Source organism: Corallococcus aberystwythensis (assembly GCF_003612165.1).
GTDB classification, from domain to species: Bacteria; Myxococcota; Myxococcia; order Myxococcales; family Myxococcaceae; genus Corallococcus; species Corallococcus aberystwythensis.
Map to the genome: position 1 here is coordinate 1 of NZ_RAWK01000005.1, position 82,305 is coordinate 82,305.

55 protein-coding genes and 1 pseudogene are annotated in these 82,305 nt (G+C 71.3%); 30 read left to right on the forward strand and 26 right to left on the reverse strand.

Annotation, left to right across the window (positions count from 1 at the left end; translation table 11 throughout):
• Together D7W81_RS42205 and D7W81_RS01315 are read left to right on the forward strand one after the other, a co-directional pair.
• Positions 1-937 (forward strand): annotated as a pseudogene (locus D7W81_RS42205) (hypothetical protein); the annotation flags it as partial.
• Between the two features lie 132 nt (positions 938-1,069).
• On the forward strand, positions 1,070-2,092 hold the full coding sequence (locus tag D7W81_RS01315) for an isopenicillin N synthase family dioxygenase (RefSeq protein ID WP_120553472.1): 1,023 nt from the start codon (positions 1,070-1,072) through the stop codon (positions 2,090-2,092).
• 7 nt (positions 2,093-2,099) lie between these two features.
• On the opposite strand, the gene D7W81_RS01320 is transcribed toward D7W81_RS01315, so the two are convergent.
• From D7W81_RS01320 to D7W81_RS01330, 3 genes are all read right to left on the reverse strand, one after another.
• The gene (locus D7W81_RS01320) at positions 2,100-2,741 is read right to left on the reverse strand and encodes an RNA polymerase sigma factor (protein ID WP_120553473.1); all 642 of its coding nucleotides are present in this window, start codon (positions 2,739-2,741) and stop codon (positions 2,100-2,102) included.
• 88 nt (positions 2,742-2,829) lie between these two features.
• Positions 2,830-3,306, reverse strand: coding sequence for a redoxin domain-containing protein (locus D7W81_RS01325; protein WP_120553474.1), 477 nt, complete (start codon positions 3,304-3,306; stop codon positions 2,830-2,832).
• Entirely contained in the window at positions 3,303-3,854 is a 552-nt protein-coding gene (locus tag D7W81_RS01330) for a carboxymuconolactone decarboxylase family protein (RefSeq protein ID WP_120553475.1), read from the reverse strand. The genes D7W81_RS01325 and D7W81_RS01330 overlap by 4 nt, the downstream gene beginning before the upstream one ends.
• 274 nt (positions 3,855-4,128) lie before the next feature.
• Between D7W81_RS01330 and D7W81_RS01335 the strand changes: the two genes are divergently transcribed.
• The 8 genes from D7W81_RS01335 to D7W81_RS01370 all read left to right on the forward strand — a co-directional run bounded on the left by D7W81_RS01335 (position 4,129) and on the right by D7W81_RS01370 (position 25,864).
• Positions 4,129-4,704: a carboxymuconolactone decarboxylase family protein gene (locus D7W81_RS01335; protein ID WP_147445303.1), complete on the forward strand. Its 576-nt coding sequence runs from the start codon at positions 4,129-4,131 to the stop codon at positions 4,702-4,704.
• Positions 4,705-4,922: 218 nt separating this feature from the next.
• Positions 4,923-10,460, forward strand: coding sequence for a type I polyketide synthase (locus D7W81_RS01340; protein ID WP_120553477.1), 5,538 nt, complete (start codon positions 4,923-4,925; stop codon positions 10,458-10,460).
• A 2-nt stretch (positions 10,461-10,462) separates the two neighbouring features.
• On the forward strand, positions 10,463-13,483 hold the full coding sequence (locus tag D7W81_RS01345; RefSeq protein WP_120553478.1) for a type I polyketide synthase: 3,021 nt from the start codon (positions 10,463-10,465) through the stop codon (positions 13,481-13,483).
• Complete coding sequence (locus tag D7W81_RS01350; protein ID WP_120553479.1) at positions 13,480-21,537, forward strand: hybrid non-ribosomal peptide synthetase/type I polyketide synthase; 8,058 nt, start codon at positions 13,480-13,482, stop codon at positions 21,535-21,537. The genes D7W81_RS01345 and D7W81_RS01350 overlap by 4 nt, the downstream gene beginning before the upstream one ends.
• Before the next feature lie 55 nt (positions 21,538-21,592).
• Positions 21,593-22,543 (forward strand): hypothetical protein, encoded by a 951-nt coding sequence (locus D7W81_RS01355; RefSeq protein WP_147445304.1) that lies wholly within the window; start codon positions 21,593-21,595, stop codon positions 22,541-22,543.
• Between the two features lie 89 nt (positions 22,544-22,632).
• Positions 22,633-23,919 carry a hypothetical protein gene (locus tag D7W81_RS01360; protein WP_147445305.1) on the forward strand — a complete coding sequence of 429 codons (1,287 nt, stop codon included), beginning with the start codon at positions 22,633-22,635 and terminating at the stop codon, positions 23,917-23,919.
• 5 nt (positions 23,920-23,924) lie between these two features.
• A complete protein-coding gene (locus D7W81_RS01365) occupies positions 23,925-25,172 on the forward strand; it encodes a YncE family protein (protein ID WP_120553482.1) in 1,248 nt (415 codons plus the stop codon).
• The gene (locus D7W81_RS01370; protein ID WP_120553483.1) at positions 25,169-25,864 is read left to right on the forward strand and encodes a c-type cytochrome; all 696 of its coding nucleotides are present in this window, start codon (positions 25,169-25,171) and stop codon (positions 25,862-25,864) included. The genes D7W81_RS01365 and D7W81_RS01370 overlap by 4 nt, the downstream gene beginning before the upstream one ends.
• 1 nt (position 25,865) lies before the next feature.
• On the opposite strand, the gene D7W81_RS01375 is transcribed toward D7W81_RS01370, so the two are convergent.
• The 7 genes from D7W81_RS01375 to D7W81_RS01405 all read right to left on the reverse strand — a co-directional run bounded on the left by D7W81_RS01375 (position 25,866) and on the right by D7W81_RS01405 (position 32,784).
• The gene (locus tag D7W81_RS01375; protein WP_120553484.1) at positions 25,866-27,245 is read right to left on the reverse strand and encodes a ferritin-like domain-containing protein; all 1,380 of its coding nucleotides are present in this window, start codon (positions 27,243-27,245) and stop codon (positions 25,866-25,868) included.
• Positions 27,246-27,348: 103 nt separating this feature from the next.
• On the reverse strand, positions 27,349-28,065 hold the full coding sequence (locus D7W81_RS01380; protein ID WP_147445306.1) for a hypothetical protein: 717 nt from the start codon (positions 28,063-28,065) through the stop codon (positions 27,349-27,351).
• 123 nt (positions 28,066-28,188) lie between these two features.
• Positions 28,189-29,439, reverse strand: coding sequence for a hydroxymethylglutaryl-CoA synthase family protein (locus D7W81_RS01385; protein WP_120553486.1), 1,251 nt, complete (start codon positions 29,437-29,439; stop codon positions 28,189-28,191).
• Between the two features lie 41 nt (positions 29,440-29,480).
• Positions 29,481-30,518, reverse strand: coding sequence for a zinc-binding dehydrogenase (locus tag D7W81_RS01390; protein WP_120553487.1), 1,038 nt, complete (start codon positions 30,516-30,518; stop codon positions 29,481-29,483).
• A gap of 45 nt (positions 30,519-30,563) precedes the next feature.
• A complete protein-coding gene (locus tag D7W81_RS01395) occupies positions 30,564-31,310 on the reverse strand; it encodes a CoA-transferase subunit beta (RefSeq protein ID WP_120553488.1) in 747 nt (248 codons plus the stop codon).
• Positions 31,307-32,107, reverse strand: coding sequence for a CoA transferase subunit A (locus D7W81_RS01400; protein ID WP_120553489.1), 801 nt, complete (start codon positions 32,105-32,107; stop codon positions 31,307-31,309). Before D7W81_RS01400 ends, D7W81_RS01395 begins: the two co-directional genes overlap by 4 nt.
• Positions 32,104-32,784, reverse strand: a complete 681-nt coding sequence (locus tag D7W81_RS01405; protein WP_120553490.1) for a TetR/AcrR family transcriptional regulator — start codon at positions 32,782-32,784, stop codon at positions 32,104-32,106. The genes D7W81_RS01400 and D7W81_RS01405 overlap by 4 nt, the downstream gene beginning before the upstream one ends.
• 200 nt (positions 32,785-32,984) lie before the next feature.
• Between D7W81_RS01405 and D7W81_RS01410 the strand changes: the two genes are divergently transcribed.
• The 4 genes from D7W81_RS01410 (at position 32,985) to D7W81_RS01425 (ending at position 37,450) form a co-directional block, all read left to right on the forward strand.
• Entirely contained in the window at positions 32,985-35,117 is a 2,133-nt protein-coding gene (locus tag D7W81_RS01410) for an ATP-binding protein (protein ID WP_120553491.1), read from the forward strand.
• Positions 35,095-36,459 (forward strand): sigma-54-dependent transcriptional regulator, encoded by a 1,365-nt coding sequence (locus D7W81_RS01415; protein ID WP_438503344.1) that lies wholly within the window; start codon positions 35,095-35,097, stop codon positions 36,457-36,459. The genes D7W81_RS01410 and D7W81_RS01415 overlap by 23 nt, the downstream gene beginning before the upstream one ends.
• Positions 36,460-36,576: 117 nt before the next feature.
• Positions 36,577-36,942 (forward strand): DNA-binding response regulator, encoded by a 366-nt coding sequence (locus D7W81_RS01420; protein ID WP_120553492.1) that lies wholly within the window; start codon positions 36,577-36,579, stop codon positions 36,940-36,942.
• Complete coding sequence (locus D7W81_RS01425) at positions 36,935-37,450, forward strand: DUF6232 family protein (RefSeq protein WP_147445307.1); 516 nt, start codon at positions 36,935-36,937, stop codon at positions 37,448-37,450. The genes D7W81_RS01420 and D7W81_RS01425 overlap by 8 nt, the downstream gene beginning before the upstream one ends.
• Here the strand turns inward: D7W81_RS01425 and D7W81_RS01430 are convergent.
• From D7W81_RS01430 to D7W81_RS01465, 8 genes are all read right to left on the reverse strand, one after another.
• On the reverse strand, positions 37,401-38,432 hold the full coding sequence (locus D7W81_RS01430; protein WP_120553494.1) for an LLM class flavin-dependent oxidoreductase: 1,032 nt from the start codon (positions 38,430-38,432) through the stop codon (positions 37,401-37,403). The two genes, D7W81_RS01425 and D7W81_RS01430, sit on opposite strands and share 50 nt — an antisense overlap.
• Before the next feature lie 121 nt (positions 38,433-38,553).
• Complete coding sequence (locus tag D7W81_RS01435; RefSeq protein ID WP_120553495.1) at positions 38,554-40,380, reverse strand: diguanylate cyclase domain-containing protein; 1,827 nt, start codon at positions 40,378-40,380, stop codon at positions 38,554-38,556.
• Positions 40,381-40,479: 99 nt separating this feature from the next.
• A complete protein-coding gene (locus D7W81_RS01440) occupies positions 40,480-41,856 on the reverse strand; it encodes a CHASE2 domain-containing protein (RefSeq protein ID WP_244226907.1) in 1,377 nt (458 codons plus the stop codon).
• A 70-nt stretch (positions 41,857-41,926) separates the two neighbouring features.
• A complete protein-coding gene (locus D7W81_RS01445) occupies positions 41,927-43,105 on the reverse strand; it encodes a FecR family protein (protein ID WP_120553497.1) in 1,179 nt (392 codons plus the stop codon).
• Positions 43,102-44,895, reverse strand: a complete 1,794-nt coding sequence (locus tag D7W81_RS01450) for an OmpA family protein (RefSeq protein WP_244226908.1) — start codon at positions 44,893-44,895, stop codon at positions 43,102-43,104. The genes D7W81_RS01445 and D7W81_RS01450 overlap by 4 nt, the downstream gene beginning before the upstream one ends.
• Positions 44,896-45,022: 127 nt before the next feature.
• Positions 45,023-45,427 carry a response regulator gene (locus D7W81_RS01455; RefSeq protein WP_120553523.1) on the reverse strand — a complete coding sequence of 135 codons (405 nt, stop codon included), beginning with the start codon at positions 45,425-45,427 and terminating at the stop codon, positions 45,023-45,025.
• A gap of 150 nt (positions 45,428-45,577) precedes the next feature.
• Positions 45,578-45,988, reverse strand: coding sequence for a response regulator transcription factor (locus tag D7W81_RS01460; protein WP_147445308.1), 411 nt, complete (start codon positions 45,986-45,988; stop codon positions 45,578-45,580).
• 163 nt (positions 45,989-46,151) lie between these two features.
• On the reverse strand, positions 46,152-47,327 hold the full coding sequence (locus tag D7W81_RS01465) for a trypsin-like serine protease (protein WP_120553500.1): 1,176 nt from the start codon (positions 47,325-47,327) through the stop codon (positions 46,152-46,154).
• Between the two features lie 234 nt (positions 47,328-47,561).
• On the opposite strand from D7W81_RS01465, the gene D7W81_RS01470 reads away from it, so the two are divergent.
• Complete coding sequence (locus D7W81_RS01470; RefSeq protein WP_158621387.1) at positions 47,562-48,539, forward strand: MYXO-CTERM sorting domain-containing protein; 978 nt, start codon at positions 47,562-47,564, stop codon at positions 48,537-48,539.
• 57 nt (positions 48,540-48,596) lie between these two features.
• The gene (gene mtgA, locus D7W81_RS01475; RefSeq protein WP_120553502.1) at positions 48,597-49,499 is read left to right on the forward strand and encodes a monofunctional biosynthetic peptidoglycan transglycosylase; all 903 of its coding nucleotides are present in this window, start codon (positions 48,597-48,599) and stop codon (positions 49,497-49,499) included.
• 25 nt (positions 49,500-49,524) lie between these two features.
• Here the strand turns inward: mtgA and D7W81_RS01480 are convergent, their stop codons facing one another.
• A complete protein-coding gene (locus tag D7W81_RS01480; RefSeq protein ID WP_120553503.1) occupies positions 49,525-49,989 on the reverse strand; it encodes a hypothetical protein in 465 nt (154 codons plus the stop codon).
• 337 nt (positions 49,990-50,326) lie between these two features.
• Here D7W81_RS01480 and D7W81_RS01485 point away from each other — a divergent pair, with 337 nt between their 5' ends.
• Positions 50,327-53,359 carry a Kelch repeat-containing protein gene (locus D7W81_RS01485; RefSeq protein WP_158621389.1) on the forward strand — a complete coding sequence of 1,011 codons (3,033 nt, stop codon included), beginning with the start codon at positions 50,327-50,329 and terminating at the stop codon, positions 53,357-53,359.
• A gap of 19 nt (positions 53,360-53,378) precedes the next feature.
• Here the strand turns inward: D7W81_RS01485 and D7W81_RS01490 are convergent, their stop codons facing one another.
• On the reverse strand, positions 53,379-54,260 hold the full coding sequence (locus D7W81_RS01490) for an NAD(P)-dependent oxidoreductase (RefSeq protein ID WP_120553505.1): 882 nt from the start codon (positions 54,258-54,260) through the stop codon (positions 53,379-53,381).
• Positions 54,261-54,391: 131 nt separating this feature from the next.
• Between D7W81_RS01490 and D7W81_RS01495 the strand changes: the two genes are divergently transcribed.
• Positions 54,392-55,321 (forward strand): hypothetical protein, encoded by a 930-nt coding sequence (locus D7W81_RS01495; protein ID WP_120553506.1) that lies wholly within the window; start codon positions 54,392-54,394, stop codon positions 55,319-55,321.
• Between the two features lie 10 nt (positions 55,322-55,331).
• On the opposite strand, the gene D7W81_RS01500 is transcribed toward D7W81_RS01495, so the two are convergent.
• Both D7W81_RS01500 and D7W81_RS01505 read right to left on the reverse strand, forming a co-directional pair.
• The gene (locus tag D7W81_RS01500; RefSeq protein ID WP_120553507.1) at positions 55,332-56,348 is read right to left on the reverse strand and encodes a DUF2071 domain-containing protein; all 1,017 of its coding nucleotides are present in this window, start codon (positions 56,346-56,348) and stop codon (positions 55,332-55,334) included.
• Entirely contained in the window at positions 56,345-56,959 is a 615-nt protein-coding gene (locus tag D7W81_RS01505; protein ID WP_120553508.1) for a hypothetical protein, read from the reverse strand. Before D7W81_RS01505 ends, D7W81_RS01500 begins: the two co-directional genes overlap by 4 nt.
• 104 nt (positions 56,960-57,063) lie before the next feature.
• On the opposite strand from D7W81_RS01505, the gene D7W81_RS01510 reads away from it, so the two are divergent.
• The 9 genes from D7W81_RS01510 to D7W81_RS01550 all read left to right on the forward strand — a co-directional run bounded on the left by D7W81_RS01510 (position 57,064) and on the right by D7W81_RS01550 (position 64,345).
• The gene (locus D7W81_RS01510) at positions 57,064-57,663 is read left to right on the forward strand and encodes a TetR/AcrR family transcriptional regulator (RefSeq protein WP_120553509.1); all 600 of its coding nucleotides are present in this window, start codon (positions 57,064-57,066) and stop codon (positions 57,661-57,663) included.
• A gap of 37 nt (positions 57,664-57,700) precedes the next feature.
• A complete protein-coding gene (locus D7W81_RS01515; protein WP_120553524.1) occupies positions 57,701-58,642 on the forward strand; it encodes an alpha/beta hydrolase in 942 nt (313 codons plus the stop codon).
• A 33-nt stretch (positions 58,643-58,675) separates the two neighbouring features.
• Entirely contained in the window at positions 58,676-59,614 is a 939-nt protein-coding gene (locus tag D7W81_RS01520; RefSeq protein ID WP_120553510.1) for a LirA/MavJ family T4SS effector, read from the forward strand.
• Between the two features lie 97 nt (positions 59,615-59,711).
• Positions 59,712-60,251 (forward strand): hypothetical protein, encoded by a 540-nt coding sequence (locus D7W81_RS01525; protein ID WP_244226909.1) that lies wholly within the window; start codon positions 59,712-59,714, stop codon positions 60,249-60,251.
• A 38-nt stretch (positions 60,252-60,289) separates the two neighbouring features.
• A complete protein-coding gene (locus D7W81_RS43205) occupies positions 60,290-60,505 on the forward strand; it encodes a hypothetical protein (RefSeq protein WP_244226910.1) in 216 nt (71 codons plus the stop codon).
• Between the two features lie 186 nt (positions 60,506-60,691).
• Positions 60,692-62,152 carry a hypothetical protein gene (locus D7W81_RS01535; protein ID WP_147445310.1) on the forward strand — a complete coding sequence of 487 codons (1,461 nt, stop codon included), beginning with the start codon at positions 60,692-60,694 and terminating at the stop codon, positions 62,150-62,152.
• Between the two features lie 81 nt (positions 62,153-62,233).
• Positions 62,234-63,091, forward strand: a complete 858-nt coding sequence (locus D7W81_RS01540; protein WP_120553512.1) for a helix-turn-helix domain-containing protein — start codon at positions 62,234-62,236, stop codon at positions 63,089-63,091.
• Positions 63,092-63,142: 51 nt separating this feature from the next.
• Positions 63,143-63,892: a metal-dependent hydrolase gene (locus tag D7W81_RS01545; RefSeq protein ID WP_120553513.1), complete on the forward strand. Its 750-nt coding sequence runs from the start codon at positions 63,143-63,145 to the stop codon at positions 63,890-63,892.
• A gap of 162 nt (positions 63,893-64,054) precedes the next feature.
• Positions 64,055-64,345, forward strand: a complete 291-nt coding sequence (locus D7W81_RS01550) for a hypothetical protein (protein ID WP_147445311.1) — start codon at positions 64,055-64,057, stop codon at positions 64,343-64,345.
• A gap of 46 nt (positions 64,346-64,391) precedes the next feature.
• Here D7W81_RS01550 and D7W81_RS01555 read toward each other — a convergent pair whose 3' ends face one another.
• From D7W81_RS01555 to D7W81_RS01570, 4 genes are read right to left on the reverse strand one after another with little or no spacing between them, the layout of a single operon-like run.
• Positions 64,392-66,887, reverse strand: a complete 2,496-nt coding sequence (locus tag D7W81_RS01555; RefSeq protein WP_438503345.1) for a fibronectin type III domain-containing protein — start codon at positions 66,885-66,887, stop codon at positions 64,392-64,394.
• A 40-nt stretch (positions 66,888-66,927) separates the two neighbouring features.
• The gene (locus tag D7W81_RS01560; protein WP_120553516.1) at positions 66,928-68,520 is read right to left on the reverse strand and encodes a DUF1501 domain-containing protein; all 1,593 of its coding nucleotides are present in this window, start codon (positions 68,518-68,520) and stop codon (positions 66,928-66,930) included.
• 8 nt (positions 68,521-68,528) lie between these two features.
• Positions 68,529-69,530 carry a hypothetical protein gene (locus D7W81_RS01565; protein ID WP_120553517.1) on the reverse strand — a complete coding sequence of 334 codons (1,002 nt, stop codon included), beginning with the start codon at positions 69,528-69,530 and terminating at the stop codon, positions 68,529-68,531.
• A 1-nt stretch (position 69,531) separates the two neighbouring features.
• A complete protein-coding gene (locus D7W81_RS01570; protein ID WP_120553518.1) occupies positions 69,532-71,379 on the reverse strand; it encodes a hypothetical protein in 1,848 nt (615 codons plus the stop codon).
• Positions 71,380-71,879: 500 nt separating this feature from the next.
• Between D7W81_RS01570 and D7W81_RS01575 the strand changes: the two genes are divergently transcribed.
• From D7W81_RS01575 to D7W81_RS01585, 3 genes are read left to right on the forward strand one after another with little or no spacing between them, the layout of a single operon-like run.
• Entirely contained in the window at positions 71,880-80,303 is an 8,424-nt protein-coding gene (locus D7W81_RS01575) for an RHS repeat-associated core domain-containing protein (RefSeq protein ID WP_120553519.1), read from the forward strand.
• 16 nt (positions 80,304-80,319) lie between these two features.
• Entirely contained in the window at positions 80,320-81,324 is a 1,005-nt protein-coding gene (locus D7W81_RS01580) for a hypothetical protein (RefSeq protein WP_120553520.1), read from the forward strand.
• On the forward strand, positions 81,321-82,262 hold the full coding sequence (locus D7W81_RS01585; protein ID WP_120553521.1) for a hypothetical protein: 942 nt from the start codon (positions 81,321-81,323) through the stop codon (positions 82,260-82,262). Before D7W81_RS01580 ends, D7W81_RS01585 begins: the two co-directional genes overlap by 4 nt.
• The last annotated feature ends 43 nt before the right edge of the window (positions 82,263-82,305 follow it).

Sequence of the window (82,305 nt, forward strand, 5' to 3'; positions counted from 1 at the left end):
CATCGCGGACCGGCTGCTGCCCTTCATGGGCGGCGATGCGATGCGCCAGTGGGTCATCTGCGCGTTGGATGCGCTGTATGCGCGCGACGTGCAGGCGCTTCAGCACCAGCTGCCGGCGCTGATGAAGGCGTGCGACGAGCTTGTGCTGGACCAACTCGCTCCTGTCCCTCGGGAGCAGGCGGCCCCCGAGGCCCCTCACGCCCAGGAGGGCAGCGTCGACGCTCGCGCATCAGTCACCGCGCAGGATGATGCGCTTGAGGTTCATCCTTGTGTTGAGACGCATGGCCTCGGCACCCCAGCGTCAGCCACCTCGCAGGACGATGCGCTTGAAGCGCATCCTTGCGTTGAGACGCATGACCTCGGAGTTCCAGCGTCAATCACCTCGCAGGATGATGCGCCCGAGGTGCCTCCCTGCGTTGTGACGACTCGTGACCTTGGCGACTCCATGTCAGTCACAGAGCTGGACGCGGCGTTCGAGGCTCGCTCCTGCGTTGAGGCGCATGGCTTTGGACGTCACACGCCAGTCTTCGAGGTCAACGAGGCGCTCGAGAAGCGTGGCCTCAGCTGCCTCGCGCCAGCCGCCGAGGCCAATGAGGCGCTCGAGGCTGCACCCCGTACCCATGGTTCGGGCCTCCTCGTAGAAACCTTCAGCGGATCGCTGTCGTCGCCATGCGCTCAGGGGCTTGCCCCCCGTGAGTCCGGTGGAGAGGTGACGGGCTCCTTCTCGGGTTGCTTGTCCGACTGTCGGGCAGGTTGGGCCGCTTCGTCTCCGGAAGGGGACCTCAGGCCTGGGGATCCGTCCACTGACCTCGGGCCATCCCACGAGTCGGTGCTCAAGGATGACGGACTGCTTCACGGCCCCCAGGGCATGGCGGGCCGGTGGGCTGCGCGCCTCTGGCGCTTCATTGCCCATTTCCTGGGTCCCCCTGCTTCGTGAGTGGCGACAGCCCTTCACGTCCTCTGCCAAGGGTTGGCACCTGCGTCGATTGCCTTGGACCCATCTGGCCGAGTCGTGCTTTCGCGCCGGATTTGGCAACGAACTTCTGGCCACCTCCTTAAAGTCCACGCCATGGACAGCGTGCCCCTCATCGACGTCCGAGCACTCGTCGACCATACGTCGAGCCCCCAGGCCCGAAGGGAGGTCGCCGCCCGCATGGGCGCGGCCTGCCGCCACACCGGCTTCTTCTACGTCGTGGGCCACGGCGTGGAGGTCGGGCTCCAGTCCCGGCTGGAGGCGCTGGCGCGGGACTTCTTCTCTCGGCCTGAGGAGGAGAAACAGCGGGTGCGCATGGCGCTCGGGGGACGGGCGTGGCGGGGCTTCTTCCCGGTGGGCGGGGAGCTCACGTCGGGCCGGCCGGACCGCAAGGAGGGGCTGTACTTCGGCACGGAGCTGCCGCCAGACGACCCTCGCGTGCGCACCGGCACGCCGCTGCATGGACCGAACCTGTTCCCCCGGGAGCCGGAGGGCTTGCGCGACGCGGTGCTGGAATTCACGGCGGCGCTGACATCGCTGGGGCATTCGCTGATGTCCGGCATCGCGCTCAGCCTGGACCTGGAGGCGGACTTCTTCGCCACGCGGTACATGGCGGATCCGACGGTGCTGTTCCGCATCTTCAACTACCCGCCGGGCCCGGAGGTGGATGCGGAGGGGTTACCAGTGTGGGGCGTGGGCGAACACACCGACTATGGCGTGCTCACCATCCTCAAGCAGGACGACGCGGGCGGGCTCCAGGTGAAGACGCGCCAGGACGGCCACACGCGCTGGGTGGACGCGCCTCCCGTGGAGAACGCGTTCGTGTGCAACATTGGCGACATGCTCGACCGGATGACGCGCGGGGTGTACCGCTCCACGCCGCACCGGGTGCTCAACCGCGCGGGCCGCGACCGGCTGTCGCTGCCGTTCTTCTTCGATCCGGACTGGACGGCGGAGGTGCGCGCCATCGACTCGCCGGCCTTGAGCGGCGCGGGCGCGGACGACCACGCGGAGCGCTGGGACCGGCAGAGCGTGCACTCCTTCCGGGGCACGTACGGGGACTACCTGCTCGGCAAGGTGGGGAAGGTGTTCCCCGACCTGCGCTCGGAAGTGCTGTAGCGCCCGCTCAGGACTGGCGGAGGCGCTGGTCCCCGGCGGTGGCTTGCAGCGACCGCGGCGCGGTCTCCGTGGCGGCCAGATGCGGCGGTCCCGGGTCCTTCATCGCCAGCACCAGACACTCCCGCAGGTGCTGGCGCGCGCGGAACAGCAGGATGCGGACGTTCTCGGGCGACACCCCCAGCAGCGTGGAGACCTCCTCGCCGGGACACTCGTCCAGGAGCCGGAGGCGGATGACCGCCTGCTGCATCCGCGACAGCTGCTCCACACAGCGCACCAGGCTCACCCGCGCCTCGGCCTCCGCCACCAGCGTGTCCGCGGAGGGCAGGTCGGCGGCGACTTCCGGCAGGTCGAACTCGGCCGGCAGCGCCCGCCGCGCCAGCTTGCGCCGCTGGTTGAGCGCGGCGTGGGCCACCAGGGTCGACAGCAGGCGCTCGACCTCGCTGGAGCGGGCCGACAGCGTCGTGGCCTCCGGCATCCGCAGGAAGGTGACAAAGGCGTCCTGGACGCAGTCGAGCGCGTCCTCGGGCGGCAGCCCCCGGCGCCGCGCGCTCGTCACCAGGCGCGCACGGTGCTGGTGGACGAGCAGGGTGATCCAGGAGAGGAACGCGGCGCGCTCGGTGTCGGAGTCCGGGGAGCTGTCATCAGGCATGGCTCCGCCATCCTAACCCCCTTCGGCGAACGCTGCCGAAGGGGGAAAGGCCGGAAGACCTGGATGACGCATGACGACACGCCGCCGTCTAATCCGGGCGATGCACTCCTCGCGCGAGCGCGGTCATCAGTTCCTTCTCATTGAAGCCCAGCGGCGGCAGGGCGGACTGCCTCCCGTAGACGACCTCCCGGGAGGGGGCCAGCAGCACGGTGCCGCTCGGCTGTAGCTTTCCCCAGAACAGCGGCTCCAGGCCTGCTTCCGCGTGCGAGCCCGTGCCGCTGGTGAGCACCGGCACCGGCAGGCCCAGCCACATCGCCAGCTCCCGCGCCTCTTCCGGTCCGTCCGGCACGACCGAAATCACCTTCGCCCGGTTCGCCGTGATGTCACCCTGGCGCTTCGCCAGCGTCTTCAGGTGGTTGCGGCACACCGGACAGGCGGCGTTGCGCAGGAAGAACACCACCGCTGCCTCGCCACCCATGGCCTCGGCCAGCCGCGTGGGCCTGCCCATGCCGTCCCGCAGCTCCAGGTCGGGAAAGCGGGCCCCGGGCTCGAACGTCGCTGTCATGCGTGGATTCCGTCGATGACCGCCGCCGGGACCAGGTCCACGGGCGGGATGTCGATCTCCGTCTGGGCCAGGTGGTTGAGGTAGTTGCCGAAGGTGGTGGCGACGACCTGCGCCAGGATCTCCACCACGTCGCCGTCGGTCCAACCCGCGGCGCGCACCGCCGCCAGCTCCGCGTCCGTCACCGCGCCACGGCGCGCGGCGATCTGCCGGGAGAACTGGAGCGCCGCCTCCACCTTGGCGTCCGGCGCCTTGCCGGAGCGCGCCTGATCCAGCTCCTGATCAGAGAGGCCCGTCTTGCGGCCCAGCTGCGTGTGGTGCGAAACGCAGTAGCGGCAGCCCTGCGCGTTGCCCACCGCGAGGGCGATCTGCTCCCGGACGCGCGGCGTCAGCTGCCCCTGGCCCAGCGTCCCGTGCAGCGCGAAGAAGGCGCTCATCGCCGCGGGCGAATTGGCCAGCACCCGGACCGGCGGAGGCAGGTTCGCGCCCAGCTTCTCCTTGATGGGTTTGAGCGTGGCGTGCGAAGCGTCGACAAGGTTCAGACGGGACATGAAAACTCCTGATGCCGCATGATTGCGGTTTGCCAGTGATTAAGGTCGCGACCCCTGGCCGGCGTTACGCCGGACCTGTCGATTCTTCATAACAAATTCTCAAGCCCATGAAAACACAGGGGATTTTCGATCGAATAATCATACAGAAAATCCCCCTAAATCCGATGCAGAGCGCGCAATAAAATGTTGAAATGAATGTGATTCGTTGTTGAATCGCAAATCTCGCGGTGGCATTGTCGACTGAAATCAACATCCGATTTGGGGAGGGTGAGTCTTGGGGCGACTGACGATTCATACGATTGAGAGCGCTCCGGAGCAGTCCCGTCCGGTGCTGGCCGCGGTGGAGAAGTCCGCAGGGTTCCGTTCGAACCTGCTGGGGCTCATCGCGGAGTCGCCCAGCGCGACGCAGGGCTTCGCGCAGATGGGGCCGCTCCTGGCCCAGTCCTCCCTGGGCGCCGTGGAGCGCGAGGTGGTCATCATGACCATCGGCTGGGAGAACGACTGTTCGTACTGCATGGCCTTCCACAGCTACTTGTGTCGCAAGCTCCAGGTCCCGGATGCGCTCGTGGCCGCGCTCCGGACGGGGACGCCGCTGCCGGATCCCCGGCTGGAAGTGCTCGCGGAGTTCACCCGGACGGTGGTCCGTGAGAAGGGGTACGTGAGCGACGCCCTCTGGAGCCGGTTCACGGCCCAGGGCTTCACGAACGCCAACGCGCTCGACGTCCTCCTGGCCCTGTCCCAGCAGGTGCTGGTGAACTACGCGAACCACCTGGGCGGCGTGGAGCTGGAGCCGGCGCTGAAGGAATTCGCGTGGACCCGCCCGTCCGGGGCGGCGGCGCGCCAGGCGTAGCGGTCCGGGCCTGGGGGCAGGCCCTCCGGGTTTCATCCCAGACATCCGATGTTTCGCGCCCAGGCCCTCCGCGCTGGCGCGCGAGCCCGCGTTCGGCGGCGATGGCCTCGCCGTGTCTCGTGTTGCTTCCGGCGCGGGCGGGGTCTGCCTGTCGCTGATGTGGAAACCATGCCCTTGGGGAAGGGCTGACAGGGGGAAGTGCCTTGGGTGCGCCGACGATGTCTGCTCCTGTGACGGAAGCGTCCGTGCTGTCCGCGCTGCGGGCCCACCTGTTGGAGGCATTGGCCCGCCGCAACGGCCTGTCCCCGGAGCAGATCGACCCACGCCGGCCCTTCAGTCACTACGGGCTGGACTCGCTGGGCGCGGTGGCGCTCGGCCGGGCCTTGTCGGAGCTGGCGGGGCGGGAGGTGTCTCCGACCGTCTTCTGGCGCCATTCCAGCGTGGACGCGCTGCTGCGGCACCTGGCCTCCGGGGACACGGACGCCGCGGTCCCCCTGGAAACAGCCGGGCCGTCCGTGGCCCGCGACGAGCCCATCGCGGTGGTGGGCATGGCCTGCCGCCTTCCTGGCGCGCCAGACATTTCCGCCTTCTGGGAGCTCTTGCGCACCGGGCGCGACGCGGTGTCTGAGGTCCCCGCCGGGCGCTGGACGGATGGGCGTCTGCAGCAGGCGGATCGCGGCGGGAGCGGTGCGAAGGTGCCGCGCCGCGCCGGGTTCCTGCCGGACATCGCCGGGTTCGATCCGCTGTTCTTCGGCATCTCTCCGCGTGAGGCGGCGGAGATGGATCCGCAGCAGCGCCTGTTCCTGGAGCTGGCGTGGGAAGCGCTGGAGGACGCGGGCGTCGTCCCGAGCGCGCTGCACGCGACCGCGACGGGGGTGTTCGTCGGGGCCATCTGGCGGGACTACGCGGAGCTGGGCGGCTCGGAGCCGGGGCGCATCACGCCGCACACGGCCACCGGGCAGGCGCTCAACATGGTCGCCAACCGGCTGTCCTACGTGCTCGGGCTCCAGGGCCCCAGCCTGGTCATCGACACGGCGTGCTCGTCGTCGCTGGTGGCGGTCCACCTGGCCTGCCAGAGCCTGTGGGCGGGGGAGAGCACCACCGCCATCGTCGGCGGCGTCAGCGTGATGGCCTCGCCGCACACGATGGTGGCGCTGACCCGTTTCGGCGGCCTGTCCCCGGATGGCGTGTGCAAGGCGTTTGACGCGAGCGCGGACGGCTTCGGACGCGGGGAGGGCGGGGGCGTGGTGGTCCTCAAGCCGCTCTCCGCCGCGCTCGCCGCGGGCGACACCATCCGCTGCGTCATCCGCGCGACGGGCAGCAACAACGACGGCCCGAGCAACGGCCTCACGGCGCCCAACCCGGAGGCCCAGGAGAAGCTCATCCGGCAGGTCCACGCGCGCTCGGGCGTGGCCCCCGCCTCCGTGGGCTACGTGGAGACGCACGGCACGGGCACGGCGCTGGGCGACCCCATCGAAGCGGGGGCGCTCGGGGCCGTGTTCGCGAAGGCTCGCGGGGAGGGCCCGCCGCTGGTCATCGGCTCGGTGAAGACCAACATCGGCCACCTGGAGGGAGCGGCGGGCATCGCCGGCTTCCTCAAGGCCTGCCTGTGCGTCGAGCAGCGCACGGTGGTGCCCAGCCTCCACTTCACGCGGCCCAACCCGCTCATCCCCTTCGACGCGCTCCGCCTGGAGGTCTCGCGGGAGACGCGCGCGTGGCCGGTGCCGGACGGCCCGGCGGTGGCGGGCGTCAGCGCGTTCGGCTGGGGCGGCACCAACGCCCACGTCGTCCTCCAGGAGGCCCCGCCGTCCCGGCTCGCCTGGGTGGGGCTGGCGGCCTCCGATGCCGAGGGACTGCGGGCCGAGGCACGGCGCGCGCTGGATGCCGTGGGGACCGGCCTGCCGCTCGACGCGATCCAGGAGGCGTTGACGGCGGAGGCCTCCGGCCCCGAGCGGCTCACGGCCTGCGTGCGCACCCGGCACGAGCTGGAGGCGCGCCTGCGCGGGTTCCTGGACGGCGGGGCGGGGACGGTGACGCGGGGCACGGCGCTCGGCCGGCCTCCGAAGGTGGCCTTCGTGTGCGCGCCCCAGGGCGGCCAGTGGGTGGGCATGGGCCGGCGCATGCTGCTCACGGAGGACGCCTTCCGCGCCTCCTTCGAGCGCGTGGACGCTGCGCTGGCGGTCCACTCCGGCCAGTCGCTCCGCGACGAGCTGTTCAAGGCGGAGGGCGTGGCCCGCTACGACGACGTGGACGTGGTGCAGCCGCTCCTCTTCGCGTTCCAGGTGGCCCTGGCGGCGCAGTGGCGCGCCTGGGGCATCACCCCGGACGTGGTTGTGGGCCACAGCCTGGGGGAGATCGCCGCCGCGCACATCGCGGGCATCCTCGACCTGGACGAGGCGGCGCTCGTCATCCACCACTACAGCCGGCTGCAGAAGCTGCTGGCGGACCATGGCGGCATGGCCGTGGTCAACCTGCCGCCCGAGGCGCTGACCGGGATGCTGGAGGCCGCGGGCGGAGCGGTCGTCCTGGCCGGCCACAACGGCCCCCGGTCCACCGTGCTGTCGGGAGACCCGGCCGCGCTGGACTCGCTCCTCGCGGAACTGAAGCGCCGCAAGGAGCTGTGTGCGCGGATCCGCGTGAACGTCGCCGCACACAGCCCGCAGATCGACGCCATCCTCCCGGAGCTGGAGGCCGTGCTCGCGGAGCTGCGTCCCAAGCCCGCGCGCCTGCCGATGATCTCCACCGCCCTGCGGCGGCGGCTGGACGGGCCGGAGGTGGACGGGCGCTACTTCGGACAGAACCTGCGCACGCCCGTGTGGCTTGCCCCGGTGCTCGCGTCGCTGGTGTCCGAGGGCGTGGACGCGCTGGTGGAGCTCAGCCCCCACCCCGTGCTGGTGGGCGCCCTGCAGCAGGCCGCGGAGGGCCGGCAGCCGCCCCCTGTCGTCCTGCCGTCCACCACGCGGGACGAGGACGAGCGGCTGGCGTTCTACGAGGCGCGCGCCACGCTGTTCCGCCTGGGATGCGCGGGGGCGGCCCTCCCCGACGCCCGCGACGCGCTGGTGCCGCTGTCAGCCCACACACCGGAGGCGCTCCGGCAGCTGGCATCGCGCGTGGCCGGGACGCTCCGTCAGGCGCCGTGGACGAAGGCGGAGGACGTCGCCACCACGGCCGCGCTGCGCAGGACGCACCACGCGGAGCGGCTGGCGGTGGTCGCGCGCGGTGGCGAGGACCTGGCCCAGGCGCTGGACGCGTACGCGCGGGGAGAGCCCCACGAACGGCTGGTGACCCCGGCGCACGCGAAGGCCCCCTCGGTGGTGTTCGTCTTCCCGGGCCAGGGCTCGCAGTGGCACGGGATGGCGCGGCAGCTGCTGCGCGACGAGCCGGCCTTCCGCGCGGAAATCGGACAGTGTGACGCGGCCATCCATGCGCTCACCGGCTGGTCCGTGGTGGAGGAACTGGAGGCGCCCGAGTCCGCGTCCCGGATGGCCCGGGTGGACGTGGTGCAGCCGGTGCTCTTCGCCGTGGAGGCGGCGCTGGCGGCGCTCTGGCGCTCCTGGGGCGTGCAGCCGAAGGCGGTCATCGGCCACAGCATGGGCGAGGTCGCCGCGGCGTATGTCGCGGGCGCGCTGAACCTGGCGGACGCCGCGCGGATCATCTGCCGCCGCAGCCAGCTGCTCCGCCGGGTGAGCGGGCAGGGCGCCATGCTCGCCGCGGAGCTCACGCTGGACGAGGCCCGCGAGGCCCTGCGCGGCCACGAGGCGCACGTGGCCGTGGCGGTGAGCAACAGCTCCCGTTCGACCGTGCTGTCGGGCCAGCCGCAGGCGCTGGAGGTCATCTCCCAGGCGCTCCAGGCCCGCGGCGTCTTCTGGCGCTGGGTCAAGGTGGATGTCGCCTCCCACAGCCCGCAGATGGACGCGCTGAAGGCCGAGCTCTTGGAGGTGGTGGCCGACGTCCAGCCGGTGCCCGCGGCGGTGCCCATCCACTCCACGGTCCTGGACGCGGTGACGGATGGCCGCGACTTCGACGCGGGCTACTGGGTGCGCAACCTGCGCGACCCCGTCCTCTTCGCCTCCGCGGTCCGGCGCGCGCGCGAGGCCGGGCACGACGTCTTCATCGAGATGAGCCCGCATCCCATCCTGCTGCCCGCCGTCGAGCAGGAGCTGGCCGACGTGGGCCTGCCGGGCGAGGTGCTGCCGTCGCTGCGGCGCAACGAGTCCGAGCGCGAGACGCTGCTGCGATCCCTGGCGGCGCTCTACACGCGCGGGCTGGAGCCCACGTGGAGCGCCGTCACCCGCGCGGGCCGCCCCGGTGCCCCGCTGCCCACGTACCCCTGGCAGCGCGAGCGCTTCTGGCTCGAAGCCGCGCCCGTGACCGCCCGTGTTCCCGCCGTCAGCCGCCTGAATGGCGAAGGACTCCTGGGCAGCCACTTCCCGTCCGCCGTGGAGCCGCGCCTGCACCACTGGCAGGCCGAGTGGGGCGCGGACGTGTCTGGCTTCCTCGCCGACCATCGCGTGGGCGGCGACGCCGTGGTTCCCGGCGCCGTCTTCCTGTCCATGGCGATGCGGGCCGCGCGGCAGGCGCTGGGGAGCGCGCCCGTGGCGCTGCGGGACATCGTCTTCCCGCAGCCGCTGGTGCTGGGCGCCGAGCCCGCGCCGCGCGTGCAGACCGTCCTCTCCGTGCGCGACACGCAGCGCGAGCTCCAGGTGTTCTCCCAGGGCGAGGGCCGCACGTGGGTGCCCCACGCGCGGGCCCTGGTAGACGCGGGTCCTGCGGCGGCGGTGGGCCGGGAACGGGCGCTGGAAGCGCTCGCGGCCCGGGACTCCCTGCGCGGCTCCGCGGCGATGCTGCTGGACTCGGTGCGGTACTACGAGCTGCTGGCGGGCTGCGGGCTGGACTACCGCGCGGCCTTCCGTGGCGTGGACTGCGTCTGGTCCCGCGAGGCGCAGGCCCTGGGGCGCATCCTGTCCCCCGCGGCCTCCGTGGATCCCGAGCTGGCGCAGGTGGCCTGCATCGACTCGGCGCTCCAGCTCTCCATCGCCACGCTGCCGCCCAGCCTCGTGTTCCGGGGGCGGCAGCTCATCAGCGTCGGCGTGGACGGGTTCGCGCTCCACCGGCTTCCGGAAGGGGCCTTCCACGCTCACGCGCAGCGCCGTCCGGGCGGCGAGGGCGCCGTGTTCCTGGTGGACGTGGTGGCGTTCACCGACGCGGGCGAGCCGTTGTTTCACGTCGACGGGTTGAGGGTCCGCGTGCTCGACGTGGCGCGCCCCTCGGTCCCCCGGAGCGATGAGGCCCGCACGGCCACCACGCCGTTGCGGACGCTGTTCGACGAGCTGGGCACGCTGGAGCCCTCGCGGCGGCGGTCCCGCGCCGAGGAGGAGCTGCGGCAGGTGGTGGCCACCGTGCTGAAGCTGGCCCCGGCGCGTGTCCCCATGGATCAGCCGCTGCGCACGCTGGGCATGGACTCCGTCATGTCACTGGAGCTGCGCAACCGCATCGAGGCGCGCACCGGCATCCGGCTCTCCGCCACCGCGCTCTGGAACCACCCCACGGTGGAGGCGCTGACGGGCTTCGTCCTGAGCCAGGCCCCGTCCGCGCCGACGCCCGTGCCCAAGCCCGCCCCGGCGCGCGTTCCGCCGCCGCCCGCGCCCGCAGCGCCCGTCGTGCCCGCTGACGCATCAATGCCTTCAGACCTGGAGCTCGAGCGGCTGCTGGAGGCCGAGCTCGCCCAGGTCCACCAGATCATCAAGGAGTCCTGACCATGACGGCCCCACTTCCCACCGCGAATGATCCCACGCTGCTCAAGCGCAGCCTCGACGCGCTGAAGGACCTCCGGGCCCGTTACGAGGCCCTGGAGTCCCGGGGCCGGGAGCCCATCGCCATCATCGGCCTGGGATGCCGCATCCCTGGCGGAGGGGAGACGCCGGAGTCCCTCTGGAAGCTGCTCCACGGCAAGGTGGACGCCGTCAGCGAGGTGCCCGCGGACCGCTGGGACCTGTCGCGCTACTACGACGCGGACGTGGCCGCTCCGGGGCGGATGCACATGCGCTACGGCGCGTTCCTGGACGCGCCTGACCGGTTCGACCCGTACTTCTTCGGCATCTCTCCGCGCGAGGCGGAGCAGATGGATCCGCAGCAGCGCCTCTTCCTGGAGGTGGCGTGGCACGCGCTGGAGGACGCGGGCCTGAGCGCGAAGTCGCTCGCGGGCACCGACACCGGCGTCTTCGTGGGCGCCAACGGCAATGACTACCTCCAGCTCCAGCTCTCCGAGCCGCAGGTGCTGGGCACGTACTCGCTGGTGGGCGGCACGAACTGCATCATCCCCAACCGGCTCTCGTACCTGCTGGACCTGCGCGGGCCGAGCATGGCCTTCGACACGGCCTGCTCGTCCTCGCTTGTCGCGGTCCACCAGGCCTGCCAGAGCCTGCGCCACGGCGAGTCCTCCACCGCCATCGTGGGAGGCCTCAACCTGCTGCTGTCGCCCGTGGTGTCGGTGGCGCACTCGAAGGGCCTGCCGCTGGCGCCGGACGGGCGCTGCAAGACCTTCGACGCGCGCGCGGACGGCTACGTGCGCGGCGAGGGCTGCGGCGTCGTGGTGCTCAAGCGGCTGTCGGACGCGCTCGCGGCCGGGGACCCGGTGTGGGCCGTCATCCACGGCTCGGCCGTCAACCAGGACGGGCTCAGCAACGGCCTCACGGCCCCCAACGGCGGGGCCCAGCGCGCCGTCATCCGCAAGGCGCTGGAGCGCGCACGGCTCACCGGCGCGGAGGTCGGCCTCATCGAAGCCCACGGGACGGGCACGTCGCTGGGCGACCCCATCGAGGTGGAGGCCCTCTCCGAAATCTACGGCGCCGCGGACGGCGAGCGGCGGCCCTGCGCGCTCGGCTCCATCAAGACGAACATCGGGCACCTGGAGGCGGGCGCCGGCATCGTCGGCATCCTCAAGGTCGCGCTGTCGCTCAAGCACGGCGTCATCCCGGCGAACCTGCACTTCCAGGCGCTCAACCCGCACATCTCGCTGGAGGGCACGCGCCTCTACGTGCCCACGGAGACGACGCCGTGGACGGACGCCGCGGAGCGACGGTACGGCGCGGTCAGCTCGTTCGGCGCGGGCGGCACGAACGCGCACATCGTGCTGGGCACGCTGGAGTCCGCGCGGCCCGAAGCGGCCCCGGTCCAGACTCCGCCCAAGGCGGAGCGCGCGCACCTGCTGGTGCTCTCCGCCCGCGGCCGCAAGGCGCTCGCGAACGTGGCCCGGCGGTTGGCGGATCACCTGACGGACGGCGCCGGCCAGCACGCGTCGCTGGAGGACGTCTGCGCCACGGCGGCGCTGCGCAGGACGCACCATGACCACCGGGTGGGGCTCGTCGTGCGCTCCCGCGAGGAGGCCATCCAGCAGTTGCGCGCGCTCCAGCAGGACGTCCGGCCCCCGGGCGCGTGGACGGGCACCGCGGGAAGGCCGGGGCGCCCGGTGTTCCTCTTCCCCGCGGAGCCCCGGCTGTCCGGCGCGCGGCTCGCGGCGCTGGGCCGCGACTGTCCTGTGTTCGCCCAGGCGCTGGAGCGCTGTCGCGGCGCGCTCGGGATGGACGCGGGCGTGGACGGAGTGGGGGAGCACTTCGCCGTGCAGGTGGCGCTCGCCGAGCTGTGGCGCTCGTGGGGCGTGGAGCCGGGCGCGGTGCTGGGGCAGGGGGTGGGGGAGATCGCCGCGGCCCACGTCGCGGGCGCGCTGTCGCTGGAGGACGCCGCGCGCGTCGCCCGTGAGTGCGGTGCCCTGCTGACGAGGGGAGATGCGGCCGCCGGAGCGCTGAGCGCGGCGCTGGCGGGGCTTACGCCTCGGCCCACGGCGGTGCCCCTGTACTCGGCGGACGGCGCGGTGCTGGATGGCGAGACCCTGGACGCTGGCGCCTGGGCGCGGTGCCTGCGCCGGCCCGCGCCGGTGGTGCCGGGCATCGAGGAGTCGCTGCGCGCGGGCCACATGCTCTTCGTGGAGCTGGGCGCGGAGCCGGTGTTCACCGCACAGGTGGAAGACGCCGCCGCGCGGCAGGGACAGACGGAGGTGCTGGCGGTGTCCAGCCTCCGCGCGAATCAGGACGCGTTGGGGGCGCTGCTGACGTCCGCGGCGGCGCTGCACGCTGCCGGGCTGGGTCTGCGCCTGGAGCGGCTGCTCGCGCCCCATGACCGCTTCCTGCGCCTGCCGAACTACCCCTTCGAGCGCGAGTCCTTCTGGTTCAAGGAGCGGCCCGTCACGCTGCTTGCGTCCGCACGCTCCGCCAGCCTGGAGCTGCCCCGCGCGGCGGTGCGTGACACGCCCCCCGAACCCTCCCGGCGCTCACCCGAGGTCCGCGTCCCGGCATCGGCGGAACTGGCCGGCTGGGCCGCGCTGCCGGAGCGCGAGCGGACCGCGAAGCTGCGGAGCTTGGTGCACGCGGAGGTGGCGCGCATCCTGAAGTTCGACGCCGCGCGGCTGGACCCCAAGGGCGGCTTCTTCCAGATGGGCATGGACTCCGTGATGGCCGGCCAGCTGCGCAACCGGCTGGAGCAGCAGCTGGGGCGCAAGTTCGCGGTGACGGTCATCTTCGAGAACCCCACCGTGGAGCGGCTGTCCCGGCAGCTGGGCACGTTGCTCACGCCGCCCCCGGCGCCTTCCACCCCGCAGCGCGGGGACTCCCCACCCTCACGAGGCCTGGCCCTGGAGACGGGAGGCGGCACCGACAGCATCGCCGACCTCCTGGCCCGGGAGCTTGAAGAGACCTCCTCCATCTCCAGCAAGGACCTGTCATGAGCACTCCGCCGGTTTCCACCGAAGCGTCCAACCGCGACGAACTGCTCCAGCGCGCCCTGGAGCGCATCCGTGAGTTCCGCGGGAAGCTGGACGCCGTCGAGTCCCAGCGCTCCGAGCCCATCGCGGTGGTGGGCATGTCCTGCCGCCTGCCAGGGGGCAATGACGATCCCTCCTCGCTGTGGCGCTTCCTGCGCTCCGGAGGCGACGGCATCCGCGCGTTCCCGCACGAGCGCGGCGCCGCGGCGACCCCGGAGGGCCAGCCCTTCAAGGGCGGGTTCCTGGAGCAGGTGGACCGGTTCGACGCGGGCGTGTTCGGCATCTCCCCGCGCGAGGCCGCGACGTTGGATCCGCAGCAGCGCCTGTTCCTGGAGGTGAGCTGGGAGGCCCTGGAGAACGCCGCGCAGCCCTTCGACAAGCTCGAGGGGAGCATGGCCGGCGTGTTCGTGGGCATCACCAACTACGACTACTGCCAGAAGCTGATGCAGGAGACGCCGATTGATCAGCTGGACGCCTACTGCCTCACCAGCAACGCGTCCACGTTCGCGGCCGGGCGCTTGTCGTACTGGCTGGGCCTGCGCGGTCCCAGCCTGTCCGTGGACACGGCCTGTTCATCTTCCGCCGTTGCCCTGCACCAGGCATGTCAAAGCTTGCGCGCGGGGGAGTGTTCGCTAGCACTGGCGGGCGGCGTCAACGTGCTGCTGTCGCCGGAGTGGTTCGTGGTGCTGTCGCGCGCGGGCATGCTGTCGCCGGACGGCTACTGCAAGACGTTCGACAGGAACGCCAACGGCTACACCCGAGGCGAGGGCTGCGTCGTCTTCGTGCTCAAGCGTCTGTCGGACGCCGTGGCGGCGAAGGACCACATCCACGGGCTCATCCGCGGGTCGTGCGTCAACCAGGACGGCCGCAGCGGCGGCCTCACGGTGCCGAACCCCGCGGCCCAGCAGGACGTCATCCGCGGTGCGCTCAAGGCCGCGCGCGTGGGGGCGGACCGCGTCAGCTACGTGGAGACGCATGGGACGGGGACGCCGCTCGGTGACCCGATAGAGGTCCGCGCTCTGGGCGCGGCGCTGGGCGAGGGGCGTGCGGAAGGGGACCGGATCCACATCGGGTCCATCAAGGCGAACATCGGGCACCTGGAACCGGCGGCGGGTGCCGCGGGGCTCATGAAGGTCATCCTCGCGCTCCAGAACGAGGAGCTGCCGCCCCAGGTGCAGTTCCGGGAGCTGAACCCGGAGATCGACCTGGAAGCGCTGCCGGTGGCCATCTCCACCCGGCCGGAGGCGTGGCCGCGAGCCGCGCGTCCGCGCATCGCGGGGGTGAGCTCGTTCGGCGCGAGCGGCACCAACGCCCACCTGGTGGTGGAGGAGGCCCCGGCCGTGGTGCGCCCGGCGCGGACCTTCGAGCCCGGCACGCAGCTCTTCACCCTGTCCGCGCGCAGCCCCGCGGTGCTGGCACGGCTCGCGGGCCGGCACGCGACGCACCTGGCGACGAAGCGCGACCTGCTGCTGGAGGACGTGTGCTTCAGCGTGAACACCGGCCGGGCGCGGTTCCAGGAGCGCGTGGCGCTACCCGTGGACGACCTGGAGTCGCTCCAGCACGCGCTGTCCGCCATCGCGGCGGGTGAGCTGCCGGCGGGCGCTTCGCTGGGCCGCGCACAGGTGGGGCAGGGGCCGAAGGTGGCCTTCCTGTTCACCGGCCAGGGCAGCCAGTTCCCGGGCATGGCGGTGGAGCTGTACGCCTCGCAGCCGGTGTTCCGGCAGGCCCTGGACCGCTGCGCGGAGGCGCTGAAGGCGCACTGGGACGTGCCGCTGCTCACACTCCTGCGTGGGGAGGGCTTCACTGCGGGGCTGCTGGATCAGACCCGCTACACCCAGGCCGCGCTCTTCTCCGTGGAGTACGCGCTCGCGATGCTCTGGCGGAGCTGGGGCGTCGTCCCGGCGGCCGTGCTGGGTCACAGCGTGGGTGAGTACGTCGCGGCCTGCGTCGCGGGCGTCTTCGAACCCGAGGCGGCCGTGGCGCTGCTCGCCGTGCGCGGCGCGCTGATGCAGGCGCTTCCGGCGGCGGGCGCGATGGCGTCCGTCTTCGCCAGCGAGGCCCAGGTGCGCGCGGCGCTGGAGGGCAAGGCCGACCGCGTGTCCGTGGCCGCGGTGAACGCGCCGGACAACATCGTCATCTCCGGCCAGGCGGACGCGGTGGAGCAGGTGCTCCAGGCGCTGACGGCGCAGGGCCACAAGCACAAGCGCATCAACGTCTCGCAGGCGTTCCACTCGCCCCTGTTGGATCCGATGCTGGACGCGCTGGAGCAGGCCGCGTCGAAGCTCACGTTCCATGAGCCGTCCATCCCGCTCATCTCCAACCTGACCGGCCGGCCCGTGGACGCCGGCACGCTGGGGCCTCGCTATCTCCGCGACCACGCCCGCGAGGCCGTGCGCTTCCAGGCCAGCATGGAGTGGCTGTTCGAGAACGGCTTCGACACCTTCGTGGAGGTCGGCCCCGCGCCGCACCTCATCGGCATGGTGAAGCGCTACGCGCCCGCGGGGGACCGCGCCTTCCTGCCGTCGATGCGCAAGGGCCTGTCCCCCCAGCGCTCCATGCTGGAGGGCGCGGGCGCGCTGTATACGCGCGGCGCTGAATTGGATTGGGACGCCCTGCACGCGGGCCTGGAGCCGCGCCGGGTCCCGCTGCCGACGTATGCCTTCGATCGGAAGCGGTACTGGTACGCGGCCCCCGCGCCGGGTTCCGTGGTCCGGTCGTCCTCCGCGCCGGTGCAGGAGGAGGCCGGGACGACGACGCTGTTGGGCGCCCGCCTGCCGTCGCCGCTGCCGGCCGCGCAGTTCCGCGTGCGCTACGACGCGGACCAGCACCCGTGTCTGGCGGACTGCCGGATGGGCGGGATGCGGGTGGTGAACGTGGGCGTCTTCCTGGAGGCCGCGCTCCAGTCCTGGCACGCGCTGACGCCAGGAGCCGAAGCCTGCCGCGTGGAGGGACTGTCGGTCCGCCGCGGGCTCCTTTTGGGCGAGGACGAGACGCGCGTCGCCCACCTGGTGGTGGAGCCCCCGGATGCGAAGGGCGATCGGAGCTTCGCGCTCCACAGCCTGCCGCCGGGCGCTTCGGAGGACTCCAGCGCCTGGGCGGTGCACGTGGAGGGACGGCTCGCGGAGGCCCAGGAGGAGAAGAGCCTGGAGTCCACGGACGCCATCCTCGCGCGCTGCGGCCAGACGCTGGACGGCGCGGAGTTCTACGCGCGCATGGAGAAGCGCCAGCTGGTGCTCGGGCACTCGGCGCGGTGGATTGAGCAGGTCCGCTTCCGTGAGGGTGAGGCGCTCGCGACAATGCGCGCGCCCGACGCGAAGGAGTCGGAGGGCTACCGCGTCCACCCAGGCCTGGTGGACGCGCTCTTCCAGGCGGTCTTCGCGTGCCTGCCGGGCGACGTGCCCGAGGACGCCATCTACATGATCGTCGAGGTCGCGCGCTTCGTCGTCGGGCCGTCGACTCCGGCGACCGCGACCCGGGCCCACGTGCGGCTGCGGCCCTGGAAGGACGGGGACACGACGCTCGTCGCGGACGTGGACGTGGCGGACGCGCAGGGCCGCGTGTTCCTGCGCGCGGAAGGGGCGCTGCTCAAGCGCACGACGGTCGAAGCGCTCCAGAAGGTGACGCGCGCGGAGGTCACTCCGTCCGCGCACGCTGCCCGCCCTGCCTCCTCGGGCCTGCGGGACGTGCTCGCGCGGCTGCACGTGCCGGAGCGCACGCCCCGGCTCGTGGAGTGGCTGCGCGGCCAGGTCGCCGTCATCCTGCGCGCGTCCGCTTCGGACGTGGACGTGGACGCGCCGCTGGCGCACGCGGGCTTCGACTCGCTGATGGCGCTGGAGCTCAAGAGCGCGGTCGCCAACGAGCTGTCCGTGGCGCTGTCGCTCGGCGGGTTGCTGGCGGGCGCGAGCCTCAAGGCCCTGTGCTCGGAGATCCTCGGACAGCTCTCGCTGGAGGCGCCTCCCTCGAACGGCGCGGCGGAACCGGCGCGGGCCGTGAGCGCGGAGCCGGCTCCGGTGGAAGTGCTCGTGCATGACGGGGAAGGGCGCCACCAGCCCTTCGGCATGACGGACCTCCAGCAGGCGTACCTGCTGGGCCGGACCCGTTCGTTCGAGCTGGGCGGCGTGTCCACGTACTTCTTCCTCGAAGTGGACCTGCTGGGCGTGGACCTGGAGCGGCTGGGCTCGAGCCTGGACGTCGTCATCCAGCGCCACGACATGCTGCGGGCGGTGGTCACTCCGGACGGGCAGCAGCGCGTGCTGCCCACGGTGCCGTCGTTCGTCATCCGCACCGTGGACCTGCGGGGGCAGGACGCCTCCCAGGTGGAGCGCGGGCTCGCGGCCCTGCGCACGGAGATGGCCACCCAGGTCTTCCAGACGGACCGCTTCCCGCTGTTCGACGTGCGCGCCACGCGGCTCGACGGCGAGCGCACGCGGCTGCACCTGGGCTTCGACGCGCTGGTGGTGGACGCGTGGAGCACGTCGCTGCTGTTCAAGGAATGGTCCGCGGTGTACCGCGAGGGCGCCGGAGCGCTGCGGCCCATCGACATCACCTTCCGCGACTACGTCCTGGGCGTGCAGGCGCTGGAGCAGGGCCCCGCGTACGCCGCCGCGGAGAAGTACTGGCTCGAGCGTGTCCCCCGGCTGCCTCCCGCGCCGGAGCTGCCCATGGCCCGCCACCCGGGCACGCTGGAGCTGCCGCGCTTCACGCACCGCTCGTTCCGGCTGCCCAAGCCGCAGTGGGCGCGCTTCAAGGAACTGGCGCGCGAGGCGGGCGTGACGCCCTCCATGGTGATGTGCGCGGCCTACGCCGAGGTGCTGGCCACCTGGGGCCGCAGCCGCGCCTTCACGCTCAACGTGCTGTTCTTCAACCGCGTGCCGCTGCACCCGCACGTGGACCGGGTGCTCGGCAACTTCAGCGCCACCACGCTGCTGGAGGTACACGTGGAGCGCGCGGAGTCCATCGCCACGCGCGCTCAGCGGCTCCAGCAGCAGCTGTGGAACGACCTGGATCACGCGTCGTTCAGCGGCGTGCGCGTCCTGCGCGAGCTCAACCGGCGCGACGGCGACATGCGGCGCGCCCGCATGCCCGTCGTCTACGCGAGCACCATCAACTTCCACTCGCGTGAAGGCGACGCGGCTCCGGCGGGCCTCGCCCAGCACCTGCTCACCATGGGCACTGGCGGCGAGGAGATCCACAGCAGCATCCGCACCCCGCAGGTGTTCCTCGACCATCAGGTCGTCGAGGACGGCGGCGGGCTCGTCCTCAACTGGGACGTGGTGGAGGAGCTGTTCCCGGCGGGGATGATCGACGCCATGTTCCAGGCCTACTCGGACCTGGTGACGCGGCTCGCGGCGGAGCCGTCCGCCTGGACGGAGCGCACGCGGCTCCTGCTGCCTCCAGAGCAGCTGGACGTCCGCCGGCAGGCGAACGCGACGGCCGCGCCCGTGGCGCAGGGCCTGATGCATGAACCGTTCGTGAGGGCCGCGGCGCTCCAGCCGGACCGGTCCGCGGTCATCACCTCGCGCCGCACGCTCACCTATGGAGAACTGGACGCCGCCTCCAACCGCGTCGCGCGGTGGCTGCGCGACCAGGGGGCCAAGCCCAACGCGCTCGTGGCCCTGGTGATGGAGAAGGGCTGGGAGCAGGTCGTCGCCGCGCTGGGCGTCCTCAAGTCCGGCGCCGCCTACGTGCCCATTGACGCGCACCTGCCTCCGGCGCGCCTGCGCTACCTCCTGGAGAACACGGGTGCGAAGCAGGTGCTCACCCAGTCCTGGCTCAAGCTGGACCTGGCGGGCGTGGACCCCAGCGCTGTGCTGGCCATCGACGGACCGGAGGCGCAGCGGCCTTCCGCGGACGCGCTCCCGAGCGCGCAGCGTCCAGAGGACCTGGCCTACGTCATCTACACGTCCGGCTCCACGGGCCACCCCAAGGGCGTGATGATTGAGCACCGGGCGGCGCTCAACACGCTGCTGGACGTCAACACGCGCTACGGCGTCGACGCGGACAGCCGGGGCTTCGCGCTGTCGGCGATGAACTTCGACCTGTCGGTGTGGGACGTCTTCGGCCTCCTGGCCGCGGGCGGCGCGCTGGTCATCCCGGAGCCCGGCGAGCTGCGCGAGCCCGGCCGCTGGCTCCAGCTGGTGCGTCAGCACCGCGTGACGGTGTGGAACAGCGTCCCGGCGCTGATGGAGATGATGGCCGACCACCTGGCCGGCCTGGGCGAGACGTGGCCCCACCTGAAGACGGTGATGATGAGCGGCGACTGGATCCCGGTGTCGCTGCCGGAGCGCATCCGCGCCGTGGCCCCGAACGCCTCCGTCTACAGCATGGGTGGCGCCACCGAGGCGGCCATCTGGTCCATCGTGTACCCCATTGGCGACGTGGACCCGGCCTGGCCCAGCATCCCGTACGGCAAGGCGATGCTGAACCAGCAGATGCTGGTGCTCGACGAAGCGCTGATGCCGTGCCCCACCTGGGTGCCGGGGCAGATCTTCATCGGCGGCGTGGGCGTCGCGCGCGGCTACTGGAAGGACGAGGAGAAGACCCGCGCCAGCTTCATCCGCCACCCGCTGACGGGCGAGCGGCTGTACCGCACGGGCGACCTGGGGCGCTTCCTGCCGTCAGGCGACATCGAGTTCCTCGGCCGCGAGGACTTCCAGGTCAAGGTGCAGGGCTTCCGCATCGAGCTGGGAGAGATTGAAAACGCGCTGCTCGGGCACCCGGGCGTGCGCGCCGCCGTCGCGTCCGCGGTGGGGGAGAAGCGGGGCAACAAGCGGCTCGTGGCCTACGTGGTGCTGGACGCGGAGGCGCCCCCGGCGCTGGACGCGCTGCGCGACGCGCTCCGCACGAAGCTGCCGGAGTACATGGTCCCGCAGACCTTCGTGACGCTGGACGCGCTGCCGCTCAGCGCGAACGGGAAGGTGGACCGCGGCGCGCTGCCGGCGCTGGAAGGCACGCAGCCGCAGAAGCAGACCGGCGCCCGGGTGCCGCCGGGCACCGAGCTGGAGAAGACGCTGGCTGCCCTCTGGGAAGGACTGCTGCCGGGACCGGTGGGCATCCACGACAACTTCTTCGAGGTGGGCGGCAACTCGCTGCTCGCGGTGCGGCTGATGGCGCGGCTGCGCCAGGAGCTGGGCAAGGAGCTGCCGCTGGCGACCCTCTTCGAGATGCCCACCATCGCGCTGCTCGCCGCGTCCCTGTCCGGGCCGGGGGAGACGCGGCGCGAGGGCCGTGGCGCGCTGGTGCCCATCCAGCCCCTGGGCACCCGGCCGCCGCTCTTCCTGGTGCACCCCGTGGGCGGCAGCGTCCTCTGCTACGCGGAGCTGGCGCGGAAGCTGGGGGCGGAGCAGCCCGTCTTCGGGCTCCAGGTGCCGCCCGGTGCACCGCCCCGGTCCATCGAGACCATGGCCGCGGCGTACCTGGAAGCGCTGCGCGACGTGCAGCCGCGCGGCCCGTACCACCTGGGCGGCTGGTCCATGGGCGGCGTCGTCGCCTACGAGATGGCGCGCCAGCTCCAGGCGGCGGGAGACACCGTCTCCACGCTCGCGCTCATCGACGTGCTCGTCCCGCCGGCGGGGCAGGGTGGGGACACCATGGACGAGGCGGCGCTGATGGCGCGCTTCGCCGAGGACCTGGGCGCGCTGTCGGCCCGCCGCGTCTCCGTGGATGCCGGCGCGCTGCGGGCCCTGCCCGCGGAGGCCGTGCTGGAGCGCGTGGTGGAGGACCTGCGGGCGCAGGAGGCCATCGCGCCGGAGCTGGACCGCGCGACGCTGGGGGCGCACGCGGAGGTGTTCAAGGCGAACATGCGCGCGCTCACCGCCTACCAGGCCCGGCCCTACGCCGGCCGCGTCTGGTTCTGCCGGGGCGCGCAGCCCGGAGGCGCCTCGCGGCAGAACGCGGAGGCGTGGCTGGGGCTCACCTCGGGCGGCCAGCTCGTGGAGCTGGAAGGCAACCACTACACCCTGTTCAGCCACGGGCTTGATGCGCTCGTGGGGTCGCTGTCGTCCGCCCTGCGCGCGTGAGCCGTCGCCAGGGCTGCTGCTTCGTTCATCCTGTTTCGTTCACAAGGAGTGCACCGTGTTTCATCGTCTGAGTCCGTGGATCCTGGGTGTGGCCCTGCTGGGCATGGCCGGCTGTTCCGATGAAGGGGAGACCGTCGACGCCTGTGTCGGCAACAAGGCCCAGAAGGTCTCCGAGAAGGAGCTGTCCAAGCTGCTGAAGGACGGCGCGTACCGCGGCAAGTGCGACCTGATGGAGAACCGCGTGTCGTTTGGCGACGGCTACGTGCAGTCCATCGTCCAGAAGAACCCGGACGGCTCGGTGAAGGCCATTGGCGTCACCGTGGACCAGGCCGCCATGGACACGCTGCCCATGCTGCCCCATCAGCCGACGAACGACGGGCAGACGTGCTGGGACATGAACAACGACGGGGTGACGGACCCGGAGAAGGAGTGCAACGGCGGCCACGAGCGCGTGCTCTGGTTCCCCAAGATGAAGGACGTCCCCTTCCAGTGGATCATGTTCAACTGGCAGGGCCGGGGCCACGGCCCCATCGGTGCGTTCGACAAGGGGCACTTCGACCTGCACTTCTTCATGACGGACTTCGTGTCGCGTAACTTCATCCGCACCGGCCCGTGCGGCGTGTACACGGACTGCAACGACTACGCGAAGGCCATCAAGGATCCGCCGGCGCCCTTCTACCCGACGGGCTTCGAGAACCAGAAGGGCGTCTCCGCGCGCATGGGCAACCACCTGGCGGACATCGCCGAGTCGCCCTTCAACGGCGAGCCCTTCACGCAGGCGTTCGTCTACGGCGCCTACGACGGCCACATCACGTACTTCGAGACCGTCGTCGAGGGCAGCTTCGCCAAGAGCAAGCCCGCCGAGGACTGCCGCGTCATCAAGGCGCCCCCGGCGATGGAGGTCTCCGGCCTCTACCCGACGCGCTACTGCATCCGCTACCGCGAGGACCGGAAGGACTACCTCATGACGCTCGAGGACTTCGAGTACCGCAGCGCGCCGAACTAAAGCCGTCCCCTCATCCGAGCGGTCGCGCCCCGGGAGCGGTTTCCGGTGCGCGGCCGCTCGTTGTTTCACCCCCACGTCGGAGCCACACCGTGAAGAAGACATCTGTCCTCCTGTCCTGGAGGCTGCCGCTGCTCGTGTCCCTGTGGGCGGCTCCGGCGGGGGCCCACTGGGGAATGCCCGACGAGGCGAGCAGCATCAGCGTGCGCAGCGGCCATGAGAGCGACTGGATCATGGGCGACGCTTCGGGCGCGCTCATCTCCCGCGACCAGGGGTCGACGTGGCGGTGGATCTGCCCGGAGGGCATGGGCATCGCCATCTGGCGTCCGGAGCGCTACTTCTGGCTGTCCGGCGGGGCCATCCTGGCCGCCACGGGGAGCGCGCTGGTGCGCTCCGACGACAGCGGCTGCACCTGGACGCCGCACGGCTACTTCAAGGACACGTGGGTCACGAGTCTCGCGGTGCACCCGGTGGACGAGCGCTTCCTGTACGTCAGCACGGGGCGGCCATCCCTGAGCAACGGGCTGTACCGCTCCGAGGACGGCGGCGAGTCGTGGATCCAGGCGCTGGCGCCGACGCCGGGCTCCCAGTTCTCCGCCATCCGCGTCGCCGTGCCGGAGCCGCTGCGCATCTACGCGTCGGGCCAGGACGCGGAGGGCCAGTTCCTCTCCCGCAGTGACGACGGCGGGCGGGTCTGGTCGCGGTTGTCCCAGCCGCTCACCGGGTTGAAGCTTCCGTATGACCTGGTGCTGCTGCGCGTGAGCGACGCCTCCCCCGACGTGCTGTGGGCGAAGGTCTCCGCGCAGGGACGCGACTGGCTGCTCAAGAGCACGGACGGTGGCGTCACGCTGACGCCGGTGATGGACACCTACGAGCGCATCTCCAGCGTGGAGGCGTCCCCGGACGGGCGCACGGTCTGGGTCTCCACCACGACGCGCCTCTTCCGGGGCCAGGACGACGGGTCCTTCACGGAGCTGGCGGAGCCGAACGGGAACGCCTGCGCGATGAAGCGCGGTGGCACGCTCTACGGCTGCGGCTCGGGTTGGACGGGGGGCTGGGCGCTGGCGAAGAGCGCGGACGAGGGCACGACCTGGGAGCCGATGTTCAAGCTGGGCGACGTGCAGGGCGCGCACCTCTGTCCCGCGTCGACGCCCGTGCAGCAGCGGTGCCCGGCCCTGTGGCCGCAGCTGGCGCAGCTCTACGGCGCGGGTCCGGATGGAGGCGTGAGTCCCCCGCAGGACGCCGGCCCCTCGGAGCAGCCCGTGACGCCCGCGGCCCCGGATGGCTGCGCTACGGCGCCGGGGCTGGTGCCGGGAGCACTCCTGGTGCTCGTGGCGTGGGGCCGGCGGGTGCGAGGGGCGCGGAGCCGAGGGTCATGAGGTCCATGCGGGTCAGGGCGCGGTGGCTGTGCGTCCTCGCGGCGGGGCTGCTCGGGGCTTGTGGGGAGACGGACGCGGACGGGCCGCTCCAGGTGCCGGAGCTGGAGTACGGCGTCGACGCGCCGTGGCCGGTGTCCGCGCCGCTGCCGCCCGTGGGGCCCGCTGGACGGCTGATCATCACCAACAACCTGGAGGACACGCTCAGCCTGTTGGACCTGGACGGGATGGCGTCGCCCACCTGGGGAGAGCTGGCGCGCGTCCCGGTGGGGCTCAACCCGGTGGAGCTGGAGGGGCCGCACCACACGGCGGTCTCGCCGGACAATGACTTCTATTACGTGGGCATCTCCAACTACGTGCCGGGGTCCGGCTCCGGACCGCACGGGACGCATGGGTCGGGGAAAGCGGATGGCTACTGCCTCAAGCTGGACGCGGCCACCCACGCCCTCGTGGGCTCCGTGCGCGTGGATCCCAACCCGGGCGACGTCTTCCTCAGCGCGGACGGGCGGACGCTCTACCAGACGCACTTCGACCTCTTGAAGATCGCGGAGGTGGCGCGGCGGGGAGGCACGGAGGCGGAGATGAACTCGCGGATGGCCATCCTCGACGCGCGGACGATGACGCGCACGGCGATGGTGCCCGTCTGCCCCGCGCCCCACGCGGTGCGCCTGTCGCTGGATGGACGCCGCGCGTACGTCGCCTGCTGGTCCGACGAGGTGGCCATCGTCGACCTGGAGGGAGCGGACCACCCGGTGCGCCGCGTGAAGGTGGCGGAGAACGTCGGCACGGCCGTGCACCCCATCCACCAGCCCTATGCGCTCGCGGTGTCGCCCACGACGGGCGCGGTGTGGGTCAGCTCGCTGGCGAGCCGCGCGGTGCAGTACCTGGATCCGGTGACGCTCACCATGGACCCGCAGCGCACGGTGTGGCTGCCGGGCGCGCCCATGTTCGGTGCCTTCACGTCCGACGGCCGGACGCTCTACATGCCGTACCAGTCGGTGGACTCCATCGCCATCATCGACCCGGAGCATCCGGAGGCGGTACCCGGGGAGATTCCGCTGGCGTCCAGCGGCTGCCTCAACGTGCACCAGGTGATGCTGACGCCAGACGAGCGTTACGCGCTCGCGGTCTGCGAGGGGGACCACGTGGAACCGGGCACGCTCCACGTCGTGTCGCTGGAGGAGCGGCGGGTGGTGAAGACGGTCCAGGTGGGGCTCTTCCCGGACTCGGTGGCGCTGCTGCGGAGCCGGCCATGAAGTGGCTGGGGATGCTGGCCGTGCTGCTGGTGGGCTGCAGAGGCCCCACGCCCGCGGCGGAGTTCGGCGAGACGCTCTTCCAGGACGCGAGGCTATCTGACAGCCAGTTCAACAGCTTCTCCTGCGCGACCTGCCATGCCACGAGCGCCACGCCCGATCCGGACCGCATGCTCGCGGGCTACCCGCTGGAGAACGTGGCGTTCCGGAAGTCGTGGTGGGGCGGCTACGAGACGGACCTGCTGAGCGCGGTGAACTTCTGCTACCTGGGCTTCATGCGCGGCGTGTCCCCCCTCACGCGAGAGGACCCGAAGGCGAGGGCCCTCTACGAGTACCTGGTGCGCATCAGCCCGGACACGGAAGCGCCCGCGCTGCCCTTCACGGTGGTGAAGGACATCCAGGACGTGCCGCCAGGAGATGCCGCGCGGGGAGGCGCCGTGTACCGCGCCGCCTGCCAGACATGCCATGGCGCCACGCACACGGGAGAGGGGCGACTGACCACGTTCGCATCGTTGCTGCCGGAGGTGATGGACGACTACGACGCGCTCTTCCCCGGCATTCCACGGCGGCTCGTGGTCATCGAGAAGCTGCGCCACGGAAGCTTCTTCGCCGTCGGCGGCACCATGCCGCTCTACAGCCGCGAGGCCCTGTCGGACGAGGACCTGGCGGCGGTGCTCACCTTCCTGGGGTTGTGAGTCAGGCCCAGAGCTCCTGCTCCAGCGAGTCCAGCAACGCGCTCGCGACCTCGGGAGATGGCAGGCCCGCTTCGGCGGTGAGCTGTGCATCGAGCGGCACGGCCACCTCCGCGCGCAGCACGGCCACCGCGTGCCGCCGGGCCTCGTGAAGCCGGGCCTGTTCCTCGGAGGACAGCCTGGGCGCGGCCCAGTGGGCAATGTCCCAGGACAGGCCCGCGTGCCGCGTCTCGTCCTCCGCGATGCGCACCATGGCCTCGCGGATCTCCGGGTCGCGCGCATGCAGGGCCTGATGGTGCGCCACCAGCGCGCCATAGGTCTCCCGCACGCAGCCCTCCACGGTGTTGTCGAGCAGCACCTCATCCAGTGGGCGCAGCGGCAGGTCCGTGACGGCGGGCGGCACCGGCGTCGCGCCGAAGCGGAGGGCGAGGCGGACGGTGGCTTCGGTGTGCCGCACTTCGTCCGCCGCGCTGGTGAGCGCCGCATCTTGCAATCGGGTGCTCGCGCCGTGCAGGGCCAGCTCGTCGCGCAAGCGCAGGAACGCATGGATGGACGCGGCCTCCAGCCGGGCCGAGTCCGCGAAATAGCGGCCCCGCGCGTCCTCGCAGTCACCTGTCCGCGCATGCTGGAGCCCCGCGGGCCTCCGACCGATGGTGCAGGTGGGTGAACCCTCCTCGAGGACGGTGCGCTGCTGCTCGGTGAGTTCACCCGAGGCGGTGATGCCCACCACGTGCTGGGTCAGTGCCGTGCCTTCGCCACAGGCATACCCCTGGGTACCGATGACGCTGAACGTGCCATCCGGAAAGGCCCGGACCTTGCCGTGCCTGTCTCCGGTCCACTCGCACAGCGAATAACCCGCGGCGAAGGCCAGGAGCGCCGCCTCCTGCGGTGTGTCGATCCGGCCCAGCAGCGCCCTGACGGCTTCGGCGTTCGTGAAGGCCGCCACCTCATCCCCCCGGGTCATGGCGACGAAGTCCTCTGCGCCGTCCACGTAGAGGCCGCTGGTCCGCGGAAAGCCCTGCTGGATCTCCAGCGTGTCGAGCCGCGCCTGACAGTCCTGCGGGTCGGTGGCCGTCGCGCAGGCTTGTCCCACCGAGGTCCGGACGCGCAGTGCGGGAAGACCGAGCGGCGGAGTCTTCAGGTAGATGGCACGGAGCTGGATGGAATCAGGCGGCGGCTCGATGGACAGGTCGTTGATGGCGGGGGCGCTGTTCACGCACTCGACGTCCGAGTGCTGGCTCACGTCGATGGGATCCTCCCCTACGTCGATAGGGTCTGGGTTCGGAGGAGTCGGCGCTCCCTGGCAACCCGCGAGCAGCAGCGGTGTGGCCAGGGAGGTGCGCAGCGCACGGGAGAAGAGAAATCGCAGCCGGTCCACGTTCATGATCCCCTCAAGGGCAAGGCGCGGACCCCAGGCCCGCGCCTGTTGGACACGCGACCCCGGATGCGTGGGACATCAGGCCCGGAGTTACGGAGGGCCGGTGACGTCAGGGACTTCCCTTTTCGTCGACCTCGCGCTTCACCACGGCCACTTCACCGGCGGTCGAAACCCGTACCGTGTGCCGCACGCTGCCATGGCCCGTGTATCCGATGACCTCAAAGCCGTCGAAGCCCTCGGGCCTGGCCGTCACGACAGGCGGTGCCCCACGAGGCTCCACCTGAGTTCCCCGGGAGCACGGGTTGTAGCCCGCGGCAAAGACCATGAGCGCGGCCTCCTGCGCCGTGTCGATGGTGCCCAGCAGCGAGCCCAGCATTTCCACTGTGGTGACCGCGGCCACGGTGTCACCGCGTGTCGCCGCGAGGAAGTAGGCGTCGCAGTCCTCCTCACACTGCTCATTGAAGCCGCGGGTGACGGCCAGCCGATCCAAGGCGCTCAGGCAGAGGTCCTTGTTCGTGGCCTTTTGACAGGCCTGCCCGACAGCGGCCTCCCGATTTCCCACGAGGCGGGCGTCTGCCCCACCGAGGGGATACGAGATGCTTCGGATCTCGATGAAGTCCGGCGTGGGGAAGATCGTCACCCTGCCAGGCTGGGGGACCCCCTTCACACAGTCGATCGCCAAGGGGTCCGGATCCGGGGCCTTCACGGCCTGCCCGGCATCAGGCGTGGCAGGCTTCACTCCGGAGTCGCGCTGACATCCCGCGAGCAGCAGCAGCGAGGCCGTCAGGGCCCGTGAGAACAAGCGGCGCAGCCGATGCGCTTTCATGCGTGACTCCCGAAGGAAGGGCTCGAAGCCCTCGACGCTACCAGCCGCGCCGCGCGAAACGCGAACGGGCGATGCACGCCGAAGCGCGCATCGCCCGAGGGTCGACCGTGGAATGAACGCCGACTACGCGCCCGCGTACTTGCGGCGGAACTCGTGGATCTCCGCCAGCCGGAACGTTCCCGGCTCCGGAGCGATGGCCTCCGGCGCGTCGTAGGGCAGGTTCATCAGCCGCTCGTACTCCTCCACCGACACGCGCTCGCGCTTCGCCAGCACCGTGTCCAGGTCCGCGCGGGCCATGCGCTCCGCCGCCTTCTCACCGACGATGCCGGAGAAGAACTCCGCGCAGGAACCGCTGCCGTAGGACAACAGGCCAATGCGCTGGCCCGCCAGCGCCGCGCCCTCCGCGTGCAGCTGCCCCGCGAGCGCCAGGTACAGCGACGCCGTGTAGACGTTGCCCACCCGAGCGTTCAGCCCCAGCGACTTCGCCACCTGCGCGTCGTAGCTGGGCTGCGACTTCGCTGCCTCGTCGCGCGCCTCGGGCGTGGCCGGCCCGTTGCCGGAATCCTCCAGGTCGCACAGCCGCACCTGCGCGTGCGCCTTGCGCGCCATCTTGCAGAAGGGCACGTGGTAGAGGATGCGCGCCAGCTGCTCACTGGGCAGCTTCGAATCCCACCGCACCAGCCCCTGCTCCAGCGCGCGCTCGCGCCAGCCCCGGTACGCGCCCGCCATGGCGTCCAGGTAGCAGGTGATGGAGTAGTGCCCGTCCACCAGCGCCTCGCGCCGTCCCACCGGCCGCCAGAAGTCATAGACGTCCGCGGTGCTCACGCCGTTGAGCCCCACGTCCACCGCCAGCAGGTCCGGCGTCTCCGACACCAGCAGCGCCACCGCGCCGCCGCCCTGGGTGGGCTCGCCCGCCGTCTTCAGGCCGTAGCGCGCGATGTCCGTGCACACCACCAGCGCGGAGCGGCCCGCACCGGCGCCGGAGGCGATCCACTCCACCGCCGCCATCAGGCCCGCCGTGCCGCCGTAGCAGGCGTGCTGCGAGTCGAACGTGCGCATGGCGCGCGGCAGCTTCAGCAGGCCGTGCACGTGCGACGCGATGGGCTTCGAGTGGTCCACGCCCGTCTCGGTGCCCACCACCAGCATGCCCAGCTTGGACGTGTCCACGCCCTGCTGCTGGATGAGCCGCGCGGCCGCCGTGGCCGCCAGCGACACGGAGTCCTCACCCGGGTCGTTGACCGCCATCTCCTTCGCGCCCAGGCCCGCGGTGAACTTGGCCGGGTCCACGCCGCGTGCCCGCGCCAGGTCCTCGATGTCCACGTACCGCCGGGGGACCGCCACCGCCAGCGCTTCGATTCCAACCCGCTTCTTCATGGGGAACTCCTCAAGTCAAAAGGTCGCGAATCCAGAGGGCCTCAGGCCGCCGGCGGCACCAGCACCAGCCGGCCCGCCACTTCCCGGTTCTCCAGCCGGAAGTGCGCGCGGCCCGCATCCGCCAGCGCCACCTCTTCCGACACGAAGGGGCGGACGAGGCCCTTGGCCGTCAACCGCAGCGACTCGTCCAGCTCCTCGCGAGTCGTCGCGTACGCGCCCAGGATCTCCAGCTCCTTCACGATGACCAGGCCCGGGTTGAGGTTCACCACCCCCGACTCCAGGTTGCCCACCACCACCACGCGTCCACCGGGCGCCATGGCCTTGAGCGTCTGGTCGAACGTAGCGCTGCCGACAATCTCGACCGCCACGTCCACACCCTGGCCCTGCGTGCGCTTGCGCGCCTCGGAGCCGAAGTCCAGGCCGCGCGAGACGATCACCTCGTCCGCGCCCGCCTCCTTCAGCGCCGACACCTTCGCCTCACCGGACGTGATGGCGATGACGCGCGCCCCATCCACCTTCGCCAGCTGCACGGCCGCCAGGCCCACGCCGCCGCTGGCGCCGGTAATCAACACCGTCTCACCGGCCTTCACCTTCGCCCGGGTGCGCAGCGTGTGCACGGCCGTGCCCAGCGTGCAGCACACCGTCGCGGCCACCGCCCAGGGCAGGTCGGACGGCACGCGGCCCAGGCCTCGCACCGGGGCCACCATGAACTGCGCGTAGCCGCCCTGGAGCTCTTCACCGAAGAAGCGGTTGTCCGTCTTGCACAGGCTGTTGCGGCCGGAGAGGCACAGCGCGCACTCGCCGCAGGACATGCGCTGGAGCGTCGCCGCGCGGTCGCCCACCTTCCAGCCCACCGTGTCCGGGCCCACCTCCACCACCTCGCCCGCGGCCTCGTGACCCAGGATGGCGGGCACGTGCGTGCGGGGCAGGTTGCCGCGGCGGTTGATGACGTCGTGGTAGCAGACGCCACACGCGTGGACCTTCAGCAGCACCTCGCCCTTGCCCGGCCGGGGATCCGGCACGGTCTCCAGACGCAGGTTCTCTGCACTGCCGAACTGGCGAAGAACGACGGCTTCCATGCGGTGCCTCATTTCCGTGCTGCGAAGAAGTGGGGGAGCTCTGCTTCAGCCGCCGACGAGCGCGTCGCGCAGGTTGCGGGGGTCCAGCGCGCGGATGGCCGACACCGTGCGCGCGTCCGGAAGGGCGGTGACGGGCAGGGTGTCCGGCACCGCGAACTCGAAGCCGGTGCGCTCGGTGATGCCGTCCACCGTGGCCCAGGGGTGACGCGCCAACAGCCGCGCGCCACGAGGCCCGCCCAGCTCATACGTGCCCAGGTCGGAGATGAGCCGCACCGGACGGCTGGGGTCGCGCGTCGTGGCCACCTGCACCTGCGGGACGAGGTTGCGGCGCGACTGCCGGGGCACCAGCAGCACCGGGTTCTTCACCCACTGACGCAGCGTGGCCGCGCCCGCGACGCCGGGGAACTTGGCGCGCGGCTTCTCCAGGCTGCCCGACGCCGTCATGTTGGTGCGGCCCGCCGGATCCATCTCCGCCGCGCCAAAGAAGACCGTGTCCACCCGGCCGCGCCGGGCGTGGTCGAACAGGTCCGCGATGCTCACCTCCGCGGACCGGCCGTCCAGGTACCGCAGGTCCTCCGACGACGGGTACAGCTCCGGCAGCTCCGGATCCAACGAGCCCACGCACGCCAGATACGTCAGCCCCGGCGCATGCGTGGCCCGGGCCACCGCGATGGCCAGGATGACCAGCGGCGACGCCACGCCCGTGGCCACCACCGACCCGTCCTCAATCTCCCGCGCCAGCAGCGACACCACCGTCTCCGCGGGCGTCGCGTCCACCGTCGTCGCCGTCATGCCGCGCTCCGCGTCGCGCGCAGCGACATGAGGAAGCCCTTCGCGTCGCCCGCCTCCGCCGCGGCCAGGTAGGCCGCGAGCATCGCGTCGTCATGCGGGTACTTGCCCAGGCACCCCGTGGGCAGCGCACCGCCGGGGGCGAGCACCACGCGCTCCAGCTGGAACGCGGGGATGGTGACGCGCGACAGCTTGGGCACGCGCTCCTCCACCGTGGCGATGATCCGCTTCGCCGCGCCCGCGACGAGCAGGTCCGTGGTGGGGTCCTCGATGAAGAGGTTGCCCTTGTCGTCCGCCGCCCGCGCGTGGATGAGCGCCACGTCCGGGTAGTAGGCGGGCTCCACCGGCACGCGGCGGCCCGTGAACGGGTCTTCCACCGTGCGCGGCGCGTCCACCTCCGCCAGCTCCGACACGTCCGCGTCCGGCGCGGGAATGAAGGGCAGCCCCATGGACGCCGCGCGCAGCCGCTGCACCACGCGGTAGCCGTCGTGCTCGCGCCATTGAATCTCGCCCGCCTCGATGGCCCGCTTGAGGCAGGGCAGGGGACGCACGCGGTTCTCCAGCACCAGCGCGCCGAAGGGCAGCTCCACGCGCTTCAGGCACCCGCCCGCGACCAGGAACTCCGCCGGCAGCGGGTTGGGCAGGGAGATGAGCTGCAGGTCGCGCTTCTCCTGCGCCACCAGCTCCAGCACCAGCGCCATGGGCGCGCGGCCCAGCATGAACCCGCCGGCCGCGAGCGACGCGCCGTCCGGGATGGAGGCCACCGCCTCCGGCAGATTGCTCCAACGGGCGCGGTTCACTGGGGCTCCTCTCCGGAACCGGCGCGCGGCACCATGCGGAGCGAGGGCGCGTCCTTGTCTTCAGAAGCGGAAGGCACGCCCACCGCGGCGCTGGGGAAGAGCAGCTCCACCATGCCGTCGGCGATCTGCTCCTCGGAGAGGCGGCCGTCCGGCTTGAACCACTTGTAGACCCAGAGGATCATCCCCAGGAACGAGAAGGCCGCGACGGTGGGGTCCACCACGCCGCGCAGGCGGCCCAGGCGGTTGGCCTCCGCGAACGCGTCCTCCAGGAAGCGCACGTAGCGCTTCTTGCGCCGGTCGATGTACTCGCGCGCTTCACCGGTGAGCGTGGCGTGCTCGTGGAGGATGATGATGACCTCCTTGCTGCGGCCGCTCGTCACCAGGTGGATGTTCTGGCGCATGCACTTGCGCAGGCGCTCCACCGGATCCGCCACATCCTGCACGGGCGCGAGGACCTGCTCCTCGAACACGTCCATGCCGTAGTTCATGATGGCGAAGAGCAGCTGCTCCTTGTTCTGGATGTGGTGGTAGAGCCCCGCCTTGGTCATCCGGCACGCGGCGGCGATCTCCTGCATCGACGTGCCCTCGTAGCCGCGCTCGCAGATGAGCCGCGCCGCCGTCTCCAGGATGGTCCGGTACCGCTCGCCCTCATCCGGTTTGCGCCCCGTGGGTGTCATGCGTGCCTTCCCTCGCCGGCCTGCCTGCTCCTGCCGGGCCTGAAACGACCTACCGACCGGTAGGTCACTCCACCTACCGACCGGTAGGTAGCACTGGCCAACGCGGTCCGTCAATGGGCATGCACGGGAGGGCAGGTGGGATAAAAGCCATTGGAAACAAGGACTTGGACCCACCCAACGGGTTAGGTTGCGGGTCACCCATGCGGTCCACGCTCCTGCCCATCCTCCTGCTGTGCGCCGCGCTGGCGAGTGTGGGGGTGGGGGTCTGGACGCTCGTGAAGCGAAGCCGGACCACCCTGGTGGAGCAGTTCGCGGGGGACCGGCAGAAGCAACTCGATGAGGCCGTGGGCGGCGTCACCGACTCGCTGGAGGAGGTGGGCAAGAACCTGCGCTTCGCCGGGGAGCTGATGTCCCAGCCGGGGAGCCTGCCGGAGCACCGCCGCGAGCTGCGCGCGCTGCTGGAGGCGGTGGGCCAGTACAAGGCCATCGCGGCGTACGGCGGCGACGGCGCGGAGCGGCTGCTGTTGTTGGACCGCAAGCCGGACTCGCAGCTGTCGCGCGAGGGGCTGGTGGCGGAGATGGCGGGCACCGCGCGCCGGGCGCTGCAAAGGCCCCCGGGGGACCTGACCACGTCGCCCATCCTGGACGCGGCCAACGGCGGCTGGCTGCGCATCCTGGCCACGGCGCTGCCCGCGACGGACGGCAAGCCCGAGGGCGCGGTCGCGGTGCTGGTGGACACGGAGTCCTTCTTCGCGCCGCTGCGCATCGTCACCTCGGACCTGGAGGCGCGGCTCTTGCTCGTGGGCACGCACGGCCAGCCCACGCCCGCGAGCGACCCGGGTCTGGCGGAGTGGTTCCAGCGCGCGGGCCAGAAGGACTCGGGCGTGCCGGGCTTCGCGTTCCTCGTGTCGCGGCTGAAGGCCGGCGCGCGCGGCATGCTGCCCCTGTCTGAACAGGAGGCCGAGCGGCTGGGGCTGGGACGCGCGGAGGTGGTGGCCGTCTACACGCCCATCCGCATGCGCGGCGGCAGCCACTGGGCGGTGGCGACGCTGGTGTCCACCGCGGCGCTGCGCTCTCACGAGCAGTCGCTGGTGGTGCGGCTTCTGGGCGCGGGCGCGCTGGTGGCGTTCTTCCTGGTGGCCTTCGCGGTGTACGTGGTGCTGGCGCGCCGCCGCGCGGTGGCGCTCCGGGAGAGCCGCAGGCATGCGGCCCAGCTCGCCGCGCTCCATGACCGCACGCGGAAGATTCTGGACCACATTCCCACGGGCGTCCTCGCGCTGACGGCGGACGGGCGGATCAGCGCTGTCAACCAGGCCCTGCGCTCGCGCGTGCCCGGCAACGTGACGGGCGCGCCGCTGACGGCCGCGTTCCCCTCGGCTCCGGCGCCGGTGGTGGAGCGGCTGTCGGCGCTGGTGGCGTCCGCGCAGCAGGAGGACCGGCCCCTGAGCCTGCTGGGAGAGCCGCTGGCGCTCTATGGCGAGGAGGGCACGTACAACCTGCACGCGGTGCCGCTGACGGCCGAGGACCCGAAGGAGGAGACCCGCGCGCTCCTCGTCGTGGAGGACCTGAGCGACGTGCGCGCGCTGGAGACGCAGCTGCTCCGCGCGGAGAAGCTGGCCACGGTGGGTGTGCTGGCGGCGGGCATCGCGCACGAAATCGGCACGCCGCTGGGCGTGGTGCGCGGGCGGGCGGAGTACGTGCAGGGGAAGCTGGGCCCCTCGCACCCGCAGGGGCCGGGGCTGGGCGTCATCGTCGAGCAGATCGACCGGGTGAGCCGCACGCTGCGCCAGCTGCTGGACTTCTCCCGGTTGCAGCCCGCGATGGTGCGGCCGGTGGCGCTGGGGCCGCTCGTGAAGAGCGTGCATGAGCTGCTGCAGGTGGAGGCGGAGCGGCGGCGGGTGAGCTTGAGCGTGGACGTGCCGGAGTCGGTGCCCGCGCTGGCGGCGGACGCGGATCAGCTGCAACAGGTCTTGATCAACCTCACGCTCAACGCATGCGATGCGTGCAGCGAGGGCGGCAAGGTAGAGGTCACGGCCTCCGCGCTGGCGGGGCCGGAAGAGGGGACCTGGGGCCTGGTCGCGCTCACGGTGCGCGACGACGGGTGCGGGATTCCGAAGGAGCGCCTCAACCAGGTGTTCGACCCGTTCTTCACGACGAAGAAGCGCGGGCAGGGCACGGGGCTGGGGTTGACGATGGTGGCCCACGTCGTGCGCAACCACGGCGGCCGGGTGGAGCTGGAGAGCACGCCGGGGCAGGGCACCCGCGTCACCGTGCTGTGGCCGGTGGCCCGCCCTGTCCCAGAGGAACGCCATGCCGAGCGACTTGCCGTCTGACGCACGCATCCTCGTGGTGGACGACCACGTGGAGATGGGGCGCATGCTCCAGGAACCACTGGCCGACGCGGGCTGGACGGTGGACCTGGCCACGGGCGGTCAGGAGGCGCTGACGCTCATCCGCTCGCGCGTGTACGACGCGGTGCTGACCGACCTGCGCATGGAGAAGGTGGACGGGCTGGACGTGCTGGACGCCGCCCGCCAGGTGGATCCGGAGCTGCCCGTGCTCTTGATGACGGCCTTCGGCGGCGTGGAGAGCGCCGTGGAGGCGATGCGCCGGGGCGCGTACCACTACTTCACCAAGCCCTTCCGCCTGGACGAGGTGCGGCTGTACCTGGGCCGAGCGCTGGAGGACCGCCGGCTGCGCGCGGAGCACCGGGCGCTGAAGTCCCAGGAGCGCTCGGGGCTGGGCGCGCTGGTGGGCCGGAGCGGGACCATGCGCGGGCTGTACGAGCTCATCGACCGGGTGGCGCACGCGGCGGCGCCGGTGCTGCTCCGGGGCGAGAGCGGCAGCGGCAAGGAGCTGGTGGCCCGCGCGCTCCATCTCGAAGGCCCGCGCGCGCCCGGTCCCTTCGTGGCCGTCAACTGCACCGCGCTGCCGGGGCCGCTGCTGGAGAGCGAGCTGTTCGGCCACGTGAAGGGCGCCTTCACCGGGGCCACGTCCGTGCGGCGCGGCCTGTTCGTGGAGGCGCACGGCGGCACGCTGTTCCTGGACGAGATTGGCGACATGCCCACGGAGCTCCAGGCGCGGCTCTTGCGCATCTTGGAGGACGGCGAGGTGCGCGCGGTGGGCTCGGACGCCAGCCGCACGGTGGACGTGCGCGTGGTGGCGGCCACGCACCAGGACCTGGAGGCGCGCGTGAAGGAAGGGCGCTTCCGCGCGGACCTCTTCTACCGGCTCAACGTCGTCTCGCTGCGGGTGCCTTCGCTGAAGGAGCGCCGGGAGGACATCCCGCAGCTGGTGGAGCACTTCACCGCCCGCTCCCGCGCGCGCAACCCGCGCTCGCGCGTGACGTCGCTGTCACCGGAGGTGGTGGCCGCGCTGGGCGCCATGCCCTGGCCGGGCAACGTGCGTGAGCTGGAGAACCTGGTGGAGCGGCTGGTGGTGCTCGTCCCCCGGGAGACGGTGACGCTGGAGGACCTGCGTCCCCATGCGCCGGTGCCCTCGGCGGAGGAGGCGTCCCCGCTCACCCAGGCCCAGGAGGGCGTGTGGACCCTGCGCAAGCTGGAGGGGGAGTACATCCACTGGATGGTCCAGCACTGCGGCGGGAACAAGACCCGCGCCGCGGAGCTCTTGGGCATCGATGTGTCCACCATCCATCGTCGCGAGCGCGAGCGGTAGCGGGCCCGCGTGGCAATCCGCCACGGGGGTCTGGCGCAATGCCACGGTCCACTGGCGATCACTCCCTGGCCCCGGGGGACGGTGGTTCCGGCATGTAGCTTGCTGTGACGTCGTGCCGTGGCGTCCCTGCGCACAACCCGGGCCTTGCTGCTCGGTGCGGATGAGTCCCTGGCATCGTTGCTGGCGGACGTGCTGGGCGACCTGGGCATCGCCCTGTTCCTGGACGCGGGGGACGCGGCCCGGCCGGACCTGGTGCTGGCGCACGTGGAGCGCGGTGAGGCCATCCTCCCGGTGCTGACGCGCGCACGGGCCTGCGCCGCCGCCGTGCCCGTCGTCGTCCTCCTGCCCTTCGCGGACGAGCGCCTGGTGTCCCGCGCCCTGTGTCAGGGGGCCCGGGCATGTTTCGCGCTGGGCCGTCCGCTCGATGAGCTTCGCGCCCTCCTGCGCTCGCACTTTCCTCTGTTGGAGACCACCCATGGGTGAACCGATGGCCGTCGTCACCGTGCTGCGTCCCGTTGTCCCCCTGCGTGAAGTGGACCGCCGGCCGGTGGCTTCGCCGGAGCCGCTGGGGGTTCCGGACGCGGGGGAGCCCTCCCTCTTCCAGGCGGGCGGGGTCCGCGTCACCCGCGACACGCTCGTCGTGGGCGGCCAGAGCTGGGCGCTGCGCGACGTGCGCCAGGTGGAGACCGCGCGCCGCACCCCGAAGGTGTGGCCCTACCTGCTCGCGGTGGGCCTGGCCGGGGCGCTGGGGCTGCCGCTGTTGTCCTGGCTGTCCGTCAGCATCTCCGCGCTGAAGGGCGCGTTCGAGGCGGGGCTCGTCCTCACCGCCCTGGGCCTCTTCGGGTCCATGGCCGCGCTGCTGGTGGTGGAGGACACCCACTACCTGGTGCTGGGGCTGCCGGGCGGCACGCGCCGCGTCTTCGGCAGCCACGACGCCCAGCTCATCGCGCGGCTTGCGGGGACGGTGCGGGCCGCGAGCCAGCGGCCGTGAGCTGTTCGCGCACCTGAGCGACGATTTCAAAGGAGCGCAGCCGCGCGGCGTGGTCGTAGATCTGCGCGGTCACCATCAGCTCGTCGGCCCCGGTCTGCTCGATGAGGGACTGGAGCCCGTCGCGCACGCTGTCCGGCGAGCCCACCACGGTGCACGCCAGCATGTGCTCGATCTCCGCCAGCTCCATCTCGTTGAGCTGGCCGTCCAGGCTGTCCACCGGCGGCAGCAGCACGCCCGGGCGGCCCCGGCGCAGGTTGAGGAAGGCCTGGAGCAGCGACGTGAAGAGGCGCTGGCCCTCCGCGTCCGTGTCCGCGGCGAAGACGTTGACGCCAATCATCGCGTACGGCTTCTGGAGCACGTCCGACGGACGGAACTGCGTGCGGTACAGGTGCAGCGCGCTCATCATCTGCGCGGGCGCGAAGTGCGACGCGAACGCGAAGGGCAGGCCCAGCGCCGCGGCCAGCTGCGCGCTGAAGGTGCTGGAGCCCAGCAGCCATAGGGGCACGTGCAGACCCGCGCCCGGCACCGCGCGCACCGCCTGCCCCGGCGTGGCGTCCTTGAAGTAGTTCTGCAGCTCCACCACGTCCTGCGGGAAGCTGTCCGCGCCCCCCAGGCCCCGGCGCAGCGCGGCGGAGGTGCGTTGATCCGTTCCCGGCGCGCGGCCCAGGCCCAGGTCGATGCGGCCGGGGTAGAGCGTCTCCAGGGTGCCGAACTGCTCCGCGATGATGAGCGGCGCGTGGTTGGGCAGCATGACGCCGCCCGCGCCCACGCGAATCGTCTTCGTGCCGCCCGCCACGTACCCGATGACCACCGACGTGGCCGCGCTGGCGATGCCCACCATGTTGTGGTGCTCCGCCAGCCAGAAGCGCTGGTAGCCCAGGGCTTCCGCGTGACGGGCCAGCTCCAGGCTGTTGTGGAGGGCGAGTGCGGGGGTGCCCCCGGAGATGACAGGGGACAGGTCGAGGACGGAGAAGGGGATCATCGGGGGACCCTCGCGCCATGAAGGGGCGGAAAAGCCCTTCGATAGCCAGGGCCGCCGGGGTTTTCACGGCATTGACGCCCCCCAGGCCCTCCGGCCTGCCAGCCAGGGGCCATCCCACCCATCAGCCTGGCTTGTCGCCAGGCTTGCCCCTGGAGCCGGCCGGCTGGGACGGGGGCTCGGCCTTCGCCTGGGCCAGCGCGGCGTGGGCGCGGGCCAGGGTGCCGTGCGGATCCTCCTCACCCTGCACCGTCACCGCGACGGACACACACGTGGGCTGGCCGGGAGCTTCGTGGAGCTGCTGACGCACGGCCTCCGCGCTGACGGCATCCGCCCCGGGCAGCGCGAGCAGGAAGGTGTCCCCCGTCCATCGCACCGTGAAGCCCGGGGGAGGGCAGAGGCCTTCCGCGCGCCGGGCCAGCTCGCGCAGCGCCCCGTCGCCCGAGTCGAAGCCGCGCGTGCGGTTGAGGGCGCCCAGCTCCACCAGGTCCACCAGCACCAGGCTGACGGGCAGTCCCTCCCGGCGGCAGCGGGCAATCTCCCTGGCCAGCCGCTCCTCGCCCACGCGCCGGGTGTCCAGCCCCGTGAGCGGATCCTGGCGCAGCAGCCGCTCGCGCTGGCCCTTCAGGTCCGCGCCGATGCCCAGGTCCATCAGCGACAGGAGCTGCCCGACACCGCCGGGCACCAGGAAGGGCCGCGCCACCCAGCGCACCACGCGGGGCCGGGGCCGCTCCAGCGACAGTGTCAGGTGCAGCCCGCGGGACCCCTCCGCCGCCAGGTCCAGCTGCCGCAGCGTGCCGCCGGGGTCCGCGGTCAGGTTCGCGATGTGCTGACACAGCGAATCAAAGGCCATGCCCGACAGCCGGTCCTCCGGCAGGCCCAGGAGCTCCGCCAGGGCCGCGTTGGCGGCGAAGGGCTTGCGGTCCGGGGCCACCACCAGCACCGGCACGTCCAGGGCGCTCATGGCCTCGCGCACGAGCGCCAGCGACGCCGCCTCCGTGGGCACCGGCTCCGGCGTGCCCGGGGGCCGCGCCACGGCCAGACGCGGGCGTCCGTGCGCCGTCGTGTGCTCCAGGGTCTCCGCCACGCGGCCCGCCACCTCGCGCAGCGCCGCCAGGTCCTCCGGACCCAGCATCAGCGGACGCGTGTCGATGACGCACAGCGAGCCCAGCACCTCCCCCGTGGATGCGACGAGCGGCGCGCCCGCGTAGCTGCCGACGATGCCGTCGCGCACCAGCGGGTTGTCCCGGAACACCGGGTGGCGCGTGGCGTCCGGCACCACCATGGCCTCGCGGCCCTGCACCACGTGGTGGCAGAAGGCCCAGTCGCGCGGCGTGCCGCGGTCCCTCGCGAGCGCGGGGGGCAGCCCCACGTGCGCCTTGAACCATTGCCGGTCCCCCAGCACCAGCGTCAGCAGCGCGACGGGCACCCCGAAGGCCTGCGCCACCTCCGCCACCAGCTCCTGCAGCTCCTTCTCGGGCAGGCCGGGATCCACCAGCTTGAGCTCGTCGATGCGCGCGAGCCGGCGCTTCTCCTCCTCCGCGTTGAGCTCCAGCTGGCCGTGCCCCGCGAGCTGGCCCGCGAGCGCGCGCCGCACACCGTCGCGCATCGCCTCCGGGCCCGCGCGCCGGCTGAGCAACGCGTGGATGCCCAGCGCGTCCTTGAGCTGCCACGCGCGCACGCGCAGCTCGTCGAACGCCGTCACCACCATCACCGCCGTGCCGCTCGCGTCCGGCCGGCCGCGCAGCCACGCCAGCAGCGCGAACCCGTCCACCCGGGGCAGCGCCAGGTCCGTCACCAGCAGCGTGGGGGCGCCGCGCTGGCGCACCAGCTCCTGGGCCTCCGCGCCATCCCGCGCGACCGTGCCCTCCAGTCCCTCCTGTTGCGCGAGCGCGAGCAGGCCCGCGGCCCGGTGGCGATCCGGTTCTGCGATGAGCGCGTAGCGAGGCATGGCGGTGAGGTCATGCTGCCACGACTGGAGCGAACGTGTACCTGGGTCCCCTGTGAGCGTCAGGGCTGCCCGTCCACGGGCCGGCCGATGACGCCACGGTCAGTGCCGGGGCTCCTCTTGACGCGAGCGCGAGGCTCCGTCGTCCGGGGCTTCAGGAGGCGCGGCGGGGACCTCCCGGGGAAAACGCCCGAACAGGCGCTTGAGCGCGCCGCTCTGCCGCTGCAGGTCCCCGGTGCGCGCCACGGCCTCCGCCACGGTCACCAGCATCACGCCCACCACCGCGGGAAGCAGCGGCACGACCCAGCCCGGATCCGCCAGCAGCCAGCCCACGAAGGCCGTGTGCGCGACGAGCAGCAGCGCGGCCTGGGCCACCACCGCGCCCAGGCTCCTCGCGCGGCCCCTGCGCCACAGGAGCACGGCCAGCACCAGCGCCGTCTCCCCCAGGCCCAGGAGTTTCACGAGGCCCGTGGCCCGCAGCACGCGGCCGGTGCGCAGGTTGTCCATGGCGAAGGCGTGGATCTCCACGCCCGGCACCGCCAGCTGGCCGGGCAGGCTGCTCTGTCCGTGCAGCCCCGTGGCGGTGACGCCCACGAACACCGTCTTCTCCCGCAGCGCCAGATCCAACCCCACGGAGGACGGCCCCGCGGCCAGCACGTCCGCCAGGCTCACGCGCGGCAACCAGTCCGGCGCGGGCAGCCGCATCAGGGGCGAGCCGTCGTCGGTGGCCGCCACGCGCAGCAGCGACTCGGAGCGCTCCGGCCACAGGCGCAGCGCCGTCGCCAGCGCGAGCGAGGGCCACGCTCTGCCGCCCACCCGCACCGCGTAGGGATAGCGCCGGATGACGCCATCTCCGTCGAGCAGCACGTTCAGCGTCCCGCTGCCCCAGGCCGCCAGCCGCAGCGGGGCCAGGTTCGTGGACAGGCCCTTCGCGTCCAGCCGCAGCCGGTCCGCGTCCAGGGGCACCGGCATCAGCGGGTCTCCCTCCACGGGCAGGCCCCCCGTGTCGTCCGTCAGCGCCATGCTGCCCAGGATGACGGTGCCCAGCCGGGAGAAGGCCTCCGTGAGGCGCGCGTCGCCGTCCTGCGCGTCCAGCCGCGCCTCCAGGTCGCGGGCCAGCGAGGCACCCGCGGGCGTGTCCGCGAGCCCCGACGCGCGCAGGCGCTCCAGCATGTCCTCGCCCAGGTCCAGCGCGTCGCGGGACTCCGGCGCGTCGAAGAGGACGTCCACCACCACCGCGTTGGGCCGGTAGCCCGCGAGCGCCTGGAAGGCCCTGGCCCAGGTGGCGCGCGACAGCGGCCAGCGCTCGCCCAGCGCCGCGAGCGTCCGGTCGTCCACCTCCACCAGCACCAGGTCCGCCCTGGGGGGCAGCGGCGGCAGGAGCCGGCTCACCGCGAAGTCATACAGGGCCCGCTCGCCCGGGCCCGGCGCGCCGCCCGTCACCGCCGTGCCCACCGCGAGCAGCAGGCCCACGGCCACGCCCAGCCTCCGCGGCAGGGCGGGGGAGGACAGCCATGAGGACCTGGGACCGCGAGCAGGCAGCGTCATCTCACCCGGCGACGTCGAAGCTGAAGATCTTCGACGGGTAGCCTACGAAGCCGTCGGCATCCACCGCCAGCACCCGCCAGAACCACTTGCCCGCGCCCCGCGCCGCCGCGTCCACCGTGGGGTGGGCCGACTCCTGGACCGTCACGTCGCCCGCGAAGTCCGCCGTCGTCCCCAGCTCCACCCGGTACCTCCTCGCGCCCGGCACGGCCTTCCAGACGAGCGCGGGCGGCTTCGGGTACGCACCACCGCGAGGCCGCTCCAGCACCGGGGCCGCCAGCAGCGCCCGGGGCGCTTCCGGCGCCTGGGCCGGCTTCGCCCGCGAACCGAAGCCCGCGTCCACGTCCACGGAGCCTGCCTCCGCGCCCAGGGCCACCTTGCCCTCCAGCGTCTCCACGCGGCTGGTGCCGTCCTCCTGCTGGGCCACGCGGAAGCGCGTGCCGCGCACGCCCGCCACCGCGCCGCGCGTGCGCACCTCGAAGGTGGAGCCCGCGCCGCCCGGCGCCGCCTGCGTCTCCACCGTGCCCTTCACCAGATCCAGCAGCACCTTGCGCTGGCGCCCGGCGGTGAGCTCCAGCGTGCCCAGGCGCACCGCGCTCCGGGAGGACAGGAGCAGGAAGCTGCCATCCGCCAGCGCCAGCTCCGCCCGGCCGGTGTCGCTCGTCGCCACCAGCTCGCCCGCGTGCAGCGAGTCCCCCGCCAGCCGCGGCGTGGGTTGCCCGTCGCCAGTGCTCGCCGTCACCTGCCCGCTGGCCGTGCGCAGCCGCGCCACCGGCAGCCGCGTGGGGCGCTCCACGTACGCCAGCTGCAACCGGCCCGGCGTGTTGGCGTCACCCGGGGGCGCCACGAAGGACACGCGCGTGCGGGGGATGCCCGCGTTCACCAGCACCTCCGCCGCGGCCTTCGCCACCGCCAGGCCCTGGCCGTCCAGCCGCTCCGCGTCCGGCAGCTTCGCGGCCACGGTGAGGCCGCGGATGGCGGGGCGCGCCTTCACGGCCTCCGCCACCTCGCGCAGGCAGGCCTCCGTCCGGGCCCCCTTCGCCTCCAGGGGGCGGCCCGTCGTGAGCCGGCCGTTGTCGAACGTCAGCCCGCCACAGGCGCTGTCCACCTCCGCCGCGAATCCCACGACGGGCAAGGCCGACAGCCACAGCGACAGCATCAGGGGGGCGCCTGTCTTCCTCACGGCGACACTCCTTCCGCCTGGCCGGCGGTCTTCAGGATGTTGAACTCCACGCGGCGGTTGTTCTCGCGGCCCTTCGCCGTGTCGTTGGTGTCCACGGGCTTCGTCTCGCCGTGGCCCACCGCCTCCAGGCGCTCCGCCGCGATGCCGCCCTTCACCAGCCAGTCGCGCACGGTGTTCGCGCGCCGCTGCGACAGGTCCAGGTTCTTCGCGTCGTTGCCCTGGCTGTCGGTGTGGCCCTCCACGCGCACCAGTTCCAGCTCCGGGTGGGCGCGCAGCACGGCGGCCACCTGCGACAGCAGCGGGAAGGACCGGGGCAGGATGACGTCCTGGCCGGTGGCGAAATACACCTTGTCCAGGATGACGATGCGCGAGCCCTCCAGGCGCACCTTCGACGCGCCCTTGTCCGGGCACCCGTCGTCGTCCTTCGCGCCGTTGATGACCTCCGCCTCCAGCGGGCACTGATCCGCCGCGTCCGGGATGCCGTCCTGGTCGTTGTCTGGATCCGGGCAGCCGTCCTCGTCCTCGAAGCCGTCCGGGTCCTCCGCCACCGTCGCGCAGCGGTCCTCGGCGTCCGGGATGCCGTCGCCGTCCGTGTCCACGGGAGCCAGCGAGGGCGGGGACCCTTCCGTGGCCGGCTTCGTCTCCGGCACCGTGTCCGGGCAGCCGTCCTCATCGCGGGAGCCGTTCTTCGTCTCAGGCTCGGTGGGGCAGGTGTCGCTCACATCGGGGATGCCGTCCGTGTCGTCATCCGGATCCAGGCAGCCGTCGTCGTCCTGGAAGCCGTCGAAGTCCTCGGGCCCCTGCGCGCAGCCAGGAGTGCGCGAGTGGCCCACCGGAGCGCCCCCCGGCGTGTAGGCCAGCCCCGCGAGCACGCGGAAGACGGGCGTGCCGTAGCCGCGCGTGAGGCCCGGCCCGGCGCCCACGTGCGCGGCGAAGCCCCGGGCGAAGCGGTAATTCACCGCGCCCAGCACCTCCAGGGGGGACTCCTCCGTGTCGGACTCCGACAGGCCCACCGCGCCCGCGAGCGTGGCCTGCGCGGACAGCGCCTGCGTGAGCGGCACCTCCGCGCCCACGCCGAACGCCAGCTCGTTGCCCACGCGCAGGTTGCGCAGCTCCTGCGCCTTGCGGAGGTTCACGCCCACGTTGGCGAGCAGCCGCAGCGACGGCGTGGCCCACTCACCGGCCACGCGCGGCTGGAAGGTGGGCCCGTCCGCGCCCACGAAGTGGTCGGCGCCGCCCGTGGGCAGGGTGAAGGGCGCGACCACCGCCAGGTTCAGCGCGCCCTTGGACAGCAGCGCCAGCTTGGGCACCACGCGCAGGTCGCCCAGGCCCGCCGTGCCCACGCCGTCCCCGAACTGCTCCGCCACGGCGCCCGCGGCCTGCGAGCCGGTGACCGTCAGCGGCAGCACCAGGCCCACCTCCAGCCGGTCGAAGAGGGACACCGCGCCCATCAGGTCCAGGGACACCTGCCGCTCCACGATGCGGTAGACGAACCGCTCCTCGCGCGGGTCGTAGAAGTTGAGCGGCTGGTGCGCGTAGTTGAGTGACGCGCCCACGTTCCACGTCAGGTGCGGCGCGACGCGGGCGCTGTTCAACCCGAGCACGTCGTACGCGCCAGGCCCCGGCCTGTACTGCTGCACGTCGATGGCCTGCGACACCGAAGCCTGCGCGGACGCGCGCGACGCGGCGCCCAGCGACAGGCCCACCGCCACCGTCAGCGCCAGGCCTCGGCCCCCGGTGAACCGGCGGCGGTCGGTCTTCGTGGCCTGGGTGATGTCGTCGTGGTTCACGTCTTCCTCGCCATCCGGCAGGTCCTCATGGGCGCTGTCGCGCGCGTCGATCTTCCCGGGTTGACCGGAGCCAGGCCCAGCTCCCAGCAGAGTGGATCCGGGTGGGGCGGGGAATGTGCAGGGAGTGCTACCGGACGTTTTCCTGGCGCGGAGCTTCCAGCAATTGCGACACGTGCTCCGCCAGGTCCGGCAGCGGCTGGGGCTTGCTCAGCACCAGGTCCACTCCCAGTGCCTGCGCCCGTGACCCCAGGTCCGGTGTCGCGAACGCCGTCAGCAGCACCATGCGCGTGTCAGGGGAGGCCTCGCGCAGCCGCTCCGCGATGACGAGCCCTTCCTCGGACTGCGTGCCGCTCAGCCGCAGGTCGCTGATGACCAGGTCGTAGCGGCCGTGCTTCACCCGCTCCAACGCCTCATCCAGGTCCGTGGCCGAGTCGACCTCGTACCCCGCGCTGGAGAAGAAGCGGCCCAGGATCCAGCACAGGACCGTTTCGTCATCGATGATCAGCAGGTTCCGGGGCACTCGAGGAGGCATGAGCAAGGGCGGGGCCAGGGCCCCGGGAATGAAACACAGGGAAGTGCTTCCAGCCACTTGGCCCGGCAAGAACCCGTTCACCGGGCCCGGTTGTCCAGCTTGCGGATCCAGATTCCGGAATCCGGACAGAAATCGCCATGGTCCGAGGGCTTAGCGCATCGGGAGGGGCTGGGGCTGGTCCTCGTTGGCCGCGGCGGGGATGAGCGCGGACAGGTGCAGGAGGAGCACCGGCATCAGCTGCGGCTTGGGCAGGAGCTTCGTGATGCCGCTCGCCCAGGCCGAGTGCCGCACCTCGTCCAGGGGCAGCGCCGTCATCAGCAGGATGGGGACGTGCGAGTCATGCAGGCGCAGGTCGCGCGCGAAGCGCAGGCCTTCCTCCATGCCGGGCCGGCCGAAGGGATGGTCGATGAGGACCGCGTCGAACAGGTTCGTGTCCAGCAGGTTGCGCGCCTGCCCATCCGTGCGAGCGGTGAGGACGGTGAAGCCCGCGGCCGTCAGGTGACGCGCCGTTGCCCCGCGAACCGGGGGCTTCGAATCGAGGAGGAGGATTTTACCGTGCATGCACAACAACAGTGCAGCTGTTGTGCCACACGGGGTGTCATGCGCCAATCCCAATCAATGCAAGGGATTGGCGGGGGAGGGGAGCAGGCGGCGCGCGCCGTATTCCATTTCCTGGACCGGACTCCGGAATCTGGAATCGGAGGACGCGCCCGCGGGCCGGGGCTCAGTAGAACGTGCGTCCGAGCATGGAGGCGGCGGTGACCGCCGTCTCGCCATACACGGACACGTACCAGGTCCCCATGACCGGGTAGAAGAGGGAGCAATACTCCACGTTGCTGTCCGTGCCTCCGGAGCGGCAGGCGTAGTTCGTCAGCGTGGGCGGTGCGTCGGCGCGCACGTAGAGGGTGCCATTGCCGGTGCCGCCCTGGAGCGCCACGGTGAACGCGGGGATGCCCGACGGCAGGGTCAGGGAGTAGTGCTTCCATCCGCCCTGGGGCGCGGTCACGTAACTCAGCGTCACCCGGGGCGAGTACTTCAGCCGCGGGGTCATGTTGGCGATGAACGGCTGGAGGTACGCGGCCCGCTCGAAGATGTCCGGCGCGGAGCAGCCCAGGTTGTAGCTGGCGACGCCCACCAGCTTCTTTCCGGAGGCCCCGTCCACCACCAGCGGGCCCCCCACGTCTCCCGTGCAGAAGGCGTTGCCCTGCGCCGAACCATCCGCCCCCAGCTGGTCGGACATGACGGGCTGCCCCAGCGCCAGGGCGGCATCCGCGTTGGACACCAGCGGCACGCTCATCTTCATCAATGCGTCCGTCGTGCCGCCGCCCGGGGCCGTCTGCCCCCAGCCCGCCAGCGTGGCGATGACACCGGGGTGGGTGTAGCCGGCGGCCACATCCGCCGCCGTCGCCACCGGCAGGGCCGCCACCGTGACGCCATCGAGCGTCAGCGGGGAGCCCAACCGCAGCAGCGCCGCGTCCTTGCCCTGCGCCGCGTCCCACGAGCCGGGGAACGGAATGATGTCCAGCACCGTCCGCACCTGCCCCGTGATGCCCATCAACGCCAGGCTGTTGCTGCCCGCCGCGACGCGCAGGGTGCTGGGATGCGGGGGCGTCACCGTGGTGCTGCCCCGCACGCACTGGCGTGAGGTGAGGACCCAGAGGGAGTTGAGGAGGGTTCCGCCACACAGGTGGTTCCCGGCCGTGTCCTGGAGGGACACCATCCAGGGGAACTCACCGGCGGTGGCGGCCGTGCCCCCCACGAGTGGCTGCGCGGCCTGCGACACGGCGGACGGAGCGCTGGGCGCTTCGGGGCCACAGCCAGTCCCCAGGGACAGGAAGCCCAGCGCCACGGCGGCACGCAGGGAAGGGGACGACAGGAGGTACGAGCGAGAAGAGGGCATGCGGCAACTCTACCCTGGGGCTTCCTGCGTGCCCGGAACTGTTCACCCGCGGAAGGATTCAGACAGGGATTGGTGTCTGTTCGCCAGTCATCAATCGCAGACAATCTCCTCAGGGGTTGAGCCCCTCGCCGTTGGATTCATGTCGTGTGGGTTTGCCGTCCGGGGGGAATTCACTTGCACCAGATACCGCTGAAGCGGATGTGGCAGAGGACTGTCCTTGTGGGGGCGCTGACCGTGCTCCTGCTTCCGATTGAGAGCATGGGCCATGTGGGTCTGACGGCGCCCGACACCACCCTCACCTCCACTCCGGACAATCCCAGCAGCCCGGGCCGGGCCCGCTTCACCTTCACCAGCTCGGAAGGGGCTCGTTTCGAGTGCAGCCTGGATGGGGCGGCCTTCAGCCCCTGCGTTTCGCCAGCGCTCTACGCCGACCTGGCCGTGGGGCCTCATGTCTTCCAGGTGCGTGCGATTGACAGCGCCGGTACCGTGGATGAGACCCCCGCGAGCCATGACTGGCTCGTGCTCCCTCCCGGGCCCGACACGCGCATCTACTCCACGCCGCTCCCGGTTTCCTTCTGGCGCGTCGCGACCTTCAAGTTCGCGGGTGAGTACGCGGGAGCCCGCTTCGAGTGCAGCCTGAATGACGAGGCCTTCCATCCGTGCACTTCGCCAGTCATCTACGACAACCTGCCCGACAACGCCTACACGTTCCGGGTGCATGCCTATGACAAGCGAGGCCTCCGGGACATGACCCCGGCCTCCTACTCCTGGCTCGTGGACCTCACGACGGTGAGGGCCCCGGTCATCACCACGCCCTTCCTCGGCGCCACCCTGGACGGTCCTACCCCCGTCTTCTCCGGTACCGCCCGCCCCGGCCTCACCATTTCCGTCTTCGTGGATCTGAAGCCGGCTGGGAGCACCACCGTCAATGAAGCCGGCATCTGGTCTCTCACCTCCGAGCTGTCCCTGGAGAGAGAGGGGCCCCACGTCGTGACGGCCCATGCCTTCGAGGGGCTGGGCCTCGGCCCTGGCAGTCTCGCGCTGAGCTTCAATCTCAAGCTCCCCCCGGAAGAGCCCGCGGAGCTGGACGATCTGGAGGCGCTGGAGGAGGCCGTCGGATGTTCGGCGGGTCCGGGAGACGCCACGTGGCTGCTGGCGGGCCTGGCCCTGCTGGCAGGGACCTTCCGGCGGCGCCGGCCCGCCGGGGACTGAGCGTCCCGGCCGGATTCTGGACAGTGGAGGCTGACAGGGGCAGATGTGTGCATACCCATGGCCTCCCGTCCGCCCCCCACGCGCGCCTCCAGCATCCGGACGCAGAAGACGAAGCAGCTCTCCTCTGGCGCGAAGCGCGCCGTGGCGAAGCAGCGCTCCGGCCCGGGCTTGGGGCGCTGGGTGCTCGGAGGGTGGCTGCTGCTCGCCCTCTGGCTCAGCGTGGAGTTCGCGCGGCTGCCCGACGCAAGCCTCCTGCGGACGCAGAACCCGCGCACCACCGCGCTCATGGCGCAGCGCGCCGAGGAGGCGTCCGAGGCAGGCAAGAAGCCCCGCGTGCGCCAGGCCTGGGTACCGCTGGGCGCGGTGGCCCCGCACGCCGTGGACGCGGTGCTGATCTCCGAGGACGCGCGCTTCTACCGGCACGAGGGCGTGGACTGGACCGAGGTGGAGAACGCCTTCGAGCAGTCGGTGCGCGAGGCGCGCCTGGGGCGCGGCGCCTCCACCCTGACGCAGCAGCTGGCGAAGAACCTCTACCTCTCCACGGACCGCAGCCTGCTGCGCAAGGGCAAGGAGCTGCTGCTCGCCCGCCAGTTGGAGACGCACCTGTCCAAGCAGCGCATCCTCGCGCTGTACCTCAACGTCGTGGAGTGGGGCGAGGGCGTCTACGGCATCGAGGCGGCGGCGCGCGAGCACTTCGGCGTCTCGGCGCGGGGGCTGAGTGTGGCGCAGGGGGCGATGCTCGCGGGCATGTTGCCCGCACCGCGCCGCTGGCTGCCGGCCCAGCGGCCCGAATCCCTTCGCACCCGCGCTGGCGTCATCCTCACGAGGCTGGAGCGCGAGGGGCGGATCAGCGGGGCGCAAGCCCGCGAGGCCCAAGCCGAGCTCTCACGCTTCTTCGGCGTGTCGCCGGCGCCCGGCTTCGTGGCGGAGGCCGGCGCCGGGCATCCCGCGGGGAGCTGAGCGCTCCCAACTCGGAGCGGCGTGACTACAGCACCTCTTCGAGGGCGCTCTTCCAGCTGTAGCTCCCGGGCTCCTTGCCCACGATGGAGCTCTTCTCCGGGTCGATGTGGATGGTCAGCACGCTGCCGTCGAGCGAGACCTTGGTGCCTTCCGTCGACAGCCGGCAGACCGTCTTGGTGACGGCTTCCTTCACCGCCGCCTTGCCATCCGGGGTGCGGCAGACTTCGACCAGGGTGCCCACGGCCATCTGGCAGGCGCTCTGGGTCCGGTCCTTCATCGGGTCGAAGGCGGGGTAGGTCGACCGGTCGTAGCTGCTCTTCACGGCCGATCCGCAGGCCTTGTTGACCGCGTCCTCCTTCTTCTTCAGCTCCGTGTCGTAGGTGGCCCAGCCGTTCTTCTGGGCCACGGTGAGCCGTCCGGGCTTCGAGGACTCGTCAGCGATGGCGAGCGAGGCGAACAGGCAGAGACACACGGACGAAATCCGGAACATGAAGGCTCCTGGTGGAAGCGGGGCGCGAGAGTGCGGACCGCCGTTCCTCCAGGGAAGGACCTCCGGGAATTCTTTTGCATTCTTTTCGAGGAAGTCCCCCAGGACCCTCCCCATCGCAAGGCCAGAAGCATCAGCCCAGAGAGACGCATCCCGCTGTTCAGTGAAAGGCATTGCAAGGGTCCAGCGCGGCTAGAACCCGGAGGTGAGGGAAAGAGGGGCTCACGAATTCATCCGGTTGCCGTTCAGTCAATGTCGAGTCCGCGCCGGCTCGTCATCAGAGGGGGGAGCTTTCGTGAACAAGCTTCGGCTGAGGCAGACGTGGCAGGGGATGCACCTCATGAGGGCATTGACCGTACTCCTGTGCATCGGGTTCGCCGGAGGGGGAGGGGAGGCCCTGGCCCAGGCGCCCCACGCCTCGGAAGCACGTCTGGCTTTGGACCCCGCCGGAGGGAGCTGGACCCTCACGGGCACACTCCTCCAGCCCCGCGTCGAGTCCATGGCCGCGCTGTTGCGCGATGGCAGGGTCCTCCTGGTGGGGGGGCACAATCACTCCGGCTACCTGGCCAGCTCCGAACTGTACGACCCGGCCACCGGCTCCTGGAGCGTCACCGGCTCCATGGCCCTGCGCCACTCGGGCGGCGCGATGACGGTGCTGCCCAATGGCAAGGTGCTCGTGGTGGGAGGTTACGACTCCACTGATCTGGCCAGCGCCGAGCTGTATGATCCGGCCACCGGCATCTGGAGCGCCACCGGCCCGATGAGCCGTGCCCGCTGGGGCCACACGGCCACGTTGCTGGCCAATGGCAAGGTGCTCGTGGCGGGAGGGTGGACCGGGTCTGAAGACTATCTCTCCAGCGCGGAGTTGTACGATCCGGCCACCGGCACCTGGAGCGCCACCGGCCCGATGCTCCGTGCCCGCTGGGGCCACACGGCCACGCGGCTGGGCAATGGCAAGGTGCTCGTGGCGGGCGGAAACAGCGGCTACACCTTCGCCCACGCCGAACTGTACGACCCGGACACCGGTACCTGGAGCGCCACCGGAGCACTCTCGACGTCCTCCCTCTTCCACCGTGCGGTGCTGCTGCGAGGGGGCAAGGTGCTCGTGGTGGGCGGAAGCGTGGGCTCGGGCTCCTCGGCCAGGGCCGAGTTGTACGACCCTACCAGTCGCACCTGGACGCTCACGGGCTCAATGGCCCGAGCTCGAGACGACCGCTTCACGCTCACGGTGCTCGCCAATGGCATGGTGCTCGCGGTGGGCGGGCCCACGGACTACTACGGCGGTCTCATCCAGCCCGAGCTGTACGACCCCGTCGCCGGCACCTGGAGCGTCACCGGTGCCATGAACCAGCCCCGCTCCGACCATACGGCCACGCTGCTGGAGGATGGCAGCGTGCTCGTGGCGGGCGGGGTCTCCCGCATCCCCGGCAGCCTCTATGCCGAGGACGCCGAGCTGTACCTGAAGGTGCCGGACACCCTCCTCGGCACGACGCCCCCCACCTCAACCCAGCAGCACGGCGCGAGCTTCACCTTCACCTCCGACGATGTGGGCGCCCGCTTCGAATGCAGCCTGGACTCCGAGGCCTTCAACCCCTGCACCTCGCCCGCCACCTACGACGACCTGGCCGTGGGCGCCCACAACTTCCAGGCGCGTGCGGTGGACGCGTTCGGCCACACGGATGCGACCCCCGCCTCCCATTCCTGGACGGTGGACCAGACGCCGCCAGACACGCTCCTCATCTCCACGCCGGCCGATCCCTCTGGCGCCACGGCCACCTTCAACTTCTCCAGTGAGGAAGGTGCCAGCTTCGAGTGCAGCCTGGACGGTGCGGCCTTCAGCCCCTGCACCTCGCCGGAAACCCTCGTCAACCTGGGCGAAGGCAGCCATGCCTTCCAGGTACGCGCACGGGACGTGGCCGGCAACGTGGATGAATCCCCGGCCTCCCATTCCTGGCGTGTGGACCTGACGCCGCTGGACACCATCCTCACCGGGTTTCCAGCCACCTCCACCCGGCAGCGGAGCGCGAGCTTCACCTTCAAATCCAACAAGGCCGGCGCCCGCTTCGAGTGCAGCCTGGACTATTCATCCTTCGAGGTCTGCACCTCACCGGCCGTCTATGCCTACCTGTTCGAGGGCTCTCACGTCTTCCAGGTGCGCGCCTGGGATGAGGGCTACAACGTGGATGAAACCCCTTCCGTCCATGTCTGGACGGTGAACCTGACGGCCCCGATGACCTACTTCGATTACGGGCCGGCCAATCCCACACAACAGACCGTCGCGACCTTCGGCTTCAGCTCCTACGAGGCCGGTGTCCGCTTCGAGTGCAGCCTGGATGACGCGGCCTTCAGCGCCTGCGTGACGCCCCTGCGCTACAGCGGTCTCGGGGCCGGCACCCACCGCGTCCAGGTGCGCGCGATCGACGCGAACGGCAACGTGAGTGAATACCCGGCCTCCTATTCCTGGACGGTGGACCTGACGGTCCCGGACACCCTCATCACCCTCGCTCCCGAGAGCTCCGGCAGGCAGACCGACGCGATGTTCTACTTCGAATCCACCGAGTGGGATGTCCGCTTCGAATGCCGCCTGGACGGCGCGGCCTTCACCTCGTGCTCCTCGATGGAAGTCTTTTTCAACCTGCGCGAGGGCCCCCACACCTTGCAGGTGCGTGCGCGCGATATGGCGGGCAATGTGGACGCCACGCCGGCGAGCCACTCCTGGACGGTGGACCTGACGGCGCCGACCACGCTCCTCACGTCCGTGCCTGGCAGCCTCAGCAACCAGCCCACGGCCAGCTTCGCGCTGGGGAGCAACGAAGAGAGAGCCCGCTTCGAGTGCAGCCTGGATGGCTCGGACTTCAGCCCCTGCGCGTCGCCGGCCACCTACGCCGAATTGCGCGAAGGTGCCCACACCTTCGAGGCGCGCGCGAAGGATGGGGCCGGCAACGTGGATGCCTCTCCGGCCCGCTACGCCTGGACGGTGGACCTGACCGCGCCCGGCACCACGCTCACCTCCGCTCCGGGCAGCCCGAGCACCCAGTCCATGGCCGTGTTCACGTTCACCAGCTCCGCCGGTGCCAGCTTCGAGTGCAGCCTGGATGGAGCGGAGTTCACGGACTGCACCTCACCGGTCGCCTATGCCAACCTGGCCTCGGGCGCCCACGCCTTCCAGGTGCGCGCGAGAGATGGCGCGGGCAACGCGGACGCCACGCCGGCGAGCCACTCCTGGACGGTCGACCTCCCGCGGGAACCGGCGCCGAAGCCGGAGCCCGATGGACGCGGCGGGTGCTCGGCGGGCCCGGGGGATGCCTCGTGGCTGCTGGCCAGCGTGGCCCTGCTGGCGGTGGCTCCCCGGCGGCGCCGGCTCCCGAGGTAGCCACCGGGGCGGGCCCTGATCAGTCCTGTTTCAGGGTGCTGAACACGGCGGGCAATTCCTTCTCACCCAGGCCCGCGGTGAGGGCCCGCCGGTAGTTCTCCAGCAACTCCTTGGGGAAGCGCGAGCTGATGCGCGCGTCCGTGCTCAGCCGCACGATGTGCTCGAGGGCCGCGACATGGGTGTTGAGGCTGCACTGGTCGCCCGAGAAGTCGTTGCTCTCGATCATTCCCTGCGCGGCGTCGGCGGTGACGGAGATCAAGCCGAGGAAGGAGTTCTTCTGGGCGAGGAACGCCTTCGGGTCCAGGCCTTCGGCCTTGCACATCGCCGCGGCGTGGAGGACCGCCAGGGTGCCTCCGTAGAAGGCCTCCAGGATCGCGCAGTCGAGCGTCGCGGCGGAGCCAATCTTCTCGTCGACGTAGACGGAGTTCTTGGCAATCGCCTGGAGGGCTTCAAGGTGCCGGTCGAAGGTGGCTCGCGACCCTGCGTAGAAGACCGTGGCGTAATCAGTGGCCACGAAGCCAGGGAAGGCGAGGATCGCGGCATCCAGGTAGTCCACGCCGTGGGCCTTCGCCCACTCCAGTCCTCCCCGCGCGTCCGCGGGGGAGCCGCTGGTGAGCTGGACGACCGTCGTCCCAGCCAGCGCCGATGCCACGGGCGCCGAAGCGACCAGCTCGGCGAAGGCGGCGTAGTTGGACAGCGAGACGACCACGAGCTCCCGTCCGGAGACGGCCTCGGTCAGGCTCTCGAACGCGAGGGTGCCACCCCCCACGGCCCTGGCCTTGCCAGGCGTCCTGTTCCAGACCGCGACCTCGTGCCCCGCCGCGGCAAAGGCGCGCGCCAGGGCGCTTCCCATGAGTCCACTGCCAATCACCGCGATCTTCGTCGAACGGCCGGAAGGCATCTTCCATCTCCTGGGGTTCCGAGTACGCACTGGCGTTGAAACCGGCGCATGGGGGAGGAGAGCACAGGGCGGGAGAACTTTTCGCGGGGCCGTGCGTGAAAAGGTGCCACGTCCTTTCCGTCGAGGTTTTCGTGCGTGCCCTCCGCCCGCTGCTCTGCTGCATTGCCTTCGTCCTGTCCTCCACGCCAGCCCTCGCGCAGTACAACAAGGTGGCGGGGGAGAACGCCCCCATGGAGCGCGTCCGCCAGGCGGTGAAGCGCGCTGACGGCACCCAGGAGGTGCGCGAAGTGGTGCGCCCCGCGGCACGCGACGGCTTTGGCAACGCGGGAGGCAGCCAGAATGACCTCGCGGTGGACGGCGCCTTCGAGGGACAGACGGTGGCGGTGCTCCAGTTCTACACGCAGGACTTCAACTTCTCGCTGCCGAAGGCCGCGCTGAAGGAGAAGGGCTTCTCCGTGTACCGGTGGGTCGGGAAGGCGCCCGACCCCAAGGAGCTGCGCAAGGGGCTCCAGAAGGCGTGTCAGCTGTGGATCATCTCCGACTCGACCCGGCGCCTGACGCCCGAGCACGTGAAGGTCATCAAGGAGTTCTTCGACGCGGGACACGGCGTGTACATCTGGGGCGACAACGAGCCCTACTACGCGGACGCCAACGTGGTGGGCGAGGCGCTGCTGGGCACGACCATGCAGGGCAACCTCATGGGCGACCAGACGGTCGGCCTGCGCAAGGACGAGGCGGGGCCGGGGCTGCTGCGCCGGCACCTGCTCACCACCGGCCTGGAGTACCTCTACGAGGGCATCACCATCGCCACCCTTCAGCCGAGCCCCCAGCTCACGCCGCTGCTCCATGGCTCGGCGGGCAACCTGGTGGCGGCCTTCCATGACAACAACGGCAAGCGGGCCATCTTCGACGGTGGCTTCACGCGCCTCTACAACAAGTGGGACACGGCGGGCACCGCGCGCTACGTGAAGAACGCGGCGGCCTGGCTGACCAACGTGGAGCGCTTCGGCGACGCGGTGGTGCGCGCGGACCTGCGCACCCCCCCGGCCCAGAAGCCGTGAGCAGCAGGGCTCAGCGCGCGTAGCGCTCGCGACGCAGCGGGCGCCAGCGGTATGCGCACTCGGTGAGGTGCAGCACCGAGTCCAGCCTCGCGCCTGGGGCGAGCGGACCCTCCTGGAGGTATTCGCAATACAGCTGCACCGGGTGGGCGAAGCGCGCGTTCCAGGGCTCGCGGTCGATGGTCAACACGTAGACGTGCCCGTCGGCCACGCCGAACGCGTCGTAGCACTCGACCAGCGGCTCATGGAGCGCGTCCAGGTCCGGCCACACGCTGCCCTCGGGCGGCCGCGTCCGGGGCGCGGTGTCGAAGACGCCCACCAGCTTCCCTCCGGGGAAGGCGGGCTCCGGGTCCACGCCCACCGTGAGCAGGTCGCCCTCTCGCGCCATCACCATCCGGGCTTCGCCGAACTCGTGGAACTTGAACTCCTTGAGCGCGTTCCCCACGCCGCGCATCACGGGGTCGCTTGTCTCGCTGCGCACGAAGTAGCCGCCGCGCCGCCAGTCACCCTTCGCGTTGCGGTAGCGCACCGCGGCCCGGTAGCTCACTTGATAGAAGCAGACGCCCAGCAGCGGTGACAGTCCCCGGGGGCGCATGTCGCGCAGCGAGGACATCAGCACCTGCACCCAGGCCGTGCCGTGGAAGACCTCGGGCTCCAGCGGCGCGGGCAGCAGCCGCGCGAGGAGGTCCGGGTCCACCGCGTAGTTGACGGAGATGGCCTCCACCCAGTGCGTCTGCACCTGCGTGAGCCACGGCACGGAAGGACATTCCTCCATGCCCTCGGAGCTCGGGCTGGGGTCCTGGGCCCGTGCGAGCGCGGCGTGCGCCTCCCGCAGGGCCTCGTGTCCCGCCGGCGTCAGCACCCACGCGCCGCGCGAGGCCTGCACCTGACCCGCCGCGACGAGCTGCCGCAGCACCGAGGCGGGCTCCCCGATGCCCGCGTCCTTCAGTCGCGCCGTCAGCGCCCCCTCCGTGAGCCCGAGCGGTTCCAGGGCCAGCGCCACCAGGGCCGCGAGTGCCTCCGGGGTCATACCAGCCGGGGCCCCTCGCCCCCGGCGGCGAGCCGTCGGAGCCTGGCGCGGTGGAGCGTCAGGCCGGAGCCGAACTGGACGAGGAACCACAGCCCGCCCAGCAACGCGAACGCATGGGCTTGCATGCGGGTCATCCCCAGCGCGACCCCCGCGAAGAGCGCGGCCATCCCGTACCAGACGCGGCCCATCAGCGCGCCCATGGACGCGAACGACATGGCGAACAGGACGCACGCCACCGCGGGCACGAAGAGCCGGTCCAGCCCGAGCAGCAGGTTGAGCAGCGCCACCAGCACCAGCCCGCCGATGAAGGTCGTCCAGATGGCCCAGATCTGCTGTTCGATGAACGAGCGCACCCCGGCCGTCTGGCCGCGCTTCATCATGAAGATGCTGACGAAGTTGATGAGCAGCAGCACGCTCCAGAGCAGCACGAAGGGGCCCGGGCCACGGTGGCCCGCCTCCCAGAGCCAGTCCGTGGCCAGGAAGCCCCCGCCGTTGGTGAAGGCATGGAGCATCCAGATGGCGCCCCAGTTCTGGAGTGCGGTGTCGTCGCGGGCCTGCGCGACGACCCGGCGCATGAGTTCGAGGGCCTGGGTGGCTTCGGTGCGGTTCATCGTCCGGCGGAGGCTACCGCTTCCGATGGACGCGCACTCCGCACCCTGGCAGGGCTCCCGCGGAAGGGGTTGCACGAAAAGCACGACCGTTCTATGAAGAGGTCATGCGCAAGGGCGAGCTCACCCATCAGACCATCCTGGAGACGGCCGTCCGGCTGGCCAGCCGGGTGGGGCTGCAGGGGCTGAGCATCGGGGGGCTGGCGGAGGAGCTGGGCCTGTCCAAGAGCGGCCTGTTCGCGCACTTCAAGTCCAAGACGGAGCTGCAGGTGCAGGTCCTGGAGGCGGCCTCCGTCGTCTTCACCGAGCGCGTCGTCCGCCCGGCGCTGGGCAAAGCCCGCGGCGAGCCCCGGGTGCGGGCGCTCTTCGACGGCTGGCTCACCTGGGACCGGGACGCGCTGCTCGAGGGCGGCTGCATCTTCGTGGCGGCGGCGGCGGAGCTGGACGACGCGCCCGGACCCGCGCGGGATACGCTGGTCCAGGGGCAGCGGGACTGGCTGGACTGCCTGGCCCAGGCCGCGCGCATCGCCGTGGCGGAGGGGCACTTCCGCGAGGCGCTGGACGTGGAGCAGTTCGCGCACGATCAGTACTCGGTGATGCTGGGCTTCCACCACGCGAAGCGGTTGATGCGGGACCCCCAGGCCGAGGCGCGAGCCCGCCGGGCCTTCGACGCGCTCGTCACCGCCGCGCGCACCCCTACTTCCTGACCCTGTCGTTGCCGTGTCCTTCGAGGAGGACCTCATCATGGCTGAAAATAGCACGAACGTTCGGACGAAAATGGCGCTGTGGGGTGTGCGGGCGGCGGCGCGGAGTCTGGGGGCGGTGGCGCCCGGGCTGGCGGCGGCGTGGTCGGAGCGGTTGTTCCTGACGCCCCAGCGGCCGCGGCGCTCGCGCACGGCGGAGGCGGTGCTGGCGAAAGGACAGCCCCGGGTCTTGAGGGTGGAGGGCGAGAAGGTGGCGGTGTGGAGCTGGGGCGAGGGCCCGCGGGTGCTGCTGGTGCACGGGTGGAGCGGCTACGGCGGGCAGCTCACGGCCTTCGTGCAGCCCCTGGTGGACGCGGGCTTCTCGGTGGTGACGTACGACGCGCCGGGGCACGGGGCATCCTCCGGGCGCACCAGCTCGCTGCCGGAGCTGGCGGGAATGGTGGCGGCGGTGGGACAGGCGACAGGCGGGCCCTACGCGGTGGTGGCGCACTCGTTCGGCGCGGCGGCCACGGCGGTGGCGCTGCGGGACGGGATGAAGGTGGAGCGCGCGGTCTTCCTCTCGCCGCCCGCGGATCCGCTGGCGGGCATCCGGGCCTTCGCGGACACGGTGGGCCTGTCGGAGGCCCAGTGGCAACGGATGGCGGCGCGAATCGAGGCGCGCTTCGACATGCGGCTGGCGGACCTGGCGCTGCCTGCCTTCGCGCCAGGGTTGGACGTGCCGCTGCGCATCTTCCACGACGTGGGGGACCGCGAGGTGCCGCTGGAAGCAGGCGAAGCGGTGGCGCGCGCGTGGCCGGGCGCGAAGCTCACGCGCACGCAAGGACTGGGGCACTTCCGCATTCTCTATGCGCCGGAGGTCCTGTCGCCCGCGGTGGACTTCCTGGCGGAAGGCCGGCCGAGCAACGCCTGGCCCGGGCCGGAGCTGCTGGCGTCGGTGGCGTCCGCGCGAGGGGCGCTGTCACGCGGGGTGCACGGGGGCTGACCAGGAATCCCTGGAACGGATAGAATCCACGACATGCCCGTAACCCGCTCCACCGTGACCAACGAACTGCTCCAGGTGCTGGGCCCTGCCATCAGCCGTGAGCCCCTGTTCGAGACGCTCATCAACATCGGGCTGTTCCTGGGGAATGTCTGGGATTGGAAGGGGCGGGAGAAGATGACCGCAGCGCTGGCCGCGTTGGACGCCGACATGGCCAACCAAGCGAGGCTCGGCCCCAAGCACGTCCTGACGACCGTCCTGACGAACTTCGAGGAGGCCCGGGGCTTCAGCGTCGTCACCGACAACTCCGGGCGGAAGCGGGGCCAGCTCTACTTGAGCTTCCTTCCTCCGGAGCTGTTCCTGGCCCAGCTCCGGGCCGGCTATCATTGGAAGGACCCCACGGTCTCCCCGGAGCACGGCGAGTTCACCCACCGCCTCCAGTGGTACCTGTTGATTCACGCGGGCGTGTTGGGTCAGGGCGTGGCGGCTCGCGACGTGATGGACGTGTGTGGCCGGTACCAACGGACGAAGCCGCCCCTCAACGCCCTGAACCGCGAATCGGAGCGCACCGACCTCTGGGAGATGCTCTTCGATCGCGACACCAAGGACGGCGCCAACAGTTTCCTCTATCCCCTGGCGGATTCAGACGGAGACTTCCGCAATCCCAACAACCTCAATCGCTATCTGCGCGGCGTTTCAAGCCAGGATGACCTGCGGCTCCCCCCGGCGCGGCGCCATGCGCCCCTTCTGCAGGACTTCCTGAAGGCGCGGTTCACGAAGCGCTCCACCTCCCAGGACGCGTACTTCCTCAAGAAGAAGTACCCGGGCAAGTCCGAAGAGGACCTCGATACACAGCAACAGGTCCTCTATTACAAATACGTCATGGCGATGTCCGACGAGGGCATTTCCCAGTTGTGTGGCGTGACGGTCTCCAAGGTCCAGGAGTACGTCAGCGCCACACCCCCCATCCTCTGAGCGCCAGCCGCAGCGGGGGCTGCTCCAGCTTCACCAGCTCGAGCATCGCGTCAGCAGCCAGTCGCAGGACAAGAAGGGCCTCTTCTTCGAAGGCCCCATGGAGCGCCGCGGGCTCGGGCCCCAGCCGGTCCTCACCTCGGTGCCGGACCGCGACAAGGGTGAGCACACCAACGTCTTCCGGACCATGACCGGGGGCGAACCCAGCTCCACGAAGTACCAGCAAAGTCTTGGCACCGCCGACGGGAACACCCCCTACGAAATCCTCCACGGCATGGGCCATGGCGAAGGCGGCAAGAAGACGCAGTCGGCGCAGAACCTGGCCTCGGCCTCCCATGGCGCCAACACGGCCATGATTCCCGCGGACAAGGCCATCTCTGGCAATCCGAACATCCTCGTGGACACGGGCTTCAACGTCCGTCCTGGCACCCACCGCGCCGAGTCCGTGGACCAGATCTTCATCCACAAGGACCGGCACCACGAGCCCATCTTCCAGCAGCGCATCGACGGCGACCTGCCCAAGGTCACCACGAGCCAGTACAAACAACTCCAGAAGCAGACGGAGTTCCTCAAGGACGGCAAGACCCTCGACGCCGCCGTCACCCTGTTGAACTTCAGTGAAGGCGGCGGCAAGAGCTGAGCCTTCGGGGCTCCTGCCGGGGTCAGCCTCCCGAGAGGGTGAGCGACCCCAGCATCCGCCCTCCGCCCTTGTCGAACGGCAAGGCGCTGAGCGCGACCTCGCGGTTCGCCACCACATCGGTGACGTGGATCCTCTCCGGCAGGCTGGAGCGCGAGGGGCGTATCCGCGGGACGCAAGCCCGCGAGGCCCAGGCCGAGCTCTGGCGCTTCTTCGGTATGTCGCTCGTGCCCGGCTACGTGGCGGTGGCCGAGTAGCCGTTCGCGCCACACCGTCGCGGTCCCCCGTAACGGAAAGAGACACACTCCCGGCCCAGGCCCTGCCACGTCCACCCGCGCTGCGGGATGGCAATGATTGGCACGCCTTCTGCTTTGTCCGCGCTCCGCTCTTCCACCATCCCGTGCTGGAAGGGCAGACACCCGCTCTCCGTAAGGGATTCCCTCATGCTGCTCTCTTCCGTGCGAGGCCTTCCTGGCCTTGTTCCCTCGCTGTTGCGTTCGCTGAGTCTGTCTTCGCTGGCGCTCGCAGGCCTGATGTGGGCTCCACCGGTCCAGGCCGAGGAGGAGGAAGCCCGTCCCCCGGCGGCCACCCTCGTGGAACTGTTGGTGGAGGACGGCTCGCTGACGGCGCGCATCCAGTGGTCGGAGCACGCGGAGGATGTCCCTTCGGTCGCGACGCTCGTCTCCTATGACGGCAAGGGGGGCTTCAATGCGGGGGGAGACCTCCACCCGAAGCCCGGTGAGGTGTCGGAGGTGAAGTTGTTTGGCGCGCTGAAGGACCCGTGGGAGACGGGCTGGACGCAGAAACTCGTCCTGTCGGACGACCAGGGACAGCCGCTCTTCACCCAGCCCTATGACGTCAACCTGGACTGCCCCGACGACAAGGGGTGCGACCTCACGGTGGCGCCGGGCTTCGGCTCTCCCGCCGACGACATTCACGAGAGCGAGGAACTGAGCATCGCGCTCGACCAGTTGCGTGAGCAGTATGGCGAGAAGGAGTTCAACCTGCTGGCTGCGATTGAAGAGGACTTCCCGCACCTGCGTGGCGAGGCCCTGGTCTACGCCCGGCAGGTGGTTCCGCGGCTCGAGGTCAAGACCGGGCGGAGAGGCTGCAACTGCACCTGGACGTCGACGAACCAGTACTCCCCGTTCTATCTCATGCCCTCCTCGCACACGTATTACGCCAACGGGGGGCCCCATCCCGGACAGCCGTATGCCCGGCGCTTCGCCGTCAATGACGGACCGGGTTCACTGCACAGCGTGAGCGCATCCTCCAGGTCCAAGATTGACGTGTTCATCAACAAGACCGCCAAGGGAACCAGCCGGCTGGACGCGAAGCTGCGGTGCCTCACCATCGGACCGGGTCTTGATTTCGACGTCCCCGTGCGCCACCTGGGGCAGGTGACGCTCGTGTCCTTCCCGAGCCCCACCTTCATGAACTGCGCTCCGCCATGCATGGCCAGGTTCATCCACATGGGACGCATCCACGGCCAGAAGGTCGCCATGGGCGGCGGCGCCACGGCACAGGAGACGGCCTCCTGGCGCCCGAATGGCCAGCTCTTCCCGGTCCTCAGCCGGTCCACGAGCGCGAGTGCGATGATCAACTCGTTCGACGACTCCCTGACGTACGTCGGTTATTCGAATTACAGCAACTACAACGTCGTGACCGCGACCGGCAAGGTGACCATTTCCACGAGCGCGATCACCGCACAGGCCTCCGTGACCAATGGCTATGCACAGGCGATCCTGGGAACGTTCGAAGGCCAGGGCTGCCCCTCGACGTTCTCCATGCCACCCTACCCAGTCCGTGATTGGGGCACGACGCAGGCCAGCAAGCGGACCAGCCTCATCAAGGGCCTCGAGACGTTCTTCGCGGACAACGGCGTCTTCGTCGAGGTCGAATAGCGAAGCAACGAACCCGACGTGGACGGGGCCGCGGTCCCCGTCCACGTCGGGACGCCGCGTTTGCTCCATACTGGGGGCACGATGCGGCGTGACGCTCCTGGTCTGGTGGTGCTGCCCTCGCGGCTCGCGGGAGTGGAAGGGGTGCGCGTCACGGGGGACACGCGGCTGTGGTCCGGCGTCTCCACACGCTACGGCGTCACGGTGGTCTACGAGGGCGCCTTCGACTTCTGGTACCGCGGATGCGTATGGACGCAGGCCGCAGGCGTGCTGAAGCTGAAGGAACCGGGAGAGGTGCACCGCGACCTGCGCGTGCATGCGCCGGTGACCGCCCAGTCCATGACCCTGGAAGCGCCGGTGGTGGAGGGGGCCGCACGCGAGCTCGGGCTGCGCTCGCCGCCCCACCTGCCCGCGCTCTCCGGCGGCATCGGACGTGCCGAGGCGCTGGCCCTGCACGCGGCATGGAGGGATCCGGGCAGTGACGCGCTCACGCTGCAATGCCTGCTCGCCGGGATGCTCGCGGCGCTGCTGGGCGCGAGCGATAGCGCGTCACCAGAGCCAGTTCCCCGGGCACGCCGCGCGGCGCTGCGTGCACGCGACCTGCTGCACGCCTCGGTCGTGGAAGGTGTCAGCCTGGATGCGCTCGCGGTGGCCTCGGGCGTGGGCCGCTTCCACCTGCTGCGCACCTTCCGTCAGGAGCTCGGACTGACGCCCCATGCCTACCTTACGCACCTGCGCGTCTCGCGAGCGCGCGAACTGCTCGCCCGGGGCGTCCCCGCAGCGCGCGCGGCCCTGGAGGTGGGGCTCTACGACCAGAGCCAGCTGCACCGGCACTTCGTGCGCATCGTCGGCACGAGCCCGGGGGCCTACGCGCGCGCCGTGCGCGGCACGTCAACTTCGCCCAAGAAGGGCGCGCAGCGCGTGCCCCATCCTCGCCGCTGAGCCCGCCGCCGGGTCGGTCCCGCCGCCGGAGCCTCCGCGAGGTCCCGCACCATGCTCCTCTCCCTGTCCCTCCTGGCCGCGCTGCTCGGCGCCGCGCCGACCCCACCGCCGCAGGAGTTCCGCGTCACCTGGCTTGGCCACGCAGGCTTCGAGGTCATCTCGCCCGGAGGCACGCGCCTGCTCATCGACCCCTGGTTGAAGGAGAACCCGCGTGCGCCCGAGGCCTGGAAGGACCTCGCGCGCCTCGCGAAGACACCGCCCGCGGCCATCCTGCTCACGCACTCGCACGGGGACCACGCGCAGGACGTGCACACCCTGGCGCGCCTGAGCGGGGCCCAAGTGGTCGGTACGGGAGAAACGCTGCGCTGGCTCAAGGTGCCGGAGGCTCAGCAGCACACGGTGAACGTCGGCGGCTCCACGCGCATCGGCGACGTCACGGTCCACGCGGTCCCGGCCATGCACTCGTGCGAGCCCGACGGGCGGCCCCTGGGCTACGTCCTGGTGCTTCCCGGTGGGCGCTCGCTCTACCACACGGGCGACACCTGGCTGTTCGGTGACATGGCGCTGGTGCAGGAGCTGCTGCACCCGGACATCGTCCTCCTCAACGTGGGCGGCGGGCGCTACGGCATGGACCCCAAGACCGCTGCGCTCGCAGTGCGCAAATACTTCCGCCCCTCCGTCATCGTGCCCATGCACTTCGGCACCTTCGAGCCGTTGGCGACCGAGGCCCAGGCGCGCGAGGCCCTCGGAAGCGACCCTCGCGTGCGCTGGCTCACCCCGGGGACCGTCACGTCACTCTGAGCGGTGGCGGACTCAGGGCCGGGCGGCTTCCTGGCTGCCTGCCCTCCGCTCACCCCAGGGGCCGGCTCGCGCTGGCGGGCGATGGGCGCCTTCCAGGAGAGCGTGCCCATCCGCATTTCTAGGGAGTTGGCGGCGGAGCTGAGCCGGCGCAGGAGGGTCTCCATGCGGCTGTCACGTGGGTCGCGCGATGGCGCGATGTTCCTCATCGGGCTGGGACTGGGGCTGGGCCTCCGGTCCCTGGTGGACGCTGTTTCAAGGCGCACCGGGAGGACGGTGGGGCAGGGGAGCCCCGCGGATCCGCCGATGGGAGGACCCGCGGAGAGCTGGCGCGGAAGCGGGCTGGCCGAAGACGTGGGGACGGATGCGTCCTCCACGGGCCAGAGCGGCGAGGACCCGGATCGCGAGCGGAAGATGCGCGAAGCGGAGCGGCTGCTCGGGCTTCCCGCGCTCTGAGGTCCCCCCCTTTAAACCTCTGCCCAGGGCACTGGCGCTTCGCCCTCTACCAGGTCTTCGCCGCGGCGAGCACCTCGTTGAAGTCCATGCCGTTGACCCGCATCACCGCGAGCCAGTTGATGGGCCCCACGACGTCGAAGACGAGGCCCTTGCCGCCAGTGGCTTCGACGATGCTGGCCCCCGCTGTGTTACCCGTGCCGACGCCGTAGACGATGCCCGAGCCCGCGAGCTCCACGCTCGCGAGACCCACGCCGAAGTTGTTGTCTCCCACGGACGCCGCCACGTGGTACCGGCCATCGGGAACCTGGAGCCGGAACCTTGCTCCGGTCTGCATCGTCAGCACGAAGCTGGCGAGGCGCGCATCCTGGGTGCCCTTGCGGTCGCCTCGAGTCTGGAGACCGACCGCGTCCTGCCAGCCCCAACCGCGGGTCGCGTTGAAGGCGGAGTCGTCGGCCACCGCCCAGCCCGTCACCATCGGCGGTCCAGGAGGCTGGAAGTTCAGCGCGATCAGCTCCTGGGTCGCTCGCGGGATGACCTCGAGGGTCGCCTGGGCATCCACCGTCCCGACCTTCGCGTGGAGCGTCGTCGTTCCCTCCGACACTCCCCTGACCGTGCCGTCGGCCACCGTGGCGATTGACGCGCCGCCGGAGCTCCAGGTGGCCTCGCAGGTGACGTCGCGGGTGAAGAGGTCGGCGCCGCGGTGGTAGGAGCCGACGGCCGTGAGGCCCGCCGTCCCGCCGCGAGCCACCGTGAGCGTCGACGATGGCTGAATCGTCAACGCATCGAGCACGACGTCGCCCGTCATCGGCACCACTTCGATGACCCGGGCGCCCACCAGCCCGCGCCGGGTGAGGGGGTCGGTGTAGCTGGCCTGCAGCCGGGCCCGGCCCGGGTTGATGGCCCGGAAGGTGCCGTCCTCATCCAGGGTCGCCACCTCCGGGTCGAGCGAGCTGAACGTGATTCCCGAGGTGGGGACGACCGAGGTTCCGTCCTGGAACACCGCCGTCACCCCCAGCTTGCCGGTCGAGTTCGCCTCGACCTTCGCGTCAGGCGCCGTCACGTCGATGCGCCGCAACAGGCGAGCAGGTCGCGGATCGAGCCGGTAGACGAAGACAGGGGTGTCGACGGTATTGACCACCACGAAGACATTCAGGCTCGGCACGTAGCGGAACCGCCCGAACGTCCCGTTCATGTTGGCCGGTCCGGGCACCACCGTGCCCAGCGCCGCACGCTTCGTCCAGACGCGGGTGTCGAGGTTCAGCGTGTAGATGTCCCCGCCCCCGTTCCATGCCACGAGCTGATCAGTCACCGGGTCGTAGTCGACGCCGGGATTTCCCACCGCTTCAATCTCCCGCGCGCCCGTGGTCGCCAGCCGCGTGCGCTTCGGAACGAACTTCCCCAGCGCGTCGATGGTCCAGGTGTCGGTGGAGCCCTGACCGACCTCGACGTACAGCTTGCGCCGGGGATCGACGACCGCGTTCTTGTAATAGCCGAGTTGATCCGCCTCGCCGCGGATGGTCCACCTGCCGGTGGCGGGATCCCAGACCGACACCGCCTCCGCGCCGGAGTGGTACCAGAGGACGCGGGTGTTGGGGTCGTAGGCGGAATTGGCGCCGGTGCGCGTCCCGAGCTGTGGCAGCTCGGGGTGATTCTCCCAGCGCCCGGTGTCGAGGTTGAGCGCTGTCTGAGGCCAGCCATCCCAACCGATCGCGAGGAACCGGTCGAAGGGCGGAGGCAGGTATTCGAGCCCATCGTAGGTGTGGATGGCGCAATTGACGCCCAGCGCCCGGTCGGGACACTCCGCTCCGGGGCTCACCGGATCCGGGTCGGTCAGGCGGACCCACGCGCCCGTCCGCAGATCGAAGCCGTAGATTTCGTTGCCGTAGTAACCGTTGTGCCCGCCGCCGGTGATGTAGAGCCGGTCGCGTTGGGTGTCGAGGGCACCACTCGACCAGTCGTTCATGATTCCGCTGATGCCCTCGCCCCAGCCGAGCCACGGATGCATCGCGGGGGAGAGGGCCGCGGCCCGCAGGTTCGAATTCGGGAGCTCGTACCAGTGCCCCGGCGCCAACCCGGAGAGCGCATCGGGGGGTGGGTTCGGAATCGTCACCGTCACCGGATTGGACGGAAGACTCTCTCCCCCTTCGTCGGTGAGCGCCGTGACGGTGTACGTGTACGTCTCGCCCGGGACGACCGGGCGGTGGGCGAAGGCCGGCCGCTCGACCTGCCCGGCCTGCCCCGCCCCCAGCAACACGCGGTAGCGCTTGACCGAGGCGGTCGTCGACGGCGCCCACGTCAGGGAGACTTCGAAGGGGGAGACGCTCGCCGCGACGAGTTGCGTGGGCGCGGCGGGCAGCGCGCGCCTCGGAGCGCAGGCGCTGGCACCAGCGTCGGCACCTGCATCGGCACCTGCGTCGGTTCCCGCATCCGCTTCCGCGACAACTCCGCCGTCATCCGGCGAAGTGGAACCGCCGGAACAGCCGGCTGAGCCCAGAATCAACACACCGAGGACAAGGCTTCGAACGAGCGAGGGAGGGGGCATCTGTGTCCAGTCCTGTTGGGGGGGGCACCGCGGTACTGACTCAGCTCCTCACGACGCCGTCGAAGACGCCGTAGCCGCCCGGGATGAAGAAGTCCTTTCCGGGCACGAGCCCATAGGCGCGGAGCACCGTCGCCGCGACGTCCTGCGAGGTCGGCGTCCGCGTCGCGATGTCCCCGGACTCCTCGACGAGCCTCACCGGAATGCCCATGGGCGAGCCGTCCATCCTCTCGTCGTAGCCGCCGATCATCTGGTTCCCCTGGATGCCGCCTCCCACCAGGAGGGCACACGTCGCGGGGTGGTGGTCGCTGCCCACCTTGGGGAACGTCCGCCCGAAGTCGCTGTAGACGTACACGAGCGTCTCATCCAGCAGCGAACGCGACGGGTCCGAGCGGCTCGGCGTCAGGCTCATCTCCAGGCACATGCGCCCCACCATCTCCATGGCGATGCGCAGGTACTGGGCATGCACGATCTGGCCGTTGACGAAGTGGGAGTCGAAGGTGAAGCCCTCGATGCTCGTTGCCCGCAGGTTGACGGTCGACACCAGGTCGGACTTCAGCAACTGGAGCGCGAACGCATAGTCCCCCATCGACGGCATCGTGCCGCAGGCATCCGCATAGCCGGTGCAGGCCATCCAGTCCTCGGGATACGCGGGGTCGGCCTTGAGCTTCTCCCAGGCGGGCGTCTTCTCCAGCACCGACAGCATGTCCCGGCGAATCGTGCGACTGGCGCCCTTGTACGTGTCGTAGAGCTGCTCCAGGTACCCGTCCGTTCCGGCGCTGGAGGTGCCTCGCTCGCGGCGCACCGCCTTGAGCAGGGCCGAGTCCACCGCCGTCGCGGGCACCGTGCCGGACATGGGCGTGCCATCGAAGGCGAGGTCCGGCTCGTCCTTGCGCGCGCGCAGGCCGTACCACGTGCCGTCTCGCCGGTCGGAGAGCGTGGGCTCCACGCTCGCGCTGGAGGAGAGCAGCGTCGGGTTCGCCAGCGCGGGCAGCCCGAGCGCCATCGGCAGCGGCCCACCCAGGGCGACATTGGGCAGGGGCCGGTCCGGGAAGCGTGACGCCATCGCGTTGGCCACGACGGCCTGCACCGACGGAGCCCGGAAGGTGGAGCCGGCGACACCGGACATGCTCGCGATGAGGCCGCTCGCGTGCGCCGCCGTCCCCTGGTCTGCTCCCACCAGCAGCACCGCCTTCTCGTAGAGCTTGTAGGCCGGGTTGGCCCACACGTACCCCTCCGGGCGGTAGACCTGGGCGTTGCCGACGACGGGGTTGTTCCCGTTCCTGTCCGCGGGATTGGACCAGTTCCAGTAGACGGGCACGCGCAGCTTGCGCGCGGGCCCGGGGGACATCAGGTCCACCGGAGAGCGGTCCAGGTGCTCCACCTGCTCGGGGTTGTACCCGTAGGCGTAGTTGCCTCCCTGCGCGGGAGGGATGAACTTCTGGATGCCCGCGCGGGTCATCGGCGCGAAGAAGGACTCCCAATGGAGTCCGCCCACCAGCCAGATGGCCAGCATCTTCGTGGGCCGGCCCGACGCCGACTGCGCCATCGCCGACGGCAGGCCATACCGCGCCAGCAGCCCGGCGTGCGCGGCCCCGAAGGCCGCTTGAAAGAGATTGCGACGAGAGAGCTTCATGGCGGGCCTCAGTAGAAGATCCAGTGCGGGTGGCGGATGAAGTACGAGCAGACCCCCACGTAGGCGGGCTCGGTGTCAGTCGGCGTCGCGAGCGGCACGAAGACGTCCGTGTACAACTCGCCCACCTGCGCGTCGGTGAAGCGCTCTCCCAGGAAGTGGAGCGACCAGCGCTTCAGCGTGGCCTTGACGTCGGCCGGGTCCGCCGTGCGCGCCGCGCCATTCGGGAACAGCGCCGTGTTGTCCAGCCTGGCCAGGGCCTTCCGGCACCAGCGCTGGGAGACCTGCGTCAGCGTCAGGGCCAGCGTGGGCGAAGGGGTCCGGTCCGCGGAGACCTGGTTCATCACCGAGCCTCCCCCCAGCCCATGGTAGCGCTCGCCGCTGATGTACTGCCGGGGAGCGGGGATGGCGTCCGGCGACTGGAGCGGGAGGTACTCCTCGCCGCGGGACTCCGCCATGTCGAAGCCGAACTCCTTCGCATTGACGAAGAAGTCGTCGTACCCCAGCCCGAGCTGCTGGTAGAGCGCGCGCTGCATCTGCTCCGCGCTCATGCGGGTGATGCGCGGGGCGTCGCGGTCCGGCCGGGCATCGCGCTGCTGCGTGCCGAGCCCCTGAATCCAGGCTCGCACCGCCTCCACGGTGAGCTTCGCGGTGCCCTCCGAGACGAGCTGCGCGTAGGTCTTCTGGCCGATGGGCATCTGCTTGAAGGCGCCGGTTCCCCGGCCCTCCAGCAGCCGCAGCAGCTCGCTTCCGTCGGGGTCGCCGGCCTTCACCAGCCGCGCATCCGCGACGAGCAGGTCCTGGAAGGCCTCCACCGAGGCGAAGTAGCCGCGCGCGCCCTGTGCATGGCAGCCCTCGCAGTGCGGTTTGAGGCCCTCCATGACGCGCAGGGTCTCCGAGGTCGCCGGCGTGCCGCACGCCGACTGCGTCTGGGAGCGGGGGGTGGACGGCGTCACCTCCGAGTTACAGGCGGCCATCCAGGGGAGTACGAGGAGCCATGCGTAGCGGTTCATGTCAGCGCCCCCTCTGGAAGAGGTCCGACTGCGTGAGTGCCTTGACGTACGGGCGGGCCTTGCGGCCCCCTGAGATGAAGCGCGCCACCTGGTCCTCCAGGTAGCCCGCCTCCTTCGCCGGGTCGATGTCCCGCCCCATCACCTGCGCGTGCAGGTGACGCACGACACACCGGTCGAACGAGCCCGAGGCGACGATGAGCTTGGCGAAACCCAGCGGCCCCACCGTCCCGTCACTCGTCTGGCCCAGCAGGCTCTGCTCCGCCGGGAGGAAGTCGATGAAGACGGCCTCCGGATTCGCGTCGGCCTGGGCCTGCGTGACGGGTGTCAGCAGCGTGTCCGGCATGTACCAGCGGTTCCAGTGGCTGAACGGGTCCGAGTGATAGGGGTACTCGCCGGTGCGCCACCGCGCGGGCCAGTGCCACACCTTGCCCACACCCGGCATCGGGTAGGTCGCGCCATGGCCCTCGAAGCCGTGCCCCATCTTCGCGAAGCGCTTGAAGTGGATGGCCGCGGGGTCCAACCGGCGGTGGCAGTGCTGGCAGGTCCCCTCCGTGCCCGGGTCCCTCTTGTACTCGTTGAACTCCTGCCCCTGCGGCGGGGAGAGCTCCTCGCAGGCCAGCATCTCCAGCGCCCGCGCGCCGCGCACGCGCTCGCGGGGGTAGGCGCTGAGGAAGCCGAGGCTGGTGAGCATGCCCGCGGCGGGGATGCCCTTCATGGCCGTGGACTGCGTGCGCGGATCGTACCGGTAGTCTCGCTCCTCCAGGAAGAAGGGGTTGCGGGCCGGCACGGAGTACTCGCGCCAGGCCGTCGGGTCGCCCTGGCGGTGGCCGGGGTCGACCGGTGCGCTGGCGAAGCGCGACGGTCTCCACCAGGAGTCGTCCTCGAGCAGGTACGTCAACTCGCCGGCGAGGCCCTGCATGACGTAGGCGGCCTGCAGGCGCGTGGGGCCCACGGAGTAGTTGCCGAGGATGAGGTCCGTCATCGGCCGGTCGTGCCAACCGAGGTGCGCGAACAGTCGGGCGGGTTCCTCGGCGACGAGTCGCCGCTGCCCTTGTGGACTGTGAAGCCCGTAGTCCTCCCAGCCCGGATAGCTCCCTGTGTCGGCGTGGCAGCGCGCGGCGGCGGGCCCGCAGCCACAGTTCGCGACGGGGCCCGCGGTGGCGCAGTTCACCGTCACCGGGAAGCCGCTCGCGTCGTAGGTCTGCCCCGTGGGCGACACGCTCGCCGCGAAGCCCACCAGCACCGTCGTAGCGCCCGGGGCCCACCACGACTCGAGGGTGCGCTCCTCCGCGGGCGTGCCATCCGGCTTCAGGCCGTGACAGGCATCCTTGTCGTCGCGGAAGTACTTCCACGCTCCAGCCTTCGGCGTGCCTTCGGGGCACCGGACGATGGAGCGCTGCTGCTGCAGGCCATACTCCGGCGGATCCGCCGACGGCCCCACGGGCGGGATGTTGAACCAGTCCCGCGCCGTCTCGAACAGCGTCCGGTAGAAGGTGGGCTCCTGGAGCGTCCGGTCCACGAAGGTGGAGACGTAGGCGCGCTGCGCGGCCTCGTTCCCGGCGGCCTCCAGCGCGGCGTACTCCTCATCCGTCGGAGGCTCGCCTCTCAGCGCCAGCGCGCTGCGCCGCAGCAGGCGGCTGGGGACGAGCACGTCGGCCGGCACGCCCGCGTCGGAGCCATCCTCGGGCGGGGGCTCGACGCAGCCGGCATCCTCGCCATTCGGAGTGGGTCTCGCGGGCCCGATATTGCCGGAGCAGCCCAGCCAGAAAAGGAACGGTAGGAGCCACAGCAGCGCGCACGCGTCTCGCGCGGTGGCCAGCCCTGGGGGAGGGAGCTTTCGATGGGGCATCCGCAGCCCTTTGGCAAGTCACATGCCGTGGGGCATTCACGCGAACGCTCCGAGTGTGCAGGGGGCAGTTTCCAAGTTCCTGCGCCGTGGCGTAACGGGGAGTGTCCACCACAGCTTGAGGTCCGCGCGCTACATCCGACGCACGTTCTGGCATGTGGACTCCGTGCGCGAGAGAGGCGGGAGTTCTCTTGCATTCTTTCTCGCTGAAGCCGTGCGTTCCGTCAGGACGCGCACGCGTGTCCAGGCAACGCGTCATCCCTTGTTTCATCCCTGGGTTCCCCAGGCGTGCGCTCTCACGCCGCGCCTGAACGCGCGCTGGCACGTTCCACGCAAAGTCCTGGGCCGCGCGCCGCTGATCACGGGCGCCCATTGAATCCCCTCCCTGGACTGCCATGCCCTCCTCGCGCGCCCCCAATCAGGTCCCCCCTCAGCGGCCTGCCCAATTCGCTTCGACTGACGTCGGCTCGCTCAGGCAGAGCATCAATCTCTTCCGAGGCTCGGTGAGCTACCAGCGCCCGCTGGTCCAGCTCCCGGGGAAGCTCGGAGACGACACGCTCGCGGTGGACCTGGGCCTCTCCTATGACAGCTCCATCCACCTCGCCGCGACGCGCTGGAACCTCGACGCGCCCACGGGCGTGGCCGGCCTGGGATGGATGCTCCCTCGCGAGCGGATCATCGCGGAGTCCGACGGCGCCCTGTCGCTCGCCGCGCGGCGCTTCAGCATGGAGTCCGGTGGCGCTCGCAACCGGCTGGTGCCCACGCCCCGCCCGTGGGTCCGCGCGATGCTGGACGCGGCGCTGACCTCGCGGCTGGGCGGGCCCACTGTCTCGCAGGAGCTCATCGCCGCCTTCGCTGGGGCCGGTCTCCCCCTGTCCACCCAGGCCACCGTCAGCGGGCAGGGCCCCTGGGACGTGGACGATCCCGTCCACGAGCAGTCCTTCGTCCTGTCCGAGCAGGCCGGCGCGGACGGCGCGGCGGTGCTCGCGGTGGCGGCGGGCGGGCTCGGCTTCGAGCCGCAGGACTTCAGCTTCTGGCGCTTCCGCTACTACCCGGCCTACGAGCGCTGGGTGGCGGTGGATGACTCGGGCACGCAGCGGGTCTTCGGCGGTGGCGTCTCCGTCACTTCCCAGGGCTTCGCCACCAGCACCGGCCACGGCATCGAGTGGGGCGTGCGCTTCGGCGGCGCGCAGGGCAACTGGGTGGGCAGCTCGACGCGCCGGGAGGGCCAGGCGCAGTACGCGCACGCGTGGAACCTGGTCGCGCGCGTGGACCGCTACGGCGACCGCGTCACCTACGCGTACGACGCCGTCGAGCAGCGCGTGGGCGCCGAAGGGCTGCCGTACACCAAGGCCTGCTACCTCTCGCGCATCACCGGCGTGGGCGGCCGCAGCGTGGCGCTGGACTACGCGCCCAAGTGGTACACGGCCACCGTCCACGAGTACCAGGACCCGCACAAGGTGCTCGTGCCCGCCGCCGACGGCGTGGCGCCGGAGAACCTCACCACCCCCAACGCCTTCCAGGACCGCTACGAGACGCAGTACCTCGACCGGCTGCGCGTCCTGGACGACGCGGGCCGCGAGCTGTACCGCGTGACGCTGGACTACGCCCCGCCGCGGGCACTGCCCGGCACACCCGCCGCGTCGTCCGCCGACCTCTGCAAGCGCTTCCTCACGGGCATCACCGAGCAGGACCCGTCCGGACGCAGCCTGCCCGGCTACGTGTTCGGCTACGCGCTGGAGGACGACGCGACCCACCCGGGCGCGCTCACACGCGTCACCTATCCCGAGGGCGCCACCGGCACCTTCACGTACGACGGCGCCATCCCGCTGGACATCTGCGAGCGGGACCTGACCGTCACGCCGCCCGCGGGCTTCGGCGCCACCGGCAACACGCCCTTCGTCTGGCAGGGGCCGGACTACGCCGTCACCTGCTGGCTGGATGCACAGCGCAAGCGGCTGAGCCTCCAGGTCCACACGTGGACGGGACGCTGGCAGCGCTCCACGACCTACGAGGGGCTCGCCTATGAAGGGGAGAAGGCGCTGGACGCGGACTCGCTCGCGGGCATCACCTCCACGGACTTCTTCGGGCTGACCTTCCGCGTCGGCGACGAGGTGCGCGTGCTGCCCTTCCGGCGCAGCACCCTGCGCGCGTGGGAGTGGGCGCCGTACGCGGGCGGGGACGGCACCTCGTGGCTGTCCTTCCCGAAGGCGACGGGCGCCCGGCTCGCCGCCGGAGAGCGCTTCCTCCTGGCCATCGTCTCCGGCTTCGACGGCGCGGGTGACAGCCTCTACCGGCTCACCTGGGACTGGCAGCGGCGCGCCTGGGATGGCGGGGATGCGCCCGCTCTGAAGAATGGACGGACGCTGCAGGTGCTCGCGCGCGGCGAGCGCTACCTGCTGTGGCAGCACCTCAACGGCAAGGGGACGGTGTCGCTGGCGTGGCTGGACGGCGACCACCGGTGGAGCGATGGCGGCTCCCTGGACGTGGACCTGGGGCCCCGGCAGACGGAGATGTCCTGGGCGGACGGCCCGTCCATGGTGGCGTGGTGCGAGGCCACGGACTCCAGCGCCACCGGCCGCTACGCGCTGCGCGTGCGCCGCTGGGACGCGGACTACCGGTTCCAGGAAGGGCAGGGCGTGGACGCGGAGAACCTGCGCCTGTCCTCCGTCACGCAGGTGCCCCTGCCGTCCTGGCCGCCGGCGCCGTCCGTGTCCGGCAACGAGCTGGTGGGGACCGACCGGTACCTGTGGCGCTTCGATGGCGTGGACTGGAACACCTCCGAGGCGCTGACCGACCAGGGACGCGGCCGGCCGGGCTGGCTGGCCTACGCGTACGGGCGCGACGTGGTGCTGCAGGTGCTCAACGTGTCGGATGGCATCACCACGCGGCTGCTCGCGTACGACGCCGACAGCGGCACCTTCGCCCGCGCGCCGAGGACGCTGCCGGCCCTGCCGCCGGGGGAGGACTCCGGCTACCCCGCGGCCACCGGCGAGGACTTCATCGTCGCCGCCAACACCGTCTGGTACCGCGGCGCCGCGCCCGGATGGAAGGGGCCGGAGAGCGAGCAGCCCGTCTACGAGGGCGCTCCGGAGGGCACGGACTCCTTCAGCGTCGTCGACGCGGCCCCGGACTTCACGGGGTGGCGGCTGCCTCCGGGCGCGGGGGCCGCGCGCATCGCCCTGGCGCTCTTGGAGAACGGCCGCGCGAAGGCCACCTCCACCATCGCCGGCCAGACGTTCGTCAGCCCCTTGTCTCCGGAGGGACTGCTGTCTCCGCCTCGCGCGGGCAAGAGCCCCGCGGGCCCCGCCACCCTCGTCACCTACCCGCAGACGGCGCCCGACTTCGAGCGCGCGCCGAGCCTCACGCTGCACCGCTTCGTGGGCGGCGACATCCAGGGGCCGCTGGTGGACTACCCGGTGCGCTCGCTGTCCATCGACACCGGCCTGGGCGAGCCGCTGCGCTCCGTGTGGAGCTTCGACCGGGTGAGCGCCGCGTGCGACCCGTCCGGCGAGGTCATCAAGTACTACCGCTCCACGGCCTGGGATGGCTGTGACGACCCGTCCGCCGCGCAGGGCGGCCGGACCGTGGCGACCTACGACAACGGAGCCACGGCGGAGGGACTGAGCATGCTGGACGGCCAGCCCCTCCAGACGCTCACCTTCGAGGGCGCCGCGCTGTTCGCCGCGCCTGTCTCCGACGCCCTGGGCCTCACGCCCGACGTACCGCCGGGCACCCCCGTGCCGCAGGCCCTGCGCGCGCTGTTCCCGGCCGAAGCGGCGCTGTCCGCCCAGGCCGTCTACGAGGCCCGCCGCGCCGACGGACGCTACCTGTACTGGTCCGTCGAGGACCCCGCCACCGGGCGCCGCTACACGGTGGACAGCGACGAGGACCCGAAGTCTCCCACGGCGGTGCGCGGCTACACCGGCCGACTGGTCGCCAGCGAGACGAACACCTGGGAGGTCTTCACGTCGCGCGCCGGCTTCACGTCACTCCAGGACGCGGTCCAGGGAACGTGGAGCGAGGTGATGCTGCATGGCGCCTACGTGCGGCCGGCGAGCATCCGCTCCATGAAGGACGGCCTCGCGCTGGAGACGCGCTACGGCTACCTGGGAGGCCTCCCCGCGCCGCTGACGGGTGGCACCACCTCCGAGTCGTTCGACACACGCGACGTCCACGGCGTGACGTGGACGACGGAGATGGCCACCACCTTCGCCGCCGCCGTGCCTGCCTGGCGCGCCCTGGCGTGGGAGAACGTGCTGACCTCCGTCGCGCAGATGCGCACCCGGGTGTGGCCGAAGGACGGCGTGGACGCCGTGTCCGCGTGCGCCGCCACCACCTACGGCCCGTTCGAGACGGCTGGAGGTTGCACGGTGCTCGACGTGTCCGCCCGCTACGACTGGGGCGGCCCGACGGCACCGTCCGGCGCCCGGTTCCCGTTCGGCGCGGCCACCGTTCCTCCGGAGTGGTTCATGCGCACGCGCATCCTGACGCGCGACGCACGGGGCATCGCCACGCTGTCGCAGGACGCTTCAGGCGTGGCGCACTCCACCCGGGTGGATGCCACCGGGCAGCTGCCGCTGCTGATGGTGACGAACGCGGACCTGGCCGCGCAGGAGGCCGACGCCTGCGGCTTCGAGTCGCAGGAGCCGCTCTCCGCGTGGACCTTCACCGGAGGCGCCGCCGTCACTCCGGAGCGCGCCCACACCGGCGTCCGCTGCGCGTGGCTGCCGGGCGGTAACGCCGCCGTGGAGCGCGCACCGCTGACGCCCGCGGACAACGCGCGCACCTACGTCGCCGGCTGCTGGTACGCACGTCCCCGCGACGCCGCGGCCGGTGCGTCGCCCGTGCTGATCATCACCGTGACCTCGGGCAGCACGGTGGTGGGCGAGCCCCTCCGGATCGCGCTGGACGACACCTCCGGGCGCTGGGCCTGGGTGCAGGCGGCCGTTGCACTGGGCGAGCATCACGCGCGCCTCGCGTCCGACAGCCCGCTCTCCGTCAAGCTGCGCGTCGAGGCGGGCGGCGGCGAGCTGTGGGTGGACGACGTGGGCTTCTACCCGCGCGACGCCAACGTCATGGCGCAGGCCTTCGAGCCGGGGACGCAGAAGCTGACGGCCAACGTGGGCCCCGGAGGCCTGACGTCCCGGGCGCTCTATGGCCCCACCCGGCGCATGGTGGGCCAGGTGCGCGCCAACGGGTCGCTGAAGGGCGTGCAGCTGGAGTTCAGCTCCCGCCAGCGCAACGCCGCCTTCGAGCCGGGGGATCCGAACGCCCAGGTGGTCATCCAGGCCACGCGCGGCGGCACCGCGCAGACGTTCCGCGACGGCGAGGCATGGCGTGACGGATGGACGCCCTCGGCGGAGGGCGCCTGGCGCGCGGCCTCGGGCCTGCTGCTGCACGAAGGCACCACCGGCGCGTCGCTCACCGCCACCTCGCCGGAGGCGGAGGCGTGGGCCCTCTACGTGGAGCCCACCGCGGTGGACGGGGGCCCGGTGCGGTTGTCGCCCGGCTTCGGCTTCACGGTGGGCACCGCCGCGCGGCTCTCCTGGGACGGCGGCTGGCGTCTGGAGGTGAGCGGGCAGGGTGTCTCGCCCGTGGGCGCGGGTGCCTCCAGCCCGGCCTCGCTGCTGCTGGTGGTGACGGGAGGCCGGCTGCTGTTCTGGACGGACGGCGGACTGGTGTTCTCCGTGGCGGCGGGCGTGCGCGGAAGCGCGGCGCTCACCTCGGGCACCGGAGCGCTCGGCCTGCGCAACCTGGCGTGGATGGAGGGCCCGGTGATTCAAGCGCGCCTGCAGGACTCCACCGGCGCGGACCGGCAGCTCCAGGCGCTCGGGGGGGACACGTACCTCGTCAACCAGCTCATCGAGGACGCGCTGGGGCGCACCATCGTGAAGACGAAGTCCGTGCCTGGAGACTTCGGCTCGGGCGCGGCGCTGGCCCCGCTGCTCTACCGGACGGGGCTGGTGGACCTGCCGGCCTTCCAGGCCTCGCTCGCGGGCAGCGGCGTCATGGCCGGCGACGCGACGGACTACTGGAACGGTCAGCCAGGCCGCTCCGCGGACGGGGGCTACCCGTACTCGCGGCGCCTGCTGGAGGCGTCACCGTTGGGGCGCACCGTGGAATTGGGCCTGCCGGGCGCCTCGTGGTCCATCGTCGACCCGTACACCACGCCCGCGGACTCACGGCCCACGACGAAGGTGCGCTACGCGCCGGACGCGGCGGTGCTGCCGGGGTTGGACCTGCCGGCCACCGACTTCCGCGTCACCACGCTCATCTCCCCCGTGGGCGAGCGGCGCCTGAAGGTGCGTGACGCGAAGGAAGCCGCGCTCGCCGTGCTCGTGCCGCTGCGGGACGACTCCACGTACGTCTCCGCGATGGACCTGGGCATGCAGCCCACGGGCACGCGCACGCGCGTCATCCTCCCCGACGGCTGGCGGGATGGCACGGACAGGGCCATCGTCCGTGACTACGACTGCCTGGGCCGGCTGCTGCGCGAGTCCACTCCCGACGCGGGGGAGACGCGCTACGTCCATGACCGGGGCGGGCGCGCGCGCTTCGTCCAGACCGCGGCGGACGCGGCCGAGGGCCGCATCAGCTGGACGACCTACGACGCGATGAGCCGGATGACGGCGCGCGGCCACGTGGCGGCCGAATGGAACGAACCGCTGCTGCTCGAGCGCGCGGAGCTCCCGGGCTGGCCGCTGACGGATCCGGACTCGGGCGCGGTGACGACGGGCGTGTGGCGCTACGACGGCGACGGCTGGGACCCGCTGGCGCTGGGACAGCTGGTGGACTCCCGCTCCCAGGACACGGGGGCGCCCGCGACGGTGGACTCCTCGTACCGCTGGACGCCGCTGGGACAACCCGCGGCGCGCACCCTGCGCGTGACGTGGGACGACGGCGAGGAGGCCGCGCCGCTGGAGGTGACGTTCGGCTACGACAACACGAACGCGCTGGTGCACCTGGGCCTGCCGCGTGAGCTGTTCCCCCAGCCCGGGCCGCTGCACTACGGCCGCGACGTCCAGGGCAACATCACCTCCATCCAGGACGAGGCGGGCACGGAGCTGGCCTCGTTCGGGTGGGATGCGATGGCGCGCGTCCGCACCAGCCGCTCCGGCCCCGTGAGCTGGGAGCTGGACTACGACTCGCCGGGCCACCTGCTGCAATCCACCGCCGCCGCCGGGACGAGCGCCACGCAGGCGTACACCTTCGCGCCCGACAGCAACGTGCGCGGCGCCAGCGCGGTGCTCGGCACGCAGCGGGAGCAGCTCGCCTATGGCTATGACGGGCTGGGCCGCATCACCGCCTCCGACACGGTGGAGGGCACCGATGCCGCCGAGCGCTTCCAGTACAACGAAGACCTCAACGGCAACATCCACGAGCTCTCCGGCGCGAGCCTGTCGTACGTCCCGGGCGGCAACCGGCTGGACACGGTGGCGTGGCCGGACGGCGGCGAGACGGCGTTCACCTGGCGGGCCGACGGCACCGTGTCGTCGCGCCGCACGCGGGGCACCGGACCGGTGGACCTGGACTTCGCCTACGCGCCCGGCATGGCGCTGCCCCGGCAGATCCACGTCCGTCCCGGCGCCAGCGACGCGAGCACCGTCGAGTACGCCTACGACGCAGACGGCGTCCGCGTGGCCACCCGGGTGAAAGGCCCCGGTGGCGAGGAGCGCGAGGTGCGCTTCCCGGGGGAGAACCAGCCGCTGTTCGTGACGGGCGGGAAGAGCGGCACCGTGCTGTACGTGCCGGGCCCCACGGGCTGCCCGCTGGTGTACCGCGACGGCGTCCGCTACCACGCCTCCAGTGACCGGCTGCGCTCCACGCGCGCGCTGTTCGATGCACAGGGCACGCTGGTGGAGGGCTTCGGTTACACCGCCTTCGGCGCGGCACGGGAGACGACGGGCGCCGCGCCGTGGATGCGCCTGCGCTTCTCCGGCGCCGAGTACGACGCGGAGACGGGCCTCTACAACCTCAACGCCCGCCTCATGGACCCGGTGCTGGGCCGCTTCTACGCGCCGGATCCCGCGGACGAGTTCCCCAGCCCCTACACCTACGCGGGCAACCACCCGACCACGCGGGTGGACCGCACGGGCGCCACTTCGGAAGGCGTCCGCGCGATGGTCGTCGTGTTCTCTGGCGCCGTCGCCGCCGTGGGGACCGTGGCGGGGCTCGCCCTCGACGTGACGACGATGGGGAGAACGGCGGGGCTGTCGGCGCTCGCGAGCATGGTCTCCGCAGCCGGCTGGAACGGCATGACCTACGCGCTGACCACCGACGACTTCAGCTGGGGGGAGTTCACCGGCACGGTGGCCGTGGGGGCGGTGAGCGGCTTCATCCGTGGTGGCATCTCCGGTGGCATCCAGGGACGCGCCAGGAAGGGCCGGGAGGAGAAGGTGCGGGGCGGCTTCCAGCAGCGGGCCTCCACGTTGGCCGACAACGCGGCGAGGCCGGACGCCTCGTTCGGGACGAAGGCGAAGAAGTGGATGTCCGAGGCCACCTACTGGGACAAGTTGGAGAAGAGGCTCAGCCCCACGCAGGACGCGTGGCAGCAATTCATGGTGGCCCTGCCGCACAGCGCGATGGGCAACACCATCGGCTACGCCGTCGCCGGACTGGTTTCGATCCCGCTGACCAACCTGGCGACGCTCATCGTCACCGGTGAGAACGAGTTCGGGGTGGACTGGAAGGACGCCGCCAACGTCATCCTGGACGGGGTCTGGGGGCTGACCGTGGGCGTGGGCGGGACGTCGTTCGGCTACGTCACGAATCGCTACCAGCTCAAGGAGCGGCTGACGCGCAAGCTCGGGTCCGCGGCCAGAAACCTCCAGGGCGGACTGACCGGCCCGAGCGTGCTGGGCAGCTCGAGTGCCATGGACCTGGGGCCGTCCGGCGCGCTCATCGGCATCATGGGAATTTCCTGAGGAAGAAGGAGAGTCGATGCGAATCTGCGTGAAGACCGCGGTGATGCCCAAGGACAAGACCTGGGCGTCACCCATGAAGGTGGACTTCAGTGAGGACCTGCTGCCCGGTGAGCGCGTGCTCGGGGCGATGGCGGGGCTGAGCTACTTCCGGCTGTATTACGCCGACAACGGCTCCACCTCCGAGGCGGTGGGGCAGGCCAGCGTGACGCTGGTGCCGAACCTCACCGAGGACGCCGTCCACGTGTCGGCGTCGCTGGTGATGACCAACTACGATGGCGCGGAGGCGGCCTGTTCAACGGACGGCAGCGGGCACGACAGCTTCGTGCGCATCACCGTGGTCGCCGTGCTCGGGCTGTCGAACCCCGCGTACCAGGCGGTGGCGGGCAACCTCTACGGGCTCTCCGGACAGTGGGGCGAGGCCATCCCCATCGCCTCCGCTTCGGCGGACGCCCGCGCGTTCCTCGCCGGCTTCTACCTGGAGGGCAGCAGCGCGAAGGAGGTGAGCAGCCTGTCCTTCACCACCTCCGTGGAGAAGCCCGGCGGCGCCCAGGCGAAGGTGAGTGGGAAGGCGACCCAGAGCGGTGACGAGGAGCGGACGGGAACGGCCGACGTGGCCTTCCTGTCCACCGACGGGCTGTCCTACTACCGGGTCCTCTCCATCGACACGTCGTCCAGCAAGTGGACGGAGGTCGACGACGAGCGCGACGGCGTGACGTGCGCGTTCAGCGTGACGCCCACCCTGGATCCGGGTGAGACGGTGCGCCGGGCCGGGGTGCTCCTGCAGAACGTGAACATCAACTTCGAGCGGGACAAGACGAGCGACCTGGAGCTGTTCGAGGCGGGCGTCACGAGCGACACGCTGAGCATCTCGAATGGGAAGACCATCTCCGGGTCGCTCATCCTGAACATCTTCAACTCGCGCTCGGGAGACGACTACGGCATCGCGCCGCCCCCCACGAGCAACCTGACGGCGTTCGTCATCGCCGAAATCACAAGGCCGCGGCCTGGAGGTGCGTCATGAGCTGGGAAATCGGTCGCAAGGAAGTGGTCTCCGGAGACACGGCGACGTTCGACTTCTCGGGCGACGTGGGGCTCGCGCTGTATGGCATCTCGCGCTTCGACATCAACTTCGCCACCAGCGCTTCGGGAGGAAACCTGGGGGGCTCCGCCATCTCCGGGTTCGGCGTGAAGCTGACGCGGGAGAACGCGGGAGAGGACAGCCGGCGGCAGGTCAAGGTGAAGGCGGAGGTGTCGGGCACGCCGCTGTCGTCCGCCAAAGTGTGGATCACCGTCATCGCCTGGGTCGGAGGAGAGTCCAGCACGCTCTATGTCGTGAGCGGCGAGGAGCTGGCGACGGGACAGATGTCCAGGCCCGAGGCCGTGGTGTCCCTGCCGGAGTTCTCCGCCGCGGTGCTGTCGGGCTTCAAGCTCGACTTCGACTCGGGCAGTCACAACGTCAGCGGCGTGGGCGCGTCGGCGGGCATCTCGGCGTCCCTCACGGCCCCGGGCAGCGCCTACGTCACGGGCGCCGCGACGCTGACGGGCAAGGGCGCCTCCAACTGCACGGTGAGCCCGTCGGGGCTCGTGCTGGGCAGCGCGCAGGAGAAGGCGTGGTTCGGCATGGTCACCGACGCGTCGACCTACACCGTCACCGACACCAACTGGGGGACGACGAAGCTGCGGGTGGACACGGGCTCGGGGGTGCCGCTGCAACATACCGCGGTGCTGCTCCAGTCCTTCTTCGGGCGCTTCAGCGCGACGAGCCTGGGCCCCACGCCGCTCAGCTCGGTGACCATGGGCGCGGGCGAACCGGCGGCGGTGTCAGCCGAGCCCGGCGTCTTCGAGTTCGACTCCACCCGGTGGCTGGCCGACTGCACCACCATCGTGAACACGGGCAAGGCGATCTGGACGGAGGCGCAGACGTACTCGGCCGTCTACGTCTGGGCCGCGCTGGGCTGAAAGCCGGTCGCTTCGTGCCAGGAGAGGGCGGGGCGCTCAGGGG

Coding starts and splice junctions, on each gene's coding strand:
- D7W81_RS01330 (WP_120553475.1), bottom strand. CDS start 3,854: ATGTCCCGTCTGAACCTTGTCGACGCTTCGCACGCCACGCTCAAACCC.
- D7W81_RS01485 (WP_158621389.1), top strand. CDS start 50,327: ATGAGGGCATTGACCGTACTCCTGTGCATCGGGTTCGCCGGAGGGGGA.
- D7W81_RS01480 (WP_120553503.1), bottom strand. CDS start 49,989: ATGTTCCGGATTTCGTCCGTGTGTCTCTGCCTGTTCGCCTCGCTCGCC.
- D7W81_RS01580 (WP_120553520.1), top strand. CDS start 80,320: ATGCGAATCTGCGTGAAGACCGCGGTGATGCCCAAGGACAAGACCTGG.
- D7W81_RS01565 (WP_120553517.1), bottom strand. CDS start 69,530: ATGAACCGCTACGCATGGCTCCTCGTACTCCCCTGGATGGCCGCCTGT.
- D7W81_RS01520 (WP_120553510.1), top strand. CDS start 58,676: ATGCCCGTAACCCGCTCCACCGTGACCAACGAACTGCTCCAGGTGCTG.
- D7W81_RS01375 (WP_120553484.1), bottom strand. CDS start 27,245: ATGAACGTGGACCGGCTGCGATTTCTCTTCTCCCGTGCGCTGCGCACC.
- D7W81_RS01550 (WP_147445311.1), top strand. CDS start 64,055: ATGCGGCTGTCACGTGGGTCGCGCGATGGCGCGATGTTCCTCATCGGG.
- D7W81_RS01525 (WP_244226909.1), top strand. CDS start 59,712: ATGGAGCGCCGCGGGCTCGGGCCCCAGCCGGTCCTCACCTCGGTGCCG.
- D7W81_RS01320 (WP_120553473.1), bottom strand. CDS start 2,741: ATGCCTGATGACAGCTCCCCGGACTCCGACACCGAGCGCGCCGCGTTC.
- D7W81_RS01370 (WP_120553483.1), top strand. CDS start 25,169: ATGAAGTGGCTGGGGATGCTGGCCGTGCTGCTGGTGGGCTGCAGAGGC.
- D7W81_RS01515 (WP_120553524.1), top strand. CDS start 57,701: ATGGCTGAAAATAGCACGAACGTTCGGACGAAAATGGCGCTGTGGGGT.
- D7W81_RS01385 (WP_120553486.1), bottom strand. CDS start 29,439: ATGAAGAAGCGGGTTGGAATCGAAGCGCTGGCGGTGGCGGTCCCCCGG.
- D7W81_RS01510 (WP_120553509.1), top strand. CDS start 57,064: ATGCGCAAGGGCGAGCTCACCCATCAGACCATCCTGGAGACGGCCGTC.
- D7W81_RS01315 (WP_120553472.1), top strand. CDS start 1,070: ATGGACAGCGTGCCCCTCATCGACGTCCGAGCACTCGTCGACCATACG.
- D7W81_RS01500 (WP_120553507.1), bottom strand. CDS start 56,348: ATGACCCCGGAGGCACTCGCGGCCCTGGTGGCGCTGGCCCTGGAACCG.
- D7W81_RS01505 (WP_120553508.1), bottom strand. CDS start 56,959: ATGAACCGCACCGAAGCCACCCAGGCCCTCGAACTCATGCGCCGGGTC.
- D7W81_RS01560 (WP_120553516.1), bottom strand. CDS start 68,520: ATGAAGCTCTCTCGTCGCAATCTCTTTCAAGCGGCCTTCGGGGCCGCG.
- D7W81_RS01540 (WP_120553512.1), top strand. CDS start 62,234: ATGCGGCGTGACGCTCCTGGTCTGGTGGTGCTGCCCTCGCGGCTCGCG.
- D7W81_RS01340 (WP_120553477.1), top strand. CDS start 4,923: ATGTCTGCTCCTGTGACGGAAGCGTCCGTGCTGTCCGCGCTGCGGGCC.
- D7W81_RS01350 (WP_120553479.1), top strand. CDS start 13,480: ATGAGCACTCCGCCGGTTTCCACCGAAGCGTCCAACCGCGACGAACTG.
- D7W81_RS01465 (WP_120553500.1), bottom strand. CDS start 47,327: ATGCCCTCTTCTCGCTCGTACCTCCTGTCGTCCCCTTCCCTGCGTGCC.
- D7W81_RS01545 (WP_120553513.1), top strand. CDS start 63,143: ATGCTCCTCTCCCTGTCCCTCCTGGCCGCGCTGCTCGGCGCCGCGCCG.
- D7W81_RS01535 (WP_147445310.1), top strand. CDS start 60,692: ATGCTGCTCTCTTCCGTGCGAGGCCTTCCTGGCCTTGTTCCCTCGCTG.
- D7W81_RS01460 (WP_147445308.1), bottom strand. CDS start 45,988: ATGCACGGTAAAATCCTCCTCCTCGATTCGAAGCCCCCGGTTCGCGGG.
- D7W81_RS01405 (WP_120553490.1), bottom strand. CDS start 32,784: ATGACACCCACGGGGCGCAAACCGGATGAGGGCGAGCGGTACCGGACC.
- D7W81_RS01325 (WP_120553474.1), bottom strand. CDS start 3,306: ATGACAGCGACGTTCGAGCCCGGGGCCCGCTTTCCCGACCTGGAGCTG.
- D7W81_RS01390 (WP_120553487.1), bottom strand. CDS start 30,518: ATGGAAGCCGTCGTTCTTCGCCAGTTCGGCAGTGCAGAGAACCTGCGT.
- D7W81_RS01570 (WP_120553518.1), bottom strand. CDS start 71,379: ATGCCCCATCGAAAGCTCCCTCCCCCAGGGCTGGCCACCGCGCGAGAC.
- D7W81_RS01415 (WP_438503344.1), top strand. CDS start 35,095: ATGCCGAGCGACTTGCCGTCTGACGCACGCATCCTCGTGGTGGACGAC.
- D7W81_RS01430 (WP_120553494.1), bottom strand. CDS start 38,432: ATGATCCCCTTCTCCGTCCTCGACCTGTCCCCTGTCATCTCCGGGGGC.
- D7W81_RS01555 (WP_438503345.1), bottom strand. CDS start 66,887: ATGCCCCCTCCCTCGCTCGTTCGAAGCCTTGTCCTCGGTGTGTTGATT.
- D7W81_RS01345 (WP_120553478.1), top strand. CDS start 10,463: ATGACGGCCCCACTTCCCACCGCGAATGATCCCACGCTGCTCAAGCGC.
- D7W81_RS01425 (WP_147445307.1), top strand. CDS start 36,935: ATGGGTGAACCGATGGCCGTCGTCACCGTGCTGCGTCCCGTTGTCCCC.
- D7W81_RS01490 (WP_120553505.1), bottom strand. CDS start 54,260: ATGCCTTCCGGCCGTTCGACGAAGATCGCGGTGATTGGCAGTGGACTC.
- D7W81_RS01365 (WP_120553482.1), top strand. CDS start 23,925: ATGCGGGTCAGGGCGCGGTGGCTGTGCGTCCTCGCGGCGGGGCTGCTC.
- D7W81_RS01380 (WP_147445306.1), bottom strand. CDS start 28,065: ATGAAAGCGCATCGGCTGCGCCGCTTGTTCTCACGGGCCCTGACGGCC.
- D7W81_RS01435 (WP_120553495.1), bottom strand. CDS start 40,380: ATGCCTCGCTACGCGCTCATCGCAGAACCGGATCGCCACCGGGCCGCG.
- mtgA (WP_120553502.1), top strand. CDS start 48,597: ATGGCCTCCCGTCCGCCCCCCACGCGCGCCTCCAGCATCCGGACGCAG.
- D7W81_RS01455 (WP_120553523.1), bottom strand. CDS start 45,427: ATGCCTCCTCGAGTGCCCCGGAACCTGCTGATCATCGATGACGAAACG.
- D7W81_RS01395 (WP_120553488.1), bottom strand. CDS start 31,310: ATGACGGCGACGACGGTGGACGCGACGCCCGCGGAGACGGTGGTGTCG.
- D7W81_RS01585 (WP_120553521.1), top strand. CDS start 81,321: ATGAGCTGGGAAATCGGTCGCAAGGAAGTGGTCTCCGGAGACACGGCG.
- D7W81_RS01410 (WP_120553491.1), top strand. CDS start 32,985: ATGCGGTCCACGCTCCTGCCCATCCTCCTGCTGTGCGCCGCGCTGGCG.